The following is a 109,330-nucleotide window of genomic DNA, read 5'->3' on the forward strand; positions in this document are numbered from 1 at the left end:
GTCCTGGCTTTGGCACACAACCTCCCTTGACACGCTCACTGTACACCGTTCAGTCTGGACGGCGTACAGATTGGACAGCGTACAGATTCGGGAGGCAATCATGCTGCTCATCGCGGCCGCGCTCGTGGCCAACATCGCGTTCATCGGGCTCGGGTCGGCGTTCGACTACCCGGCCATCCTGCAGCGGCCGCCGGCCGAGGTGCTGGAGCGGTTCCACGACAACCCGGCGGTGATCGGCGGGTGGTTCCTGCTCCTCGCGATCGGGGCCGGGCTGCTCGCGCCCGTCGCCCTCAAACTGCGCACCGCCGGGATGCCCGCGCCTGTCGCCGGCAAGCTGCGCACGGACGAGGGGGTCGCGCCCGGCGCCGTCAAGCCGCGCACGGCCGGGCTGCTCGCGCCCGCCGCCGTGAAGCCGCGCACGGACGAGGGGGTCGCGCCCGGCGCCGTCAAGCCGCGCACGGCCGGGCTGCTCGCGCCCGCCGCCGTCAAGCTGCGTGCGGCCGAGGGGGTCGTGCCCGCCGCCGGCAAACTCCGCACGGCCGAGTGGGTCGGAATCGCGGCCGCCGCCGTGCAGGTCGTGGGGCTGCTGCGGTGGCCGCTCATCGTGCCGTTCGTCGACGATCCGGGCACGTTCCACACGCTCAACGTCGTGATGGGCAATATCGTCGGCGAGGCGTGCGGCTATGTGCTGACGGCGATCTGGACCGTGCTCGTCGCGCGCAGGATGGCGGTGCTGCCGCGGGTCTGGGGGTTCGTCGCGGCGGGCGCGATCGCCACCGGGCTCGCCCCCGCCCTGGCGCTGGTGAACTTCGCCGGCTACGTGCTGTGGAGCCTGTGGCTCATTGGGCTCGGCACCCAGCAACTCACCCGCGCCCGTGCGGCGCATGCCAGCCGCTGAGCTCGGGGCCGGCCGGGCTCGTCCCCGCCCTGGCGCTGGTGAACTTCGCCGGCTACGTGCCGTGGAGCCTGTGGCTCATCGGGCTCGGCACCCAGCAACTCACCCGCGCCCGTGCGGCGCATGCCAGCCGCTGAGCTCGGGGCCGGCCGGGATGATGCCGGACGGGTTGAGGTCGCGGTGGACCAGATAGTAGTGCTGCTTGATGTGGTCGAAGTCGACCGTGTCGCCGAAGCCGGGGGTCTGGAACAGGTCCCGCGCATACGCCCACAGGACCGGTAGCTCGCTGAGCTTCTGGCGGTTGCACTTGAAGTGGCCGTGATACACGGCGTCGAACCGGACCAGGGTGGTGAAGAGGCGGATGTCGGCCTCGGTGATGGCATCGCCCATGAGGTACCGCTGCCCCGACAACCGCTCCGAAAGCCAGTCGAGGCGGGCGAACAGCCGGTCGTACGCGGTCTCGTAGGCCTCCTGCGAACCGGCGAACCCGGCCCGGTAGACCCCGTTGTTGACGTCCCGGTAGACGAGCTCCATCACCTCGTCCATCTCGGGCCGGAGCGCCTCCGGATACAGGTGCGAGGAGGCGCCCCACTCGGTCGACAGGTCGAGGGTCAGCTGGGCGAAGTCGTTGGTCACGACCTGGCCGGTGGGGATGTCGACGATCGCCGGCACCGTGATCCCGCGCTCGTAGCCGGGAAAGCGCTTGAAATACGCCTCCTGCAGCCGCTCGATGCCGAGCACCGGGTCGCGGCGGCCGGGGTCGAGGTCGAACGTCCAGCTGCGCTCGTCGTGCGCCGGTCCGCACACGCCCATGGACAGCACGTCCTCGAGCCCCAGCAGCCCGCGCACGATGATGGCGCGGCTGGCCCACGGGCACGCGCGGCTCACGACGAGGCGGTAACGGCCCGGCTCCACCGGCCAGCCGTCACGCCCGTCGGCGGTGATGCGGTCGGTGATGTACCGCGAGTCGCGCTTGTACTCACCCTCGGCCCGGTATGAGTTCACCCGTCCATTACACCAGCTGTGGATAGAGCGCCGCCGGGTCGGCGGACAGGCCCTGCTTGACGGTGCGCGAGATGTCGTCGGCGAGCACCTCGAACGCGCCCGCCTGGACACCGTCCAGGGCCTGCCGGGCCACGTCTCGGGCCTCGACCTTCGGCCCGTCGACGCCGGCGGTCATGTCGGTGTCGATGTAGCCGACGTGCAGGCCCGTCACCGACGTCCCCTGCGCGGCCAGTTCCAGGCGGAACGCGTTCGTCGCCTGCCACAGGGCCGCCTTGGACGCGCTGTACGAGGTGCCCTGCGAGATCCAGGACAGCACCGAGTGCACGTTGAGCAGGCGGCCGCCGCCGTTGGCCTTCAGGACCGGGGCGAACGCGCGGGTGACGAGGATCGGGCCGTAGAAGTTCGTCTCGAACTCGTCGCGGATGAGGTCGAGGTCGGCGTTGAGGACGCTGGCGCGGGCCGAGATGCCGGCGTTGTTGATGAGCAGGGTGACGTCGGGTGCTTCGGCGGCGGCCCGCAGTACCGATGCCGGATCCGTGACGTTGAGTGCGATCGGAATCGCACCCGGTGTCGTCACCGTCCGCGGGTCGCGAGCGGCCGCGTAGACCTTCCTCGCGCCGCGGGCCAGGGCCTCCTCCACGAACGCCTTGCCGAGACCCCGATTGCCGCCGGTGACCAGCACAACTTCGTTCATTGCGATCTCCTTCGATGATCGGAAACCGATCGGTTTCCATCGCCTGGCACCACCGTAAACCGATCGGTTTCCACACCGCTATACTCAAGCCTGTGACTCAGATCGCTACGCCGCGTGAACGCCTGCTCAAGACCGCGGCCGAGCTGTTCTACGCCGAAGGCGCGGCCGCGGTCGGCGTCGAGCGCCTGTGCAAGGCCGCGGGCGTGTCGAAGCGCTCGATGTACCAGCTGTTCACCACCAAGGACGAGGTGATCGCCGAGAGCCTGCGCACCTACGGCCCGGCGACGGTCGCGGGATACTTCCCCGCCGACCCCAAGGCCATGCCGGCCCGCGAGCGCATCCTGCACGTCTTCGCCCGCCTGGAGGAGCAGTCGGCCGGCCCGGCCTTCCACGGCTGCCCGTTCGTCAACACCGCCGTCGAACTCCACGACCCGCGGCACGAGGCCTCCGTCGTGGCACTCTCTTTCAAAGATCGCCTCGAGGGGTACTTCCTGGAGCACGCGAAAGCCATGGGCGTCGCGGACCCGGCGTTCCTCGCCGCGCGGCTCACGATGCTCTTCGACGGCGCCGCCGTCCGCGCGGTCATGCGCGCCGAGCCCCTGCGCGGCGTGGCGCTGCGGGCGGCGAAGCAACTGCTCGGCTCCGAAGTGTGACGCCGGTTGCTGGCATGATCGGCCCATGAAGGGCTACGCACTCGCGCATCTGTACAACCGCAGCGCCCACGACGACGTGCTGGACTACCTCGAGCGGATCCAGGGCACGCTCGAGCCGTTCGAGGGCCGGTTTGTCGCCCACGGCCCGCAGGTCGAGGTCATCGAGGGCGAGTGGCCGGGCACCGTGGTCGTCATCGAGTTCCCGGACTCCGACGCCGCCCGCGCTTGGTATGCGTCACCGGCCTACCAGGCGATCCTGCGGCAGCGCACCGACCACATCGAGGGGTCGGCCATCATTTTCGACGGGGTTCGCGACGGCCATGATCCTGCGAAGATGGCCGCCGCGATGCGGAAAGGCGACATTTGAAAGCGGCGGGGGAGCAGGCTCCACCCACACCCCCTCAACCGCCTTTCGTTCGGCCGATCAGACGTACAGGTCTACGCCCTGACCGTCGTTGACGTTCGCGGCGACCTGGACGTTGTGTTTGGTACCCATCAACTGGCCGAGCGTGTCCGCCTGCGCGTTGACCTGGGCCTGCCGGGTCGCCGGGTCCACCTGGGTGCCCGCGGCGACGACATTGAACGTGACCGAATCACCAATACGCATACGCTGCCCTCCCTTGACGTACGACTGCTGGTCCCCTGCCATCGGCGCGGGGACCAGCGGTCTTAGGGGTTCTCAGGCGGTTTTCGTCCCGAGGCGCAGCTGCGCGGCCAGGGCGACCAGCGCGGCCAGGATGATCCCGCCGCCGTACCAGAGCACCGTGGTCAGCAGGCCCAGCGGCGCCACCAGCTGGCCGGCGACGATCGCGGGGACGCCGAAGCTGAGGTACGCCACCAGGAACACGGCCGCGAAGAGCGCCGCCCGCTGGTGCGCCTCGGCGAGGGGCCCGACGGTCCGCAGCGCGCCCGAGAACGTCGCCCCGAAGCCGGCCCCGCCGACCAGGCCGCCGACCCAGAGCAGGGGCAGGGTCACGGTCGCGATGCCGAACAGGACGATGGCGGTGCCGATCAGGACGGCGACGGTACCGTCGCGCACGACCTTCCGGGCCGGGTGCCGGCTCAGCAGGTAGGCGGCCGTCGCGGCGGTGGCCGGGGGCAGGAACGCGGTGACGCCGTTGAGCAGGCCGCTGCTGTGGTGGAACACGTCGCGCAGGATGCTCGGGGACAGGCCCATGAACAGGCCGGCCAGCATCCACGAGGCCAGGTGCGCGGGCGCGGCCGCCAGGAAGTCGGGCCGGGCCGCCCGCGGGACCGAGACCTGCGGCTTCAGCGCGGCCAGGGCGCCCGGGCGGCGGCTGACGGTCTCGGCCGACAGCGCCGCGGTCAGCGTGCCCAGGGCCATGATGACGGTGAGGCTGGTGAACACGATCAGGTTCGCGGCGTGGGTGAACTGCACGGCCAGGCCGGTGAGCAGCGCGCCGAGGCCGAGCCCGCCGGCCGGTGCGACGGCGCCGAGGATGCCGCCGAGCCGCTTGTGCCGCGCGGGGGCCAGCTCGACCAGGGCCGCGGTGAACGCGCTGCTGGCCGCGCCGGTCGCCACACCCTGCACGATCCGGGCCGCGATCACCCAGCCTATGTTGGGCGCGAAGACGAACATGAGCATCGCTGCGAGCTCGACGGCCAGGGCGCCGATGAGCACCGGGCGGCGGCCGACGTGGTCGGACAGCGAGCCGACGACGACCAGCGAGGCGAGCAGCCCGAAGGCGTAGGCGGCGAAGGCGACGGTGAGCACCCACGGCGCGAAGCCCCACTCGCGTTCGAACAGCACGAGCAGGGGTGTGGGCGCGCCGGCCGCGAGGTACAGGGAGGCGAAGGCCAGCGCGGCCCCGGCGAACGCCACGCCGGGCGGAAGGGTGCGGCGCCGCATGACGTGGGTGGCCGGGCGGTCGAGTGTTGCGGTAGACATCGCGGTGCCTCCTAAAGCAAAGCTTCTTGCGTTAGGCTGAAGTTACGCCTTACAGGCAGTACTAACGCAAAGATCTTTGCTTTTGTATGGAGGGTCACAATGTCTGCCCCAGTGCGCCGCACGGGTGGCCGCAGCGCCGCCGTGCTGTCCTCGATCCGGTTCGCGGTCGAGGAGCTCGTCCGTGAGCGCGGGGCCGAGAAGGTGACGATCCCGCTGGTCGCCGAGCGGGCCGGGGTCAACCCGACAAGCGTGTACCGGCGCTGGGGCGACGCCGCCGCCATGCTCAACGACATCGCCACCTACCGGCTCGACCCGGCCCGGGAGCTGCCGCGGACCGGCGACCTGCGGGCCGACCTCATCGCCTGGTGCCGCGAGATCGTCGAGCACTACCGCAAGCCGATCAACGCCGCCCTCCTGCGCGGCGGCAGCGCGTCCGCCGGCGAGCAGGAGACCGAATGCCTGCGCAACCGCCGCACCGAGGGCCTGGCCATCATCGGCGAGTCCGCCGCCCTGGCCGCCGACGACATCATCGACGGCCTGATCAGCCCGATCGTGTACCGCGCGATCTACCTCCCGTGGACCCTCGACGAGGATCTGCCGGTCCGCCTGGTCGACAAAGTCCTCGCGGCATAACTTTGGGCGTATGAGTCGTCCCCACCTGATTCCCGGCCCCGACCACCCGATCACCGTGACGCCGTCCGACGTGCGGGTCGTCGTCCGCTCCGGCGAGCACGTCGTCGCCGACAGCACCAACGCCCTGGCCCTGCAGGAGTCGACCTACCCGGTGGCCTACTACCTGCCGCTGGAGGACACCAACCAGGAGCTGCTGCAGCGCACCGACCACAGCACCTACTGCCCGTTCAAGGGCGACGCTTCCTACTACTCCGTCGTGACGCCCGACGGCACCGTGGACAACTCGGTGTGGAGCTACGAGAAGCCGTACGACGCGGTGTCGCCGATCGCGGGGCGGGTCGCCTTCTACACCGACCGCCTGGAAGTGACAGTCGTCTCAGCGCGGTGAACCCGTGTAAACGTCCCCGACCCTCGGACACGTCTAGGGGTCGGGACGTTGCCGCTCTCACGGCGGGACGTTGCCGCATTCGGGGCGGAACGTCCGGATTTCGGAGCGGGACTTGCCGGTCTCGGAGCGGGACATTGCGGGCATTACCATTCGAGGGTTTTGCACATGCGCCCCGGGTCGGTACCGTTCGCGGACGGGGAGGACACAAGACCATGCTGAGTCGTCGGAGAATGCTGGCCGCGGGGGCCGGAGTCGCCGCCGCCGCCACGCTGGCCGCGTGCGGTGACGGCAAGAACTCGAACGGTAAGGCCAGCTGGGCCGGTGGCGGTGCGTCGGCGGACCCGAGCGCGCCCGGCGGCGCCGGCGGCGGCGGTGCGGCCGCGCAGGTCACCATCACGCCCGCGGCCGACAGCAAGGACGTGTCGCCGGCGAGCCAGGTCACCGTCGCGATCGCCAACGGCACGCTCAACACCGTCACGGTCGCCGCCAACGGCAAGAACCTCGACGGCAAGCTCGCCGACGACAAGAAGACGTGGACGTCGAACGGCGCCCTGACCTACGGCGCGACCTACACGGTCACCGTCGCCGGGGCCGACGGCGCCGGCAAGGACGTCAGCCAGTCCAGCTCGTTCACGACGCTGAAGCCGGCCTCGGTCGCCTCGATCACGTTCCAGGCCAACCAGATGGCCGCGCTGAAGAACGGCGGCACCTACGGTGTCGGACAGCCCGTCATCGTGTACTTCAACAAGGCCGTCAAGAACCAGGACGCCGCCGAGCAGGCCATGAAGGTGACCACGTCCCCGGCGGTCGAGGGCAAGTGGCACTGGGTCAGCAGCCAGAGCGCACACTGGCGGCCGGAGAAATACTGGGCCAAGGGCACCACGGTCAAGGTCAGCGTCAACGTCCTCGGCGTCGACCTCGGCAACGGCGTCTACGGCGGCGGCAACTCCAGCGCCAACTTCTCCATCGGCCCGGCCCGGATCGCGATCGCGGACTCCAACACGAAGCAGATGGAGTGCTACATCGACGGCCAGATGGTCAAGAAGATCCCGATCAGCATGGGCAAGGGCGGCGAGACGAAGGGCTCCAAGGGCGAGACCATCGACTTCTTCACCCGCTCCGGCGTCCACGTCCTGATGACCAAGGAGCCGCTGGTCACCATGAGCTCCGCGAGCTTCGGCATCACGGACAAGAACAACCCGAACTACTACGAAGAGAAGATCAAGCTGGCCTGCCGGATCTCCACCTCCGGCGAGTACGTGCACCTGGCCGACTGGAACATCCCCCAGCAGGGCAAGGCGAACACGTCCCACGGCTGCATCAACGTGGCCCCGGCCAACGCGCAGTGGTTCTACGACACCTTCGACGCCGGCGACATCGTCGAGGTCCGCAACACGCCGAAGAACCTCCCCCTCACCGACGGCCTCGGCGACTGGACCGTGCCCTGGGCTCAGTGGTAGCCGAGCACACACGCCAGCGCTAGATCCGCGCCGCAGCGTCCGGCATATCGACCCCGAGCGAGGACCGGCGGACGTTGTCCTCAAGCCGCTTGGCGGTACGTCGGCGCTGCCGGCAGTACCCACTGCGCTTCGGATCTTGTTCTCGACATCTCATGCCCGCGTGCTCCACTTTTGTGGTAATCCGGAAATATCGCCCGCTGATGGCTGAACAGGCCGCGTCGCTGCGTGTGTCCGGATATATCCGCATTTAGCGTCTTTCCGACGCGGGAAGTCGATGAACGGGGGCGTCGTGAGGCCGTACAAGGCGGCGGGATTGCTGGTCGTGCCGGCGGCGGTGCTCACTGCGAGCGTCGCCGCGCATCCGGAGCCGGTGGTGACGCCGCCGTTCGAGACCAGCACCCTCGACGGCGGGCTGCGCTCCGGGGACGTGGCGGCGGGGGCCGCGTTCGCGACGAAGGCCGGTGACCTGGTCGGCTTCGACCCGACCGCCGACACCCTCGTGTCGCAGGCCGACGCCGGGACCGAGCTCACCGGGCTCGACGCCCACACCGGGGCGGTGCGGTGGCGCAAGAAGCTCGACGAGTCCGGCGCCTACGGCACGGTCCTGTGGTCACAGAGCGACCTCGGCGCCGGCTCGCTACTCGTGAACAGCTACGACCGCGACGCCAAGACGGCCCAGCTGACCGCGCTGTCGACCCGCACCGGCGAGGCCCGCTGGCGCATGCCGCTGACCACCCGCACCCAGGCCATGGCCGCGGGCCCGGCCACGCTGGTCGGCGAGCCGGCCGAGAACTCCTCCCCCATGCAGTGGGCCAACCCCCGCGACGCCCCCAAGACCACCGCCAAGCCCGAGAAGGTCAAGGCCACGCCCTCGTGGGGGCCGCACGCGAAGAAGAGCGCCAAGAAGTCGCCGTCCGCATCGGTGTCGCCGACGCCGACGCGCTCGCCGTCCGCCTCGCCTTCGCCGAAGGCCGCCGGGAAGACCTCCGAGCAGCACTCCGGCCGGTCGCGGATGGGCCACGCCGACGAGGACGCCGGCACCGTACCCACCCGCGACGGCCCCGACGCCGGGAAGATCAACGCCGTGTCGGCCGGTGACGGCGGCCGGCTGTGGAGTGCCGACCTGCCCGAGGGCTGCGACCTGCGCGCCGCCGCCGGCGACGGCCGGACGACCGCGCTCCGGCTGGCCTGCACCGAGAACGACCAGGTGGAGGACCGCCTGGAGATCCGCGACGCCCACACCGGCGCGCTGCGGTCGCGGACCACCCTCGACCCGGCCGCCGACGACGGCGGGCTGGGGCTGCTGGTCCGCGACGGGGCGACGCTCGTGCGCGGGGCCCGCACGTTCCAGCTGTTCGCCCCGGACGGGCACCGGCTCGTCGAACGGGCCGGGGACGGCTGCGCCGAGTACTGCGACCTCGCCGTCGAAGGCGATGTCGCCGTCGTCGCCCAGTCCGGCGCCGCGGCCGACACCACCGACGGGGCCCTGGAGGCGTTCGCGCTCGCCGACGGGGCCGAGCGCTGGCGGGCCGACCGGACCGTGCGGGCGCTGGTGCGCGAGGGCGGCCGGCTGTACGCGGTCGGCCCGGCCCCGCGACCGGTGCCGTTCACGGCCGTGTCCGGGGTCGGCGAGCACGGCGTCTCCGCTCCCTACGCGACCATGCTCCCGGCCGGCGCGGTCCCGCAGCGCGGCTCGGCGATGCTGGTCGCGGCCGGCGACCGGCTGACGTGGTACCGCATCCGCCCCATCGAACCCCCGGCCGCCTACCTGGGCGGCGCCACCGACCGCCCCGACCCGTGCCGCGTGCTTCCTCCGGCCGAGATCGCGAAGCGCCTCGACCGGCAGCGCGTGACCGCCCACCGCGACGACGCCACCACGTGCACGTTCACGTCCGTGCAGGAAGCGAAAGACGTGAAAGACGTGAAGCAGACGCTCGAGGTCCAGGTCCTGTGGGCGGCCGCCGACGAGGCCGCCGCGATCCGCCGCTACGACCTGATGAAGTCCGACGACGTCGAGCGCTACGGCACCGTGATCGTCACGACCCGTTCCGGCTGACGGGGCCGGAAATGACAAGTCTGTTTGTCGCGGAGCCGCGCGGCTAGCGTCCGGAGCTGTGACCAACCACGGGTGGCGGTGTCGTACATCGTGCTCCGGCCCGATCTGGAGACCACCCTCGCGCGGGCTCGGGAGCGGGCCGGGCGGGAGTTGCGGGACGTCGGGCCCATCACGGGCCTCTACGGCGCCTTCGCGCAGCTCGGCGAGGAGCTCGAGGCGCACGTCATCGACACGAGCGGGCTGAGCGCGGAGCAGACCTGCGCCGTCGTCCGGCGGGCCCTGGCGGCCGGCGAGTTCGCGATCGGCCCTCAGAAGTCGTCGTCGATCAGACCGTAGGGCGGTTGGTCGGCTCGGCGGGAGTAGCGGACGATCACGTCGTGGGCGGCGGTCGGGGGCGGGGCGTTGTCGGCGACCACGATCTGGGCGCCCACGCCGCGGCCGGCCAGCCAGGCCTCGATGTGGCCGTAGATGCGCTGGATCGTCTGGCCGTCCTCCAGGTCGCCCAGGGCGCCCAGGTTCTTCTGCGGGCTGTCCAGCAGCAGGAAGCCGGGGTGCGACGAGCGGTTCTCCCAGGCCGTCTCGAACATCGCCAGCTGCCAGGCCAGGGCGATGAGGGTGCGGCCGCCGGAGGACGCCGCGGTGTAGGGCTCGCCGCGGACATACGGCGTCAGGTCCTCGGCCAGGTAGGCGTCGGCCAGCTTCGGGTAGCGGAACTCGGCCAGGACCGACCGGTAGCGCTCGCTGACCCGGCGGACGACGGCGGCGCGATCGGCGCGGCGCGACTGGACACCGCCGTGGCCCAACGCGTCGCGGTCGGCCTCGAGCTGGTCCATCATCTGCAGGATGCCGTTGGCCCGCCGTTCCAGGCTCTGCACGAGCCGGAGGCCGTCGGACGCGCGCTGCCGGGTGGCGGCGGCCTCCTCGCGGCGGCGGGCGATGGCGTCGCGTTCGGCCAGGAACGGGGTGACGGCGTGCGACGTCGCCGCGTCGACCTCGGCCGCGGCCCGGGACTCGGCGTCCTGGGCCCGGGAGGCCGCGGCGCGCAGGGCGGGGATCTCGTGCTCGAGGTCCTCGATGTGCCGGGTCAGCTCGGACAGCCGGGTCTTGGCCGCGCGCAGCTCGCCGGAGACGTCGATCGGGCCGACCGGGAAGCGGCAGGCCGGGCAGCGCTCGTCGGCCGGGGTGAGCGACGCGCCGCAGGAGGCGCAGACGCCGGTGCCGGTCTCGAAGAGCCGGTCGGTCTCGGCCAGCATGGTCCACTTGGAGACGTCGTCGGCGTAGGAGCCGCGCAGCGGGATCAGGCGCTGCAGCTGCGTCTCCCGGTCGCGCAGCTCGTTGTAGGCGGACAGCGCGCCGCGGGCGGCGTCGCGGTGCCGCTCGCGCAGGTCGGCGGCGAACGCGGTGGCGGCCCGCGCCCGGGCGTCCAGCGCGGCCAGGGCCTGGGCGCAGGCGGCGAGCTCGTCCTTGGCCGCCTGTTCGAGGGCGTCGAGGTCGAGGCGGGAGCCGAGGTGCTGGTCCTCGACGAGCTGCTCGGCGGCCCGGTAGGCGGTCCGGGCCGCGGCCAGCTCGCTCTCCACGGTGCGGATCCGGCGGCCGAGCTCGACGGTGTGGTCGTCGTGGACGTCGAAGACGAGGTCGACGACTTGGCGGAGCTTGAGGTGCTTCATCGGGACGCTCTCGAAGAGCAGGTCCTTGCCGTCGAGGCGCTCGTTGGGCAGGAAGCACAGCCACATCAGGTCGCGGAAGCTCAGCGGGTCGTCGGTGTCCAGCGACAGCCGCACGCCCTGCAGCTTGCAGTGGGACAGCAGCAGGCTGGACAGGCTGTCGGGGTGGCCGGCCGGGCGCAGGGTCCGGCGCACGCGCGGTGCCGCCCCGGGCTCGTCGAGGCGGCCGGCGCGGACGTAGGCGAACATGGACGGCTCGCCGACGGCCCGCTCGATCAGGTAAGGCGAGCCGGAGAGCTCGACCTCCAGGGTCGCGGACTTGACCTTCGGGGTGATCTCCGGGTGCCGCGGGTGGTCGTTGGCGCCGAGGCAGTAGTCGACGAACTCCAGGATCGTGGTCTTGCCCGTGCTGAACGCGCCGGCGAGCACCGACAGCGGCCGCGGGGTGTCGTCGGGCGCGCGGAAGTCGACGTCGTAGTCGCGGTCGTCGCCGTGGAGGCGCAGCCGTCTGATCCGGATGCCCTGGGTGCGCAGACCGATCATGAGACGTCCTTGACTGGGACGGGGAGCAGCCACTGCCGCAGGCTCTCTCGAAGCTTACGGCCGCTCATGCGCCGCAGCCGCCGGATGACGATGCGCACCGCTGTGATGTATGACTGAGCATACATCGCGGTGAATCGGCTGGCCATGCTCGCTCCCTCTTCCGTGAGGCGGTACGTCACCCGCCCGGCCGCCTGCACCGCGACCAGCCCGGCCGCGACGAGGGCGGCGAGATCCCGGTTGAGGTGCAGCTGGGCGGTGACATAGCGCTGGGCCGGGCTGGCGTAGGCGACGGCCCGGTCGTCGAACCCGGCCAGCCGCAGCGTGGTGCGGTCGGGGTCGTCCTCGGCCCGGGCCACCAGCAGCGGCTGCCCGGCCAGGAACTCGTAGACCCCGAGCCGCTCGGCGTCCAGCGGCTCCCCGGCCGCGGCCAGCACCAGTAACAGCCGGGCCCGCCGGAACGCGGCCACCTCGTCGGGCGTCATGAGCAGCACCGCAAGCACCTCATACCAGCTCCCGCCAGTGCGTCACCCAGCCGGCCCGGCGCTGCTCGACGACCCGGTGCATCAGCCCGCACCGGTGCACCACCCCGGCCCGCAGCAGCTCGGAGAACGCGCCGGACTCGCGGATCTCCCGCATCACGGCGGCGTGCAGGCCCGGCAGAAGCGGGTCGCCCGGGTGGCGGGTGGCGGCCTGGTTGAACCCGGCCTCCCAGATGCCGTGGACGAGCCCGTCGGCGTCGTCGAGGGCGTCGAGCTCGCCCGGGACGCGCTTGTCGAGGATCTCGCGGGCCAGGAGGTCGGCGTTGAAGTACTCGCGCTTGGCCGCCGAGACCTCCGTGTGACCGGCCGCCTTCAGCTGCCGTACGAACAAAGCGCCCTCAAGACTTTTGTCGTCCTCAGGACGAAGATCATGCAGTGGTACTCGCGGAGCTCGCACCGGCCCTGGGGACTGCGCGTAGGGGTCGTAGAAGTGGCGGCGTACATGCGCACAGTCCGGCTTGATCAGCAGGTTGCGCAGCACGTTCTCGTGCCACAGCTCGATCTGCACGCCGGTCTCGCGCTGCCGCCGGGCCCGCCAGTTGTCCCACCACTGCGCGGTCGGCGCGTCCATGCTGGCCGGGACGCACAGCACCCACTGCGTGAGCCGGTAGCCGTTGCGGGCCGCGGCGGCGACGGCCGAGTCGAAGGACTCCCGGATCTGGCCCTGGTGCGCGCGGGTCACGATCGGCCAGAAGTACTTCGACTGCCAGATCACGACCAGGCCGGACAGCTCCCCGAGCAGGATGTCGATGCCCCAGTCGCCGGGGTTGGCGCTGATCGCCCGCGCGCCCGGGTAGACCGCGGCCAGCAGCATGGCGAGCATCTGCTCGAAGTCGTCGCGGGCGCCGTGCATATTGCCGGCCCGGATCTGGTGCGCGGCGAAGTTGATCGGGGGCTCACCGGAGGCAAGGCTGGTCGAGGCTGCTGTCGCAGTCATCGTCCCTCCGCATCCGACCCCCGGCCTGCGTGAATACCTGTAAATCCAAGATTGTCACGCGCGGCGACGCACCCGCTACCGTCGGCAGAGATTTCACCGAATGTGTGATCACAATTTGTTTAAGTCGATATCGGCGAAGATGGCCGCGTGGTCGGAGCCGGCGTGGACGGCCCGGGTCATCGTGTCGTAGATGGGCCACAGCACGCCGTTGCGGCCGCCCCACACGCCCCGGCGCTCGATCCCGCCGCCCGTGGCGGCCGCCCACAGCGCGGGGGAAAGCAGCACGTAGTCGAGCTTGTTGCGGGCCGTGCACGAACCGTAGGTACCAGGGCGGCCGGTGTCTTCGAACGACGGATGCCGCGAGATGTCACGCAGATCGCAGTCGCGCAGCAGCGGGGCGAGGGGCTCGCTCTCCGGCGTGTCGTTGAGGTCGCCGACCACCACGACGTAGGGCGTGGACTGGGCGCGATAGATGCCGGCGACGCGGGCGGCCTGGCGGCGGCGGGTCGCGTCCGAGGCGACCTTCCCGCCGTAGCCCTTGCTCTTGAGGTGGTTGACCAGGACCACCAGCGGCTCGGCGCGGCCGGGGAGCGCGAAGTGATACTCGGGGCAGTCCCGGCTGAACACCCGGCCGCGGTCGTCGGCGTCGTCGACGTGGGTGCGCTGGTTGGTGATCGGGAAGGCATCCGTCGACATGACGCCGACGTCGATGCCGCGCTCGTCGTTGCCGTCCATGACCTGGATGTGCCGATACAGCCCGCGCAGCCCGCCGTCGGTGAACCGCTTCAGCGCGTGCCGGCTCTCGGCCTCGATGACGGCGAGCACGTCGGCCCGCACGTCCAGAATGACCCGGGCGGTGTTGAGCAGCGCCTGCTCGTCGCAGCGGTCGGTGGTCAGCTCGATCCAGCCGATCCAGTCGGCCCGCCCGCCGGCGACGACCTCGACCCGCCCGTCCCGGGCCCGTTTCAGCAGCCGCCCGCGGTTCTGCCGCAGCCGCGCGAACTTGGCCAGGTCACCGTTGCGCAGCCCGAGCCGGGCCAGCTCCCGCAGGATCTCGCGCTTGACCTCGTCGGTGTAGACGGGCTCTTCGAGCAGCTCGCCGGCGCGCGCGAACGCCTCCAGCACCGGCCGCCCGTCCGCCCAGGTCCGCTGGTCCAGCGCCTTCGCCCGGTTGAACAGGTTTTCGACGTTGTAACTCGCGATGCGCATCTGTGTCATAGCTCGCTTCGCTCACGGCGGAGAAGGCTTCGCCTCCACCCGCACGCCCGCACGATCTCCGCCAACCGCACCGGGCCGCACGGGGTCGGCCGGGCACGGCGTTCGACGTTGTGTTCGGCGATGCGCATCGTCCACGAGAGTAGGGGTTGACCGTCACCTGTGGGTGACACCATCCCCCTGATGGTCGCCGAGTTCATCCTGGTGTTCGTCGTACTTCCCGTCGCGTTCGCCTTCGTGAAGATCCCCGGCGGCCCGATCCCGATCCTGCTCGTCCTGTGCATCGCCGTGGCGTTCTATTTCCGCCGCGCCCGCGACTTCGACCGCAGCGACCTGTGGCGCCCCTCGGCCCTGCGCCCGGCCCTGCCCTCGATCCTGCGCCTGTGGGCGCTCGCCGCCGTCCTGGCCGTCGCCGCAGTGTGGTTGTTCGACCGCGACCACTTGTTCGACCTGCCGCGGCGGAACCCGGGACTGTGGGTGCTCATCGTCATCGCCTACCCGATCGTCTCGGTCTACCCGCAGGAGCTGCTCTTCCGCGCTTTTCTGCTGCATCGGTACCGCACCCTGCTGCGCAACGACCGCATCGCCGCCGCCACGAGCGCTGTCTCGTTCGGCCTGGCCCACCTGCTCTTCGGCAACCCGGTGGCGGTCGGGCTCACCCTGGTCGGCGGCTGGCTCTTCGCCCGCCGCTACCAGCAGACCCGCTCCCTGCTGACCGTCTGTGTCGAACACGCCGCCTACGGCCTGCTGATCTTCACCGTCGGCGTCGGCCGCTTCTTCTACCACGGCACGAACTTCGCCAACTGAGTCTCCGCTTGCTGGGAAGGCTCCGCCTCCACCCACACCCCCGCACAATCTGCGCCAATCGGCCGACGCCGTACAGGGCTGAGCAACCCGAATGCGACGTGGCAAGATCTCGGAAGGATCAAGTTCGGCGGCGCTAACGGTCCAACCTGTCGATCAACCATGTCAACATAGAACGGACGACACCGGTAAAGGCGCCTTGAAGCGCAGCGAAGCCAACGATCACCCGCCTCCTCTCGAGGTTCGGGCCTGGCTGGACCGTCAACGCTGATTGAAAGGCAACGTGCCGGAAGTCCCAGCCGAATCCACGTCGTCTCAACAACCTACGGTCAGCGGCATCGTCAAGGAAGTGGACCAGCCGCCACGGCAGGCCGCCACGAGCTGCCAGCATGATCCGGCTCAGGTGGTACCAGCCCCAGAAGCCCAGCAACATCGGCAAGGTTCCGGCAAGTGCCGTCACGAGCACGGCTGCGGTGGCATCGATGGCGCGGATCGGGAGGACGGCCACCGCGAGTAGGCAACCGGCCAGCAGAACCGGCGGCCATGCTTCAAGCAGCGCCATCGCAAACGCCAGACGAAGAGACGAGCGCCCAGTGAGTGCCTGTCGCGCGCGTCGCGCCGCCAGTCGGCGGCGGACGATCGGAGTGACGGCCCCCGCGAGCCCATACCCCGCCGCGGTTGCCGCAACTACCCAAGCTGACCGGGCCACCGGTACGTCGGCCGCCGTGAACGTCGCCGCGACCGCGGTCATTGAGACAACTCCATCTGTCCAGACCTGCCGAGCCCGCTCCAGTCTGCGTGGCGTGCTGCGTGCAAGTACGACAACGCATAGGCCCAGTAGGTTCAGGGCAAATCCCGAGAGCAGACCCTGCCTGTTCACCGGGTGGCCGATAACGGCGACCCCAATGGCTGTCGCACTGGCGATCACCGTGGCCGAGACGACTGCGGCGGCGACGCCTCGCCCGATGCGGGGAACCATTCGGTACAGCTCGAACCAGTCGATGCCTCCACCGGTCCGTGCGGACAAAGTAGCCAGCGACTCAAGCCAACGCCGCGCCACGCCCAGGGACGGCTGCAGATCATTGCCAGTTTGCCAGGAGTATGCGCGGACCAGTGCTGCATGCGTCAACGCCCCAGCAATCGAATCCGGCCGGTCCGTTCTGTCCGCGCGGGCAAGAGTGTTCAGTTCGAGCGCCTCGGGCGTTCGCGACAGGTCCTGGACCTCGGCGGGTGCTATCGAACCATCCAGCGCAAGCGGCTCAAGTTCGATCACAGCGGCCGATGAAAGGAAGTTCGGAGCTGTCGCGAGAACAGCGTTGTACTCGTCCGTACGGCACGTGAGGATCACCGAAACGCGTCGGTCAGCGTGCTCCATCCCGTGGATTGCGGCCAGACGCCCCTGCTCAGTCAGTTCATCCAAACCGTCCAGAACGACAGTCACACGGCCGGCCTCAACGAGCTCCGCGATCTCGGCCCGCTCCCGCGGACTGCGAGCGACCGAGCGGGCCACCCACCGGGGAAACGGTTCATCGAGCGGTTGCCAGGTCGCGACGCGAAGTTTGACCGGCACCGGCGACGTCGAGTTCGAGTTCGAGTTCCGCCGGCGCAGCAAGCCCTCGCCAAGGAGGATGGCCATCGCAGTCTTGCCGCTACCGGGCCGTCCGATGATCAACACTTTCCGATGGGTCGAGCTGAGGAAGGTGTCAACCAGCTGCTGCGCATCTCCATCTGCGGCCCACATTGCGGGTGCGTCCAACGGCAGCACCCCCGGCGGTCGGCGTCTCGTCCACCGCAGCTCGACAGGTTGGGGCCTCAGCAGTTCGACCGAGAGCTGATCCCACTGGCGGCGCGTCTGGACATCAGCCGATTCGAGCAAGCGTTGCTGGTCAGTCGGGCGCTGCCGGTCACGGATCGATACAAAAGAATGACCACTTTCCACCCGGTACCGCAGCGGTAGTTGATGAGACCTCGGTTCCGTTTGGCGCTGGGTGGCGCGGACGTCAGCGAACAACTGATACGTCTCGACTACAACCGCCGCCACCGCGAATGCCATTGAAAATACGAGTTCTGGGGTCGTCTCCGTGCTGGTCCGGCCGGTCACGACGGCCGTGATGACGCCAATGACCAGCACAGCCCACGCTGCGAGTGCAAGCATCCCCGTCAAGCGCATCCGGCGGCGCAACGATACGCGCCCCGCCTCCTGACCGGGGCTACGCCGCTGAAAGCGCAGTGCGACGTCGGACACCGTTCCCAACGCGGTCAGAGCCGTCAGCAACGCCAAACCCTGATAGCCGAGAGCATCAGCGCTCACCGGAGACAGCCACAGGATCGCACCACTGATGAGGAGCGCTGGCGTAGCAGCAACGATTGTCTTGAGGCGTTCAGCCGGGCCGATCCCGTAGTGGAAACCGACGTCCACAATAGTTGATTGAGTGTGTGCGGCATCAAATTCAAAGGTTTGCGACACACGACCGGCCGCTCCCGGCCCTTCTCCGAGCGGAGTCAGATGGGGAGTCGCCGGCCCGAGTGGAACAAGCCCCCGAGGTACCGTGACGTGTATCTGCTGTACCGCCTGCGCCAATCGTCCAATGGATGCCATGGCGACCACTCGACCCGACACTCGCGACGAAGCGGGTGAAGGCACGGGCACGTGCACCTCAAACCGGACAACCTGTGACGCCGCAACACCGGCATCAAGCAGACCGACTACGGCTACCGACTCCTGCAGCTCGGCTACGATCGAATCAATCCAGCTGTAACTCGCTCCGAGATCTTCAGATACGAGATCAGGATCGCCGACACGTGCCTCAATAAGTGTTTGAAGTCGGTGAAGCTCCGTCCAGATGTCATCGATTCGTGACGGGTTTGCCGCCAGCACGCCCGGCTCGGGAACAGCGTGCTCCATGAGGGTCACCGTCGCGAGCAGCCGATTGGCTTGTGTGACGTTGAGTGTTGGAATTTCAACGCCGCGCTGGTCGTGCGCTTCGAGTGTGTGCGCCAGGCCCGCCACCGAGCGGGGAAGCAGCGCGAGCGGCACCGGCCGGACGGTATGTGCGGCTACCTCTCGAAGTTGCAGGACGGTCGTCCCGCGGTACCGCACAAGCCGCTCGCTGACGAAGGTGATGTCATGTGACTGTTTAAACACCGCATGGCTGTTCGTCACGAATGCGAGCGCCATTGACCAGCTGTCCGCGCCGTGCAGAACCGAAGAACTGTCCTGTCCACTTCGGCGAAGATGATCCGTCAGCACCGCCTCCACGACCGACTCGGCGGTGTCGAGCAGCCAACGCTCGTCGGACACGCCCAGGCGCGTGGCCCGATCGAGCGCCAGTTGTAGGAGCCGGACACGCCAGAGTGTCAAGTCGTCGTCACGCACTGCTGTCATCACAGCCGCCGTCGCGCAGATGACATCGGCGAGCCGGGCTAGCCGATCACGGGCCGATGCCAGACGGGGGTCGAGGTGCGCCTGCAGACCGGTCCACCACATCGCCGCCACTGCCGCCGACGACGCGGCACCGCTTTCGGAGGCGGTGAACGAAGACCTGGCGACGCCGGCCAGGCGGACGCGGGCACCGTCAGGATCAGCGATTGACAGGTATCGGATCTCTTCGATCGCAAGCAACGCGTCGGGGAGCGATTCGTCAGCCTCAACACGGAAGTACGCGGCGGCGAGCCCAGCAGCGTACGTCAGATGCCGTCCGGCGTCGCCGCGCTGGGCGGCGAGGAGGCGCTCGCGCAGGGAGTCACGTACGCGATAGCGGTGTGACTCAATCCCAGCGTAATCGCGAAGGATGAACAGGCCCTCACTGCTGTCGGTATTGACGCGCTCTACGATGGGTGACGCAAATACGTCAGGCGCCGACAAGTCGTCATCGATGACGAACTCGAGTAGCCGATCGTCGAACCAGCGCAGTACCGCCAGACGCGCCCAGGCAACCAACTGTGTGTCGTCGAGCCGGGCGAGGTGGCGGGTCAGCGCATCGGTCTGTAAATGATTGCCGTTCACGGCCTGCCCGTCCCGCTCTCCGCGAGATAGATGCCAAGTTCGTCGGCGATCGGCCCCGGCACGCCCTTTCGCGTCTTCCACAGGAAATCAGCCAGGACGCGACTCGGTTCGATACCAAGCTGAGTTATCCAATCGAGCACGTCGTCGACCGACAGCGGCTGCAGATGCAATACGAACGGGTCGACGCCATCGATCCACGCCTGCGGGTCGCGGCCGGCCCATGGCACCGACTCGGCCGCGACCAGCACCAGCACGTCAGCGGTTCTGGCGATGTCCGGCAGCAGATCCTGGCACAGCCATCTCCCCACCGCCGCCGACGGACAACGGTCGAAATGGTCGAACAGCAGGAGCGGTCGTTGCCCGCGCGCCTTGCGCAGGTCCTCCACGAACGGCGGCGTGAGTCGCCGGGTGTCGCTGGCCCTCTGATCCACACCGTCGATGACATTGTGCATACTCGCCTGCCCAGACATCGTTACCTCACCGAACGTCAAGGTCGGCCGCACCGGTTCGATCGCGCTTTTCACCTTGGTGTAGTTGCGGAACCGGATCGTCTGCAACCGGCGGACGAGCCGCTGAAGTACTTCCTCCGGCTCAGTCACATCCGCCAGGTCGACCATGCACGCCGGTCGGGTGCCGTTGTCTTGCGCACGCGCCTGGTACAGCAGCTGACTCTTGCCGATCTGGCGGATACCGCACACGACGCCGACAGACCCTGCCAGTGCTTCAGCAGCTCTCCGTGCAATGTCATCCAGCTCGACGATCCGATCGACGTGAACGTTGGTCACGGCGTTCCGGGGCCAGGGTCGGGCTTGGGCCGTTTCTCCTGCATACGCAGCTCGGCATCGTCGGCCATCTTCAGCCGGCGCTTCACTCGAATCTGCGTGTCTTCCAGCGGCATCAGCTTCGCCCGGCCGCTGAGGTCCACCTCACCGGCATCGAGCTCCGGCGAGGGATCCGTGACTCGCAGCGAATCCGCATCCCGCGCCGTGAACCACGCTGAGAAGCCGGCGCCGGCCAACGTCACGACAATCACGGCGAGCCACAGCCACCAGGTCTTCATTTCCGTCGCAAAGTTGATCAGTATCGCGATTGCGGATGAGACAACGGCTGTGACCAGCGCAGTCCCTATGATCCACCCTGGTTGTATCTGACGCGCCATGGTTAAGCCCCCAGAACAGCCCGGAACTATGTAGCCGGGCAGCTTAAAGGCGTTGCAGCCGGAATGACTCGATCGATCGGATGAGTTCCAATGGACACCTGGAACTGAGAAGAGCTCCCGCCAGCCCCGCTGTGCGTTTCGGCGTGCGGTTTCTGGCGAAGCAGCCACCGCATAGTGGGCGCCGCATCATAGTCTCAGTCTGCGGCTCTGGCAACGAACTCTTGAGGTTCCACCGGAACGGGTGCGTACTATCGGCCGGTTCGCCAGGTACTTCTATGTGACAGGTTCATGACGCGGTTACGTGGCGGAAAGCTATGTTCGGGTCCCGCTCGGTGCTGGCAGAGAGTGACTCATGGCTATATCTACAGATCGTGACCGCCGGCCCCGGGGGTTCGTCGGAACCCTGGTAAGGCTTGTGCTGCCGGTGCTGCTCATCGCGCCCACGATCGTGCTGTTCGGGCTGCAGCGCCAGTCCACCGGCGACGATTCGGCGTTCGCGGCCACCGAGCGGCACGGTGTGGCCTACCTGCGGGCCCTGGTGCCGTTGGAGATCGAGCTGGTCAACGCCCAGGTGGCCGCGGCCGCCGGGAGCACCGTCCAGCGTGAGCCGCTCATCGCCGCGATCGGCGGGGCGGCCCGGGCCGACGCCGACTACGGCACCGAGCTGCTGGCCCGCGACCGGTGGACCGACGTGCGGACGAAGATCGAGGCGGCGCCGCCCACCGGGGCCCCGGCCACCGTCTTCGCCGCCTACTCCGAGGCCCTCGACCTGCTGCTCGACCTCGTCGGCAAGATCCGGGACGCCGCCGGGCTGGCTCGCGACCCGCACGCCGACACCTTCTACCTCGCCGACGCCGCCGCCGAGGAGCTGCCCGAGGGCATCGCCGCCGCCGGCACCTACGCCGGCCGGGTCCAGCTGGCCCGCCAGCTCTCCGCGACCGCGCAGACCGACGCCCTGTTCGGCATCGCCGAGGCCCGTTCCGACCTGATCAGCTCGGCGTCGGACCTGTCCGAGGACCTGCAGCTGGCCTCCCAGAGCTCGGCCGGGGCCGGGATCGACGCGGGCCTGCTGGGCAAGATCGACGCGTACAGCCGGGCCGCCGACGCCCTGGCGCCGACCACGTCGACCGCCCGCACGACCCTGACCGCCGACCCGGCGCAGATCACGAACGACCGCAACGACCTCGGCCGGGCCGCGTCGGCGCTGTCCGCGGCCCTGCTCAGCGTGCTCGACAACCTGCTGCGCGACCGCGTGTCGAGCCTGCGGACGCGGGCCGCCGTCGCGGTCGCGGCCCTGGTCGTGGCCATCGTGCTCGGCCTGGTGCCGGTGAGCCTGGCGGTGATCCAGGCGCTGCGCGCGCGCCGCCGGCGGGTGCCACCGGTGCCCGGCGAGCGGTGGCCGGACGAGTACCCGGCGCGCGCACCCCACGAGCGCGGGGAGACCGTCAGTGCTGCTCGGTAGGCTGCGCGTCCGCGGCAAGCTGACGCTGCTCGTCGCGATCCCGCTGCTGGCCATGTTCGGCCTGCTGGTGCCGGTGGTGGTCAACCTCGTCAACACCGCCGCGCGGTCGGCCGACACCGATGCCGCGGTGACGCTCACCGCCCGGGTCGGCTCCCTCGTGGAGGACCTCCAGCAGGAGCGGCTGCTGACGGTCGGGCTCCTGCTCGGCGCCGTCGACCGGACCGACCTGGCCCGGCAGTCGGCCCGGGTCACCGACCAGGTCGCCGCCGTGCGCGCCGGAGGCGACCTCCCGGACGAGCTGACCGCCGCCCTCGCCGCGATCGAGGAGCAGCTGCCACCGCTGCGGGAGCGGGTCCGGGCCGGTGCGGCCACCCCCGACGAGGCGCTCGACGCGTTCGTGCCCTTCCTCGACGACACGATCGAGGCGCTCGGGCTCGTGGGCCGGGCCGACACCACCACCCCGACCGGCCGGGAGCTGCTCGCCCTCGACTCCCTGCTGCGGGTCAACGAGTCGCTGACGGAGACGACCGCGATCCTCGCCGTCATGGCCCACGGCGACCCCGAGCCGCTCGTCCTGCGCTTCCACGAGGAGCAGACGGAGCTGGAGGTGTACCAGGAGCGCTTCGCCGCCTTCGCCACACCCGCCCAGGCCCAGCTGCAGGCCCTCGTCGGCACCGCCCTCGACCAGCGGGTGGGCACCTCCTTCGCCCAGGACTTCGAGGCCGACCCGGTTGCCGCGATGGCCGCGCGCCCGCTGGCCGCTCTGTTCCCCAAGCTGCTGTCGTTCAGCGTCCTCGGCGGCTCCGTCGAGCGGCGCCTCATCGACGACCTCAGCTCCGCCGTCAGCCGCGACGAGCAGCGGGCCCTGGCCACGGCCTACGGCGCGGGCGCGCTGACCGGGCTCGTCCTGATCGTCGTGCTGCTGCTGGTCGCCGCCGTCGTGCGGGCCGTGGCCGCGCCGCTGATCGGGCTGACCCGCTCCGCGGAGCGGATCGCCGAGGCCGGCGAGGAGGAGCTGCGCCGGGTCGCCGACGACGAGGCCGACCTCATCGGCACCCCGGTCCGCCTCGACGTGCTCGACGCGAGCGGGGCCGACGAGATCGGCGACCTGGCCCGGGCCTTCGACCGGGTCCAGACCACGGCCGCGCAGCTCGTCCAGCGCCAGGTCGTGAGCCGGCGCAACGTCGCGGAGATGTTCGGCCACATCGGCCGGCGCACCCAGAACCTCGTCGGGCGCCAGCTCGGCATCATCGACCAGCTGGAGACCCGCGAGACCGACGGGCCCCGCCTGGAGCAGCTGTACCGCCTCGACCACCTCTCCAACCGCCTGCGCCGCAGCGCCGACAGCCTCGTCGTCATCTCCGGCTCCGGCCGCAGCGACGAGCACATGGCCCCGGTCCGGCTGATCGACGTCGCCCGGCTCGCCCTCGCCCAGATCGAGGAGTACACCCGCGTCGACACCGACATCCCGGTCGAGCTGCTGGTCGCCCCCGGCATCGTCGGCGACCTGGTGCTGCTCACGGCCGAGCTGCTGGAGAACGCGACGAACTTCTCGCCGCCGCACACCCGGGTCACCATCGCCGCGCGGGCCCTGTCCACCGGCGTGCGGATCGCCGTCATCGACAACGGCATCGGCCTGAGCGACGAGCGCCTGGCCGAGGAGAACGCCCGGCTGGTCCGCCGCGAACGGCTCGACCTGGTGCCCAGCCGCGTCCTCGGCCTGTTCGTGGCCGGCCGGCTGGCCCGCCGGCACGGCTTCGGCGTGGCCCTGACCCACACCCCGGCGGGCGGCGTCACGGCCACGGTCGACCTGGGCGTGTCACACGTCGTCTCGGTGCCGGTGCTCGCCCCCGTGCGGGTGCACAGCGAGGTGGCCGCGCCGCTGCTGGAGGTCCCGACCCGCGAGCTCGAGGCCCCCGGCATCTACCGCTCGGCGTCGGTGTTGTCCGCCCGGTCCGGCCTGGACGCGCCGTCGGCTCCGCCGGCGTCCGGGCCCGTTCTCGACCCCTCGGCGCCGCTGCCGTCGCGCCGGTTGCACGACGCGGGCGAGGTGATCCGCGATGTGCAGCCCTGGAACGCCTTCGACATCGGGACCAGGACGCCCGCGAACGCTCCGGTCGCTCCGGTCGCTCCTACCGCTCCGGTCGCTCCTACCGCTCCGGTCGCTCCGGTGGTCCCCCAGCCCGCTGTCCCCGAGCCGCCGGCCGTGTCCTCGCCGTCCGGGCTGCGCCGGCGGGTGCCGGGGACGCAGCTGCCGAGTGGGCCGGAGCGGGTCGTGCCGGAGTCGCCGCCGATGGTCGCGGACGCGTTCGCCGCGCGGGACCTGATCGAGCAGTTCGAGGCCGGGGTGCGCCTGGCCGATGAGCACACCGCGGTCCGGCCCGGCTTCACGGCAGTACCAGAAACGGCGCCTCTGGCTTTGCCCGACGACGGGCCGCGCACCCTTCGCCGGCGGACGCCCGGCGCCGCCCTGAGCGGGATGGACCGCCCGGCCCGGCCGCCCGCCGCGCAGGCCGCCCCGCCCGACCCCGAGACCGCCCGTAGCCTCGTCGAACAGTTCGAATCCGGCGTGGCCCGCGCGCTGCGCGACGCACCGGCCGGAACCGATACCCACGAAGGAACACCGTGATGAACAGCACCTTCACGCACCCGGGCGGCCCCGCGAGCCGGGACACCGGGCTCAGTGCCGATGCGAAGACGTTCAACTGGCTCCTCGACTCGTTCACGACCAACACGGCGGGCGTGCGCGAGGCGATCGCCGTGTCGTCGGACGGTCTGCTCATGGCGATGTCGTCGGTGCAGGACCGGGCGAACGCCGACCGGCTCGCCGCGATCGTGTCCGGGGTGACCAGCCTCTCCGCGGGCGCCGCCGGGTGGTACTCGCTGGGCGCCCTCAACCGGGTCATCGTCGACATGGCCGATGGCTACCTGCTCATCACCGCGATCAGCCGCGGCTCGGTCCTCGGCGTCATCGCGGACCGGTCGGCGAACCTGGGCACGGTGGCCTACGAGATGACCCTCTTCGCGAGCCGGGCCGGCGCCGCGCTGTCCCCCGCCCTGATCGCGGAACTGAAAAACTCCGTCCAGACGTGACCCACGAGCCCTACGCCAACCCGGAGCCCGAGTCGGTCGGGCGGATTCCACCGTATCTGCGGGCGACGTCCGCGGGTCCGGTGCCGGGGAGCCCGAGCAGCGCCGAGGACCCGGCCGCGCCGACGGCGGGCGGGTCGGCCGGGCTGCGCCCGTTCGTGCTGACGTCGGGCCGGGTCGAGGCGGCCGATCGCGAGATCGGCCTGGAGACCCAGGTGACGCTGCGCGGCGACGCGGCCGGGGCCCTGGCCCTCACGCCGGAGATGCAGGCGATCGTGCGGCTGTGCGAGCGGCCGATCTCGGTCGCCGAGCTGTCCGCGCTGGTGCCGCTGCACCTGGGCGTGACCCGGATCCTCGTGGCCGACCTGCGCTTGGCGGGCTACCTCGACGTCCACGTCACCGACACCGACAATTCCCAGTCCCCCGAGACGATCCTGCGAGTGATGCGTGGACTACGTGCGATCCGCTGAACCGGCCGCGACCCGGCCGGCCGCCACCCGGGCTCCCGTCCCCGTCAAGATCATCGTGGCCGGGGGCTTCGGCGTGGGCAAGACCACGACCGTCGGGTCGATCTCCGAGATCGCCCCGCTGACCACCGAGGCCGAGATGACCTCGGCCGCCATCGGCATCGACGATCCCGGCGCGACCAGCACCAAGAGCACCACCACCGTCGCCATGGACTTCGGCTGCGTGACCATCGACCAGAGCCTGAAGCTGTACCTGTTCGGCACCCCCGGCCAGGACCGCTTCGGGTTCATGTGGGACGACCTGGTCCGCGGCGCGCTCGGCGCCCTCGTCGTGGTGGACAGCGCCCGGCTGGACGACTGCTACCCCGCGGTCGACTACTTCGAGCGGGCCGGACTGCCCTTCGTCGTGGCCGTCAACACTTTCAACGGCCGGATGGCGCACAACATCGACGAGGTCCGGTGGGCACTGGCCGTCGCCGAACAGGTGCCCGTAGTGAGCTTCGACGCCCGGGTGCGCACCTCGGTGCGCGACGCGATGCTGGTCGTCCTCGAAGGTGCGTTGCAACGGGCGCTGCGCGGAGCACACTGAACCCATGGCCTCCCGCCCTCCCGACGACGCCCTCGCCCGCCTGGCCCGCTGGGACGAACTGCGCCGCCGCGCGAACGGTGGCCGGGCCGGCGCACCCGAGCCGGCGCCGGCGGCGGCCCGCCCGGTGGAGCCGCCCGCGGCCCCGCCCCCCGCGGCCCGGCCGCACCTGGCCCCGCCATCGCCGGCCACGCAGTCGCTGCCGGTCATCGAGGATCTCATCCAGACCCTGCGGGACCTCGCCCAGCGCCACCCGTCGCTGTCCCTGGCCGTCATGGCCGAGGACGCCGGGGTGGTGTGGCACGTGCGCGCCACCCAGACGGCGGCCGGGGTCGAGGTCAAGCTGGGCGCCGGTGACGCACCGGCCTCGTCGACCGCCACCCGCCTGGCCGACCTGCTGCGGGAGCACCCGCGGCTCCTCGACGACCCGGGCCGCTGAGGGTCCGGCGGGACGGGACAAAAGTACTGCCCGACCGGTGACACATCGATCGAGACAGTTCCGGCCGGGCGCGCGAGGATGAGTGCATGGGCATCATGAAGAACCTGATGATCGGCATCCACAAGCGCACCGGCGACCGTTTCGCGGGCATGGACCTGCTCTACATCACGACGGTCGGCGCCAGGAGCGGCAAGGAGCGCGTCTCTCCGGTCGCCCGGTTCCGCGACGGCGACGACGCCTGGCTGGTGGTGGCGTCCAACAACGGGGCCGCCACCAACCCGGCCTGGTATCACAACCTCAAGGCCCACCCCGACCAGGTCTGGATCGAGCACGGCGGCACCAGGCGCCCGGCCACCCCGCACGAGCTCACCGGGGCCGAGCGGGAAGCGGCGCTGCAGAAGATCATCGCCAGTCAGCCCCGGTTCGCCGGCTACCTGAAGAAGACGTCCCGCACGCTGCCGGTCATCCGGTTGACGTAACTCTGCCCGTTTCCCGACTGACGAGCGGACGATCATATCGAGAGAATGGGTCGCGGGCGGTTTCCCGACAGCAACCATCCGGTTTTCAGGAACGGTTGCTAGGGTCTGCGACGCTCGATGATCCGGACGCAAGGGGGAAACCGACGTGGGACTGTGGGATAAAGTCAAGGGCGAGTTCATCGATATCATCGAGTGGCTCGACGACAGCCGAGACACGATCGTCTGGCGGTTCCCGCGCTACCAGAACGAGATCAAGATGGGCGCCAAGCTCGTCGTGCGCGAGTCGCAGGTCGCCGTCTTCGTCAACGAGGGCCAGGTCGCCGACGTGTTCGTGCCGGGCACCTACACCCTGCAGACGCAGAACATGCCGATCCTGTCCACCCTCAAGGGCTGGAAGTACGGCTTCGACTCCCCGTGGAAGGCCGAGGTCTACTACGTCAACACCCGGCAGTTCACGGACTTCAAGTGGGGCACCCAAAACCCGATCATGATGCGGGACGCCGAGTTCGGCATGGTCCGCATCCGGGCGTTCGGCGCCTACTCCCTGCGCGTGGTGCACCCGGAGAACCTGCTCAAGCAGCTCGTCGGCACCGACCCGCAGTTCCGCACCGAAGAGGTGTCGGAGTTCCTGCGCCAGCTGATCGTCGGCCACCTCGGCCCGGCCCTGGCCGCCGCCCAGGTGCCGGTGCTCGACCTGGTCTCGCAGCAGCTGCTGATCGGGCAGAAGCTGGCCGGGGTGCTGACCCAGGAGCTGACCGAATACGGCATCCAGATCCCGAAGTTCATCATCGAGAACATCTCCCTGCCGCCGGAGGTCGAGGAGGCCATCGACAAGCGCACCTCGATGAGCGCGCTGGGCAACCTGGACCAGTACTCGAAGTTCCAGGCCGCCAACGCCATGGAGGACGCCGCCAACAACCCCGGCGGCGCCGGCGAGGGCTTCGGGCTCGGGTTGGGCATGGCCGCCGCGCAGCAGGTCGCGCAGTCCCTGAACCGCCCGACCCAGCCCCAGCCGCAGGCGGCGCCGGCCGGCCCCCCGCCGCTGCCCCAGCAGGCTCAGTGGTTCGCCGCCGTCAACGGCGCCCAGGCCGGCCCGTTCGACGCCGCCGCCCTCGCCCAGCAGGTGCAGGCCGGCGCCATCAACCGCGGCACCCTGGTGTGGAAGAACGGCATGGCCGCCTGGACCCCGGCCGAGCAGGTCCCGGAGCTCGGCAGCATCTTCGCCTCCGTACCCCCGCCGCTCCCCCCGATGGGCTGACCCGACCATGTCGCAAATGCAATACCCCTGCGCCCAGTGCGGCGCCAACGTCGAGTACGCGCCTGGAGCCAGCGTGCTCAAGTGCCCGTACTGCGGCCACGAGACCCCGCTGCAGACCACCGGCATGCGCGTGCGCGAGCACGACTTCCTCACCTTCGCCAGCCTCCCGCGCAAGCCGATCGCGCTGCTGGCCAAGCACGTGTTCGTGTGCCGCAACTGCGGTGCCCAGACCGAGACCGACCAGATCTCGGACCGCTGCCGGTTCTGCAACGCCCCGGTCGTGGCCGAGGTGAGCCCGCAGGACCAGGTGGTGCCCGAGGCGGTGCTGCCGTTCTCGCTGAGCAAGCAGCAGCTGCGGGAGTCGCTCGGCACGTGGGCGAAGTCGCGCTGGTTCGCGCCGTCAGGGCTGAAGGAGGTCTCCGAGGCCGAGACGGCCAGGAGCACCTACCTGCCGCACTGGACCTACGACTCCCGGACGATCACGGACTACCAGGGTCAGCGGGGCGAGCACTACTACGTCACCGAGACCTACACCGAGAACGGTGAGCAGAAGTCCCGCCAGGTGCAGAAGACCCGCTGGTATCACGCACAGGGCCGGGTGTTCCGGGACTTCGACGACGTGCTCGTGACCGGCACGACCAAGGTGACGGCGAAGCACCTCGACGCGCTCGAGCCGTGGCCACTGCCCGAGTCGCAGCCGTACCGCCCGGAGTTCCTCGCCGGCCACGACACCCTGCGCTACGACGTCGAACCCGAGCAGGGCCTCGAGAACGCCAAGGGCAAGATGCGCCCGGTCATCGAGCAGGACTGCCGGGAGGACATCGGCGGCGACGAGCAGCGCGTCGAGCAGATGCACACGCAGTACAACGACGTCACGTTCAAGCTCATGCTGCTGCCGGTGTGGATCGCCTGCTACCTGTACGCCGGCAAGACGTACAACATCCAGGTGAACGGTATGACCGGCGAGGTCGCCGGCGAGCGCCCCTACAGCGCCTTCAAGATCGCCATGGCGATCGTGGGCGCACTGGCCGTGATCGCCGTCATCATCACCATCTTTGCGTTGTCCAAGCACTAAAAAAGTTCAGTGCCACGGCGTCCATCGGGCGCCGTGGCCCTGTGCGATAACGTTTACCGGTGCAGAACACGGTGCGGGTCCTCGAGGTCGGCGGAAGTCATGTGACCGCGGGGAGCGTCGAGGTCAACGCGCACCGCATCGTCGACCGGCAGCGCCACCCGCTCGACCCTTCGCAGGACGCGCTCACCATCATCGGCGCGCTCGCCGACGCGGCCAAACGGCTCCTGCCCGGGCCCGGTGACCGCTGGGCGGTCGCCATGCCGGGCCCCTTCGACTACGTGCACGGGGTCTCCCTGCACGAGGGCGTCAGCAAGTTCGACCAGCTGCACGGCGTCAACCTGCGCGAGGCCCTGGCCGCCGCGATCCCGGCCGAGGCCGCGGCCTTCACGTTCGTCAACGACGCCGACGCGTTCCTGCTCGGCGAGTGGGTCGACGGCGCCGCCACCGGGACCGACCGCAGCGTCGCCATCACGCTCGGCACCGGCATCGGCTCGTCCTGGCTGGCCGACGGGGCCGTCGTCTCGACCGGGCCGGACGTGCCGCCGGACGGCGAGATCCACTTCTGCGACGTCGACGGCGTCAACATCGAGGACCTGGTCTCCGACCGGGCGCTCGTGCGCGGCTACCTGGCCCGCACCGGCGTGACCGTCGACGGCATGCGCGGCCTGGCCGGGCTGGCCCGGGGCGGCGACAAGGACGCCCGCGAGGTCGTCGACACCGCGTTCGGCATCCTCGGCCGGCTGCTCACCGAGTGGCTGGACCGGTTCGGGGCCGAGGTGGTCGTCGTCGGCGGCTCGATGACCGGCGCCTGGGACCTCATCGAACCGGCCCTGCACCTGCCGGTCCCGGCCCGCCCGGTCGCCGACACCGAACGCTCGGCGCTGCTCGGCGCCGCCTACGCCGGGCAGTGAGCATGAGCGTCACCGAGCCCGCCGCCAACGTCTGGGTGCTGCGGACACCCAACAGCGCCTACGTCCTCTCCCTCGGCGGCGAAGACGTCCCGCTCGCCGCGCACTGGGGCGCCCCCGTCGACGACGAGACCGCCGTGGCCCTGGCCAAGGTGCCGTCGGACCCGGCCCGGGGCAGCTGGGAGAGCCGCCTCGACGGGCGCGAGGAGTACCCCTCCGACACCGGGCTGCGCTTCACCGAGCCGGCCCTCGCGCTGCGATTCCCCGACGACAGCCGGACCGTGCGCTGGATGTTCACCGGCAGTGCAGTCGAGGAAGGGCATCTGCGGCTTCGGTACCGTGAGCTGACCCGCCCCGTGCGCCTCACCCTGCACTATCGGGTCTCCGCCCGCCACGACGTGCTGGAGCGCTGGACCGAGCTCGAGACGGACGTGCCGGTCGAGGTCGTCCGGGCCGACAGCGCCGCCTGGTGCCTGCCACCCTTCGACCACCCGCGCCTGAGCAGCCTCCACGGCCGCTGGGGGGCCGACAGCCGGCTCGAGCGCACCGCCCTGCCGCCCGGCGCCGTGCACCTCGGCAGCCGCCGCACCACGACCAGCCCCATGCACAACCCGTGGGTGGCGCTGGACGACGGCACCGCGACGGAGGCGCACGGCGAGGTCTGGACGGCCGCGCTGGCCTGGTCCGGCACGTGGCACATCGACGTCCAGCGGCTGCCCAACGGCCGGGTCGTCGCCAACGTGGGCGCCGGGCACGAGGCGCCCGTCGCGCGGCTTTCCGGCGGTACCACCTATGAAGCCCCGAAATCCTGCGGACTGTGGACCGCCGGTGGTTTCGGCGCCGCCAGCCGGGCCTGGCACGAGTCTATTTTGGCGGGGGTACTCCCACACGCGGGCGAACTGCGCCCGGTCCTCTACAACTCGTGGGAGGCGACCGGGTTCACGCTCGACGAGGCCAACCAGCTGGCCCTGGCCGAGCAGGCCGCGGCGCTGGGCTGCGAGCTGTTCGTGATGGACGACGGCTGGTTCGGCCGCCGGGTCTCCGACAACGCCGGCCTCGGCGACTGGCTGCCCAACTCGGCCCGCTTCCCCAACGGCCTCGGCCCGCTCATCGAGCGCGTCCACGACCTCGGGATGCGGTTCGGGATCTGGGTCGAGCCGGAGATGGTCAACCCGGACAGCGACCTGTATCGCGCGCACCCCGACTGGGTGTATGCGTCACCCGGGTACCCGCGCCACGAACTGCGCAACCAGCTCGTGCTCAACCTCGGCCACCCCGAAGTGGCGGCCTGGCTGCACGACTGGCTCGACAAGCTCCTGACCGACAACGACATCGCGTTCGTCAAGTGGGACATGAACCGCCCGGTCACCGACCCGGGTCCCTACGGCGACCTGCTGTGGTCCACTCGGCATACCCTGGCGCTGTATTCGATCCTGGACCGGCTGCGCCGCGACCACCCGGCCGTCCGCTTCGAGTCGTGCGCGTCCGGCGGCGGCCGCGTCGACCTCGGCGTCCTGGCCCGCACCGACCAGGTGTGGACCAGCGACAACACCGACGCCAGCGACCGGCTGCACATCCAGGAGGGGTTCAGCCAGCTGTACCCGGCCCGGGCCATGACCGCCTGGGTCACCGACGCCCCCAACTTCCTCACCGGCAACCGGCTGCCGCTCAAGTTCCGCTTCCACGTGGCGATGGCCGGTGTCCTCGGTGTGGGCGGTGACCTGCCACAGTGGACAGCCGACGAGCGCGCGCTGGCGATCGATCTGATCGCGCAGTACAAGCGGGTCCGTCCGATTGTCCAACATGGACAGCTGCACCGGCTGCGCTCGCCCCGCGAGTCGAGCGCCCCGGCCCTGGCCTACCTGTCCGCGACCGGTGACGAGGCCGCGGTCTTCCAGTTCCTGGACGGCCACCGCTACGGCGAGCCGGCCCGCCCGGCCCGCCTCCCGTTCCTGCCCGCCGGCACCTGGGCCGACGCGGACACCGGCACCCGCTACCCGGCCGCCTTCCTGGCCACCCACGGCCTCGACGCCGGCCTGTTCCGCGACCACGACAGCGCCGTCACCCACCTGCGCCGCGTCGCCGACGCTTAGCAGCCGATCCGCTGCGGGCCCAGGGCGATGTCGTCCAGCCAGACGTCGAAGCGGGCCGGGGTCGGGCCCGGCTGGTACAGCTGCCAGCCCAGCTTCACCGTGTCGGCCTTGGGGAGCACGAAGTCGACCGGGTTGCCGCCGTGCTTCGTCGTGGTCGCGCTGAGCTCCGGCCGGCTCACCCCGTCGATCCAGAGCGCGACCCGGTTGTCGGCCGGGTCCCACTGCCACTCGAAGCACTGCCACCGGTCGGCGGTCGTCGGCGCGCTCTCCCGCCAGTCGGTCCAGTCACCGGTCGGCCCACCATCGGCGCCGACCCCCCAGAACGACCCCTGCAGCGGCGGCGCCCACTGCCCGCCGATCGGCCGCACCACCTCGGCGCTGCCGCCGCCGGTGATCTCGGCGAGCGTGAAGTGCGCCCAGTCCGGCGCGGTCGGGAACGCGTCGACCTTCACCCGCACCCGCCCGTAGAACGCATTCCCGGGCGCGGCGAAGTCGTCGATGCGCAGAAACGCCCGCCCGTTGCCCTCGGTGTGTACGTTGAGCACCCGGTTGTGCCGCTGCTGCTGGACACTCAGCGCGCCGTGCCTGGTGTCCACACCCCAGCGCAGGGTGGCCGGCCCGCCGAGCGGCAGCCGCTCGAAGTCCTCACAGAACAGCAGCGCCCGATCGGCACACCCCTTGGCCCGCTGGCCGTCCCCGGCGTTGGCCGCCCCACCGGAGGCGAGCACAGCAACGGACACCAACGCGGCAACAGCGATTCGCATCGTGGTCGACATGACCGCAGAGCATGACACACATCGATGCGTAACGCCGGAAACCGCGAAACTTCCACGCTTGTCGACGGACGGCATCTACTGGACGAAGCAGCCGCTGTCCTTTTACAGCAGGGACTTGAGGTAGGCGAGGTTGTCGCGGGTGCGCTCGGGCAGGGGTGCGGCGGTGGAGAAGTCCTCCAGGGTGATCCAGCCGTCGTACCCGTGCTCGCGCAGTGTCCGCAGGTAGGCGCCGACGTCGGCCTGGCCTTCGCGCAGCGTGGCCCAGTCGGCCTTCCACGTGACCGTGCCGTCGGCCGCGGTCGAGACGGCGTGCCAGGCCACGTTCTTCACGTGTACGTGCTGCAGATAGGGGCCGAGCAGCTGGAACGCGGCCCGGTGGTCCTCGTGTCCCTCGTAGATCAGGTTGCCGAGGTCGTGGATGACGCCGATCGTGGCCGGGTCGAGGCCGTCGATCAGCCGCAGGGCCGCCGACGCCGAGGACGTGATGGTCTCGTGGTGCAGCTCGACCATGACCGTCACGCCGAGCCGGGCCGCCTCCGCGGTCGCCCACTCGAGGTCCTTGCGGGCCCCGGCGAACAGGTCGCGGTAGTCGCCGGTCTTCAGCAGCGGCATCGTGACCCGGACCCGGCCCGCGCCGAGCGTTGCGGTGGCGGCGAGGAGGCGGGCGACGTCGGTGCGCTCGAAGCTGCGCGCGTAGCCCCCGAGCCCCGAGTACTGCAGCCCGGCGCCCCTGGTCACCGCGTCGATCTCGGGCAGCCGCTCCTCCAGACCGGTCAGCGGCCAGGTGGCCCGGTTGCCGGCCCAGAAGCCGGGCACGTCGGTCGCCTCCTGGTCGGTGATGCGCCACTCGACGCCGTCCCACCCCTGCGCGGCGAGCTCCTTGGCCGCCTCCTGGGGCGTCCAGTCGGGTGTCGAGGCGGTGAAGACCGAGAACTTCACGGGGTCACTCCCTGGGTGCGAGGTTGCACATCATCGAACGCTCCGTCGAGGACCTCGGTGAAGGACACCGCCCGGCCCAGACTGGCCGACACATAGACCGACCGCACCAGGGCAAGGGCCTCAAGCCCATGCCGCACTTGTACTCCCGGTGCCCGCGCGTGCTCAATGGCGTCCACGAGGTCGTCGTACTGCCGCACGTGCCCGGTCACCCAGCCGTCCGGGTCCTTGGCCGCGCCGTAGACGTCCGGCGGCGAGACGAGGTCGGCGGCGCGCAGGCCCGGGTCGGTGGTCGTGTGGAAGTACTCCAGCTGGTCGTCCTGCAGGACCGCGGAGCCCTCGGTGCCGTAGAGGGCGAGCCGGACCGGCAGGCCGGGCCGCGCCCCGGTCGTGGCGTGCAGCACGGCCAGGGCGCCGGACTCGAACTGGATCGTGGCCGCGGCGACGTCCTCGACCTCGATCCGCTCGTGGCTGGCCAGGGCCGTCCGCGCGTAGACCTCGGCGGGCCGCCCGAGCAGGGCGAGCATCTGGTCGACGAGGTGGATGCCCTGGTTGGCCAGGGCCCCGCCGCCGTCGAAGGCCCACGTGCCGCGCCAGTCGGCGGAGTCGTAGTAGGCCTGGTCGCGCCACCACGGCATCGACACCACGGCCGAGGTGACCCGGCCCAGCCGGTTGTCCTGGACGGCTCGGCGGACGGCGACGGTCGCGGGGTCGAAGCGGTGCTGGCTGACGACGGAGCTCACCAAGCCGCGGCCGGTGGCCGCCTCCGCCACCGTGGCGAACGCCCGGGCCTTGGCCAGGTCGGTGTCGAGGGGCTTCTCGATGAGCAGGTGCGCGCCGGCCGCCAGTGTCTCTTCCGCGGCGGCGATGTGCAGACCACTGGGCGTACAAATGGCGACGATGTGGATTGTGGCTTGTGCGAACGCTTCGGTGAGGGTGAGGTGGACCGAAGGTCGCGGGTCGAGGGTGGCGGCGAGGGCTTCGGCGGCTTCGATGCGGGCGTCGACCAGGGCCGTCACCTGGAGTTTCGGGTGGCGGGCGATGGCTTTCGCGTGGTGGGCGCCGATGATGCCGCTGCCGACGATCGCGACGTTGAGCACTGTCACTTCACTCCCCCGGCCGTGAGGCCGCCGACTAGGAACCGTTGGAACGCCAGATACAGGACGACGACCGGCAGGGCGCAGACCAGAGCCGATGCCATGAGCTGACCGTATAGCGGTATCGCGCCGCCTTCCTGGGTGGCCCCGAAGACCTGCAGCGCGACGGCGGCGGTGCGGGTGTCGGCGTCGGTGATGACGGAGGCGAAGAGCACGTCGTTCCAGCCGAGCAGGAACGCGAAGATGGCCGAGACGACCAGGCCGGGCCAGCTCAGCGGGATGACGATGGAGCGCAGGATCCGCCACGACGAGGCCCCGTCGAGCCGGGCCGCCTCGTCCAGCTCCGCCGGCAGGCCGCGCAGGTAGGTGACCATGACCCAGGTCGAGAACGGCAGCGCGAACGTCAGGTAGGTCACGAACAGCGCCCAGCGGGTGCCGATGGTGTCGATGCTGAGGATCCGCGACAGGTTGGCGAAGAGGACGAACACCGGCAGCAGCATCAGGGTGCCGGGGATGCTCTGCAGGGCCAGGAGCGCGCGCAGGATCAGGCCGCGGCCCAGGAACGTGAAGCGCACCAGGACGTAGGCGGTGGCCACCGACACCAGCGCCGAGATCACGGCGACGCCGCCGGCGACGAGGACGCTGTTGGTCAGGCCGGCACCGAGCTCGACGGTGTCCCAGATCTCGGCGTAGTTGCCGGGGTGGAAGGCGCTGGGCCAGAAGTCGCCGGCCGCCACCGCGAGGTCGTCGTTCACGCTGGCGAAGAGCATGTAGAGGACGGGCAGTCCGACGAAGACGCCCAGGACGGCGATGATGGCGGTCTGCAGCCACCTCGGCAGCAGGCGATGGACGTCAGTCTTCATCGGTGTTCAGCTTCACCGCTCGCAGGTAGACGGACAGCGGGATGGCCACCAGGACCAGCGACAGCACCGCCATCGCCGCGCTGAGGCCGAACTTGAAGTTCTGGAAGCTCTCCACGTAGGTCAGCACCGGCAGGACCTCGACGTCGTGCGGGGCCGGGATGCCGAAGAGGACGTAGGGCAGGGTGAAGCTGTTGAGCGTGTGCAGGAACTCGATGACCATGCCGAGGCCCAGCACGCCGCGCAGGTGCGGGAGGATGATGCGGCGCAGCTTCTCCCACCAGCCGGCGCCGTCCAGGGCCGCGGCCTCGTGCACGTCGTCGGGGACGCCCTGCAGGCCGGACAGTGCCAGGAGGTACAGCAGCGGCCAGGACGTCCACAGTTGCACGACGACGAGCGCCCAGTAGCTGCGCGGGCCGTTCAGCCACAGGTAGTCCGTGCCGGTGGCGTGCCCGAGCGGGCCGCCCGGCTGCAGGATCGTGCGCCAGACGGTGCCGACGACGAACGCCGGCAGCACGTAGGGGATCAGGAACGCGGACCGGACCAGGGCCCGGCCGGCGAAGCGCTGCTGGGTGGCGAGGGCGGCGGCCAGACCGAGCGGCACCGCCAGCACGGTGACGATGACCGCGTAGCCGACGGTGACCCAGATCGCGTGCGGCAGCGCCGTCTCCCGCCACGCCTCGACGTAGTTGTCGAGGCCGACACCGGGGGCGTCGGTCCACTGCCGCAGCGTGTACTGATTGAGGTCCAATGTGGACACCAGCAGCGCGACCGCGAGGGGCACCAGGATGACCACGGCCATCAGCACGCCGCCCGGCGCCAGCATCCACAGGGGACGCTGACGCCGGGAGACGGCTTTGCTCATTTGGCTTCGTCCACGGCGCTCTGGGCGTCCTTCTGCGCGGCGGTGACGAGGGACTTCAGCTTGCCGTCGTCCACCTTGCCGGCCTTGAGATCCGGGATGGACTGCACGACCACGTTGAGCAGCGCCAGCTGGACCTTGCTCCAGCCCCCGTTGAACGGCGTGCCGGCCGACTTCGACGACGAGTCCACAATGGCCGCCAGGGCGGGGTCGGCCTGCAGCTCCTTGGCCGCGGCGGCGTTCGTGGGGAGCTCACCGAACGTCTTGTAGTAGGCCTTCTGCTGCTCGGCCGACGTCAGCAGCTTGACCAGGGCAAGAGCCAGATCCTTGTTCTTGGTGTACTTCGCGACGACGAGGTTGTCGCCGGAGAGAATACTGGTGGCCGGCACCCCGTTGCTCGGCTTCGAGGTCGCGCCGGGCGGGACGGTGGGCATGACGGCATACGCATACTTGCCCGCGACCTGCGACTTGTCCAGGGTCACCTTCGACGTGGCCGAGACCATCGGCAGGAACGCGGCCTTCCCGGCCCCGAACTCGGCGATCGCCTGCGCGTTCTTCCAGCCGACGGCGGCCGGGTCGACGACCTTGTCGGTCGCCAGCCAGCCGAGGTAGGTCTGGTAGGCCTTGAGGGTCGCCGGGTCGTCGAGCGAGGCCTTCTTGCCGGCGACGAGGGGGTTGCCGGCCTGGACGGACATCGCCCAGATGAACTTCCACGGGTCGAACCCGTCGGCGTAGGCGACGGCCATGCCGTGGGTGCTCCCGTTGGTCAGCCGCTTCGCTTGGTCCCGCAGGCCGTCCCAGGTGTCGGCGGGCTTGTCGATGCCGGCCGCCTTGAGCAGCTCGGTGTTGTAGGCCATCACGAACGGGCGGCTCGTGAACGGGATGCCGACCTGGTGCTGGGCGTCCGGGCCGGAGATGCCGAGGGCGGCCTGGACGAAGTTCGCCTTGCCGCCGACCTTGTTCCAGTCGGCGTCCTGCAGCTCGAGGAACGCGCCGGTGGCGTAGGCGGTCGGGGTGAACGTGGTGCCAAGGCTGTAGATGTCCGGCCCCTGGCCCGACACGACCGAGGTCTGAATCTTGGTCAGCTCGTCGTTGGCCGACGCGAACGTCTCGAACTTGACCTCGGCGCCGGTCTGCGCCTTGAACGCGTTGCTGGTGTCGGTGAACCACTGCTTCTGCTGCTGCGGGTAGATCGTGTTGGCCTGCACCAGTACGTTGATCGTCTTCCCGGCCCCGTTCAGCTCGGAGCCGGGGTCGTTGCCGGTCTTGGCGCTGTCGTTCGCACAGGCGGCGAGGGCGAGCGCGGCGGCGGTACCAATGGCGAGGGCTTTGAAGGTTTGCATAGGGGTGTCTTCTTCCTCGTCGCTGACGTATTGGGGTGTGCGACTACGGACGATTGGTTGCGGACGCTATCAACGCTGGTGAAGGGCTGGCAATCGTTTGCCATCGTTTGCCAAATCTGTTTCGCTGTCGGGCATGCCCCGCCCCGCCGGCCCCGACCGCCCAGTGACCATCAACGACATCGCCGCCGCCGCGGGCGTCGCCGCCTCGACGGTCTCCCGCGCCCTGAACAACCCGGGCCGCGTGAATGCCGCCACCCGCGAACGCATCGAGGCCGCCGCCCGCGAGCTCCGCTACGTCCCCAACTCGCCGGCCCGGGCGCTGTCCTCCGGCCGCACCCGAGCGATCGCCGTCCTCGTCTCGGACGTGACGAACCCGTTCTACTTCGGCGTCATCCGGGGCACGCAGCAGCAGCTGAAGGCGGCCGGCTACGCCCAGCTGCTGATCGACACCGAGGACTCCGGCGAGTTGGAGGCCGAGATGCTGCACAAGATGCGCCGCTCGCTGGACGGCGCCATCCTGGCCGCGTCCCGCCTCTCCGACCGCGAACTGTCCCGCCTGGCCGGCGAGATCCCCCTGGTGACGATCAACCGCAACATCCGCGGCGTCCCGAGCGCCATCATCGACACCCCGGCCGGCATAAGCCAGGCCGCCGAGCACCTACTCTCACTGGGCCACCGCGACATCGCCTACGTCTCCGGCCCGCAACGCTCCTGGCCCAACGAGGCCCGCTGGCACGCCATGCGCGAGGTGGCGACCCGCCACCGCCTCACCTTCACCCGCGTGGGCCCGTTCCCGTCCGGCCGCGGCTCCGGCCCGGCCGCCGCCGACGCGGTTCTGAACACGGGCGCGACGGCCTGCATCGTCTTCAACGACCTGCTGGCGATCGGCATCCTGCAGCGCCTGCGCGAACGCCACGTCCGCGTCCCCGAGGACCTGAGCGTCGTGGGCTGCGACGACATCTTCGGCGCGGACTTCTGCCACCCACCTTTGACCACGCTGACCGCCCCGATCGAACAGGCCGGCCGCGTGGCGGTGTCGATGCTCCTGTCCCGCCTCGACCGCAGCGCCGCCCCGTCCCCCACGACCCGGCAGCAGGTCATGCTCCCCGTCCACCTGACGGTCCGGGCCTCCACCGGCCCGGCCCGGGAGACGTGAGTTACGGGACGCGGGCGACCACGCCGTACATGGCCGTGTCGACCAGGGGCGGCCGGTCCTCTTCGGGGATCGGGTTGCGCCAGGCGGTCACCGGCACGACGCCGGGGTCGACGACCTCGAGGTCGGTGAAGAAGCGGGCCACCTCGTCCTTGCTGCGCGGCATGGCGTCCATCTTCAGGCGGCCGGCGGCGATCTCGCGGAGGGCATACTCGCGGGCGACGGGGTCGTTGAGGTCCGCCGTGCCGTGGGTCATGACCACATAGCTGCCCGACGGGAGGGCGTCGACCAGGGACTTCACGATCTCGTAGGGCTTGTCCTCGTCGAAGAGGAAGTGCACGATCGCGATCAGCATCAGCGCGACCGGCTGGTGCAGGTCCAGGGTCTTGCGGAGGCTCTCGTCCCGCAGGATCGTGCTCGGGTCGCGCAGGTCGGCGTCGATGTAGGCGGTGGCGCCCTCGGGCGTGCTGGTCAGCAGGGCGCGGGCGTGGGTCAGGACGATCGGGTCGTTGTCCACGTAGACGATCCGGGACTCGGGCGCGACCTTCTGGGCCACCTCGTGGGTGTTGTTGGCGGTGGGGATGCCGGTGCCGATGTCCAGGAACTGGCGGATGCCCGCCTCGCCGGCCAGATACCGGACCGCCCGTTGCAGAAAGTAGCGGTTTTCCAGGGCCGTGGTGCGGATCGCCGGGTAGACGCGGGCGATCGCCTCACCGGACTCGCGGTCGGCGGCGAAGTTGTCCTTGCCGCCCAGCCAGTAGTTGTAGCGGCGGGCGGGGTGTGCGGTGGTCGTGTCGATCCGACCGGACCAGTCTTCGCCGGAACCGTCTGCCATGACCACACATCGTAGGCCATCACCGCCTGCCGCGGACAGCGAGCCAAGATCTCCTTTGCGTGACACGCGGACAAAAGGGACCCGCGGCGCTAGTGCGCCGTGAGGTCCAGGGCGTAGCGATCCTCGGTCGGGACGAAGCCCAGGCGGGAGTAGTAGGGCGCGACCATGCCGGGCGGGGTGAGGACCCGCCGGAAGCCGTGGGCGGTGAGCTGGCCGCTGCGGCGGAACACGAACTCCCCCGGCGACAGGTCCCGGTACCGCTGCGTCACGTAGTCGAGCTCGAGCAGCGCGACCTCGGGGTCGCCCGGGTCGGGGCGGAGCATGAGCACGCCGACCACCTCGTCGCCGTTGAGCGTCAGGAAGGCGAGGCGATGCTCGTCGTCGAAGCGGAAGTCGGGGTTGAACTTGGCGATGTCACTCCAGTGCACCCGCAGCACGTGGGCGAGGAAGTTGTCGTCCGTCGCGACCTCGACCACCTGGTAGGTGCGCTCGTCGTGGCGGGTGCGCAGCAGGGAGTACAGCTGCCAGATGTTGATGATGGCCAGGGTGAAGTTGAGCGCCGCCATCGGCCAGACCTCGGCCAGGGCGTTGTAGGCGACTAAAATCACCGAGCCGACGAGGTTCCAGATCCGCAGCCGCAGCAGCCGGCGCTGCAGCAGGGACCACACCAGCAGGGCCGACCCCGCCCACCCCACGATCTCCAGCCAGTTCATGCCGACGCCTCCGCAAGCTCCGGCGCCGCCCTGAGCTCCACCCTGAGCTCATGATTCGCGGCCACTCCGCTACGCTCCGTACCGCTCATGCCCCTTCCTCCCGCCAGCCTCGGGTATAGATCACGTCGAGCTTCGCCGCCAGGGCCTTCTCAAGATCGATGCCGAGGGTGTGCGCGGTCACGAACGCGGTCAGGACCACGTCGGCCAGCTCGGCCTCGACGTCGGAGAAGGGCCCGGTGCGGCGGGCAAACCCGAAGTGCCGGCGCACCGCACCGACGAACTCACCGGCCTCCTCGGCCAGCGCGAGGGCCTGGCGCAGGTGCGGTGTCTCGGTGAACCCGGCATCGGTGAGCTTGTCGGCCACGTCGGCGGCGACGGACGGCAGTGCGGCGAGCGTGAAGGGGCGCGAGTTGTCCACAATGCTCAGCATGACGGAGTACCTCGCACCATTGGCCGACCGGCTCGCCGACGTCGGGGGCGTGCGAGGGGTCACGCTCGGCGGCAGCCGGGCCCGCGGCACCCACCGCCCCGACTCCGACTACGACCTCGGCCTCTACTACCGCGGCCCGCTCGACGTGGCCGCCCTGCGCACGCTGGCCGCCGAGCTCGCCGACGAGCCGGCCGAGATCACCGACCCGGGCGGCTGGGGCCCCTGGGTCGACGGCGGCGGCTGGCTCACCGTCGCCGGCCACCGCGTCGACTGGATCTACCGCGACCTCGACCGGGTCGAACACGTCTGGGCCGAGTGCCGCGAAGGACGCTACGAGATCGCCTTCCAGCCCGGCCACCCCCTCGGCTTCTACTCCCATACCTACGCGGGCGAGGTCGCCCTGGCCCGCCTCCTGTCCGACCCGAGCGGCGAACTGACCGAGCTGCGGGCCGAGATCGACCACTACCCGCCGAAGCTGCGAACCGCGCTGGTCAACGGGCTGTGGGAGGCTGACTTCGCCACCCGGATCGCACGGTACGGCGCGAAAGGCAACGACCCCGTGTACGCCGCCGGCTGCCTGTTCCGCGCGGCCGGCGTCCTCTGCCACGCCCTGCACGCCGCCGCCGGCCGCTGGCTCCTCAACGAGAAAGCCATGATCGCCGCGACCGCCCAGCTCCCGGCCGCCCCCACCGCCTTCGCCGCCCGCCTCGGCACGATCCTCGGCGCGGTCGGCACCGACCCGGCCGCGATCGACGCCACCATCGACGCCATGACCACCCTGACCACCGAAGTCCGCGCGGCGATCGACGGCGGCGACGGCCCGGCCTTCACGTTCTGATACCTCCCGCATGCCGGGGCCCGCATTGCGCCGCCGCGTCGATGCCGGTACGAAATGCGCATGTCCAGTTCTGGCCCGAGTCCCCGGCCGGCCGCGCCACTCAAGGAGCTGCTCGGCGGCACGACGGCCGTCGTGGGCACCGCGTACGGGCTCGCATACAGCGCCCACCTGGGCTTCTGGGGTGCGTTCGGCCTGTCGCCGGGGCAGGTGGGCATCAGCGGCACCGAGCTGCTCGGACGCCTCACGGTCGGCGCCGCCTGGATCCTGCTCGTCGGAGGCCTGTTCGCCCTGGCCGGCCCGGCGGTGTACTGGCTGGCCGAGCGATGGAAGCCGACCGCGCGGGCGGCACTCCCCATCGCGATAGCCACGCCGCTGGTCGTCGGCTACCTGCTGCTCTGGACGCTGTCCGGCGTGGAGCTCAGCCTCGCCGGCTTCGCCGCGATCCTGGTCGGTGTCGCCTGGATCGGCGGGTCGGCCGCGGTGGGGAAACTGAAGGTGAATGTCGACCACCACACGGTCGGTGGGCCGATCAGACGGCCGGTGGTCGCGGCCGGCGTCCAGCGCGGCGCCCTGGCGTTGGGTATCGCCGGGCTGCTCGCCGTCCTGACCAACCTCTGGATGTTCGGCATCGGCGAGAAGCTGGCCAACGGCTCCCGCAGCCCGGCCACCTTCGTCATCGGTGCGACGCCGCCCTACGCGACGGTAATCTGGAGCGATCCGGCCAAAGTTCCCGCCTCGTACGTCCACCATGGCATGACGATCCTCATGCCGTGCGGGGCACCCCAGCCGGCGTCGGCGCAGTGTCAGTATCTGCGGCCGCTGCTCTTTCTCGGCACCGCCGACGGCGCCAGCGTGGTCTGGGACTGCAAGGCCCACGCGACGTACTTCGTGGCCGGCGCTGACGCCCGCGTCGAACTGTCCCGCGACAGATTCCGCGGGCTCGACGCGGAGAGGCTGTCCGCCGCGCTCGGCTGCTCCCGTGACGCCGAAGGGCCCGCGCTGGTGCCGTCGCCGGCGAGCACGCCGAGTCCACGTGTCAGCGCCACCTGATCACTCATGCGAAGAACTGCCTGAGTGCGGCGGCGATCGTGTGGGGGCGGCCGTCGTTTTCCGGGGCTTCGTGGGTGAGGGCGGCGAACGTGTGGCGCTGGGCGTGCGGGAGGACCTCCTCGAGGGCGTCCAGCGCTGCTCGCAGATAGGCCGGGCTGCGGGTGCCGCCGAGGAGCAGGGCCTGTGCCGGTACCCCCGAATAGTCTGGCAGTGTTCCGGACAGCTCCCGCACCAGGCGCATGTCGTAGCGTTGCGTCGGGATGAGGTCGGCGATCGTCGCCTCGTCGGGGGTGGGGCGCTGGACGCGCAGGCCGAGGGCGATGACCGGGGTGAGTGCGAAGCGTGGGACGCGGCTGAAGGTGGGTTCGAGGCCGGTGCCCTTCAGCGCGGTGATCAGTGCGGCGGCGGGGTGGCCGGTGTCGAGTTCCCGCTCGTAGCGGGGCAGCCAGGCGGTCGGGATGGCGCCGGCTTCGACCATGAGCGGCGGCTCGTAGAGGGCGATGTGCCGCAGCCGCGGGGTTTGCAGCGCGGTCCGCAGGGTGACGAGGGCGCCGGAGCTGTGGCCGAACACGTGCTCGGTGCCGGTGGCGGCCAGGAGGGCCCGCAGGTCCTCGACCTCGCGCTGGACACCGTAGTGCGGGCCGTGCGGGCCGCTGCGGCCGCGGCCGCGGCGGTCGGGGACGTAGACACGGAACGTGTCGGCCAGGTCGGCGGCGAGGGTCGAGAAGTGCTGGGCCGCCTTCATGCCGCCGTGGACCAGGAGCAGGCCGGGGCCGTGCTCGCCGTACTGCCGGTAGCCGATCGCGGTCCCGTCGGCCGACCGAATCTCCGCCTTGCTGTAGTCGGGCATGCCCGTGAGCTTAGGTATACCGGGTTTACTTTTCAACCCGGTATACAGTGCTGTGTTGTGAGTGACACCGGCCTGCGCGAACGGCAGCGGCTGCGCATCCAGCGGGCGATCCAGGACGCCGCCACCCGCCTGTTCCTGGCCTCCGGGTTCGAGGCGGTGAGCGTCAACGAGATCGCCGCCGCCGCCGAGGTCTCCAAGCGGACGCTGTTCAAGTACTTCCCAAGCAAGGAAGACCTGGTCATCGGCTCGTTCAGCGACCACCAGGACGAGCTCGCCGGGGTCGTCGCGGCCGCCCGCCCCACCGGCGCCCTGGCCGCGCTCGAAGCGCACTTCCTGGCCGGGCTCGCCGCCCGGGACCCGGTGACCGGGCTCGACGACCGCCCGCAGACCCTGGCGTTCGTGGCGATGGTGCTGTCGGCGCCGGGGCTGCAGTCGCGGCTGCTGCTGTACCAGAGCCGCGCCGAAGCTTCTCTGACGACGGCTCTCGAAGGCCGCACGGACCCGACCACGGCCCGCCTGGCCGCCTATCAGATCTTCGCCGTCCACCGCGCCCTCGCCGACGAGAACCGCACCGCGCTGACCACCGGCACGACCGCCGACGAGCACCACCCGGCCGCCGTCGCCGCCGCCCGCCGCGCCTACGACCTACTCCGCCACGGCCTCGAGCTCTGAGCGGTCCAGCGCGGCGGCGAGGCGGTCCAGCCAGCCGGCGACCGGGCCGGCCATCGCCTCGTGCGGGGTCACGGCCCAGGCCCGTACGGCGGGTGCGGCGAGGTCGGCGGTGCCGGTCAGGACCCGCAGCCGGATCCGGGCGGAGCGTGAGGTGCGTTTCGAAGTCACCGTCGAGAACGTCACCGTCGAACATGTCCGTCAGTAGCCGGTGTGCGGGACATCGAACAGCGGATGGCGTTGGCGCGCGAGCGGCTGCGGGTGGTCGCGCCGGAGGTCGTCGCGCGGCTGGAGGACATCCGGGTCCGGCTCGACGGTCCGGAGGGGTGAGGGGTGGTCCGGGCCCGTGGAGGGGCGGGTCCGGCCCACGATCGCAGTGCCCGGCGGGTCCGGGGCGGGTGCGATGCGGTTGCGGTGTAAGGGATCCCGGCTGACATCGCGTCGGGTGGTCGGTCGGATCGCGTGGCCGGGTGGCCGAAAACCGTTGCCAGGCCGCGACTTCGGAGCTCCGCTGAGTCATTGTGGATCTCGCGCTGCTCGGAGTCGTGCGGCGGGAACGGAGTACCCATGCCTAGATCTGCTTTGCGGCGGCGGGCGGCGGCAGGACGCCGGGTCTTGGCTGCGCTCGCGGCCACGGCTGTTGCGGTGACCGGCCTCGGCGCGGCCGCTGGACCCACGCACCACCTCACGAACGGGGGCTGGGCCTCCGGGGCCTGGCTCGGCAGCGGCGGCACCGGCGGCGGCACGACGCTCGCCGCGGTCCGGGCCGCCGTCAACGCGTCCACGGGCGCGGCCGCCGGGCTGACCGGGGCCGGTGTCGGCGTCGCGCTCATCGACACCGGTGTGGCACCGGTCGCCGGGCTGCCGGCCGCGCAAATCGTGAACGGCCCCGACCTGTCGTTCGAGTCGCAGGACGCCGACCTTCGGTACCTGGACACGTACGGCCACGGGACGCACATGGCCGGCATCATCGTCGGCAACGACCCCAGCACCGGCACCGTCGGCCTGGCCCCGAAGGCGAAGCTCACCTCGATCAAGGTCGGCACGTCCAACGGCGCCGTCGACGTGTCGCAGATGATCGCCGCCATCGACTGGGCCGTGGCCCACCGCAACGACGACCCGGCCAACCCGATCCGGATCATCAACCTGTCGTACGGCACCGGCGGCACCCCGAACTCGTGGACCGACCCCGTGCAGTACGCGGTCGAGCAGGCCTGGATGAAAGGCGTCGTCGTCGTGGCCGCGGCCGGCAACGAGGGCAACGGCGACATCGTGGTGAGCGACCCGGCCAGCGACCCGGCCGTCATCGCGGTGGCCGGCGGCACGACGAAGGGCACGGCGAGCGTCACCGACGACGACTTCGCCTCGTTCGCCACGATCGGCGGCGGCAACCGCGGCATCGACCTGCTGGCCCCCGGCGAGTCCATCGTGTCCCTGGCCGACCCGGGGTCCAATGTGGACCTGTCGTACCCGTCGGCGAAGGTCGGCACCACCCTCCTGCGCGGCAGCGGCAGCTCCCAGGCGGCCGCCGTCACGTCGGCGACGATCGCGCTGCTGCTGCAGGCCCGCCCGACGCTGACCCCGGACCAGGTGAAGACCGTCCTGACCCAGTCGGCCAGCTTCGTGTCCGGCCTGGCGATGGCCCGCAACGTCCGCGAGCTCAACCTGAACGGCGCCCTCGCGTCGCAGAGCCTGTGGTCGATCGGCTGGAACAAATCCTCCGGCACCGGCAAGCTCGACGACGCCCGCGGCGCGAGCCGCGTGGTCCGCGACAACGTGGCACTGAGCGGCGACAACTCCGTCTGGGGCCCGGTCAGCCCGGCCGCGTGGGCGCCCCGCAGCGCCGCCGGGACAGCCTGGTCGGGCGGCACGTGGATGGGCTACCGCGTGGCCGGCGACAGCTGGTCCGGCAAGTCGTGGGCCTCGAAGACGTGGGCCGCCGCGACCTGGACCGGCAAACCGTGGAACGGCGCGACGACGTGGACCGACCCGGACTGGGACGGCCATTACTGGTCCGGCCATTACTGGTCCGGGCACTACTGGTCGGGGCACTACTGGTCGAGCGACGACTGGTCAACGGCGAACTGGTCGTAACACCGAGAACGGCGATGGGCCTTGGCTGCCCATCGCCGTTTCGCCGTCGAGGCACGTATGTACCTTGACAGTTACGTAACTCATCCGGTACATAGAATCTCGTGGAATTAGCGCTGCAAGCCTTGGCCGACAGCAACAGACGGTCGATGTTGGACGCCTTGACCAGAGGCCCGGCCACCGCGGGTGAGCTGGCCGGGCTGCTGCCGATTGCCCGGCCGGGCGTGTCGCGGCACTTACGCGTGCTCCGCGAGGCCGGCCTCGTGGAGGTACGGCAAGAGGCGCAACGGCGCATCTACAGCCTCCGCCTCGAGCCCTTCACCGAGATCGACGACTGGTTGAGCCGCTACCGAGCCCTGTGGCAGCAACGAATGCATGCCCTGCACACAGAGGTGGCCCGGGGCAAACGCGAGCGAAGGAGCACCACGTGAACGCGCAGACCCGCATCCTGGGCACCCTGGGCGCCGTGAACGGCCGAGGCGTCGTACGGGTACAGGACCGCTTCGACAGCACCATCGACGACCTGTGGTCGGCCCTCACCGACCCCGGCCGGCTGGGACGTTGGCTCGGCGAATTCGACGGCGACCTGCGCCTGGGCGGCACGTTCAAGGCCCGGTTCTTCGCCAGCGAATGGCAGGGAACCGGCCGCATCGACGTCTGCGACCCCCCACACCACCTGGCCGTGACAACCAGCGATGCCGACCAAGCCGAAGAACACGTCATCGAAGCCTGGCTGACCCCCGACGGCGAGGGCACCGTCGTGATCATCGAAGAGCGCGGTATGCCGATCAGCTTGCTTCCCGCCTACGGCGCCGGCGTACAGATCCATCTCGAAGACCTCGGCACACACCTCGCGGGGCACGAACGCGGCGACGCCCGGACACGATGGAAGCACCTTCACCCCGCCTATCAAGCCCTCCAGACCCGGGAGTCGGACCTCGTCGTTCGGGTGGGCTCTGATGATGCGAGCCCACCCGCGTCCACGAGTTGACGCTCGTGGACGCGAGTGGGCCGGCCGGAGGGTCAGGCCGCGAGGGCTACAGGGTCCAGTTCTGGTTGGCGCCGCCGCCGCAGGTCCAGATCTGCAGGCGGGTGCCGTTGGCGGAGCTGGGGCCGGTGGCGTCCAGGCACTTGCCGGAGCCGGCGTTTACCAGGGTCTGGCCGGTGCGGGTCCACTTTTGGGCGTTGGTGCCGTTGCAGTCGTAGAGCTGGACCTTGGCGCCGTTCGCGGTGCTCGCGGCCGTGACGTCCATGCACTCGCCCAGGGCGCGCAGGGTGCCGTCGGCGGCGCGGGTCCACTTCTGGGCCGTCGTGCCGTTGCAGTCGTAGAGCTGCACCGCGGTACCGTTGGCCGGGCTCGCACCCGCGACGTCGACGCACTTGCCGCCGTAGCCGACGATCTGGTTGGCGGTGCCGGTCGGGCCGGTGGTCGGTGTCGTCGGGCCGCCGGTCGGGGTGGTGCCGAGCCAGCTGTTGGCGGCGGCCGAGCCGGAGTTGTCGATCGCCGTGTTGTTCTCGACCGGGCTCGGGACCGTGGACGGGAAGACGATGAAGGTGACCGGGCCGGCGGTGCCCCCGGTGGCCGGGTCGGGGTCGATGCCGAGCGCGGTGGCCAGGGCGTAGGAGCCCTCGCCGATGATGTTGTCCGGGCCCTCGTCGGCGAAGACGGCGTAGGCGACCTGGTTGTTGTACACGACCGCGGCCACGGCGCCGGGGCGGATGCCGTTCGCGCCGTAGTCGAACCGGGAGCTCGGCAGCGGCACCACGTAGTAGCGGGTGGCCTCCGAGGTGAAGTACGAGCCCGTCGACGTGCTGAAGCTGGTCTGGGCCTGGTACCACGGGTCGGTGCTCGCGTTGCAGTGCGTGGTGCCGATGCCGTCGCAGTCGATGTCCATGTCGGCGGTCCAGAAATACGCGGAGCCGCTCTTGCAGATCGCGACCGTGGCCGCGCCGCCGTCGTCGGTGGCGTACTTGCCGTTGGAGACCTGGTTGCAGGTCGAGGTGCGGGCCAGCAGCTGGCTCGCGGTCGGACCGGCGGCGAGGGCGGTCCGGCTGCCGGCGAGGGCGTAGGCGGTTGTGGCGGTGAACGAGATGATGACGGCCGCGAGGGCGATCAAGGGCAGGCGGTACCTGGTCACGGGCGGGCTCCTCGGAAGACGACGGGGTCTCCCAACGGCGGGCGCGGCGCCTGGTCTGGATCGATCGCCGCGCAGCCCAATCGAGCCAGACTGGGCGAAGAGGCGCCGAAGGTTGCGGATAGGAAACCTTACTGACAGATATGTGTCAATACTTCTGGGCGGCTTTGACGGTCCAGTGCTCCCGCCGCGGGCGGCCCGGCAGCGCGATCCGGCCCGTGGCCCACAGCAGGTCGTCGGCCCCTTCGACGTGCGGAAAGAGGCGTTCGAGGACCTTCGCTGACAGATCTTGCGGTGGTACCCATGGCAGCCGCAGCCCCCGCGCGATGTCCCACGTGTGCACGAGGATCTCGTTGACCCCCAGCGCCGCGAACCCGGTCCGGTCCGTGGGTCCCCAGTGCCACGCGGTCGCGTCGGGGCCGGCCGCGTCCAGCTCCAGGCACAGCAGCCGGGCGCAGGACCGCACGATGGTGAGGACCGTCCGGGCGTCGGTGCCGGGGTCCACCGCGAGGTCCAGCGGCAGGTAGCGATCCTCGGCGCGGGCGGCGAGCTGAGTCGCGTAGGCCATCAGGTCGTGGGCGATGTGCGCCGCCGTCTCCAGACACGTCCAGTCGAGCCCGCCCGCCTTCGCGGCCCAGCGCTCCTCGGCGACCGGCGTGAGCAGGGTCAGGGACTCGTCGAGGGCGCGCCTGACATCTCCGCTGTCCATTGCGGCACAGTATCGGCCCGGACCTCCTGCGCGGTGAGCGGAACCGGTCCGCGGAACTGGCGGGCGACGGCGGTGAACCAGCCGAGGTGGATCTCGTCGCGGTCGGCGACGTACGCGGCGCGCAGCTCGTGCCAGCGCAGCCCCGGATGCCGGTGGTGGACGTTGTGCAGATTGAACGCGAGGACGAACAGCTCCAGCACCCGCGGCAGGGCCAGGTTCATCGCGTCGAGCGGGCGTTCGAGGCGGGTGCGATAGTGGTACGCGTTGTCGGCCAGCGACACGATGAGCGCCCGCGCCCCGACCGCGCTCCACAGCATCCAGACGTGCCCGCCATAGGCGATCGAGCTGCCGGTGTAGGTCACCAGGACCGCGATCGCCTCGACGCGGAACCGGCGCAGGTTGTCCCGGCGCGCGACCCGCTCGAACAGCAGCCCCGTCACCGAGTCCAGCGAGTCCGTGCGGCGCACCAGCAGTGCCCACCCGCGCCGGGGCAGGAGCACCAGCAGGGTCGAGAGGAGCTCCAGACAGTACAAGCCGCCGAAAAGTCTTGGGTAGTAGGTTCTTGCGGCGGCGAGCCAGGAGGAGCGCGCGGGATCGTAGATCTCGGTCCGCTCGCGCTGCGTCCGGCTGTAGCGATGATGGAGCAGGTGTCCGGCCTTCAGCAGCGTGAACGGGCCGCCGTAGCCGACCGCCAGGGCGCGGGCGAGCCGGTCGTTCCAGCCCCGGTCGCGCAGCAGGATGCCGTGGATGCCTTCGTGGATGAGCGACCACAGCGGCACGGTCGTGACCGCGATCGGGACGAGCAGCCAGCCCCAGCGCACGTCCAGCGGGAGCAGCACGAGCGGCAGCACGACAAGCTGCAGCACCAGGGTGGTGAAGGCGATGACCACCAGCGCGATCGCCGGCGCGGACTGACGGCGGACCATATCCGCACGCTAGCCCGGCCTCGGGAACCGCCGAGTGACATCCTCGCGAAGCCTTGTCACCACATCTCGCCGCGCCGGCTTTCCGGCGATCATGGTCTGGTGCTGTTGGAGATCATCGCGTTGGACGCCGTGGATGCCCGGGCCGCTCAGGACGGCGGCGCGGACCGCGTGGAGCTGGTCAGCGACATGTCCGCCGGCGGCCTGAGCCCGGCGCCGGCGGTCGTCGAGTCGGTGCTGGCCGCGGTGTCGATCCCGGTCCGAGTGATGTTGCGCACCACTGCGGATTTTGCTGCGGGGGTACCGGCTGTGCTCCGCCGGCTCCGAACGCTCCGAGCGGCCGGGGCGACCGAGTTCGTCCTGGGCTTCTTGACTGCGACCGGCGCGGTCGATCCCGCGGTCCTGGACGCCTTGGACGGCGCGCCGTGGACGTTCCACCGCGCGATCGACCACGCCGCCGACCGCGCGGCCGCCTGGCAGCACCTGGCCGGCCTGCCGGGCCTGACGTCGGTCCTGACCGCGGGCGCCGCGACCGGGATGACCGACGGCCTGCCCACCTTGCTGGCCGAGGCGCCCGCACACGCCCACCTGATGCTGGTCGGCGGCGGTCTACGGGAGTCACACCTGCGGCCGCTCACAGCCGCCGGCGTCCGGGCGTTCCACTCGGGCAGCGCCGTGCGCCCCGGCGCCCGCTGGACCGACCCGGTCTCCCCCGACCTGGTCCGCCGCCTCCGCTACGCCGTAGGCCCGGCCACCCCGACCACGTTGCCTTCAGGGTCCTGAAAGTGCCCGACGGTGAAACTCCCGGTCCGCGGCTCCGGCCCCATGATCCGCGTGCCACCGAGGGACTCGGCCTTGGCCAGAGCCACCTCGACATCGGCCACGTTCACGTAGAAGGTGACCCGGCTCGGATACCCGTCCCCGCCACAGACCCCACCGTTGAGCCCGGCCGACTCCTCCTGCACGAAGTGGTAATTTCCGATGGCCGAGACCCGCTCGGTGGCCGCGTCCGCGGGCGGGTTGAACCGCCAGTCGAACAGCTCCCCGTAGTAGTCCCGCAGCCGGGCCGGCTCCTTGCCACTGATCTCGAAGTGCACGACGGGGTCACCCATGTCACTGTCCCTTCTCGTCTCGCTCGTGCCTGGTGGTCGGCGCGGCCGGTCCGGTCTCGACGTGTGTTCCACGAAAAGTCGGGCGCTCCGCACCGCGACTTTTCGGACATATCACCGCTTTCCATGGTCACGTCGTCACGGTCGCACGGTTTGATGCACGTCGCAGCTTCGGGGTCAAGGTTGATACGGGTCCGTACGATGCATGTTTTCGAACTGGTGTTCGAGTATCGTGGGGGGAGGTTCGGTCGTTGCCTCAACGAGTGAGGGGTGATGGCGATGACTTCGATCTTGCCCGACGGATATGCGGTGCGCCTCGACTGGCCGGTGGCTCGGCACGGGGGCGTGCGGCACGAGTTCACCCAGTTCACGACCAGCCTGCGCCGGGTTCTGCGGCGAGCGGTGGGGACCAAGCGGTATTGGGCCACGGGGCCGGTGCGGCCGTTGGCGGTCACGGTGGTGCCGATCGCGCGGGCGGAGTACGACCGGCACGGACGGGACTGCGCCTCGCTGCACTGCCCGACCATGGCGCCGTTGCTGGGGATGGCGGCGGCGGACGCGGTCGAAGGGACGGCTCGGCCCGGGTCGCCGGCCGGCTAGAGCGCGTAGGGGCGTTCCCGTGGCAGCAGGGCCTTGGCCGCCTCCAGGTCGCCGGCGCGGACCAGGGCGTGGACTTCGTGGGCCTGGGCGGTCACGTCGGTGATGGAGACCGTCCACTCGTCCACGTAGCGGTGCACCGCCTCGCCGCTCAGACCCAGCTGCAGCGAGCGGCAGTCGGCCTGCGGGCGCAGATACAGGTCGCGCTCCGGGTCCCACTGGACGCGCACGGGGCTGGTGCGCAGCTCCTGCTGCCACGCGGCCGCGCTCGCGTGCACCCGTTGGTCGTAGTGACTCAGGCAGGCCCTCGATCTCGCCCAGTCGAAGCCCGCACGCCGAAGCTCGACGGCCAGGACGTGTTCCTGGCCGTCCTTCGTCGCCCAGCCGCTGCGGTACATCATCCAGAGGAACGACGGTTTGATCCACGTCATGCGGTCGCGCTTGAAGGGAGCCACGAAGCGGCCGGCCGACACCGCGGCCGTCGCGATCGCGGCGCTGTAGGCCTGATACACCGTGATGGTGTCCTCGGTGTACACCGCCCGGATCTCGCGTGTCTGCACCCGCACATCGTGAACGGCGACCAGTCGATCACGCCACTGCTTAAACGACGGTCAGGTCGCCGCCGGACTCCGGCGGGTACACGGCGCCGACGGCATCCCACCACGGTTCGAACGGCGTGAAGACGGTGCCCAGGTGCGTGTGCGCCTCCTCCGCGTAGCGGCCGGCCCGCGCCACGGCGGACGGGTCGGCGTTGTACAGCGCGGCCACCGCCGACCACACCCGCGCGTCGTTCAACGTGCCGTCGGCGGCCGGGGCCAGGCCCGGCGCCGGCGCGAGCTCGGACAGCGTGACCCGCTCGAAGTCGGCGCCCGGGGTGGCATCCCAGTGCAGGTAGACATGCTGCACGCGGGCCGGGTGACCGTCCCCATTGGACAGGACGAGGTGCTCGGCGCCGTACTCGTCGTGGTCCAGCGCGATCAGTGCCCTGGTCCAGCCCTGCGAACGGGCGATCGACTCGGCCAGCCAGGCGTTGCCGCCCTCGGCGTAGAACGACAGGCGGGTGTACTCGTCCGCCTTGGTGATCCAGACCGCCACGGGCTCGGGGCGGGGCAGAGTCTCCAGATAGGCCGCCGGGTCGGCGGCGGCCGGGAGGTCGACCGCGGCCAGCGCCATGAACGTTGACATGGCCCTGACTATAGGGAGATGTCGCGCTCCAGCTCCGGGCTCGGGTCCGCGGCCAGGTCGTCGTCGATGTTCAGGTCGATCATCCCGAAGTCCGCGCCCGCGTCGCCGTAGTCGTCTTCGTCGATGGGGTCGATGACGTCGAGGACGTCGATGACCTGTTCGGCCGGGAGGGCGGGGTCCGCGGGAGTCATCTCACGATCGTGCGAGATCCACATCGAAAGGCACAACCCGGCGGTGGGTAAAACCACGACCTATGCACACCGCGGCCTCGACCCCGCACACGCTGCATACTGCTGGGCGTGGCTCACTTCAGCAGGTTGTACGCGATCTCCATCGACGTGCCGCACCCGGACCACGACGCCACCGTGGCGTTCTGGTCCGGGGCGATCGGCGCTTCGCTCGACGTCATCGGCAAGCACCCCGAGTTCAGCGGGGCGAAGCTGCCCACGCACGACATGATCGTGCTCGCGCAGCGGCTCGGCGACGGGCCCGCCCGCGTGCACCTGGACTTCCACACCGACGACGTCGAGGCTGAGGTTGCCCGGCTGGAGAAGCTGGGCGCGACCCGGCTCGAGCGGGCTGCCAACTGGCAGGTGATGCGCGACCCGGCCGGGCTGGTGTTCTGTGTGGTACTGGACCGTCCGGGTGTGCTCAACGAGGCCAACGCCACTCGGTGGGACTGAAGCGCTGTTTGTATGGCCGCTTTGGGCGCCGGGTCTTGGAGTCTCGCGGCGCCTTGCTCTTGCGGTGCCTTGCTCTTGTGGTGCCTTGCTCTTGTGGTGCCTTGCTCTTGCGGTGCCGTGCTCTTGCGGTGCCTGGTTTGCGGTGCCTTGTTTTTGGGCGCCAGGTCTGCGGTGCCGGTTTTGCGGTGCCGGGGTGCTTCGGGGCCGGTCGCTCCCGGAAATGTGCCAGGTCGCACCGGGCGTGCGCACCGGCGACGGCTGATCACGCACCTTGGTTGCACCACCGCAATGACATTTCCCAAGGAGCGTTCCGATGTCACGTCGCATTCTCGTCCTGGCCGCGGCCGCCCTCGGGGCGCTCTCGCTGGCGGCCTGCAACGACGGCAAGGCCACCACCGCGAGCCAGCCCCCCGCGTCGGCCGCACCGTCCGCGTCCACCGCCACGTCCTCCGCCCCGCCGGTCACCGCGAAGGGCAGCGGCTCGCCGAAGCCGTCCTCGAGCGCCAAGGCCGCGGCCGCCAGCGTTCCCGACATCTGCAAGATCATGTCCAAGGCCGAGATCAACTCGCTGACCGGCGAGCAGGTCACGCTCATGTCCGACGACGGCGGGTCGAGCACGACGACCCGGTACTGCCAGTGGCAGCTCTCGCAGGGCCAGGTCACCATCACCGTGAACCTGGAGACGCGGGAGAACTTCGACGTGCGCAACAAGCAGGCGGTCCCGGTCGTGGGCGTCGGCACCACCGCGTACTCCCTCGCCGGTCACCTCTACGTCTGGCAGAACGGCTACGACGTCGACGTCTACGTCTCCTCGGAATCCAGCGACTCGGCGAATCTTTCGGTCGCGCGGCGGGCGGCTCAGCAGTTGCTGCCGCGCCTGGAAGCGGCGGCGGCGAAGAAGTAGCCCCGGCCGCGCCTACTTGCGGCGGCCTCGGCGGAGCTCCGGTCGCGCCTACTTGCGGCGGCCTCGGCGGAGCGCCGGCCGCGCCTACCTGCGGCGTCTGCGGAGCTCCGGCCGCTCCTACTTGCGGCGGCGAAGCAGAAGCCCCGGCCGCGGCTTCAAGCGGCGGCGGCGAAACAGTGGCCACGGCAGCGGCTTCAAAGGGGCGGCGGCGAAGTTGCCCCGGCCGCGGGTGGAAGCGGCCGCCGTGCGGCAGCTGCTGCCGCGGCCGGAGGCGGCGGCGCCGTCTTCCACGGCGACCACCAGTTGAGCGGGCCGAGCAGCGCCATCGTGGCCGGGACCAGCAACCCCCGGACCACGGTGGCGTCGACCGCGATCGCCACCGCCATGCCGAGCCCGAACATCTTCACCACCGGGTCGACGTTGAGCGTGAAGCTCGCGAACACCACGACCATGATCCCGGCCGCGGACGTGATGACCCTTCCGGTCCGGGCCAGACCGGCTCGAACTGACACCTGGTTGACACCGGTGCGCAGATACTCTGCTCGTACCGCGGTCAAGAGAAACACTTCATAGTCCATCGACAGCCCGAAGAGAAGAGCGAAGAGCATGGTCGGCACATAGCTTTCGATCGGCAGCGGACCGTCGAGCCCGGTCAGCCGCACACCCCAGCCCCACGCGAAGACCGCGGTCAGCGCACCGTAGGCGGCGCCGATGGACACCAGGTTCATCACCGCGGCCTTGAGCGCCACGACCGGCGCCCGAAACGCGAGCAGCAGCAACACCGCGGACAGCGCGACGACGACCCCGATGACGAGCGGCAGCCGGCCGGCGCTGCGCTCGGCGAGGTCCGCCTTCGTGGCCACGGGCCCGCCGACGTGCACCGGCCGGCCTTCCAGCCGCAGCTGGCGGACGCGGGTCACCAGGTCCGCGGTCGCCGGGTCGCCGGGGGCCGTCGCCGGGGTGACCCGCCACGACGCCACGGCGCCGTTGGCGGCGAGGCGGGCCGGGGTGACGCTCTGCACGCCGGGCACGGCCGCGAGGTCGCGGGCCAGCGCCGCCAGGCGCGGGTCGGCCGGGTCCGTGGCCGCCGGGTCAAGGGCGACCACCGCGGTCAGGGGGCCGTTGAAGCCGGGGCCGAAGCCCTCCGCGAGGAGGTCGAAGCTGCGGCGGGCCGAGCTGCCGTCGGGGCTGCGCCCGGCGTCGGTCTGGCCGAGATGCAGGTCCAGGGCGGGAGCGGCGAGGAGGGCGAGGAGGGCGGTGGTGGCCAGGGCGTAGCGGACCGGACGGCGGGTGACGGTGCCGGCCAGGCGGCCCCAGAAGCCTTCGCCCACAGGGGTACGGGGCGGCTTGATCCGGTGGCCGACGAGAGCGAGGAGAGCGGGTAGGAGGGTGACGGCGCCGGCTACGGCGAAGAGGACGGCTGCGGCTGTGGTCCAGGCGAGCGTCGCCAGGAGGGGGACGCCGGCCACCGTGAGGCCGCCCAGGGCGATGACGACCGTACCGCCGGCGAAGATGACGGCGCGGCCGGAGTCGGCTACGGCGGCCGCGATCGCTTCGGCGCGCGCTGCTGCATCCGTCCGACCCGCTGCATCCGTCCGACCTGCTGTGTCCGTCCGACCTGCTGTGTCCGTCCGACCTGCTGTGTCCGTCCGACCTGCTGTGTCCGTCCGACCTGCTGTGTCCGTCTGACCTGCTGTGTCCGTGGGACCTGCCGCGTCCACCCGGCCCGCAGCGTCCGTCCGGCCCCCAGCATCCGTCCGCGGTTCAGCGTCCGACCGCCCCGCAGCGTCCGTCCGAGCTGCGGCATCCGTCCAACCTGCAGCATCCGCTCGACCGGCAGCGCCCGGCCGGCCCGCCGCGTCCGTCCAACCCGCAGCGCCGGTCCGGAGTTCGGCATCGGTCCAACCCGCAGCGTCCGTCCGGCCTGAAGCGTCGGTCCAACCCGCAGCGTCCGTCCGACCCGCAGCAGCCGTTCGGCCCACAGCATCCGCACGGCCCGCCGCGTCCGTTCGACCCGCAGCGGAGTGAGAGTGGGAGGGGGAGTTGGCGAGGGTGGTGGGTAGGAGTTCTCGGTAGCGGGTTATCAGGAAGAGGGCGTAGTCGATGCCCACGCCCAGGCCTACCATCGTGGCCAACGTGGTGGCTACCGTTGGGACTGCTGTTGCGTGGCCGGCCAAGCCGATGACGCTCTGGGCGCCGGCCAGCGTGAAGAGGGCTGTTGCTATCGGCATCGCGGCGGGCACGGCGCCGCCGAAAGCTAGCAGGAGCAGGACTGCGGCGGCTAGCAGGCCCAGGAGTTCGGGGAGTCGGCCGTTGTCGCGGTCGGCGGGTGGGGCCAGCGCGCCGCCGGCCACCGTCTCGATGCCGGCGGCCCTGGCCGGGGCTGCGGCTGCCAGCACGGCGTCGGCGGTTGACTGTTCCAAGTCCCTCGGAGCTATGTCCAACGCGATGGTGAGATAGGCCGTTCGGCCGTCGGCGCTGAGCGTTGGGGGTGCGGGGGCGCTTTGCACGTGCTGTACCGATGCCAGGGCTTTGGTTGTTTGGGTTATCGCTTGTTGTGCCTCATCGGTGTCCAGCCGGAACGGGGCGTGCAGGACCAGCTGGGCGGCGGCTCTCGCGTCCTGGGGGCCGATCAGGTCGCGGGCCGTCTGCGCGTCGCTGCCCGGGAGCGTGACGTCGTTGTCCGTCTGGCGGCCGGCCGCACCGGCCGTCGCCACCAGCGCGGCGACCACCAGCAGCCACGTGCTGAGGACGGTTCTCGGGTGGGTGGCGCACCAACGTCCCAAGCGGTTCACGTTTCTCCCGTCGGCCGGAGCAGGGCCCGTCGATCCCACCAGAGGCGGTTCGGACTCCGGCTTGAGATCGATGAGAGAACGGTGAGAACCGGCGGCGGGGAGGGTGAAGCGGACCGTCGTGCCGGTGCCGGGGGTCGACTGCAGGGCCACCTCGCCGCCGCCCGCGCGGAGCGTCTCGGCGACGATCGCCAAACCCAGGCCGCTGCCGGCGCCGGGCGGGGCGGCGGGGCCGCGGGTGAAACGGTCGAACGCCCTCGCGGCCAGCGCCGCTGACATGCCGGGGCCCTCGTCGTGGACCACGACCTCGGCGGCTCCGGGAAGGCGGGCCAGGGACACGCGGACGGGAGTGCCCGGTGGGGTGTGGGCTCGGACGTTGGCCAGGAGGTTGGCCATGATCTGGCGGGCCGCGTCCTCGTCGCCGCGGACCAGGCACTCCGGCGGCAGGTCCAGGGTCGCGGGGCGGCCGGGTTCGGTGGCCAGGAGGTCGGAGACGGCGTCGCGCAGGACCGGGACCAGGTCGAACGGGGCGTGGCGGAGCGGGGGCTCGGCGTCCAGGCGGGCCAGGTACAGCAGGTCGTCGATCAGAGCGCCCATCCGCCGGGTCTCGTCCTCGGCCCGGGCCAGCACCGCGGGCTCGGCGATGCCCTGGCGGACCAGGTGCAGGTATCCGCGGATCGAGGTCAGTGGTGTGCGCAGCTCATGTGACGCGTCGGCGGCGAAGCGGCGCAGCCGGTCCTCGGACGCCTCCCGGGCCCGCGACGCCGACCCGAGGCGGGCCAGCATGCCGTTGACGGCCAGGGTGAGCCGGCCGACCTCGGTGGCGACGGCCCGGTCGGCGACCGGCGGGACGCGGCGGTCGAGGTCACCGGCGGCGATCGCGGTCGCCGTCGCCGTGACCGCCTCCAGGGGGCGCAGGCCGCGGGCGACCAGGCGGCGGCCGACGGCGGCGAGGAGGATCAGCATCGCGACGCCGGTGCCGGCCTCGACCAGGGCGAGCCGGCGGACGGTGTCGTGCAGCGGGGCCAGGGGCAGCGCCACCAGGACGGTCCCGCCGTCGGTGGTGCGGGCGACCACGGCCCGGTAGTCGCCGCCGGCGAGCGTCATCGCCGGGGACACGCCGCCGTCGGCGGGGGCGGCGGGGGCCTCGGTCAGCAAGGGGGCGTCGGCGAGGTTGCCGAAGCGTTCGACGGTGCCGTCGCGGTGGCGCAGCTCGATCAGGTAGTCGGTCGGGGTGATCCGGGCCTGCACGTTGCCGGCCTGCTCGATGCGGGTCTGTGCGAGGCGGGCGGCCAGGGCGATCTGGTCGTCGGTGCGTTCCAGGAGGTATCCGCGCAGGGCCAGCACCGCGGTGACGCCGGCCGTCAGCAGGACCACCGCGGTGACGGTGAGCATGCCGAGCAGCAGCGAGCGTCTCACGCCGGCTTGTCCTCGCTCAGGACGTAGCCGAAGCCGCGCCGGGTGGCGATCAGCGGCGGTCCGTGCCGCTCCAGCTTGCGGCGCAGGTAGCCGACGTAGGTGTCCACGACGTTCGAGGTGCCGCCGAAGTCGTAGCTCCACACCGCGTCGAGGACCTGGGCCCGGGACAGGACGCGGCCGGGGTGCTGCATGAAGTACCGCAGCAGCTTGAACTCCGTCGGTGACAGCTCGACCAGCCGGCCGGCCCGGCGCACCTGCAGGGCGTCCTCGTCGAGCTCGACGTCGCTGAACCGCAGCACGGGCGCGGGGCCGGTCTGGGTGCCGGGGCGGATCCGGCGCAGCACCGCGCGGACCCGGGCGACGAGCTCGTCGACCGAGAACGGCTTGGTGACGTAGTCGTCGCCGCCGTAGGTGAGCCCGGCGATCTTGTCGCCGGGCGCGTCGCGGGCGGTGAGGAAGACGACGCCGACGTCGTGGCCGGCCGCCCGCAGCGCGCGGCAGACCTCGAAGCCGTCGCCGTCGGGCAGCATGACATCGAGCACGACGACGTCGGGCCGTTCGTGGGCGGCCAGGCGCAGGGCGTCGGCGGCGGTGCCGGCCGAGCACACCGCGAACCCGTGGAAGCGCAGTACGGTGGCGAGCATGTCGACGATGTTGGGCTGGTCGTCGACGACCAGGACCCGGGCCTGCGCACCACTCACCGCCACACCTTCACACGGCGTGATGAGAGTTGGATGAGAAAGGGCTACCCCAGGATTTCGAACGGCGCGCGGAGCAGGTCGGCGGGCTTGGAGCTGCGCCCGACCAGGAGCTCGAAGTGGCCGGGCTCGACGACCCGCTCGGCGGCCGCGGTCACCAGGGTGCAGGCCGCCGCCGGGAGCTCCAGCTCGACTGTGACCGACGCCCCCGGAGCCACCGTGACCTGGGTGAACGTCTTCAGCTCGCGCTCGGCCCAGGTGACGCTGGTGACGAGGTCGCTGACATAGACCTGGACGGTCTCGATGGAGGGGCGGGCCCCGGTGTTGGCGATGGTGACGTTCGCGCGGATGGTGCCGTCAGCCTGTACCACCGGAGCGGGTATCTGGAGGTTTGTGTATTCGACGGTCGAGTAGGACAGGCCCTCGCCGAACGCGAACAGCGGCTCCTGGGTCAGGTCGGCGTAGCGGTTGCCGTGCTGGCCGCGGATCTGGTTGTAGTACACCGGCAGCTGGCCGGCGTGGCGGGCGAACGAGATCGGCAGGCGGCCGCTCGGCTCGATCGTGCCGAGGAGCAGCTCGGCGACGGCGCGGCCGCCCTGCATGCCGGGGTTGAACGCGGCGATGACGGCGGCGGCCCGGTCGGCGGCGGCGGGCAGCGTCGACGGTTTGCCCTGGATCAGCACGACGACGACCGGCTTGCCGGTGGCGACCAGCGCGTCGAGCAGCGCGGACTGGCCGCCCTGCAGGTCCAGGGTGGCGGTCGACTTGCCCTCGCCGGTCAGGGCCACGTTGTCGCCGAGCACGGCCACGACCACGTCGCTGGCCTCGGCCAGGGCGACCGCTTCGCGCAGTTTCGAAGCATCGATCGCGGCGGCCTGGAACAGCGGCGGGCGGGGCTGACCGTCCGGGAAGTACGGGCCCTCGGGGTCGGGCTGCAGGCTGCCGATCTCGGCGCCCTGCGCGTAGGCGACCTCCCAGCCGTCCGGGAGCGCGGCCTTGAGGCCGTCGAGCACGGTGATCACCGTCTCGCGGGGGTGGCCGTCCGGCATCCAGTCGACCTGGCCGGAGGCGCCGGCCCAGTCGCCGAGCTGGTTGTGCGGGTCGTCGGCGTTGGGCCCGACGAGGGCGATCTTCCGCACCGAGCTCGCCAGGGGCAGCGTGCCGTCGTTGCGCAGCAGGACCAGGGAGCGGCGGGCCGCTTCCAGGTTCAGCGCTTTGTGCGGATCGCTGCCGATCACCAAAGCCTGGCGCTCGGCGTCGGCGGCGCGGGGGTTCTCGAACAGGCCCAGCTCGAATTTGAGCCGGAGGATTCGCCGTACCGCGGCATCGATCTTCGCCTCGGCGAGGCGCCCCTGCTCGACCGCGCTCTGGGCCGCCTCGAAGAATCCGGGGGTGGTCATGATCAGGTCGTTGCCCGACTCGACGGCGATCGTGGCCGCCTCGACGTAGTCGGCGGCGACCTTCTGCTCCCACACCATCCGCCCGACGTTGTCCCAGTCGGTGACCAGCGTGCCCGGGAAGCCCCACTCCTGCTTGAGCACGCCGTCGAGGAGCCAGCGGTTGGCGGTGACGGGCACGCCGTCGATCGACTGGTAGCCGAGCATGAACACGGCGCAGCCGGCCTCGACCGCGCGCTGGAACGGCGGCAGGAACCAGGAGCGCAGCTTGCGCGGGGTGATGTCGGCCTCGCTGGCGTCGCGGCCGCCCTGGGTCTCGGAGTAGCCGGCGAAGTGCTTGGCGGTGGCGAGGACCGCGGTCGTGTCGGCGAGGCCGCCGCCCTGGTAGCCGCGGATCGTGGCCGCGCCGAGCTCCCCGATGAGGTGCGGGTCCTCCCCGAACGTCTCGTCGACCCGGCCCCAGCGCAGGTCCCGGGCGATGCACAGCACCGGGGAGAACGTCCAGTGGATGCCGGTGGTGGAGATCTCGGTCGCGGCCACCCGGGCCGCCCGCTCCACGAGGTCGGGGTCCCACGTGCAGGCCATGCCGAGCTGGGTCGGGAACACCGTGGCGCCGGGCCAGAACGCGTGGCCGTGGATGCAGTCGTCGGCCATCAGCAGCGGGATGCGCAGCCGGGTCGTCTCCACCATGGCCATCGCCTCGCGGATCCGGGCCGGGGAGGCGTGCAGCAGCGAACCGGTGGTCTTCGTCAGGACCGCCTCGGCGAGGTCGAGCCGCGCGTCGAGCTGCAGCATCTGACCGACCTTCTCGGCGAGCGTCATGCGGCCGACGAGATCCTCGACGCGCTCCGCGACGGAAAGCGTGGCGTCCTGATACGGGAGTCGCTCGGTCACAGTCGTCACGGTCCGTCGTCCTCGGTTTCCTCGGAAACTTTTTCGTGGAGTTTCTTGTTGATAGGGACGTTATGGGTAACCTAGGGTGCTGTCAACGCGCTGAAACTGTTTCAGTCGGGTTCGGTTGGAGGGTGCTGTGCGCGACCAGCCGCTGCGCGTGACCCTCGAGGACGTGGCCCAGGCGGCCGGTGTCTCCAAGGCGACGGCATCGAAGGTGCTGAACAAGCGGCCCAACGTCGACCCCCGCACGCGGGCCAAGGTCGAGGAGACGATCACCGCCCTCGGCTACGTCCCGTCCACCGGCCCCCGAGAGTCGACGACCGAGGCCGTCGTCGAGGTTGTCTTCGACTCGATGGTGAGCATGTACTCACTGCAGGTGCTCAACGGCATCCTGACCGGCGCCCGCGAGCTCGGCATCGAGATCTGCGTCGACGTCCTGGACCGCGCCGGCCAGCCCGGCAACCCGCTGAGCGACAGCTGGCTGCAGCGGGCCGCGGCCCGGCGCCGGATGGGCGTGCTCGTCGTGTCCCTGGCGCTCACCGCCGACCAGGTCCGCACCGTCGGCGAGCTCGGCCTGTCCCTGGTGTCGGTGGACCTGACCGGCGCGTTCGGCACCGGCCTGGCCAGCGTGGCGGCCACCAACTTCGCCGGCGGGACGCAGGCCACCGAGCACCTCGTCGCGCTCGGGCACCGCCGCATCGGCTTCGCGGGCCTGCCGGTCGACATCGCGGCTTCTCGAGAGCGGCTGCACGGGTACCGCAATGCGCTGGAACTGGCCGGCATCGACGCCGACCCGGCCCTGGTGGTGCACGGCGGTTTCACGGCCGAGGCGGGCTGCCGGATGGCGCTCGAGCTGCTGTCCCGCCCCGACCCGCCGACGGCGATCTTCGCCGCGTGCGACGGTGCCGCGCTGGGCGTGTTCGAGGCCGCCCGCCGGCTCGGCCGCCGCGTGCCGCAGGACCTGTCGGTCGTGGGCTTCGACGACATCGAGCCGGCCAAGCTGTCCTCGCCGCCGCTGACCACGGTCCACCAGCCGATCGCCGACATGGGCCGGGTCGCCGTGCGCACCCTGCACACTCTGGCTCACGGCGGCGCGCCGGACTCGATGCACGTCCAGCTGGCCACCCACCTGGTCGTCCGCGAGTCGACCGCTCAGCCGCTGAGTTTGTAGAACCGGGCGGCCAGCCGCGCGAACGCCGCGCCCAGCTCGGCCGGCTCCACCGCTTCGATGTCGGCGTCGTAGCGGGCGAACGCGGCGGCCAAACTCGGCCAGGACCACGAGCCGAGGGTGAGCCGGCACCGCCCGTCGCCGAGGTCCTCGATGACGCCCTCCCGGGTGTAGGTGGCGATCGTGGCCGCGGACTCGGCGAGGACGGCGGTGCCGCGGCAGGGCCACTCCCCGGACGCGTCGGTGGCGCCGCGGAACACCCCGATGACGTAGGCGGACACGTCGCCGCCGGGCAGCTCACGCGGGCTGAACCGGGGACCGTTCGGGGTGCGCAGGGCCATCCGGTCGACCCGGAACGTGCGCCAGTCGCGGCGGTCGAGGTCCCAGGCCACCACGTACCAGCGGCCGTCCCGGGTGACGACGTGGTGCGGCTCGGCCCGGCGCGGCGGCCCGTCGGTGTCGCCGCCGTAATGGAACCGCAGCACCTCCCGCGCCTTCGCGGCCGCGCTGACGGCGAGCAGCAGGTCGCCGTCCACGGGCGTCGTGACGGGGTGGCCGACCGCGGTCACTTGGAGCGCGTCGACCCGGTGCCGCAGCCGGGCCGGCATGACCTGGCGGAGCGTGTGCAGCGCCCGTTCGGCCGGCTCGGCCAGTGCGCTGCCGGCGGTCGTGGCCGCGATCTGCAGCGCCACGGTCAGCGCCACCGCCTGCTCGTCGTCGAACAGCAACGGCGGCAGTTCGGTGCCGGCTTCGAGCCGATACCCGCCGTCGGGCCCCTTGGCCGCCGCGATCGGGTAGCCCAGCTCGCGGAGGCGGTCGACGTCTCGCCGTACCGTGCGAAGGCTTATCTCCAGCCGCTCGGCGAGCACCGCGCCGGACCAGTCCCGCCGGGTCTGCAGCAGCGACAGGAGCGCGAGCAGCCGCGAGGAAGTGGTTGGCACGCGCTTATGGTGACACAACCTGGCACCTACTGGTGCGAGCCCTGGCCCATGACGATCACGACCACGACGCACCTGAACTTCCGCGGCAACGCCCGGGAGGCCCTGGAGTTCTACGGCTCCGTCTTCGGCGGCGAGCTCACCGCCATCACCTACGGCGACTTCGGGATGCCCAAGGAGCTGCCCGACGCCGGCAAGGTCGTCTGGGGCCAGGTGGCGGCCCCGGACGGCTTCCGCGTCATGGCGTACGACGTGCCCAGCCAGGCCGCGTCCGCCACGGCTCCGCCGCCGAAGACCTGGCGCGAACACGGCCTGACGCTGACCGGCCAGCCGTTCTTCGTGTCGGTGCGCGGCGACTCGGTCGAGGAGCTCGGCGCGATCTGGAAGCGGCTCGCCGACGGGGCCGAGGTGATCGAGGCCTACGGCCCGTCCGGCTGGGCCCCGGCCTTCGGCATGCTGACCGACCGCTTCGGCGTCACCTGGGTCCTCGACGTCACCGCCTGACCGCAAACACCGCCGCCGGGGCCCACTGACCACAGTGGACCCCGGCGGCGAAGCGTGTCACTGCAGTTCGCTGTAGTCCTCGGCCTCGGGCCGCTCGCGCAGGTGCCGGTTGTTGCGCGGCTCCTGGCGGGTCTTGGAGTCGTTGAGCTTGCGGCGCATGTCGTCGCGTACGTCGTTGAGGGCGGCGCGCAGCTCCTCCTCACCCGACGTGGTGACGATCTTCGGGTGGCCGGCGATCCAGCACTCCAGGGTCACCTTCTGCCCCGGGGCCTCGCGGTCCTTCACCGACACCTCCAGCTCGGTGGCGTCGGCTCCGAACGCGGCCAGGCGGGCGTCGAGCGTCGCGAACTGCTCGGCGATCCAGTTCCGGTCCCCCTGGGAGAACCCGGCCCCGACACGCAGGCACTTCTCGACGGTCGCGGGGTCCGCGGCAACACTCATCAGATCTCCTCCTCGGTGCGCTTGAGAGATCCCTACCCAGCGGCGGGCCCCGCGAAAACTGTGCAGCCGTTCGTGGGGCTCTCGGTCTCCGCGATCACCGCGTCGAGCCGGTCCCGCGCCTCCAGCAGCCGGGCGATCTGCTCGTCGATCCGCCCCCGCTCGGTCTGCAGGACGGCCCGGGACTCCGGCGTGTTCTCGTTGGCGTCCACGCACGGCAACAGACTGAGAATCGACCGGCTGGACAGTCCGGCCGCGAAGAGCGTCTGAATCAGGTGTACTCGTTCGACCGCGCCGTCCGCATACTGCCGCTGCCCGCTGAGGCTGCGCACCGGGGCGAGCAGCCCTTGCTCGTCGTAATACCGCAGCGCCCGCACCGAGACCCCGGTCGCCTGCGCCACATCGCCGATCCGCATGCTTGCCCCTCACGTCAACGTCAGGTTTTAGCGTAGCCCGCATGCAGATCAACGGCTCAGTCGCCCTGGTCACGGGCGCGAACCGCGGCCTCGGCCGCCACTTCGTCCAGCAACTGCTCGACCGGGGCGCGAAGAAGGTCTACGCCACGGCCCGTGACATTACAAAAATCGATATTCCGGGGGTACTGCCGGTGCCGCTGGACATCACCGACCCTTCGCAGGTCGCGGCCGCGGCCGCCGCGGCGCCCGACGTCACCCTGCTGGTGAACAACGCCGGCATCTCGACGTCCACCAACCTGGTCACCGGCGACCTGGCCGACATCCACGCCGAGCTCGACACCCACTTCTTCGGCACCCTGTCGATGATCCGCGCGTTCGCACCGGTGCTGCAGGGCGGCGCGATCCTCAACGTGCTCTCGGCGATGTCCTGGTTCTCCTACGACGGCGCCAACGCCTACAGCGTGGCCAAGGCCGCGCAGTGGGCCCTGACCAACGGCGTCCGCCTGGAGCTGGCCGCGCAGGAAACCCAGGTCACCGCCCTGCACCTGGGCGCGGCCGACACGGACATGATGGCCGGCTACGAGGGCGAGAAGGCCGACCCGGCGGACGTGGTCCGGGCCGGCCTGGACGGTCTGGAGGCCGGCCGGTGGGAGGTCCTGGCCGACCAGTGGAGCACCTACGTGAAGGCCTCGCTGGCCAACGACCCGAGCGCGTTCTACGGGGCGACCGCTTAGATGCGGTGCATGCCCCACCCACCGTCGATCATGATGGTCTGCCCGGTGATGTAGGTGGCGTCGTCGCTCGCCAGGAACGCCACCAGCGCCCCGACATCGGTCCGCGTGTCACCGATCCGCTGCATGGGCACCTTGGCGAGCGCGGCCCCGAAGCTCTCCGGGTCGTACTGCTCCCAGAGCTGCGCCCCTTCCGAGTTCGCGAACGGGCAGACGACGTTGACCCGCACGTTGGCCGCCCCCCACTCGGTGGCCGCTACCTTGGACAACCCCCGGATGGCCTCCTTGGCGGCCGCGTAGGTGGCCCACCCGGCCTGCCCCTCGGTCCCGGCACTGGACCCGAGATTGACGACCGACCCGCTCCCGGACGCGACAAGGTGCGGGAAAGCGGCCTTCATGAGCCGGAACGTGGCCCGCGGCCCGGTCTCGAACACCAGGTCGTAGTCCTCGTCGCTGTGCTCGGTGAACGCCCCCGCCGCCCGAGTGGCGATAGCATTGTTGACCAGCACATCAACCCGCGAGAACGCCTCAACCGCAGCCGCGACGATCCGCTCCGCCTCCCCCACCGCCCGGATGTCCGAAACCAGCGAAACCACCCGCCGCCCGTCAAGCCCTTCCACGGTCCGCGCCAGCGTCTCCGCGTTGTGGTCCACCAGCAGGACGGAAGCCCCCCGCTCAGTCAACGCCTGGACAATCCCCCGCCCGATCCCCTGAGCCGCCCCGGTAACGATCGCCGCTTTACCCTCAAGCCCGGCCGAACTCGCATAGGTGTTGGTCATTCGCACGACGGTAGTCCCGGGGAAGGCTTCGCCTCCACCCACACCCCCGCACGGTCCGCACCCCCGCCCGCGGCCCAATGGCGCTGACCACAACGCCAACTTCATGCCCTGCTTAACAGCTCGCGAAGCTCGCGGTGGGGAAGGCTTCGCCTCCACCCACACCCCCGCACAGTCCGCGCCCCCGCTCGCGGCCCAATGGAGCCGATCACAACGCCAACTTCATGCCCTGCTTCATGGCTCGCGAAGCTCGCGGCGGGGAAGGCTTCGCCTCCACCCACACCCCCGCACGGTCCGCGCCCCCGCCCGCGGCCCAATGGCGCTGATCACAACGCCAACTTCATGCCCTCGTGCGAAGCGACGAACCCAAGCCTCAGGTAGAACCGCTGCGCCTCCACCCGCGACTTGTCGGTGGTGAGCTGCACCAGCCCACACCCCCGCGCCCGAGCCCGCTCGATCGTCCACCGCATGAGCTCCGCTCCGACTCCCCCGCCCCGCCGCTCCCGCGCGACCCGAACCGACTCGACAAGCGCCCGCTCCATCCCGTGCCGCCCAAGCCCCGGGATGTACGTAACCTGCAAACACCCAACCACCACCCCCTGCTCCTCCGCGACGATGACAAAGTTCCGCGGATCAGCCTCGATGTCAGCGAAGGCCCGCTCGTACGCGGCGTCCACCTCCCCCCGCTCCCGCCCCCGCCCCAGCTCGTCATCGACCAGCAGCGCAACGATCGCCGCCAGATCAGCCCGCACCGCTTCCCGGAACCGCAGTCCTTCGTCCACAGCACCGAGAATACGAACCACCCGGGCGCCGTCCACGGACAGCGCCGCCCTCGGCCGCGGCGAGCTACAGCGCGGTGTCCGTGGGGAGTTCGGGTGTGTCCCGGGGTGCCAGCAGGCCGCTACGGTGGATGGCGGCGATGATTTCGGGGCGCAGGATGAAGGCGATCCCCTCGTTCCCACCGGTGTGCAGTGTGAAGACCCGGACCGCGGCGCCCGCCTCGGCCAGCAGGTCGTTGACGATCGCCAGGGGGCGCGTGGTCGACGTGTACCACGGGCGGCCGTACGTCCAGTCGTCCGGGCCCCACACGAGGCAGCGCCGGCCGTTGATGGCCACCGCGTACTCGTCGCCGTCGGTCTCCGGCAGCGCGACCGTCTCGACCTGGAGCGCGACGCCGTGGCGTTGCAGTGCCGGGGCCAGGTCGGTGAGGAACTCCTCGACCCCCTGCTCGGCCAGGTTCTCGCCGTCGGCGAAGCAGCACTCCAGTTCCAGGCCGAACGGGTACTCGCCGCCGGCCACGCCGCGTTGGTGCTTGTCGGCCTCGGCCGGTGGCAGGTGCGCCCACAGGCCCAGCTGTCGCAGGTCGCTTGCCAGGCGCGGCCACTTGCGGTTCCAGAACACGGCGGCACGCTAGCCGGGCCCGGGGCACGGCCGCGTCCTCAAGTCGGACGGATTCCGACGGAGTCAGGCGGTGAGGCGAGCCAGGCGGGCGGGGGTGGGCCAGCGGACGTCCCACGCCCAGCCGAGCTTCTCGAAGAGCCAGATCGTACGGGCCGAGATGTCGATCTGGCCGCGCAGGACGCCGTGGCGGGCGCTGGTCGGGTCGGCGTGGTGGAGGTTGTGCCAGGACTCGCCCATGCTCAGGATGGCCAGGGGCCAGAAGTTGGCGGAGCGGTCGCGGGCGGCGAAGGGGCGTTCGCCGATCATGTGGCAGACCGAGTTCACCGACCAGGTCACGTGGTGCAGGGCGAAGACGCGGATCAGGCCGGCCCAGAAGAAGGCGGTCAGGGCGCCGAGCCAGGACCAGGAGATCAGGCCGCCGAGGACGGCGGGCAGGGCCAGGGTGACGATCGTCAGCGGGCCGAACAGGCGGTGGACGATGCGCATGTCGCGGTCGGCCAGCAGGTCGGGGGCGAAGCGGTCCTGGTTGGTCAGGTCGCGTTCGAGGACCCAGCCCAGGTGGGCGTGCCAGAAGCCGCGGGCCAGCGCCAGCGGGGACGTGCCGAACAGCCACGGCGAGTGCGGGTCGCCCTCCTTGTCGGAGAACGCGTGGTGGCGGCGGTGGTCGGCGACCCAGTGCAGGATCGGGCCCTGCACGGACATCGAACCGACGACGGCCAGGGCGATGCGCAGAGCGCGATTGGCTTTGAAGGCGCCGTGCGTGAAGTACCGGTGGAAGCCGACCGTCGCTCCGAGGCACGTGACGACGTAGAAGGCCGCGGCCAGGATGACGTCGAGCCAGGCCAGCCCCCAGCCCCAGGCGAGCGGGATCGCGGCCAGCAGGGCCAGGAACGGGACGATGACGAACGCGTAGACCGCGATGTGCGCCGGTATGGGGCGCTTGCGGCCAAGGAGCGGCTTCACGGCCGTCGACGTGGTCATGCGCGGACCATAGACGCCGGTCATGGCGGGCACCCCGCAGTCAGGATGCCAGTCCGCGACGCTCAGGTGACGCGCGGCCGACCGGCCGGGCAAGAAAATACCGCGCCGGACCCCTACAAGTAGACGTCCAAACGGCCGGAGAACAGCGACGTCGTCTGGAGCCGCTGCTGCTGGATGGCGTCGAAGTTGGCCCGGGCGTCCTCGGCCCGCTGCCGGAGCTGGTCCTCGAGCAGTTGCTGCTGGGCGATGCGCTGCTGGTCCTCGAGGCGCTGCGCGTCCTGGGTCCGCTGGGCGGCGGCGCGCTGGTCGTCGAGACGCTGCTGGTTGACCTGGTACTGCGCCTCGTCCTGCTGCTGGATGTCGCGCGTGCGGGCGTCCTGCTGGCGCACCAGGTCCTGGCGGTCGGCGGCGCGGGCGGCGTCGGTGCGCTGCTGCTGCAGGCGCGCGTCGTCCAGGCGCTGCTGCGCGAGGCGGTCCTGCTCCAGGTTGCGCTGCATGTCCCGGGACGTCGGCGTGCCCGCGGCCTCGGCGGTCGTCGCGCTGGTGGCGGTCGCCGTGGTCACTGTGGTCTGCGTGACTGGCCCTACCGGTGTGATCGACATTGCAACCTCGCTACTACTTGCATGATCCCGACTACTCAAAGTTACCACGTACGGGTGAAGATCAAACCTCTCGTTGATCATCGCTTTGGGCCAGGCTCGCCAGGTTCAGCAGCTGGCGGCGCATCATGACCAGGTCGCCGGCGCACAGCAGCGGGCGGGTGACGGCCTCCAGCGGGCCGCGCGGGCGCGGTATGTGCAGCTTGGCGACCAGCCGGCAGTGCCGCGGCCCCAGCTCCAGCAGCCGGTAGGTGACCACGATGTCGCCGAACAGGGCCCGGCCGCCACGCTCGGTGATGCGGAATGTGAGCTCCCGGCCCGGCTCGAACGCGACCAGGGTGAAGATCGTCATCCAGCACTGGCCGGTGGCCAGTTCGTCGACGCCGGGCGTGAGCGCACGGGGACTGCGGCGGCCCCGATTGTCGATCCAGTCATAGCTGTACGGCGCGACACGAAGCTGACACATCCGGCGGAACGCCACCGGGGCCGGCGCGCGCACGTCGACGGCGCGGTAGTAGGCCTCGCGGCCCGGGACGATCGCGTCGCCGCCGAAGGTGAGCGCGGTCTCCTCCGGACGGGTACCCCACACTTTTAGAGACATGTCTCTAAAATTAGCACTGCCGTCTCCTCCACGAGCTCCTCGGCCCGGGCCGGGATCTCGCCACCGGCCCGCAGATGCCGGCGGACCAGCGCCGACGGCAGGTCGACGAGGGCGAGGACGACCTTGTCGAAGTCCCCGCCGAGATCGCGCAGCGCGTGCACGGCCCGGCGGTTCATCGCGTCGAGCGCGGCCCGCTCCTCGTCGCTCCAGTGCTCGCGGTCGAAGTCGTCGGCGCGGTACAGCAGCACGTTCGCCTCCCCTGGATGCTCCCGGCACCAGGCCACCACGTGCCGCGCCGCCCCCGCCGGCCGCCCGGCGGCCAGGGCCGCGAAGAACCCGGCCTGAAACCGTTCGACGGTGCGCAGCCACAGCGCCGCGGCGAGTGACGGCCGCCCGGCGAACCGGTGATACACCGACCCGCTCGGCCCGCCCGCCGCCCGCGCGACCGCGGCCATGGTGAGCGCCTTCGGTCCGCCGGCGGCGACCAGGCGCACGGCCGCGTCCAGGAGGCTGTCGGCGTCGTGCCGTGCGGGTCGTCCCATGCCGCCCAACCTACTGACTACGCTTTACCCAGGCCGCGCAGAGACGCCGGTCACGTTCCGGAATCGTTGCTGCCGGGTGTTGACTCGTAGTGTCACGGCGGCAGTCAGACGGAGAGGCACTCCCCATGTCCAGCGAGACGGTCCTGCAGGAATCCGACAACCGGCACGCCCCGCCGGCCACGGTGGTGATCTTCGGCGCCTCCGGCGACCTGACCCGCCGCAAGCTGATCCCCGCGATCGAGAGCCTGGCCCGGCACAACCGGCTCACGGAGCGCTTCGCGGTCGTGGGCGTGGCCCGCACCTCGATGGACGACGAGCAGTTCATCCGCAACGTCCTCGGCGACCGCGGGCTCGGCGGCATGCCACAGCTGGCCGGAGCCGTGCGCTACATCGCCGGCGGCTACGACGACCCCGAGACCTACAAGAATCTCGCCGCGCTCCTGGACGAGCTTGACGAGCAGCGCGGTACCAGCGGCAACCGGATCTTCTACCTGTCGACGCCGGCCGAGGCCTTCCCGCTCGTCATCAACGGCCTCGCCGGTGCGGGCCTGAACCACGCGCGGGAGGGTTCGTTCGCCCGCCTGGTCATCGAGAAGCCCTACGGCCACGACGAGCGCAGCGCCAAGCAGCTCGACGCCACGGTCCACGCCAGCTTCGACGAGTCGCAGGTCTTCCGCATCGACCACTACCTGGGCAAGGACACCGTCCAGAATGTGCTCGCGCTGCGCTTCGCCAACTCCATCTTCCAGCCGATCTGGGACCGCACCTGGATCGACCACGTGCAGATCACCGTGGCCGAAACCCTTGGCGTGGGCACTCGCGGCAGCTTCTACGAGCACGCCGGCGCGATGCGCGACATCGTGCAGAACCACGTGCTGCAGGTCCTCGCCCTCGCGCTGATGGAGCCCCCGGCGTCGTTCGCGGCGGAGGCCGTCCGCAACGAGAAGGTGAAGCTCCTCCAGGCGATCCGCCTGCCCCGCGGCCGCGACATCGACGACATCGCGGTCCGCGGCCAGTACACCCGCGGCGGCACCCGCGAGGAGCTGATGCCCGGCTACCGCGACGAGCCCGGCGTCGACCCCCTGTCCCGCACCGAGACCTACGCGGCCCTGCGCCTGGACGTCGACAACTGGCGCTGGAAGGGCGTGCCGTTTTACGTGCGCACGGGAAAGCGCTTGCCCAGCCGGGTGACCGAGGTGGCGTTGCAGTTCCAGCGCCCGCCGCACCTGCCGATCCCCGACTCCCAGCTGACCGAGCTGCAGCCCGACGCCCTGATCCTGCGCATCCAGCCCGACGAGGGCATCGCCCTGCGCTTCGGCGCCAAGGTCCCGGGCCACTCCTTCCGGGTCCGCTCGGCCAGCATGGACTTCTCCTATGACAAGACGTTCCGCGAGGAGTCCCCGGAGGCCTACGAGCGCCTCCTGCTGGACGCCCTGATCGGCGACACCACGCTGTTCATCCGCGCCGACGAGGTCGAACAGTGCTGGCGCATCGTCGACCCCATCATCGAACGCTGGGCTCAGGACACCAGCCCCATCCCCACCTACGAGGCCGCCTCCTGGGGCCCGACCGACGCCAACCGCCTGATCGAACGCAGCGGCCGGGCCTGGCGCAACACGGTCGCCTGAACGTGTTCCGGTCTGCGGTCGCGCCCCAGTGCGACCGCAGACCGGATCGCCGCGGCTACGGTGCCGACCCGTCCAGCGGCGGCGACCACGCGCGCAGCGCCGCGAAGGCGTCGGCCTGCGCCCCCGTGAAGGTGTCGCCGGCGCGGCACTGGACGTAGTTCGCGACCGCGTCGGACAGGTGCGCGGCCAGCCCGCGGGCCTCGACGAAGGTGCGCACCGCGACGAGGTCGACCGGCTGCACCTGAGACCATTCGAGCCGGTCGAATGCGGTGAGCTCGGTGATCAGCGACGTGATCAGCTCGGTCGGCAGGACGTCGAGCGCGGCGATCGTGCTGGGGAGGACGGCCGGGCCGAGCCGGCCACCGGAGGTCGCGGTCACGGCCCGGCCGAGCTCGTCGATCGCCGGGGCCAGACCGGCCGCCACGGCCGCCTGGTAGGCGAACACGGCCCTGGTGGGCGTGGGCAGCCCGGTCCGCAGCAGCGGAAACCGCGCCCACAGCTCGGGGCGGTGCGTCGCGAGGACGGCCAGCATCGGCTGGCCGGCGGCGACGAGGTCCGGGCTGAGGACGAGCTGGACGAGGCGCTCGGCGAGCTCGGGCGACAGGCCCGTGCCGTCGTTGACGAGACACAGCGCGAGCAGGGCCGCGGTCGCCGGGTGCAGCGCATCCTCACCGGCCTCCACCTGGCCGGCCCACGCCTCGTATCGCCGCTCGTCGTACGGGAGCATCCGGGCGGCCCGCGGCACGGGCCAGCGGGCGAGGGCGGTCCGCAGCAGCTCCACGTGATGGTCCCGTTGCTGCGGCGTGACGGGCACCGTTCTCGTGCCGTCCGGCGGCAGCCGCCAAGCGACCCGTCCGGCCTGGATCAGGCTTTCCGTGAACACGTCGCCGATGAGCCGCGCCTCACTCAGGGCCAGCGACTCGGTCTCCAGCCGCCCGGCGCAGATCCGGTCGCCGTCGCGGACGAGCAGGCGGAACAGACCGTTCTGGCCGTCGTCGTCGAGGCCGCAGCGCCACAGCCGCACGGCGGCGGCGAAGCCGGGGGCGTCGGGATGGTCCTCCAGGGTGCGGATCTCGACTCCGGCCGGCCGGCTCAGCGTGATCAGCGTGACGAGGTTGGCCGTGTACGCGGCCAGGCGTCTCACGGCATCGAACGGCGTCGGGCGGTATGGGCCGTCCTCGACCCGGGTCCGGGCGACGTGGAACCGCTCCACGAGGGCCGCGGCGATGTCCGCGCGGGCCGACTCCGGCCGGCGGCTGAGGATCCGGGCCAGGAACCGGCCGACCTGGCCGCTGGTGGCCAGCGGGTGGTGCGACAACAGGGTGCGCAGCGGCCGCTCGTCGACGCCCGTGCCGTAGGCCCGGCGCTGCTGGCGGCCGCGGTCGTCGGCCAGCTCGTCCAGCAACTCCACCGTGTGCTCGGCGACGAGGTACTCGGCGAAGGTCGCGTGCAGGAACTCGTATGTGCGGCGGCCGGGCGCCCGGCTGTCGTCGTCGGCCTGGGCGACGTGGACGAAGAAGAACCCGGCGACCGTGCGTTTGGCCCGTGTCAACGGCTCGCCCAGACGGGGCTCCGGCCGGCCGGCGGCGGGGCGCAGGGCTTCGAGGTCCAGGTTGAGGTCTGCTTCGCTGACGTACTGCCGGCCCCGGTTGAACATCGCGAACGCCGCCGCGGCGAGATCGTGCCGCGCGGCCGTCTCCAGGCGGGCGAAGGCCGCGTCGCCGAGGTCGTCGTCCGCCTTCTCGCGGACCTGGCGCCGGATGAACGAGTCGAGCAGGCGGCGGTACAGCTCCTCGGCCGACAGTTCGTCGCCGTCCAGCCGCGCGCCGGTCTCGGCGGCGTAGACGGCCAGCATCAGCAGCAGCAGCGGCTGCCGGGCCAGCGCCGCGTGCTGCGTCAGCTCGGCCACGGTGAGCGCGCGGAGCCCGGCGTTGGCGTAATTCCAGGCCGTGGCCCAGCGCTCGACCTGGGTGTCGTCGAACGGCTCCAGCTTCACGACGACCGTGCCGGGCGGGGTCACGATGCGGTCCATGACGAGGCTGCGGGACGTGACTACGACGAGCACCGGGCGCTCGTTGACCCACTCGTCCTGCTGGAACGCCGCGACCTTGTCGAGGTAGTGGGAGTTGGCGACGCCGGTCGCCTGCACCAGCTCGTCGAAGCCGTCCAGCAGGACGACCTTCGTCGTGTCCGACGTCCGGCTCAGCTCGGCCCAGGCGATGTGCTCCTTGACGACGCGTTCGACGGCGGCCTCGATCTGCCGATGGATGTCGGCGTCCGGGGCGACGCGGCGCAGCGGGACGTGGACGGTGGTGAAGGCCGCCGGTGGCAGCCGTGCCGCGAGCACCTCGGTGAGCAGCGACTTCCCCGCGCCCGGGTGCCCGAGCACGACGAGCGGCCGCTGCATGAACTCGGAATCGGTCATGCAGGCGGCCAGAAACTCGGCGAGGTCGTCGCGGATCGGCCGGTCCAGCCACCAGGCTTCGTCGCCGGGCCGCGCGTCGTCGGTGGCGTGCGCGATCCGGAACCGCGGGCTGACGAACCCCTGCTCGACCGTCGGGAACGTCAAACCGGCCGGGGCCGGTGCGCCGCCCCGCCACAGCGGCTGCCCGAGGACGCGGGCGGCGTGCCGCGCGAGCCGCCGCTCGGTCTCCACCCCCGGCGCGGCGCGATCGGCGACCCGGGCGAGCAGCTCCTCGACGCGGGCGAGGGTTTCGGTCTGTCCCCGCAGCTCGTCGCGGGTCGCCGCGTGCTCGCCCAGCTGCGCCCAGATGGCGAACTCCGGGATGTCGGCGGCCAGGCGCACGAACCGCTCCTGGTAGATCGCCCGGGCCCGGTCGGCGACCTCGCCGTTCACCGGCAACGAGCGGCCTTCCGCCGCGGTGAGCCCGCTCGCGAATGACACGAAGGCCGCGTGCATGGTCACGAACTCCGCGGCGATCTCCTCGGAGTGCTCGACGAAGCCTCGAGTGGCGCCGGGCATCCGCGGGACCAGCGGCCGGAAGCCGGAGATCGTGCCGTCGGCGATGCGGCGCTTGTCGGCGTCGGTCAACTCGACCGCGGCCAGCAGCGGGCCGTCGACCTCGGCCAGCGCGTCGAAGAACGACGAGATCACCAGGATCGCGTGCGCCGCTTCGATCAGCTCGTAATGGCGCCGGCCGCGAGCCGCCCGGATCCGGCCCGGTGCCCGGCCGAGCAGGTCACGCAGCAACGCGTTGGCCTCACCCTTGGCGTCGAACAGCGCCAGCGCGTCGCCGGCGAAGGGCACCGAGGCCAGCAGCACCCCGCCCGCGAGACGGCCGAGAACCGTGACAACGTCGGTGCCGCCGGTCAGCAGCCGGACGGCGTCGGCATACGTCAGACGGGTACGACTCACTCACGAATCGTAGTCGACCATAGCCGCAGGTCAATCCGGCGCGACCGGTGCCGCGCCGGCGGCTACGCGGCTTCGCCCAGCCAGGCTCGGACCGCGGCGGCCTCCTCGTCCGTGAACGGGATCTGGGCGGCGTCGGCTCGGCTCAGGACGTTGTTCACGAAGGCGCTGGCGATCTCGGCCGGGGTCGGTGGGGGCTGGCGGTGCAGCGGGTAGCCGCCGAACGACGTGCCGCGAACCACGAAGGCCACGGCGCCGCGGCTGACCGGGACGCCGTTGTCGCGCAGGCGGTCCCGCGACCAGCTGGTGCACTGGGTGAGGTTGAAGCGGTGCTCGTTCGCATACGCGGACAGGGTTTCGTAGATCGACGGCCACCAGGCCTGCGGCAGGCGGGGCAGGCTCAGCTGGTCGGCCAGGCGCTCCACCGGCTCCGGCAGGACGGTCCGGGGTGCGCCCGGTGCGGCCGGCTCGGGGGGATCGTGGCGGCTGTCGTCCCAGAGCAGGTGCTGCGACATGTGGAGGTTGGGCAGTTCGAGGGTCTCCAGGGCCCGCGCGAACGAGCCGAAGCCGAACCAGTTGCTCGTGCCCACGACCGGGCCGAGTTCGCCGCGCAGGCGGTAGGCCAGGGCGGCCATGTTGAGGGGGGCCTCGGCGGCCTCGTAGTCGGCGGTGACGATGGCGCGGAACTGGTCGTAGGCCTCGTCGGGGACGAAGCCGGCGCCGCTCGGCTGGGCCTTCGACGACGAGGCCGGGGTCGCCTGATAGCCGGCCGCACCGTTGTCGAAGTCGTCCAGGTCGACCGGCTCGCCCTGGATCAGGGCCAGCAGCTGCTGGCTGTCCAGGAGCTGGTCGGCGATGGCGGTGAAGGCCTCGGCGGCGTCGGCCGGGGAGACGATCATGGTGCGCCGGCCGGCTCGGCGCAGGCGCTGCAGGAGCGGGGTCATGTCCGAGTCGCCGGAGGCGATGACGAACTCCTCGTGCCGCGCCTCGTCGGCCAGGGCGTCGACCGCGTCCACGACGATGCGGATGTCGGCCGCGTTCTTCGTGGCGTTGTAGCGCGGGCAGTCGATGACCTCGAAGCCGGCGCGCACGAAGGAGGGGCGGAAGCGGGAGAAGTACAACCGCGTCGGCTCCCCGTTCGTGTCACGGGCGTTGACCCAGCCGGCCGGGTTGAGGTAACAGCGCAGGATGAGCCAGCGCCGTGGACCGTCCGGGGTCAAGGTCGTGGACAGGCGGTGCAGCCAGAGCCCGGGCTCGGTGGCGAACTGCACGGCGACCTCGGGATCGAGCTTGAACAGCCCGCTGAACACATTGTCGAAGTCGAGAAAGAACGCCGTGCGTACGTGCCCCATCCCGACAACCCTACTTCGACGGGAAGGCCGCCTCGAAACCGGAGCGGGCGTCGGCTCAACACGCCGACGGCCGGAGCGGGCTTGGTGAGACACGCCACCTTGCCGTGCGCCGCATGTGCCGTGCTGGGCCCGCTTCGACGGGGCTCGTCCGCCGCCGGGGCCGGCCCGGACTGAGTGAACGGTCGTGAATGGCCACTCCATGTGTTGCTATCGTTCTGCCCGGTGACGCGTGACTGCGATGGAGCAACTTCACGGAGCGTCATAGAACGGCTACGCTGAATGCCCGGCGTCCTGATGGGGAGGAAACGGCGACCATGCCTAAAAAAATTCTCAGATGGGGTGGCCTGGCGTTCCTGGTGTTCTTCATCGCCTTCCGCCCGCAATCCGCCGCCAACGCGGTGACCGCGATCGGCAACAGCCTGCTCGACATCGCCAACGGGTTCGGTGACTTCTTCGCCAGTCTCGGGGGCAGCTGACCCCGGACCGGCGCCCGCTTTCGCGAGGGGTGCACAGAGATTTTTCGCGGCGGGTGCACACATGGTGCCCGCCGCGAACCGTCCCCCCCGGCCCCGACGGCGAAGCCCGTTCACCCGCGCGGCGGCAGAGCCCGTGCACCGGACGCCGGCGCGCGTTACCCGTGCACCGGACGCCGGCGCGCGTCGCCATCGTGGCACCCAGCGCAGCAGGCGACGCCACACGCCTGACGGCGTCAGCCGGCGTCGTGCACGAGCAGCGCTATCTGCACGCGGTTGTTGAGGGCGAGCTTGGCCAGCAGCCGCGACACGTGGGCCTTCACGGTCGGGACGCTCATGTGCAGCGCGGCCCCGATCTCGGCGTTCGAGTGGCCCTGGCCGACGGCGGTGGCGACCTCGCGTTCGCGGTCCGTCAGGCGGGTCAGGCGGTCGCGAGCGTCGGCGCGGCGGGCGGCGGCGGCCGGGTCGGCGACGTGGTCGATGAGCCGGCGGGTGACGGCCGGGGACAGCATCGCCTCGCCGGCCGCGACGGTCCGGATCGCCCGCAGGATGTCCCGCGGCGGCGAGTCCTTCAGCAGAAACCCGCCCGCCCCGGCCCGCAGCGCCCGCAGCACGTAGTCGTCCGCGTCGAACGTCGTCAGCACGATGATCTGCGGCGCCCGCGGCCGGGCCCGCAGCCGCTCGGTGGCGACCAGCCCGTCGACGCGGGGCATGCGGATGTCCATGAGGATGACGTCGGGCGCGTGTGCGTCGGTGAGGGCGACCGCCTCGGCCCCGTCGGCGCCCTCGGCCACCACCTCGATGTCGTCGGCGCCGCGCAGCAGCATCGCCAGGCCGGCCCGCACGAACGGGTCGTCGTCCACGACCGCGAGCCGGATCGGCCGCGTTCCCGATTCATTCACGGCCCGTTCACCGTCCACGGCAGCCAGGCGTGTAGCCGGAACATTCCCCCGTCCGGGCCGTGTTCGAGCCGGCCGCCGGCGAGCGCGACCCGCTCCGCCAGGCCGATGAGGCCGATGCCGGAGCCGGGGATCGGGCCCGGGGCCCCCAGCGGGTTCGTGATCTCGACGCTGACTCCGGTGTCCGGCGCTCCCGAAACCCAAACGCGGCTGGGGGTACCGGGAGCATGCTTGCGAGCGTTGGTGAGGCCTTCCTGGATGATGCGGTAGACCGTGCGCCCCACCGTGACGTCCAGCGAACCGGCGTCGGCCAGTTCGTTGCGGTAGTCCGCCGACACGGTCAGCTCCGGGACGTCCGCGAGCGTCGGCTGCGGACCCTCGACCGCGCCGAACGACGTGTGTTCACGCAGGACGCCGATGACCGTGCGCAGCTCCCCCAGGGCCGCGTGGGCGTTGCTGCGGATCACCCCGGCCGCCGCCGCGACCTCGTCCGGTGCGGCGTCGGTGCGCACCTCCAGAGCGCCCGCGTGCAGGCTGACGAGGGACAGCCGGTGCGCGAGCACGTCGTGCATCTCGCGGGCGATGCGGGTCCGCTCGGTCAGCCGGGCCTGGTCGAGCAGGGAGGCCACGAGGCGGCGCTGGGCCCCCGCGTACAGGCCCCAGCCGAGCGCCCCGCCGACGATCGCGCCGCGGACGACCAGGTCGATGGCGAGCGGGTGCCGCGGGTTGGACTGGAGCGTGAAGTACACCAGCACCGAAACGATGTCGGCCGCCGCCACGAGCACGGCCGTCCGGGCGCGGGAGCCCACCGCGACCGCGTAGACGGACACGGCCAGGGCGGGTGTCACGGAGCCGGCGAGCGCGCCCATCGGCAGGAGCAGCAGGGCGATCAGGATCGGCCGGCGGCGGCGGTACCACAGCAGCAGGCTCCCGACCGTCCCCACCACGGCATCGACGGGCCAGCTCAGGGCCGCCTCCGCGCCCGGGCGGGCCCAGCCGGCGTCGCCGAAGCGCAGCAGCAGCGCCCCCAGGCCGAGGCATGCGACCACACCGGCCGCGTCGGCCAGGCGTCGGTTGCGAAGGCCGGACATGTCCGAAGGGTACGACGCGGCGCGCCCGCGCGGGACCGACCAAAGTCGGGGGTGTGCGCCGACCGCGGGCGGATGCCGGACCGGACGGTGCCGGCGAAGGCTGGTGGGCATGATCGAGGTCGAAGAGCTTTGCCGGGGGTACAGCGGCCGCCCGGTCGTCACCGCCGTCTCCTTCCGCTGCGAGCCGGGTACGGTCACCGGGTTCCTGGGGCCGAACGGCGCCGGGAAGTCCACGACGCTGCGCATGATCTGCGGGCTGACGCGCCCGTCACGGGGGCGGGCGACGGTCTGCGGCGTCCCGTACCGCCGGCTCGCCGACCCGGGCCGGCGGTGCGGTGTGCTGCTCGACGCGGGCGCGCAGCACGGGGGCCGGACCGGGCGGGAGACGCTCGTCCTGGCGGCCCGGGTCCTGCGCGTGCCCGGCACCCGGGTGGACGCCGTCCTGGAGCAGGTCGGCCTGGCCGGCCGGGCGGCCCGGCAGCGGGTCGGCACCTACTCGCTCGGGATGCGCCAGCGGCTCGGCGTGGCCCAGGCCCTGCTCGGCTCGCCCGAGGTGCTGATCCTCGACGAGCCCGCGAACGGCCTCGACCCGGAGGGCATCCGCTGGATGCGGCGGCTCCTGCGCGACCACGCCGACGGCGGCGGCACGGTCCTGCTCTCCTCGCACCTGCTGGCCGAGGTCGAACGGGTCGCGGACCGCCTGGTCGTGATCGCCGGCGGCCGGATCGTCGCCCAGGGCACCCGGGCCGAGCTGGCCGGCCCCGGCGACCTGGAGGACGAGTTCCTGCGGCTGACCGGGGAGGCGGCCCGATGAACCTGATCCTCGTCGAGCTGCGCAAGACCGTCGACACGCGGGCCGCCCGGTGGCTCCTCGCCGTCGTCGCCGCCCTGACCGTGGCCGCGCCCCTGCTGCAGGGCGGCCGCGCGTTCCCGGCGGCGGCCGCGGCCGCGCAGCTGCCGGTGTCGATCCTGCTGCCGGTCCTGGCCGTCCTGGCCGTCACCGCGGAGTGGTCGCAGCGGACCGCGCTGACCACGTTCGCCCTGGTCCCGGACCGCCGCCGGGTCATGCTGGCCAAGCTCGCGGCCGTCACCGTCCTCGGGCTGGCCGCGGCCGGGTTCGCCCTCGGCGTCGCGGCGGTGGTCGCCGGTGGCGTGGACGTCGCCGTCGCCGGGCAGCTCGCGCTGGTCGACGTGACCACGATGTGGTGCGGGTTCGGGTTCGGGCTGCTGCTGCTCGGGTCGGCGGGGGCGGTCGCCGCGTACTACGTCGTGCCCATCGGCTGGGCCGCCGCCGGCCGGCTCGTCCCCGCCCTCGAACCGGCGGCCCGCTGGCTGGACCTGAGCCGGACCCGGGGGCCGCTCGACGCGGCCGGGGTCACCGCGGACGAGTGGGCCCGGTTCGCCGCCTCGGCCGCGCTGTGGGTCGCCCTGCCGATCCTGCTCGGCCTGGTCCGCGCTACCCGCGCGGAGATCCGCTGACGCTGCGGCGGCGCACGACGACGCAGGCCGGGTCGTCGGGCGGGGCGGCCGGCAGGGTCACGGTGACGGCGACCCCGGTGCCGTCGGCGCCGGCGGTCACGGTGCCGCCGTGGTGGGCGACGACCGCGTGCGCGACGGCCAGGCCCAGCCCCGGGCCCTCCAGGTCGGCCGGGCCGGCGTCGGCGCGCAGGCAGCGGTCGTACAGCTCCAGCTGCTCCCCCGCCGCCGGTCCCCCGGCCGGGCCGGTCACCACCACTTGGGTACCCCCGCCGGCCGGGGTCCGCGCGGCCAGCCGGACGGTGCCGCGCGCGGGCGCGAAGTCGATCGCGGTGCGCACCAGGCCGGCCAGGGCCCGCTGCAGGTGCCGCGGGTCGGCGACGATCGTCAGCTCGGCGGGCACGGCCACGTCGAGGGCGACCGCGGCCGCCCGGGCCTGGGTGGCCACCTCGGCCGCGACCCGCGCCGCGAGCGGTGCCAGCGGGGTCGGCTCGACGGCCAGGCCGAAGCTGCCGTCGCCGAGGCCGGCGAGCACGATGAGGCCCTCGATGATCCCGTACACCTTCCCGGCGCACAGGTCGATCAGCCCGGCCATCCGCTGCTGCTGCTCGCTGAGCGCGCCCGCGCGGCCGGTGGCGAGCAGCTCGCTGTAGCCGCGGATCGACGTCAGCGGCGTGCGCAGCTCGTGCTCGGCGAGGCGGAGCAGCTCGGCCTGGGCGGGTGGCATGGAGGGGGGTCTCCTGGTGTGGCGTTCGACGGTTCGGCGGTTCGGAGCTATCCCGCCGAACGTAGCATCTGGATCATGGGGGTTCGGTACCGTCGGACGGAAAGCAACCGGCCGACGGGAGTGCACTTGACGTGGGTACCGCCGTCGGGGTCACGGCCGCCGAGGTGCTCGACGTCCTCGACGTGGGGGTCGCCGTCACCGGACCCGACGGCCGGCTGGCCCAGGTCAACCGGGCGCTGCCGGGCCTGCTCGGGCTGAGCGCGGCCCAGCTGCGGCCCGGCACCTCCGTCGCCGAGCTCGCCGGCGCCCTCACCGCCCACGGCGCGCACGCCGCCGCGCGGGTCTTCGCCTGGCCCCCGGCCGAGCACCCGCCGCACCCGCAGCCGCTGCGGCTCACCGGCGGCCGCAGTGTGCAGGCCGCGTGGCACCACCTCGACGCCGCCTGGGTCCTCGTCGTGCGCGACGTCACGCCGCAGGCCCAGAGCCGCCAGCGGCTGCGGGAGCACAACCGGGCCCTGGCCGAGAAGGCCGCCGAGAAGACCGAGCTCGTCTCGGCCCTGTGCCACGAGCTGCGGACCCCGCTGACCTCCACCAACACCATGCTCGACCTGCTTCCAGACGTTTCGGGGGTACCGGACCTGCCCGAGCTGCTCGATGTCGTGCGCCGCAACGCCGCCCGCATCGGCGACGTCGTCACCGAACTGTCCACGCTCAACGCCTTGGAGCAGGGCGCCGTCGGGCTCGACGCGCGCCCGGTCGACCTCGGGACGCTGCTGCGGGGCGCGGTCGCGGCCTGGAACGCGCGGCCGGACACGGCCCCGCTGGTCACCCTGGCCGTCGAGGACCCCGGGCACCTGACCATCACCGCCGACCCGGCGTGGCTGGAGGCCCTGGCGGAACGGCTGCTGTCGGTGGCCGTCGCGTCGGCCGGGGACACGCCCGTCCACGTGACCGCGCAGGCTTCCGGGGACGGCTGGCTGGTGCGGGTACCCCTGCATGAACAACTGACCAGCGACCGGCTCTTCACGGCCACCGGCGGCGCCCGCACGTCGACGGCGCTCATGTTGGCCCGGGCCGTCGTCGCCCGGCACGGCGGCACCCTGCGGATGGCGAGCGCACGCGGCGGCGGCGCGGTCGAGGTCCGCCTCCCGAAGGAGCCACCCGCCGCTCCCCGCCGGTAGCGGGTGGCAAAACCGGCCCCAAACCGCTCAGGCCGGTGCCGGCCGCTGCCGATCATGGTGGGGTGACCGTCGGTCTGCTCGCGCGGCTCGACGAGGAGTCGCGTGCGCGGCTGCTCGCCGAGGCCTTCGAGCGCAGCTCCATCGCCAAGGCCGTCGCCACCGCCGGCGGCGAGATCGTCGAGGTCAACAACGCGTTCTGCGGCCTGACCGGCTACCGCCGCGAGGAGCTCGTCGGCCGGCCGATCACCATCCTGCTGCCGCCCGGCGAGCCGTTCCAGGGCTTCGGCGACCCCGAGTGCGAGCGGCGGATCGTGCGCCGCGACGGCACCCGCGGCTGGATCGCGACCCGGGCCCTGCCGGTGCGCGGCAGTGCGTTCGTGGTGCTCGAGTCCGTGGAGAGCGACGAGCAGCACGCCCTCGCCGACCGGGTGGCCCAGTCGGCCGACGAGGCCCGCGGGCTGCGGACCACGATCGCCATCCAGCGGGAGGTCGCGGCGGCCGCCGGGGACCGCGACGCCCTGGTGGCGCTGGCGGCGGAGCGGGCCCTGCAGGTGCTGACCGCGGGCGACGGCGCGGCCGTGCACCTCCTCGACGGCGAGACGATCCCGATCGTGGCCGCGGCCGGGTACGTCCCGCCGGCGCAGGGCGGGCCGCCGGTACCCCTCGACGGCACTTTGGCCGGGCTGGCCGTCTCCACCCGCTCCACGCTGCGCAGCGACGACACCGACACGGACCCGCGCGTGGCCGCCGAGCTCGGCCGGGCCAACGGCATCCGCTCCCTCGTCATCGCGCCGCTGCTGCGCCCCGACGGGCCGATCGGGGTCCTGTCCGTCATCGCCCGGCGCGCGCACGCGTTCGGCGAGGCCGACGAGCAGCAGCTGACCCTGCTCGCCGACGCGCTCACCGGGGCGCTGCGCCACGCCGAGGACGCCCGGCGCAACCGGGAGCTGCTGCTCGAGGCGACCGAGGCCAACGCCGCCCTGGCCCGCCAGCGGGCGGCCGCCCTGGCCGCCGTCCAGCGCCTCGAGCAGAGCGAGGGGCGCTTCGCCGAGGTCTTCGACCACAGCCCCCTCGCGAAGGTGGTGCTGGGCCTGCGCGGCGCCGAGTACGGCCGGATCGTCCTGGCCAACCCGGCCTTCAGCGAGCTCGTCCAACGCGACCCGGTGACGGTCACCGGGGCCGAGTTCGCCGACATCGTGGCGGTACCGCGGCCCGACTACGACGCGGCGCTGGCCTCCCTGGCCGCCGGGCAGCGGCACCGCAGCGCCCGGGAGACGGTACTGCGGCGGCGGGACGGGGCCCTGGTCTCCGTGGCCGCGCACACCTCCGTCATCAGCGACCAGGCCGGCCCGGCCGCGGCCGTCGTACAGCTACGCGACGTGACCCGGGAACGGGCCGCGGCCCTCGCGCTCAGCCGCAGCGAGGAGCAGTTCCGCACCGCGTTCTCCGGCAGCCCCCTCGGGCTCGTCCTGTGCGACGAGGCCGACGTGTTCCGGCAGGCGAACCCGGCCGCGGCCGCGCTCACCGGGCGCACCGCCGGTGAGCTCGCCGGCCTGCGCTACACCGACGTCACCGACCCCCGGGACCTGGCCACCGTCACGGACGCGCGGACGGGGCTGCGCACCGGCGGGCAGGTGCAGTACGACCAGCGGCTGCTGCGCCCCGACGGCCGCGAGGCGTGGGTGCGGGTCACGGTGTCGGTCGTGCCCGGCCCGGAGGGTGAGCCGTGGCGGCTGATGCAGCTGCAGGACATCGCGGCCGAGCGGGCGGCGGAGATGGCGACCGAGCGGGAGCACCGGCGGCTGCAGCACACGCTGAGCGTCCAGCGGGAGCTCATCGCCGTCGCCGCCGACCGCGACGCGGCCCTGCACGTGGTGGCCGAGCGGGCCGTCGAGCTGTTCCCGGCGGCCGACGGCGCCGCGGTCGAGCTCGCCGAACACGAGGACCTGGTGTACGCGGCGACGGCCGGTACCCTCGCCGGAGCGCTCGGCACCCGGGTCCGCATCGCCGCCTCCCTCAGCGGCGCCGTGCTCTCCGCCGACGCGACCGCGCACTGCCGCGACGCCGCCCGTGACCCGCGCGTCGACCGGGCGGCGTGCGAACGGCTCGGGATCGGCTCGATGCTCATCGTGCCGCTGCACGCCGACGACATGGTGATCGGCGTGCTGAAGGTCAGCTCCCGCCACCCGCACGTGTTCGACGACGCCGACGAGCAGCAGCTGGCCCTGCTGGCCGAGGCCCTCGCGTCCGCACTGCGCCACGCCGACGACGCGGCCGCGCTCGCCACCCGCAACGCCGAGCTCGAGGAGGCCAACCGGCTGAAACGGGACCTGATCGGGATGCTCGGCCACGAGCTCGGCAACCCCCTGGCCGCGATCCTGGGCTACACCGAGATCGCCTCCGACACCTGGCCCACCCTCGGCGAGGGGATGCGCACGAAGGTCCTCGACGGCATCACCCGCCAGGCCCACCGCCTCGACGGCATCGTGCAGGAGGTCCTCACGATGGTCCGCAGCGAGGCCGGCACCCTGCACGCCAAGCGGGCCCGGACACCCCTGCACGGCCAGATCGCGCTCGCCCTGGCCAACACCGGCGCGCACGCCGGGACCGGACCCGAGGGCGTGCCCGTGACCGGCCCCGACGCCGCCGCCCTGGTCGACGCCGGCCAGCTGCAGCAGATCCTCACGAACCTGCTCAGCAACGCGGCGAAGTACGGCGGCGGCGCCACCGCCATCCGCGTCTCCCCCGACGGCACCCGGGTCCGCGTCGCCGTCGAGGACCGCGGCCCGGGCGTCCCCCCGGAGTTCCGCGACCGCCTCTTCGAACGGCTGGCCCGCGCCGAACGCGACGCGGCGAAGGTCCGCGGCACCGGCCTGGGCCTGTACATCGTGCGCAACCTGGCCCAGGCCAACAACGCCGACGTCCACTACGAACCCAACCCCGGCGGCGGCTCCGTCTTCGTCATCGACCTCGAGTCGGCGTGACCCGCTCACAGCGGCTTGACCGAGCAGATCGATGAGAGTCTTATTGATGCATGTTGCGGCGGTCTTTGGTCGTTTCCTCCGTTCTTGCTCTGACAGTGCTGGGTCTGCCCTCGGCGGCTTCGGCCGCTGACCCCCTCGCCGGGATGACGCTGCCGGAGAAGGTCGGGCAGATGTTCGTCGGCTACGTCTACGGCGACAGCGCCACGACCGCCTCGGCTTCCAACACCGCGCTCTACGGGGTCGCGACGGGCGCCGAGGTCGTCGCCCGCTACCACCTCGGCGGCGTCATCTACTTCACGTGGAGCGGCAACCTCGCCAACCCCGCCCAGACCGCGGCCCTGTCCAACGGCCTGCAGGCGGCCGCCCGGGCCGACAGCGGCGTCCCGCTGCAGATCAGTACCGACCAGGAAGGCGGCATCGTCAACCGGATCGGCGCACCCCTGGCCGTGTCCCCCGGCAACATGGCGATCGGCGCCACCCAGGACCCGCTCAACGCCTTGCGGGCGGCCCGGGTCAGCGGCACCGAGCTGCGGCAGCTCGGCATCAACGTCGTCGACGCCCCGGTCGTCGACGTCAACACCAACCCCCGCAACGCCGCCGACGGCCCCCGCGCCTTCGCCGACCGTACCGTCCCGGTCTCCCTGTTCGGCGCGGCCGCCGTGGCCGGCTACCGCCTGGCCGGCATCGGCGCACAGGCCAAACACTTCCCCGGCCTGGGCGACACGACCGTCAACACCGACAACGGCGTGGCGGTCACCAACGAGACCCGCGACCAGATCATGGCCACCCACGTCCCACCGTTCCGCGCCGCGATCGCCGCCGGCGTCCCCAGCATCATGGCCGCCCACATCGTCGCACCCGCCCTGGACCCGACCGGCACCCCCGCCAGCCTGTCCCGCCCGATCGTCACCGGCCTGCTCCGCGACCAACTCCACTACAACGGCGTCGTCATCACCGACGCCCTCGACGCCGCCGCCCTGGCCGCGATCCCACGCGACCAGGTCATCCTGAGGGCGATCGACGCCGGCATGGACCAGCTCCTGATGCCCCCCGACCCACCGGCCGCGATCCAGACCGTGCTGGACGCGGTGGCCTCGGGCCGCCTGACGGAGGCGAGAATCGACCAGTCGGTACGCCGAATCCTGCACATGAAGCAGGAGCTGGGACTCTTCAACTGGCACCCGGCCCCGACGCCCCCGTCCGTGGGCACCCCGGCCGCCCTACAGACGATGTCGACGATCGCCGCCGCGTCAATCACCAAGCTCCGCGGCGCCGGCGTACCCGTCACCGCCGGCGCCCACGTGCTGGTGACCGGCTGGGGCGTCAGCACCACAACCACCCTCACCGAAGCGCTGAACACCCGCGGCCTGACCGCGACCCGCCTGTGGACCGGCTCGCCGTCGCCGGCGGTGATCGCCCAGGCGGTAGCCGCCGCCCAAAGCGCCGACACCACCGTGGTGACGACGAACAACGCATGGTCGGACCCGACGCAGGTAGCCCTGGTCCAGGCCCTGCTGGCCACGGGCAAGCCGGTGGTGGTGGCCGCGGTGGGCGGCCCCTACGACATCGCCTACTTCCCGACCGCCCCGGCGTACCTGGCCACCTACGACTACCAGCCGGTCTCGGTGCTCGCCCTGGCCGACGCGCTGACCGGCCGGGCCGGCACCCCCGGCCGCCTGCCGGTGACGATCCGCACCCCGGACGGCGGCACAGTGCTGTACCCGTACGGCAGCGGCTCGTGAAACCGTTGTCGCGGCCGGTATTTCGCCACCAGCGGCGCTCAGCGTCGGGGTCCTCGAGGTGCAGCAGGAGGACCGTCAGCACCTCGCCGGCCATGGCGCGGATCCGCAGCGGCAGCTCGGGGTCGCTGCCCCACGGCCGGACGGCGGCCGCCGCGGGGGTATCCGACCGCTCAGCCGGTGCTGCTCACGAGACGGCGCAGGGCGCTCCGTTGAGCGCGAAGGCGGTCGGTGCGGCCGTGTTGCCCGTGTGTGTGGCCTGGAAGCCGATGGTGTTGGAGCCACCCGGGGTCAGCGTGCCGTTGTAGCCGACGTTCGTCGCCGTCACCTGCCCGCTCGACGGACTGTACGTCGCATTCCATCCGCCGGTGATCGTCTGTCCACTGGGGAGCGTGAAGGCCAGCGACCACCCGCTGACCGTCGCACTGCCGCTGTTGGTGATCGTGATGTTCGCGGTCAGCCCGGTGTCCCACGCGCTGACCACATCCGCCACCCGGCATGCGACCGGCACACCGGAACCGGACGACGACGGTGACGGGCCGGGCGAACCGGAGCCGCTCGGCGACGGCGACGGGCTACTGCTGCCACCCGATACCCGGTACATGACCACACCGTGCCCCGGGACGCTCGCGCTGATCGTCCCGGTGGTGCTGCTACCGGCCCCGGTCCACAGGTTGTCGAGGGTGTACGTCGAAGCGCCGGTCTTGCCGACCGCGGCCGCGGTGGTACTGATCGTCGCCGCCGCGGAGTTCTCGTTGAACAGCACCACCGAGACGTCCCCGTTGGACAGCGGCTTGGTCAGCACGTGCAGGCCGCCGGCGGAGCTGATCTCCCGGCCCTGCTTGCCCAGCGGGTCCTGGTCGACCGCGATCACGGCCTTGTTGCCCAGGATGGACAGCGTGGTGGCGTTCGCGGTGACCAGGTTGTTGCCGGCCAGCAGCGGCGCGGCCATCTCCGCCCACAGGCTGAACTCGGTGCGGTCCTCCTCGGTGGACATGCCCCGCCCGACCTCGAGCATGTCCGGGTCGTTCCACGCGCCGGGACCGGCGTACTGGGCGAGGGTCACGTTGCGCCGATAGATGGACAGCATGCTGGAGAACGACGCGGTGATGTCGCCGGTGGTGCGCCACAGGTTGCCCACGTTGGCGCCCCACGTCCACGGCGAGCTGGACCCCCACTCGCAGATGCTGAACACGATCGGCCGTCCGGTCGCCGCCAGCGCGTCGCGCATCGCCGTGTACCGGGCGATGTACTGCTGCTGGCTGGTCTGCCCGGCGTTGTTGCAGTTGTCGTACTTGAGGTAGTCCACACCCCAGGACGCGAACAGCCGCGCGTCCTGCGCCTCGTGCCCCAGGCTGCCCGGGTAACCCGCGCAGGTGGCGGTACCGGCGTCCTCGTAGATGCCGAGTTTCAGGCCCTTCGAGTGCACATACGCGGCGACGCCCGCGATACCCCCGGGGAACTTGCCGAAGTCCGGCTGCAGGTTGCCGGACGAGTCACGGCTGTGCTGCATCCAGCAGTCGTCGATGTTCACGTACTGGTATCCGGCCGCGGCCAGCCCCGAGGACACGAGCTTGTCGGCCGTCTGCCGGACCAGCGAGTCGGAGACGCCGCAGCCATAGGAGTTCCAGTCGTTCCACCCCATCGGCGGGGTCAGCGCTAGGCCGTTGCCCAGCGCGTACGCCGGCTCGGCCGTGCGTGCACCGACCCACCAGCCGCCGACCGCGACCAGCAGCAGCAGCGCCAGCGCTTGTGCGGCCAGCCGGCGCCGCGGGGCCTGACGGATATCGGATTGAGCGGGCCGGGCGGACGGCTCCCCGCCGCCCGATCCAGGGGTATCCGTGACAACCATGCGGACTCCTCGACGTGATGGCCGATCGGTACGTCGCCGGCCAGACAGCACGAGCCGCACGACCTGTGCGAGCGTGATGACTGGCTCGCGACGTTAGCGTTCACAACAATGCCCGTCAATATGACGGCATAGACGCGCTGCCTTGGCAGGACGTAGTGCGGCACAGATGGCGAAGGATTTGGTAGTAAGTTCCATGCGCCCACGGTGCGGCCGATAGCGACTTCCGAAGGTCGACGGCCGTAACGCATTTTTTGTGCCCATTATCGTCCGTCAATGTTTATTGCCGTAATGTGTTGGTTCCGTTACGTTAGCGCTCACACCGCGAAGTCGTCGCCGGAAAGCGAGATCATGGAACCGAACACCCGCACGGTTCGAGCGGCGATCGCTGCCCCGCCGGCCGGCCTGCTGAAGGTGAAGACCAGTTCCGCGCCCCCGCGAGGGAGGGGGCCCGGCCGAGGCGCCAGGAGCCCGGGGCGCCGGTTCCTGGCGCTCGGGCTGGCGTGGGCCGTGGTGGTGGGCGGACTCGGCGCGTACGCGCGGCCGACTTCGGCGTCTGCCGAGGGCGTGCCGGCCTACCGGAACACCTCGCTGCCATTCAGTGTCCGTGCGGCGGATCTGGTCTCGCGCATGACCCTGGAGGAGAAGTACGACCAGCTCATCGCGATGCAGCCGCATGCGACCTGGCGTCCGAAGCCGAAGGCGATCGACCGGCTCGGCGTGCGGTCGTACGGATACTGGGCCGAGGCGAATCACGGGATCTACTTCCCGACCGTCCCCGGCAACGGCAACTACACGCAGTACCCGCAGAGCACCTCGATCGCATCGACGTGGAATCCGGCGATCACCCAGGAGATCGCCGGCGGTATCGCTGACGAGGCCCGCGTGACCTACAACGCGTCCTGCCCGCCGGGTGTGGCGAATCCCAGCCCCGTCGGTGGCGCCTGTCACGGCTTGACCTATTGGTCGCCGAACCAGAACCTCAACCGCGATCCCCGGTGGGGGCGGGCGGACGAGTCCTACACCGAGGACCCCTTCCTGGCCGGCCGGGTGGCCGGCGCCTTCGTGACGGGCTTGCAGGGCGACACCTCCTCGCGTCCCGACACGATTCCCGCCGGGGCGCACGACTACATTCAGGCGGTCGCCACGCCGAAGCACTATCTGGCGAACAACTCCGAGGCCAACCGCGACTTCGGCACGTCGAACCTCACCGAGCGTTCGATGCACGAGTACTTCCTGCCGCCCTTCGCGGCCTCGGCCGGCGGCGCGGGCGCGCGGTCGCTGATGGTCGCCTACAACGCCTTGTCCGAGGTGGAGAACTACACGACGGACTACCCGTCCGTCTCGAGCTACCCGACCCTGTGGAGCCCTCGCGACAATGCCACCCCCGGCGGTACTCCCGGGACGCCGGCGGCGGCCAGCCGGTACGCCATCGAGACCATGCTGCGCAGGTCGTACGGCTTCGACGGGTACATCGTCTCCGACTGCGATGCGATCACCCGCGTGTACGGAACCGGCACGTCAGGACACTCGTGGCAGCCCGTCCAACTCGGCGGTCAGACGCAGATCAGCAAGACCCTCGGCAACGCCTGGGCGCTCAAGGCCGGCACCGACCTTGACTGCTCCGGCGGCGACTACCCCACCGCGACCGGACTCCCGGCGGCGCAGAGCCAAGGCTTCATCAGCGAGGCCGACATCGACATCGCGCTCGTCCGCGCCTTCACCGCGCGGTTCCAGCTGGGCGAGTTCGATCCCGTCGCCTCGGTCCCGTGGAACAGCGAGTCCTACTCACTGTCGGCGGCCGGCGATCCTGACGTCAAGCTGGCCTCGTCGGCGCACCGCGCGGTCGCGCACGAGTCCGCCCTCGAGGCGCCCGTGCTGCTGAGCAACGCCGGCAGCACGCTGCCGTTCGCGGGCGCGGCGACCGGCCGGACGGTCGCCCTGGGGCATGTGGACTCCCTCAATGCGTTTCAGTCGGGCTCCTACTCCGGGCCCACAGCTGTCAACACCACCTTCGCCCAGGCGCTGGCCGAGCGGACGGGGTCGTCCGCCTCGGCCGTGACCGCGGGCTCCGACGCGCCGTTCCTGTCCAGCCACCTCGCGGTGTTTCCCAACGTCCTGGACGCCAACGGCACCGCGATCACGACCTCGGTGTGCGCCGGCCGCCCCTGCGATCCCGTGGCGGACGCGGCGACCGCCGAATACCAGATCTCACAGGCTGACAATGTCGTGGTGGTCGTCGGGCACAGGAACAACGACGGCGGCGAGGGCACGGACCGCTCCACGGTCGCCATGCCACGCATGCAGGCCGAGCTGATCCGAGACTCGATCGCCCCGCTCGCCCAGAAATACGGCAAGAAGATCGTGGTGTGGATCCAGGCCAAGACCATGGTCGACGTCAGCATGTTCAAGGACCTGCCGAGCGTCGGGGCGATCGTCTGGTCGTCCTTCAACGGGATGTACCAGGGCAAGGCGATGGCCGAACTGCTGTTCAACGACGCGGTGACGCTCGAGGACGGGCGTAGCGCGGTGGCCAACTTCTCCGGCAAGCTCCCGCTGACCTGGTACTCCGACGTGGACGCACAACTCGGGCCGGCGGCCGCTCCGGACCGTGCGGTCGAGGACTACCGCATGACCAAGGCGGAAGGCGCCAGATGCGGCCGGACGTACCTCTACTACCAGGTCGGCCCCGGCTGCGCGGCGCCACACTATGTGTTCGGTCAAGGTCTGTCATATTCGCCGCTCGTCTACGGCACCCCGAGACTGTCCTCCGCGAAGATCACTCCCAACGATTCGGTGACGGTCTCCGTGCCCGTGTCGAACCGGATCGCCGACATCCCGGGCAAGGCTGTCGTGGAGGTCTACGCCAGAGCTCCGAAGGGAGCCGACGGGAACCAGCGCCCGCTGAAGCAGCTGAAGGGTTTCGTCAAGAGCGACCTGATCGCGGGGACCTCCACGACGGTAAAGGTCACCATCGGCCCCGGTGACCTGTGGTTCTGGGACGACGTGACGCACGAGAAGGTGTTTCCCACGGGCGACTGGACCATCATGGCCGGCCCGAGCTCGGCCGACGCCGACCTGAAGTCGGTGAACCTGCGGGTGACCGGACACCGCACGGCCGGCGTCGAGGTGGTCTCGGCCCAGCCGGACGCCACCGAGTTGAGCCTGGACACCCCCGGCAACCGGATCAACGCTCAACTGTCGGTCACCAAGCACGACATGACGTTCTGGGATCTTTCCGATCGGGCGCTCAAGGTGAGATACACCTCCTCCAACCCGGCGGTCGCGACGGTCGACGCCAGCGGCTCGGTCAAGCCCGTGTCCACCGGCGCCGCCCTGATCACGGCCAAGGCCACCGCCGACGGGGAGAGCAAGTCGTCCACATTCCCGGTCGTGGTGACCTCCGGCGCGCCGGACGCCACCGGCTCGGCGTTCCCGGACAGCTACACGTCGCGGGTCGACTTCGGTGATCGGGCCGTGACGCTCGACCAGGCGTCCTCGGGGACAACGCTGTCCGCGCGCGTGTTCCCGGCCAATTCGACAACGACGTACCGCTACCAGATCGCCCCGATGGACACCAACACCGCCGGAGCGAGCATCACCTCGGCGGGAGTCCTGACCGCGGCCAGGACCGGGCACGTACGGATCACTGTCACAGCAGTCGGGGCCGGCGTGCAAACGTCGGAATCCGCCCTGGTCACGATCACACCCAAGTGCCGGTTCGGCGGAGTGGGGCCTCCGCTGGCCGGCGACGGCTCGCCCTGAGCGCCCGCAAGTCGCGGAGGGAGCGTGGCAGCGGTGGCGTGTTCAGCGGGAGCCTCGTCACGGGCCAGGGATCGGTCCTGGTGCCGGGCCGCAGCGGCGGTCAGGCGACCGGCATCAAGGTCGACGCCCGCGGCCGGCTCTGGGTCTGCGGCGCCGGCACCGGCGGAGCGAGCGCTGGTCGAGGAGATCACCGACCCGCGCCTGCGGGTCCCGGCCACCATCGCGGACTTCACCGGCTCGATCTACGCCGTCAACGCCCGCTTCGACCTGCCGGCCCCCGCCCCGACCGACACCCACACGATCGTCAAACTCCCCGCCTGACCGCGAGCCTGAGCGCAGGTGGGCACCGCCGGCGCGTCCGGCGGTGCCCACGCGGGCCCGCCGCTGATCCCCCACGTCAGCTCGGGCCGCGCGCGCCCGCCGTCACCACGGCCGCCATCACGATCAGGCGCTGCCGGCGGCGGCTCAGCACCGCGAAGCACGCGGTCAGCACGACCAGCTCCTCCTCGGCCCACGCACCGGTGACCTCCACCCGCAGCGGCCCGCCCGGGCGACCGGCCCGCACCTCGATGCGCGCGCCGTCGCGGGTCAGCGTGGCCGAGTGCCGGCCCACGCTCCACCGGGCCGGGCCGCCCGGGCCCGGCACCCGGCAGCCGTCCAGCTGCAGCGCGACGACCGGACGGCCGTCGATGCGCGCCACCGCGCCCAGGCGGTGCCGGCCGACGGGCTCGAGGTCGAAGTCGCCCGCCGCCGTCCGCAGCACGCCGCGGCGCATCGACACGCCCCGGGTGTGCAGTGCGGCCCCGCCGTAGACCCAGCGGCCGTGCGCCGCGCGGAGCGAGTGGGCGGTCATCGGGGCAGCCCGGCGAGCAGCACGGCGCCGACGGTCAGGTGCAGGGCGATCAGCCCGGCGACCGCCCCCGCGCTCGCCGCGCCCAGCGGGCCGAGCAGCGACACCAGCAGGACCGCGGCGGCGATGACGACCCAGATCGTGCGGCCCTTGCGGGCGGTGCGCTCCAGCACCGCGAGCAGCGCCCAGCCCAGCAAACCGGCCAGCGCGGCGGTGATGGCGACCGCGGCCGGCCCGACCGGGCCCTGGCCCGGGACGCTCAGGTCGACGCCGGCGGCGTGACGCACGAGCAGGTACACGATCTCGGCGGCGGCGACGGCGGCCACCACGACCCCGGCGCGCTGCACAACAGTTGTCATGCCGATGAGTCTGGGCGCGGGGCCGGGGCCGCCACATCGACCGGCCCGCACGCGCGGCTACGACTTTGGTCGGTGGCCGGGGCCGATGATCACCGCCTAGTCTGCTTGCGTGACCCCGGACCGACCGCCGCGCGCGGCCGCAGCCATCGTCGCGGTCACGATCGGCGCGCTGACCGCGGCGAGCCTCGTACCCACGCACGACCCGCTCGACCTGGCGACCGGTGGGCTCGCCGTCGCCGGGGTGGTGCTGGCGCTGTACCGGCCCGTTGCGGGCGGCCTCGCCCTGGCCGTGCTCGCGGCACTGTCGCCGGTGGCCACGCCGGCCGCGACCTCCGCGGTGTTCACCGCCGCCCGGCGCCGCCCGCTGCGCGACGCGGCCGTGGTCGCGCTGGCCAGCGTCGCCGGACACGCGGTGCAGGGGTTCTGGCGGCCGTACCCGGGGCTGGCCTACGGCTGGTGGCTGCTGCTCATGGCGATGGCCCACGCGGCGCTGTTCGGCTGGGGCGTGTGGCTCAGAACGCGCCACGACCTGCTGCTGTCCCTGCGCGAGCGGGCCTGGCGGGCCGAGGCCGAGCAGGGGCGCCGGGTCAGCGAGGCGCGGCTCGCCGAGCGCACGCTCATCGCCCGGGAGATGCACGACGTGCTGGCCCACCGGCTGTCGCTGCTGGCGATGTACGCCGGGGCACTGGAGTACCGCCCCGACGCGCCGCCCGAGCGTCTGACCGAGGCGGCCGGCGTGCTGCGCCAGGGCGTGCACCAGGCGCTGGACGAGCTGCGCGAGGTGATCGCCGTACTGCGCCACGACGAGGCCGGCGCCGTGCACTCCCTGCCCGAAGTGCCGCGGCTGGTGCGGGAGGCGGTCGCCGCCGGGCAGCGGGTCCGGCTCGACTACCCGGACGGGGCCGAGGTGCCGCCGACGGTCGGGCGCACCGCCTACCGGGTCGTGCAGGAGGCGCTCACCAACGCCCGCAAGCACGCGGCCGGTCAGCCGGTTACGATCACGCTCGAGATCGATGGGGGGCGGCTGGTGCTTGACGTGCGCAACCCGGTCACGCCGGACCTGCCCGACCTGTCTGGCTCCGGCGTGGGTCTGATCGGGCTGACCGAACGGGTCGGGCTGGCCGGTGGCACGCTCGAGCACGCCGTGACCGCGACGGGAGAGTTCCGGCTGCGGGCGGAGCTGCCGTGCCCGACGCCGTAGTCCGGGTCCTCGTCGTGGACGACGATCCATTGGTACGGGCGGCCCTCACGATGATGCTCGACGGCGCCCAGGGGATCGAGGTCCTCGCCACCCTGGCCGACGGCGACGAGCTCCCGGCCGCCCTGGACCGCCACCGCGCCGACGTCGTGCTCATGGACCTGCGCATGCCCCGGGTCGACGGCATCCAGGCCACCCGCCGCGCCCGGGCCCGGCCGCAGCCGCCCGAGATCGTCGTGCTCACCACGTTCGACACCGACGAGCACGTGGTGCGGGCCCTGCGCGCCGGGGCGAGCGGCTTCCTGCTCAAGGACACCCCGCCGGACCGCATCGTCGAGGCGATCCGCCGCGTGTCGGCCGGCGACCCGATCCTGTCCGCCGCCGTGACCCGGCGCCTGATGGCCCGGGTGGCCGCGGACGCGGCGGGCTTCGAGCGGGCCCGCGGGCAGCTGGCCGCCGTGAGCCCCCGCGAGCGGGACGTGGCGATCGGCGTGGCCCGGGGCCTGACCAACGCCGAGATCGCGGCCGAGCTGACGATGAGCGTCCCGACGGTCAAGGCCCACCTGACCCACATCATGACCAAGCTGGACCTGGACAACCGGACCCAGCTGGCGATGCTGGTCCACGACGCGGACTTGCTCTGAGGCCGCGGCCGGGTGACGGTGCCGCCGCCGCGAGCGATCCGGCCGCGTGGCGCACCGAGATCGGGTGGCCGGTGTTCCGAGTGACCTGAGGCGGTCGTCGACATGACCGCCGGACGCGGTCGCGGGTCAGGGAAGTACCACGACGGGGTGCCCTTCGAACCGGAGGGACTCGGCCTCGTCGAGCATCGCCGCGGCTACCGTCGCCCGGCTCACGCGGGCGGGGAACAACGCCAGCGGCCGGTCGGGCAGGGCCAGGGTGCGGCGGGTCGGCGTGGGCGGTCCGTCGGTCAGCGGGCCCGCGTGCACGACCGTGCCGCCGGCGGCCAGGACCGCCGCCGTGGCCGCCTCCCGGTCCGGGAGTTCCTTGCGCATGAACGCGCCCAGCAGCGCGCGGGTCAGGAAGCCGGCCGCGGGCGCCGACGGGCCGACGCCGAGGGCGGACAGCCAGACGATCCGGGCGCCCGAGGCGGCTGCCGCGCGGGCGCCGGCGGTCAGGACGCCCGGGGTCTCGCCGCCGGTGATGCCCAGCCCGGACACGATGACTTCGGCGCCGTCCAGGGCCCGGGTGAGCGCCGGCCCGTCCAGGACGTCGGCGGTGAGCAACGTGAGGCGGCTGTCGGAGGGAAGTCGGGACGGGTCGCGGGCCACGGCCCGGACGTGGTGGCCGCGGGCCAGGGCCTGGCGGACCAGTTCGCGGCCGGTGCCGCCGGTCGCGCCCAGAATCGTCATCGTCGGCATCAGAGGTCGGCCATCGCCTTCAGGGCGGCCTCGTGCAGGGCCGGCGGGGTGACCAGCAGGGAGTCGGCGCCCGAGTGCCAGGGGGCGCCGGTCAGGTCGGTGGCGGTGGCGCCGGCCTCGGTGGCGATGAGGGTGGCGGCGGCTACGCCGGTGAGGGCGGGGGCGTACTGCCAGAAGGCGTCGGTGCGGCCGGCGGCCAGGGACAGGAGCGGGAAGGTGGTCGGGATGGTGGTGCGGACGAGCAGGGCGCGGGACATGAGCGCACCGATGGCCTGGCCGATTCTCGACTTGAGGGCCTCGGGCTCGTCGCCGACCTGGCTGGTCTCGACGATCGCGTCGGCGAAGTCGGTCTTGGGGGAGACGGCCAGCCGGGCGCCGTTTTCGTACGCGCCGGCGCCGGGCTCGGCGGTGAACAGGCGGTCGCCGACCGGCTGGTAGATCACGGCGAGGACGGGGCGGCGGTCGCGGATCAGGGCGATGCTGATGCACCACTCGGGGCGGCCGTGCAGCAGGTTGACGGCGCCTTCCACGTCGTCGACGGCCCACCAGTCGCCGCCGTCCAGCGATGCGCGCTCGTCGGGGTCGTCGACCCAACGGGCGTCGGGGTGCAGGGCGGACAGGGCGGCCCGGAGCGGGTCGTGGATGAGCTCGTCCAGGTCGGCGGCGGCGGCGCGCATGGCGGCGCGGCCGGTGAGGCGGTTGGCCGGGGACCACTGCCGCTCCAGCAGGCGGTGGCCGAAGTCCTGGGCGATGTCGATGACCGGGTGCAGTTGCATGCCTCCAGCAAAGCCCCGATCCGGCAGTGCGGCAAATGCATCTTTGGTACGGCTAGAGTTACCCAGGTGCAATCATTGGACCTCAACCTGCTCACCGCGCTCGATGCGCTGCTCGAGGAGGGCAGCGTGCTCGGGGCGGCCGAACGGCTGCGGCTCTCCCCGCCCGCCATGAGCCGGACCCTCGGGCGGATCCGGCGGGCCACCGGCGACGCGATCCTGGTGCGGACCGGGCGGACGATGACGGCCACGCCCTACGCGCTGCGGGTGCGCACCGACGTGCACCGGCTCGTGCAGGAGGCCCAGGCGCTGCTGCGGCCCGACGCCGACGTCGACCCGGCGACGCTGGACCGGACGTTCACCCTGCGGTTCCACGATGCCATCACGTCGGCGGTCGGGCCGGGCCTGCTGCAAGCGGTCAGCACGCTGGCGCCCGGGGTCCGGCTGCGGTTCCTCGGTGAGGCCGGCGGCGACACCAGCGACCTGCGGCACGGGCGGGTCGACGCCGAGATCGGGGCCGACGAGCCGGAGATGCCGGAGATCCGCTGGGAGCTGCTCGGGCACGACGAGCGGGTGGTGGCGATCCCGGGCGCCTGGCGCGGAAAGTCGTTGTCACGGCGGCGTTTCGGCTCCGTGCCGCACATCATCGTGTCGCGGCGGGGACGGCTGCGCGACCCCCTCGACGACGTCATCGACCGGCGGACGGTCGCGGTCACGCCCACCGTGGACGCCGCCCTGGCCCTGGCCGCCGCGCTCGGGGCGGCCGTGACCGTGCCGGCCCGGATGACCGCGGAGGCGGTGGCGCGGCACGGCATGCGCACGGTGCCGCTGCCCCTCGAAGCGCCGCCCGTGCCCGTGATCCTGCTGTGGCATCAGCGCCACGACACCGACCGCGCGCACGTCTGGCTGCGCGAGCTGCTGAAGCGGTGCACGACCCGGCGACTAGACCCAGCGGTTGCCTAGCCACAGGCGGTCCAGCCAGGCGGTGTACGGGATCGGCGACGCCGCGTAGATGGGGTAGAAGTACGCGAAGCACAGAGCCACGACCAGCAGGTACCCCCCGAAAATCATGGAACCGACGAACCGCCGGCGGCCGTGTGGTGCGCCGATCACCGCCCCGAGCACGTAGACCACCGCGAGGACCAGGAACGGTTCGGCCGGGAGGGCGTAGAAGTAGAACATCGTGCGGTGCTCCGGCATCGACTGGAACCACGGCACGATGCCGGCCAGCGCGGCCGCCAGGATCAGCCACGCGCGGCCGTCGCGGCGGGCGATCGCCAGCCACACCAGCCCGGCCAGCGCCGGCAGGAACGACCACCACAGCACCGGCGTGCCCAGCAGCAGGATCTCGGCGGTGCAGCGGTCGGCGGCGCAGGAGACGCCCGGGTCCCAGTGGATCGCGACCGGCCGGCCGAGCAGCAGCCACTGCCAGGGCCACGACTGGTATCGGTGCGGCTGGTCCAGCGTCGTGTGGAAGGCGTAGGCGGTCTCGTGGTAGTGGACCAGGTTGACCAGGGCGTCGATGGGCCGGTCGTGCGGGAGGTTGTGCGTGGCGGCGTACCAGTGGCGGAAGTAGCCGTCATCGCTGAGGAACCAGCCCCACCACACGTTGACGTAGGCGAACAGGGCCAGGCCGAGGATCGCGAAGCCCCAGCCGATCGCCGGGATCAGGCTCTCGCCGAACCAGTGCCGCACGCCGGCGGTGCGGCACGCGCCCATGTCGAAGACGGTGGCGGCGACGATGAACAGCAGGAGGTACCACAGCCCGCTCCATTTGACGCCGCACGCGAGCCCGATCGCGACCGCCCAGCCGATGCGGTACCACGGAATCCCGAGCCGCGGCCGCAGCGTGTCCCCGCCGGCCTCGACCACCGCCAGCCATCGCGCCCGCCGCTGCTCCCGGTCGAGCACCAGCAGGTAGAACGCGACGACGACCCAGAACATCAGGAAGATGTCGAGCAGCGCGATCCGCGACAGCACGAAGTGCATCCCGTCCAGCGCGACCAGCAGGCCCGCCGCCGCGGCCAGCACGGTGGACCGGAACAGCCGCCAGGCCGCGGCCATGAGCAGCACGATCGCGGCGACGCCGACGAGCACCGCCATGATGCGCCAGCCGAACGCGTTGTACCCGAACACCTGCTCCCCGGCCGCGATCATCCACTTGCCCAGGGGCGGGTGGACGACGTACTCGGGCTGCCCGGACTCCGGCACCCACTCGACGCCGTGCTGGAGCAGATCCTGCGCCTCGTTGGCGTAGTACACCTCGTCGAACATCACGCCCGGCGGGTTCGCGAGGTTCACCAGGCGCAGCGCGAGCGCGATGCCGCCGATCAGGAGGGCCGCGAGCCAGAACGACCGCGGGAACGGTCCCGGCCGGCCGAGCCGCCGCCGCGCGATGGCGATCCCCGCGTCGTCGCGTAATCCGGTGGTCACCGACCGATCCTAGGCGGCAGACTGGGCCGATGTTCGAGCTGGTCGTGGCCGCGCGCGCGGAGCACGAAACCCTGGTCCCGGTCCTGCGCGACGCCGAAGAGGGCGACGAGCGGATCCGGGCGGTCCTCGCCGACCCCGAGTCCGTCGCCTACGCCGGACGGGACGACGGGGTCCTGGTCGGGGCGGCGGTCGTCCGGCACGGCGAGATCGTCTACATCGCCGTCGTCGAAGAGCGGAGGCGGCGGGGGTACGGCCTGCGAATCCTCGAAGCCCTGAAGTCAGCGCACCCGGGCGGCCTCATCGTCGGCACGGCCAACTCGTCGCTGGACAACATCGCGTTCTACCAGCGGTGCGGCTTTCGGATGCTGCGGGTGGAGCGGGACTTCTTCGCCTACATCGATCCCCCGATCGTCGAGCACGGCATCCCCATGCGCGACATGATCGTATTTTCCTACGAAAGTTTGCACAAATAGCGGGCTTGACTCGTCAGCTTAATGAGTGTTCCCTGCAAATACTTGCACGCGCCGCTACGCGTGCTCTGGGAGGACGCTCCATGGCTCGTTCATCGCTGCTCGCCGCCGCCGTCCTGGTCGGCGGGGCGCTCGTCATCACCGCCGCGGCCCCGCCGGCGCAGGCCGCCACCGTAGGCGCCACCACGCCGTTCACCAGCTACGAGGCCGAGGTCGGCACGCTCGGCGGCGGTGCCACGACCGTCGCGCTGACCGCGGCGCCGACGACGCAGTACTCCAGCGCCGCCCTCGAAGCCTCCGGGCACGCCTACGCCCACCTCGCCGCGGCCGGGCAGAAGGTGACCTGGACGAACACGACCGGCAAGCCGATCAGCGCGATCGTCGTGCGGGCCAGCATCCCCGACGCGGCCGGCGGGGGCGGGATCACGGCCGGCCTCAACCTGTACGTCGACGGGGCGTATCGGCAGGCGCTCAGCCTCACGTCGAAGCAGTCGTGGGTGTATGAGGGCAACAACCACTACAACGACAGCGCCGATCAGAACCCGGCCGACGGCAACCCCCGCGTGTTCTGGGACGAGGCGAAGGCGTTCATCAGCGGTACCGCCATACAGCCCGGCGCCACCTTCGCGCTGCAGAAGGACGCCGCCAGCACCGCCGCCTTCTACGACATCGACGTGGTCGACGTGGAGAACCCGGCGCCGATCAGCCAGCCGGCCGGCTCGCTCTCGATCACCAGCTGCGGCGCCGCGGACAATCCGAACGTCGACAGCACCGGCCCGATCCAGAGCTGCATCGACCAGGCGCAGTCGCAGGGCAAGGTGCTGTGGATCCCGAGCGGCACCTTCTACCTCAAGGGGACCGGCGGCCTGCACGCGAACGGCATCACCATCGCGGGCGCGGGACCGTGGTACAGCACCATCTATCGGGCGGTACCCCTGCCGAATCCACAGCCGCTCGGAGCGGTCTTCGATCTCACGTCGTGCACGGTGCGGGACTTCCACATCGACTCCAACGCCACCAGCCGGGCCACTGTGGACGGTGCCGGCGGGGCCATGGACACCACCGGCACCAACTGGGTCGCGGACGACATCTGGACCCAGCACACCCTGTCGGGCTTCTGGGCGTCCGGCACCGGCGGGCAGGTCCGCAACAGCCGGCTCACCAGCATCTGGGCCGACGGCATCAACCTCAACAACGTCTCGCTGAACAGCTCCGCCGGCAACAATCTCAGCGCCACCAACAACTTCGTGCGCGGCACCGGCGACGACGGCATGGCCATCAACTCGGTGAACTACAACACCGACAGCAACGGCAACCGGACCTACTACACGCCGATGGCCAACGCCTCGTTCACCCGCAACACGATCGTCGCACCGTGGGGCGGCAAGGGCATCGGGATCTACGGCGGCAGCGGGCACGACGTGGAGTACAACGCGATCAGCGACACCGCCCGCTACATCGGCCTGGGCGCGGGCCGGTTCGGGGTCAACGGCAGCGACCTGCTCGGCGCGACCGTGTCGAACAACGTCGTGTCCCGCGCCGGCGGCAACGGCTACAGCCAGGGCCAGCCGGCGCTGCACATCGGCAACGGCGGCGACGGCCAGAACGTCGGCGCCGTCGAGCGGGTCACCGCCGCCGGCAACACGGTCGTCGACTCCCTGTACGACGGGGTCGGGTTCTCCCAGTCGACGAACACCCAGCTGCTGAACAACACCGTCACCAACCCGGGCCGCAACGGCGTGGTCATCGCGCCGCCGTTCTACCCGGCCGCGACCGGCTCGGCGAGCATCACCGGCAACACGGTGACGGGGCTGAAGAGCGGGGCCAGCGCCTACCTCAACAACTCCGCCGGCTTCGCGGCGACCCTGAGCGGCAACAGCTGGCAAGGCGGGAGTGGCCCCGTTCAAGGACCGTTCGGGGGTACCGCGGCCGCGATCCCCGGCACCGTGCAGGCCGAGCACTACGACACCGGCGGCCAGGGCCTCGCCTACAACGTGACCTCGATCAACGGCTCCGGCAACGGCTACCGCGCCGACGGCGTCGACCTCGAGTCCACGTCGGACACCGGCGGCGGCTACAACCTCGGCTGGACCAGCGGCGGGCAGTGGTTCCGCTACACGGTGAACGTCGCCACAGCCGGGCAGTACACGGTGTCGGCCCGCATCGCCGCCCCGAGCGCGGTCACCGGCGCGCTGCACATCGCCAACGCGTCCGGGGCCAACCTGACCGGCGCCGTCAACCTCCCCGCGACCGGCGACTGGCAGGCGTGGGGCACGGCCACGGCGACGCTGACCCTCCCGGCCGGCCGGCAGGTGCTGACGGTCATGCAGGACACCGGCGGCTGGAACCTCAACAGCCTGCAGTTCACCCAGGGCGGGACCACACCGACGCCGACCAACCTGGCCGCGGGCCGCCCGACGGCGGAGTCCTCGCACAACCAGACCTACGGCTCCGGGAATGTCGTCGACGGTAACCAGGGCACCTACTGGGAGAGCGCGAACAACGCGTTCCCGCAGTGGGTCCAGGTCGACCTCGGTTCGGCGAAGTCCGCCACCAGGGTGGTCCTGCAACTCCCGGCCACGTGGGGCGCCCGCAACCAGACGCTGACGCTCAGCGCATCCAACGACGGCTCCGCCTTCACGACGGTCACGGCTTCCAGCACCTACACGTTCAGCCCGACGGCAACCATCACCTTCCCCGCGACGACGGCCAGATATTGGCGAGTCACCGTAACCGCGAACACCGCTTGGCCGGCCGCGCAGCTCTCCGAATTCCAGGTGTGGAACTGAACATCTCATGTGACAAGTAACAACGAAAGCCCAGGTCCGGCGGCGGTTTACGGCTCCCTTAAGTTTGCCTTACCGCCGCCGGAAAGCGCTTTCCCGGCCCTACTATTCGCCGCGTGAACCTGCCCTTCACCCTCAACCGGCGGCGCCTCGTCATCGCCGCCGTAGCCGGCCTCGCGGTGGCCGCCTCCATCGGCGCCGTGGCCGCGTTCTCATCGTCCGGCGGCCCGTCGACCACCACGACCTCGGCCTCGGCCGCCGCCGACGGCCAAGGAGCCGGCGGCGACCGGTCCGGTGCCGCCGGTGGTGACGCCGCGGCGCTGGCCGCGGCCGGTGCGTCGGCCAGCGCGTCGGCCGCCCCGCCGAAGGAGACCGGGCCGTGCGGCCGCACCGCGGGCGCGTCGCCGGTGGTGAAGGTGACGGACGTCAGCGTCGGCTCGGCGGTCACCGGCTACGGCCGCGAGGGCGACACCGACCCCCTGCCGATGGCGATCGCCGCGACCCCCAACGGCGGCTCGTGGCTGGCCTGGCTCGGCACCAACGGCAAGGTGAACCTGGGCAAGCTCGGCTGCGACGACAAGCTCACCGGCGCCACGACCAGCTTCGACGGCATCGACATGCAGGACGTCTCGGCCGACGCCAACGGCGGCGTGCTCCTGCTGACCCGCAAGGGCGACTGCCACACCGGCCCCCTGTGCGGCGGCGAGTCGAGCCCGTGCAACACGATGTGGATGGTCCGCTTCGACAACAGCGGCAAGCAGGTCTGGGAGCGGCAGGTCACCAACCTGAGCGCGAGCCTGGGCGGCTACGACAACGGCGCCCGCTTCGTGTGGTGGTATCAGCACCACGGCCGCCTGGCCACCGACGGCAGCAACTACGCCGCCTACTTCGGCGTCGCGATCACCGTCCAGAACGGCTCCTGTGTGGACATTCACGAGGGCGACCGGATGCAGGTCGTCAACTCCAGCGGCGGCCTGGTCACCAACAACAAGGACAGCTTCGAGGTCGGCTGCAGCCACAGCTGGGGCACGCGCATCGCCTGGGACCCGCGCACCAGCCACTACGCGATGGTGTGCGCCACCGACAACAACTGCCGCATAGCCCAGCCCCACCCGTATCGCACGGTGGCGGCCGGCTCCTGCGACGGCACGCTGTTCGGCGGCGACCTGGTCCTGGCGAAGACCGCCGGCTACTGGACCGCCTGGAGCCAGGGCGGCACGGCCCGCCTGGACCACTTCGGCAGCGGGGCGTCCGACAAGACCGTGCAGACGCCCGCGAAGACCGCCCATCCGCACCTGGTGACCTACGGCGCCGGCCGGATGCTGCTGGCCTGGGAGTCGGGCTCGGCGATGGCGGCCCAGGTCTACGACGCCGCCACCGGCACAACCACCGGCGCCCAGTTCGCGATCGGCGTGAAGGACCACAACTACCAGGCCTTCAAGCCCTACAGCGACGGCAGCGCGGCCTACCCGGCGGCCGGCGCCAACAGCACCTCGATCCGCATCGCCCGCGTGATGCCGATGCAGTGATCACGCCGGGATGACGGCCCGGGAGAGCGCTCTCTCAAGTTTGCCTTAAGAGCATTGACTCGGGTACCGCCATGGCCGAGGTTAGGCGCATGAAACTCGGCCGCAAACCGCTGTTCGCCCTGCTCGCCGTGGCCGCGGTGGCGGCCGGGGCGTTCGGGCTCACCAATGCCATGGCCGCGACCGGCGCCCCGATCACCGGCATCGCCGGCAAGTGCGTCGACGTCGCCGGGTCCAGCAGCGCCAACGGCACCGCCGTGCAGCTGTGGACCTGCAACGGCACCGGCGCCCAGCAGTGGACGGTTGCCGCGGCCGATGGCAGCATCCGAGCCCTGAACAAGTGCCTCGACGTGACCGGGGCCTCGTCCGCCGACGGGGCCAAGGTCCAGCTCTACGACTGCAACGGGACCGGCGCCCAGCAGTGGACGGCCGGGGCCGGCAACCGCCTCGTCAACACCGGGTCCGGCAAGTGCCTGGATGCGAGCGGCAACTCCTCCGCCGACGGGACCCGCCTGCAGATCTGGGCCTGCACCGGCAACGCCAACCAGCAGTGGAAGCTACCTGCCGGCAGTACCCCCACCGGCTCTGCGTCCGTTTCTCCTTCGGCATCGCGCACCGCGACCCCGTCGGTGAAGAAGAAGGGCGTCAGCACCTGGCAGTTCACCGGCCTGTCCGACGCGATGCGCAACGTCGGCTCCGGCTGGTACTACAACTGGTCCCCGGACAACGACAGCATGCCGGCCCCGGCCGAGTTCGTGCCGATGATCTGGGGCGCCGCCAACGTCACCGACGCCACCCTGGCGAAGGTCAAGACCGAGGGCACCACGCTGCTGGGCTTCAACGAGCCGGACATGCAGGGCCAGGCGAACATGACCGTCGAGCAGGCGCTGTCGCTGTGGCCGCGGCTGCAGGCGACCGGGCTGCGGCTCGGCAGCCCGGCCGTCGCGTGGGGCGGCGACCAGGCCGGTGGGTGGCTGGACCGGTTCATGACCGGTGCCCGCCAGCAGAACAAGCGGGTCGACTTCATCACGCTGCACTGGTACGGCTCCGACTTCTCCGACGCCGCCGTGGGCCAGTTCCTCGGCTACGTCCAGCGCGTCCACGACCGCTACAACCTGCCGATCTGGATCACCGAGTACGGCCTGATGAACTTCACCGGCACGCCGAAGTTCCCGAACACGGCCCAGATCACGTCGTTCATCACCCGCACGACGACGCAGCTGCAGGCCACCGCCTACGTCGAGCGCTACGCCTGGTTCTCGTTGCCCGCGGTCGGCGACTCGCTGCCCTACGGCCTGTACAAGGACGGCTCCACCCCGACACCGGCCGGGGAGGCCTACCGGGCCGCCGCGTAGGCACCGGAGGACCTAATCTGGCGGGCATGTACGCACCGCCCGCCAGCCCCGGCCGCACCATCCCGCGATGGTTCTGGTTCGTCGTCGGCACCGTCGTCCTGCTGCTGCTCGCGGTCGGCATCACCGCCGCCGTGGTGTTCACCAGGCACTTCGGCGGCGACCGCGCGCAGCCCGGCGACTTTCTCTACGACCTCGAGCTCGTCGGCCTCGACGGGCAGGCCCCGGCGGCGGACGCGGTCGAGCGGACCCGGCAGGTCCTGCTCGACCGGCTCCGGGACGCCGGCGTCGAGCGGCCCACGGCCACCACCACCGGGGCCGCCACGCTGCGGATGACCGGGGCCAAGGGAAGCTTCGACCTGATGCGTCAGGTCCTGGTGCCCGGCCACCTCACGTTCCGGCCGGTCCTCGGGGTGACCGTGCCCGGCAACGATGACGACGACTGCAAGTCCGGCGGGCCGGCCCCGGCCGACCCGGGCGGCCTGCGGGCGTCGGCGCAGAAGAAGCTGGGCGAGACCCGCTGGGCGGCGGCCTCCGCCCTCAAGGGCCCCGACGACCCGGGCGCCCGGGACATCGGCGGCTTCAACGAGCTCACCTGCGAGGAGCTCGGCGCCCTGCCGCCGCTGATGCAGTTCGCGGTGCCGGGAGTCAGCTGCACGGCGCTCGGCCACCGCGAATACGTGGTGCTCAACCGCGCCGACGCCGAGCCGGTGACCGCCTGCCAGGACGAGACGACGAAGTACCGGCTCGACGTTGCCAGACTCACCGCGGCCGACCTGGCCGGCGCGAAGGCCGCCGCGTCCCCGGCGACCGGCCAGTGGACGGTCACGCTGCACTTCACGACGGCCGGGCAGCAACGGTGGACCGACCTGACCCGGGACACGGTCGGCCGGCAGCTCGCCATCCTGGTCGACGGCGGGGTCGTGTCGGCGCCGGAGATCCAGGCCGTCATCACCGGCGACGCCGAGATCTCCGGCGGCTTCTCCGCGGGCTCGGCCCGGTCCCTCGCCGCGAACCTCAACCACGGATCGCTGCCGACCACGGTCGACGCCGCCCGCCCCGGCACGGTCAGCTGACCGGCTGCGGCGGGCGGCACCGTCACCGCTCGCCTGCGTTCAGGCTTGCGCTCAGGCGGAGAGTTTGACGATCGTGTAGGTGTCGGTCGGAGCGGGGGCCGGCAGGTCGAAGCGGGCGTTGACGGCGTAGATCCAGCCGCCGAAGTCCGCGATGGTGGCCGGGACCCGCAGGCGCGGGTCGGTGATCTCCTCGACCAGCTCCGCCGACGTGCGGCGCAGGCGGAACTTGGCGATCACGTTGAAGGAGTTGCGGACCACGTACAGGTACGGGCCGCGCCGCAGCAGGCCGTCGCCCTGCAGGACGGTGGCGCCGCCGAGGTCGTACTGGAAGCTCGCGCCTGAGCGCGGGTCGTAGGAGAAGAGCCGGTCGGCGAGCATCTGCACGATGACCAGCCGGCCCTCAGCAGTCACCTCGATGCCGTTGTTGAACGCGCCCGCCTCGCCCAGGCCGCCGGTGAGGTCGATGGCGCGCGCGGCGCCGAGGTCGAGCGGCAGCTGGTAGAGCACGGGGCGGTCGGAGTCGGTGAGGTAGGCGCCCTGCGGGGTGAGCACGACGTCGTTGACGAAGCTCCCGCCGAGGCTGTACTGCGCGAGGGCGCGGCCGGTGCGGGCGTCGTACACGCTCGCTCCGCCGGTGCCGGCGCCGCAGACCCAGAGCCGGCCGCGGGCGTCGACCTTGACGCCGGTCGCCTGGCCTCCGCTGCGGCCCGGCACCAGGATCGATCCCCGGCCCGTGACGAGGCTTCCGCGATACACGGCGCCGTCGACGAGCGAGCCGACGTAGAAGGTGGTGCCGGAGATGGCGATACCCTCGGGCTGGAAGCCGTCGGGCAGGTCGATGACGTCCGGGAAGCCCGGCGTCCGGTGTGTGGTGGCTGCGTGTCCGGTTCCCCCGGGAATCGCCAGGGCGGCGCCGATGCCGGCGCCACCCGCGATCAACGTTCGTCTGCGCATTCACCGAATCCTATCGAAAGATCGCGATTCGTGGATGCCGCACGTGCGGCCCCCGGCGTGGTGCCGGGGCCGCCGGTGGTGGTGGTGGTTAGGCGAGGGTGCCGCCGAGGTTTTCGTTGGTGGTCCAGGTGTGTTGGGTGATGTTGAATGCCCAGTGGTGCAGGTGGGTGTCGG

Annotated in this window: 104 protein-coding genes and 2 pseudogenes (1 of these 106 running past the window's edge); 51 read left to right on the forward strand and 55 right to left on the reverse strand. The window is 71.5% G+C overall.

Going from position 1 to position 109,330, the window contains the following annotated elements:
• Window positions 1–16, reverse strand: partial view of a TetR/AcrR family transcriptional regulator gene (locus ACIA8L_RS33655; protein ID WP_395910757.1) — the start only. The gene continues 653 nt to the left of window position 1, outside the view; the window shows 16 of its 669 coding nt (coding positions 1–16); its start codon is at window positions 14–16; the stop codon falls past the left edge of the window.
• Window positions 17–100: 84 nt separating this feature from the next.
• Here ACIA8L_RS33655 and ACIA8L_RS33660 point away from each other — a divergent pair, with 84 nt between their 5' ends.
• Window positions 101–898 carry a hypothetical protein gene (locus ACIA8L_RS33660; protein ID WP_395910758.1) on the forward strand — a complete coding sequence of 266 codons (798 nt, stop codon included), beginning with the start codon at window positions 101–103 and terminating at the stop codon, window positions 896–898.
• 102 nt (window positions 899–1,000) lie between these two features.
• Here ACIA8L_RS33660 and ACIA8L_RS33665 read toward each other — a convergent pair.
• Window positions 1,001–1,900: pseudogene (locus ACIA8L_RS33665) on the reverse strand (glutathione S-transferase family protein); the annotation flags it as partial.
• 7 nt (window positions 1,901–1,907) lie between these two features.
• Window positions 1,908–2,594, reverse strand: a complete 687-nt coding sequence (locus tag ACIA8L_RS33670) for an SDR family oxidoreductase (protein ID WP_395910760.1) — start codon at window positions 2,592–2,594, stop codon at window positions 1,908–1,910.
• 92 nt (window positions 2,595–2,686) lie between these two features.
• Here ACIA8L_RS33670 and ACIA8L_RS33675 point away from each other — a divergent pair, with 92 nt between their 5' ends.
• Window positions 2,687–3,247 carry a TetR/AcrR family transcriptional regulator gene (locus ACIA8L_RS33675; protein WP_395910761.1) on the forward strand — a complete coding sequence of 187 codons (561 nt, stop codon included), beginning with the start codon at window positions 2,687–2,689 and terminating at the stop codon, window positions 3,245–3,247.
• 25 nt (window positions 3,248–3,272) lie between these two features.
• On the forward strand, window positions 3,273–3,614 hold the full coding sequence (locus ACIA8L_RS33680) for a DUF1330 domain-containing protein (RefSeq protein ID WP_395910763.1): 342 nt from the start codon (window positions 3,273–3,275) through the stop codon (window positions 3,612–3,614).
• Between the two features lie 57 nt (window positions 3,615–3,671).
• Here ACIA8L_RS33680 and ACIA8L_RS33685 read toward each other — a convergent pair whose 3' ends face one another.
• A complete protein-coding gene (locus tag ACIA8L_RS33685; RefSeq protein WP_395910764.1) occupies window positions 3,672–3,854 on the reverse strand; it encodes a hypothetical protein in 183 nt (60 codons plus the stop codon).
• Between the two features lie 72 nt (window positions 3,855–3,926).
• Entirely contained in the window at window positions 3,927–5,156 is a 1,230-nt protein-coding gene (locus ACIA8L_RS33690) for an MFS transporter (RefSeq protein ID WP_395910766.1), read from the reverse strand.
• Window positions 5,157–5,255: 99 nt separating this feature from the next.
• Between ACIA8L_RS33690 and ACIA8L_RS33695 the strand changes: the two genes are divergently transcribed.
• The 5 genes from ACIA8L_RS33695 (at window position 5,256) to ACIA8L_RS33715 (ending at window position 10,029) form a co-directional block, all read left to right on the forward strand.
• A complete protein-coding gene (locus ACIA8L_RS33695) occupies window positions 5,256–5,789 on the forward strand; it encodes a TetR/AcrR family transcriptional regulator (RefSeq protein ID WP_395910767.1) in 534 nt (177 codons plus the stop codon).
• A 10-nt stretch (window positions 5,790–5,799) separates the two neighbouring features.
• The gene (locus ACIA8L_RS33700; RefSeq protein ID WP_395910769.1) at window positions 5,800–6,177 is read left to right on the forward strand and encodes a DUF427 domain-containing protein; all 378 of its coding nucleotides are present in this window, start codon (window positions 5,800–5,802) and stop codon (window positions 6,175–6,177) included.
• A 212-nt stretch (window positions 6,178–6,389) separates the two neighbouring features.
• Window positions 6,390–7,637: an Ig-like domain-containing protein gene (locus ACIA8L_RS33705; protein ID WP_395910771.1), complete on the forward strand. Its 1,248-nt coding sequence runs from the start codon at window positions 6,390–6,392 to the stop codon at window positions 7,635–7,637.
• A gap of 289 nt (window positions 7,638–7,926) precedes the next feature.
• Complete coding sequence (locus ACIA8L_RS33710; protein ID WP_395910773.1) at window positions 7,927–9,693, forward strand: PQQ-binding-like beta-propeller repeat protein; 1,767 nt, start codon at window positions 7,927–7,929, stop codon at window positions 9,691–9,693.
• Window positions 9,694–9,765: 72 nt separating this feature from the next.
• The gene (locus ACIA8L_RS33715) at window positions 9,766–10,029 is read left to right on the forward strand and encodes a hypothetical protein (RefSeq protein ID WP_395910775.1); all 264 of its coding nucleotides are present in this window, start codon (window positions 9,766–9,768) and stop codon (window positions 10,027–10,029) included.
• On the opposite strand, the gene ACIA8L_RS33720 is transcribed toward ACIA8L_RS33715, so the two are convergent.
• From ACIA8L_RS33720 to ACIA8L_RS33735, 4 genes are all read right to left on the reverse strand, one after another.
• Window positions 10,002–11,900, reverse strand: a complete 1,899-nt coding sequence (locus ACIA8L_RS33720) for a DNA recombination protein RecN (RefSeq protein WP_395910776.1) — start codon at window positions 11,898–11,900, stop codon at window positions 10,002–10,004. The two genes, ACIA8L_RS33715 and ACIA8L_RS33720, sit on opposite strands and share 28 nt — an antisense overlap.
• Window positions 11,897–12,382: a hypothetical protein gene (locus ACIA8L_RS33725; protein WP_395910947.1), complete on the reverse strand. Its 486-nt coding sequence runs from the start codon at window positions 12,380–12,382 to the stop codon at window positions 11,897–11,899. The genes ACIA8L_RS33720 and ACIA8L_RS33725 overlap by 4 nt, the downstream gene beginning before the upstream one ends.
• Window positions 12,383–12,401: 19 nt before the next feature.
• Window positions 12,402–13,376, reverse strand: a complete 975-nt coding sequence (locus ACIA8L_RS33730) for a hypothetical protein (RefSeq protein WP_395910778.1) — start codon at window positions 13,374–13,376, stop codon at window positions 12,402–12,404.
• A gap of 108 nt (window positions 13,377–13,484) precedes the next feature.
• The gene (locus ACIA8L_RS33735) at window positions 13,485–14,585 is read right to left on the reverse strand and encodes an endonuclease/exonuclease/phosphatase family protein (RefSeq protein ID WP_395910779.1); all 1,101 of its coding nucleotides are present in this window, start codon (window positions 14,583–14,585) and stop codon (window positions 13,485–13,487) included.
• Window positions 14,586–14,774: 189 nt separating this feature from the next.
• On the opposite strand from ACIA8L_RS33735, the gene ACIA8L_RS33740 reads away from it, so the two are divergent.
• Window positions 14,775–15,398, forward strand: a complete 624-nt coding sequence (locus ACIA8L_RS33740; protein WP_395910781.1) for a CPBP family intramembrane glutamic endopeptidase — start codon at window positions 14,775–14,777, stop codon at window positions 15,396–15,398.
• A gap of 133 nt (window positions 15,399–15,531) precedes the next feature.
• On the opposite strand, the gene ACIA8L_RS33745 is transcribed toward ACIA8L_RS33740, so the two are convergent.
• Genes ACIA8L_RS33745 through ACIA8L_RS33755 form a run of 3 tightly spaced genes read right to left on the reverse strand, consistent with a single transcriptional unit; the run spans window position 15,532 to window position 20,461 of the window.
• Window positions 15,532–19,401 carry a hypothetical protein gene (locus ACIA8L_RS33745; protein WP_395910783.1) on the reverse strand — a complete coding sequence of 1,290 codons (3,870 nt, stop codon included), beginning with the start codon at window positions 19,399–19,401 and terminating at the stop codon, window positions 15,532–15,534.
• Window positions 19,398–20,186 carry a hypothetical protein gene (locus tag ACIA8L_RS33750; RefSeq protein ID WP_395910785.1) on the reverse strand — a complete coding sequence of 263 codons (789 nt, stop codon included), beginning with the start codon at window positions 20,184–20,186 and terminating at the stop codon, window positions 19,398–19,400. Before ACIA8L_RS33750 ends, ACIA8L_RS33745 begins: the two co-directional genes overlap by 4 nt.
• A complete protein-coding gene (locus ACIA8L_RS33755; RefSeq protein WP_395910787.1) occupies window positions 20,183–20,461 on the reverse strand; it encodes a hypothetical protein in 279 nt (92 codons plus the stop codon). Before ACIA8L_RS33755 ends, ACIA8L_RS33750 begins: the two co-directional genes overlap by 4 nt.
• Before the next feature lie 514 nt (window positions 20,462–20,975).
• On the opposite strand from ACIA8L_RS33755, the gene ACIA8L_RS33760 reads away from it, so the two are divergent.
• The 11 genes from ACIA8L_RS33760 (at window position 20,976) to ACIA8L_RS33810 (ending at window position 32,417) form a co-directional block, all read left to right on the forward strand.
• Window positions 20,976–22,022 (forward strand): hypothetical protein, encoded by a 1,047-nt coding sequence (locus ACIA8L_RS33760; RefSeq protein ID WP_395910789.1) that lies wholly within the window; start codon window positions 20,976–20,978, stop codon window positions 22,020–22,022.
• Entirely contained in the window at window positions 22,009–24,651 is a 2,643-nt protein-coding gene (locus ACIA8L_RS33765) for a nitrate- and nitrite sensing domain-containing protein (RefSeq protein WP_395910790.1), read from the forward strand. The genes ACIA8L_RS33760 and ACIA8L_RS33765 overlap by 14 nt, the downstream gene beginning before the upstream one ends.
• Window positions 24,651–25,115 carry a roadblock/LC7 domain-containing protein gene (locus tag ACIA8L_RS33770; protein WP_395910791.1) on the forward strand — a complete coding sequence of 155 codons (465 nt, stop codon included), beginning with the start codon at window positions 24,651–24,653 and terminating at the stop codon, window positions 25,113–25,115. The genes ACIA8L_RS33765 and ACIA8L_RS33770 overlap by 1 nt, the downstream gene beginning before the upstream one ends.
• The gene (locus ACIA8L_RS33775) at window positions 25,112–25,582 is read left to right on the forward strand and encodes a DUF742 domain-containing protein (RefSeq protein WP_395910792.1); all 471 of its coding nucleotides are present in this window, start codon (window positions 25,112–25,114) and stop codon (window positions 25,580–25,582) included. Before ACIA8L_RS33770 ends, ACIA8L_RS33775 begins: the two co-directional genes overlap by 4 nt.
• Window positions 25,560–26,168: a GTP-binding protein gene (locus tag ACIA8L_RS33780; RefSeq protein ID WP_395910794.1), complete on the forward strand. Its 609-nt coding sequence runs from the start codon at window positions 25,560–25,562 to the stop codon at window positions 26,166–26,168. Before ACIA8L_RS33775 ends, ACIA8L_RS33780 begins: the two co-directional genes overlap by 23 nt.
• A 4-nt stretch (window positions 26,169–26,172) precedes the next feature.
• On the forward strand, window positions 26,173–26,604 hold the full coding sequence (locus tag ACIA8L_RS33785; protein WP_395910796.1) for a hypothetical protein: 432 nt from the start codon (window positions 26,173–26,175) through the stop codon (window positions 26,602–26,604).
• 86 nt (window positions 26,605–26,690) lie between these two features.
• Window positions 26,691–27,083, forward strand: coding sequence for a nitroreductase family deazaflavin-dependent oxidoreductase (locus ACIA8L_RS33790; RefSeq protein WP_395910797.1), 393 nt, complete (start codon window positions 26,691–26,693; stop codon window positions 27,081–27,083).
• Window positions 27,084–27,228: 145 nt separating this feature from the next.
• Complete coding sequence (locus tag ACIA8L_RS33795) at window positions 27,229–28,341, forward strand: SPFH domain-containing protein (RefSeq protein WP_395910799.1); 1,113 nt, start codon at window positions 27,229–27,231, stop codon at window positions 28,339–28,341.
• A 16-nt stretch (window positions 28,342–28,357) separates the two neighbouring features.
• On the forward strand, window positions 28,358–29,416 hold the full coding sequence (locus ACIA8L_RS33800) for a hypothetical protein (protein WP_395910800.1): 1,059 nt from the start codon (window positions 28,358–28,360) through the stop codon (window positions 29,414–29,416).
• 59 nt (window positions 29,417–29,475) lie between these two features.
• On the forward strand, window positions 29,476–30,327 hold the full coding sequence (locus ACIA8L_RS33805) for an ROK family protein (protein WP_395910802.1): 852 nt from the start codon (window positions 29,476–29,478) through the stop codon (window positions 30,325–30,327).
• 2 nt (window positions 30,328–30,329) lie between these two features.
• Entirely contained in the window at window positions 30,330–32,417 is a 2,088-nt protein-coding gene (locus tag ACIA8L_RS33810) for an alpha-galactosidase (protein WP_395910804.1), read from the forward strand.
• On the opposite strand, the gene ACIA8L_RS33815 is transcribed toward ACIA8L_RS33810, so the two are convergent.
• From ACIA8L_RS33815 to ACIA8L_RS33840, 6 genes are all read right to left on the reverse strand, one after another.
• Window positions 32,414–33,193 (reverse strand): hypothetical protein, encoded by a 780-nt coding sequence (locus ACIA8L_RS33815; protein WP_395910806.1) that lies wholly within the window; start codon window positions 33,191–33,193, stop codon window positions 32,414–32,416. The genes ACIA8L_RS33810 and ACIA8L_RS33815 overlap by 4 nt on opposite strands.
• A 102-nt stretch (window positions 33,194–33,295) precedes the next feature.
• Window positions 33,296–34,132, reverse strand: a complete 837-nt coding sequence (locus tag ACIA8L_RS33820; protein ID WP_395910808.1) for a sugar phosphate isomerase/epimerase family protein — start codon at window positions 34,130–34,132, stop codon at window positions 33,296–33,298.
• Window positions 34,129–35,235, reverse strand: coding sequence for a Gfo/Idh/MocA family protein (locus ACIA8L_RS33825; protein WP_395910810.1), 1,107 nt, complete (start codon window positions 35,233–35,235; stop codon window positions 34,129–34,131). The genes ACIA8L_RS33820 and ACIA8L_RS33825 overlap by 4 nt, the downstream gene beginning before the upstream one ends.
• Window positions 35,232–36,089: a carbohydrate ABC transporter permease gene (locus tag ACIA8L_RS33830; RefSeq protein WP_395910812.1), complete on the reverse strand. Its 858-nt coding sequence runs from the start codon at window positions 36,087–36,089 to the stop codon at window positions 35,232–35,234. The genes ACIA8L_RS33825 and ACIA8L_RS33830 overlap by 4 nt, the downstream gene beginning before the upstream one ends.
• On the reverse strand, window positions 36,079–36,951 hold the full coding sequence (locus ACIA8L_RS33835) for a carbohydrate ABC transporter permease (RefSeq protein ID WP_395910814.1): 873 nt from the start codon (window positions 36,949–36,951) through the stop codon (window positions 36,079–36,081). The genes ACIA8L_RS33830 and ACIA8L_RS33835 overlap by 11 nt, the downstream gene beginning before the upstream one ends.
• On the reverse strand, window positions 36,948–38,291 hold the full coding sequence (locus tag ACIA8L_RS33840; protein WP_395910816.1) for an ABC transporter substrate-binding protein: 1,344 nt from the start codon (window positions 38,289–38,291) through the stop codon (window positions 36,948–36,950). Before ACIA8L_RS33840 ends, ACIA8L_RS33835 begins: the two co-directional genes overlap by 4 nt.
• 133 nt (window positions 38,292–38,424) lie before the next feature.
• On the opposite strand from ACIA8L_RS33840, the gene ACIA8L_RS33845 reads away from it, so the two are divergent.
• Window positions 38,425–39,447 carry a LacI family DNA-binding transcriptional regulator gene (locus tag ACIA8L_RS33845; protein ID WP_395910817.1) on the forward strand — a complete coding sequence of 341 codons (1,023 nt, stop codon included), beginning with the start codon at window positions 38,425–38,427 and terminating at the stop codon, window positions 39,445–39,447.
• A 1-nt stretch (window position 39,448) separates the two neighbouring features.
• Here the strand turns inward: ACIA8L_RS33845 and ACIA8L_RS33850 are convergent, their stop codons facing one another.
• From ACIA8L_RS33850 to ACIA8L_RS33860, 3 genes are all read right to left on the reverse strand, one after another.
• Window positions 39,449–40,279, reverse strand: coding sequence for an SAM-dependent methyltransferase (locus ACIA8L_RS33850; RefSeq protein ID WP_395910819.1), 831 nt, complete (start codon window positions 40,277–40,279; stop codon window positions 39,449–39,451).
• Between the two features lie 89 nt (window positions 40,280–40,368).
• Complete coding sequence (locus ACIA8L_RS33855) at window positions 40,369–40,992, reverse strand: hypothetical protein (RefSeq protein ID WP_395910820.1); 624 nt, start codon at window positions 40,990–40,992, stop codon at window positions 40,369–40,371.
• A gap of 85 nt (window positions 40,993–41,077) precedes the next feature.
• On the reverse strand, window positions 41,078–41,422 hold the full coding sequence (locus tag ACIA8L_RS33860; RefSeq protein ID WP_395910822.1) for a MazG nucleotide pyrophosphohydrolase domain-containing protein: 345 nt from the start codon (window positions 41,420–41,422) through the stop codon (window positions 41,078–41,080).
• On the opposite strand from ACIA8L_RS33860, the gene ACIA8L_RS33865 reads away from it, so the two are divergent.
• Together ACIA8L_RS33865 and ACIA8L_RS33870 are read left to right on the forward strand one after the other, a co-directional pair.
• The gene (locus ACIA8L_RS33865; RefSeq protein WP_395910824.1) at window positions 41,421–42,260 is read left to right on the forward strand and encodes a nucleotidyltransferase domain-containing protein; all 840 of its coding nucleotides are present in this window, start codon (window positions 41,421–41,423) and stop codon (window positions 42,258–42,260) included. The genes ACIA8L_RS33860 and ACIA8L_RS33865 overlap by 2 nt on opposite strands.
• A 60-nt stretch (window positions 42,261–42,320) precedes the next feature.
• Window positions 42,321–43,310, forward strand: a complete 990-nt coding sequence (locus ACIA8L_RS33870; RefSeq protein ID WP_395910826.1) for a hypothetical protein — start codon at window positions 42,321–42,323, stop codon at window positions 43,308–43,310.
• Between the two features lie 4 nt (window positions 43,311–43,314).
• On the opposite strand, the gene ACIA8L_RS33875 is transcribed toward ACIA8L_RS33870, so the two are convergent.
• The gene (locus ACIA8L_RS33875; RefSeq protein WP_395910827.1) at window positions 43,315–44,160 is read right to left on the reverse strand and encodes an alpha/beta fold hydrolase; all 846 of its coding nucleotides are present in this window, start codon (window positions 44,158–44,160) and stop codon (window positions 43,315–43,317) included.
• A gap of 57 nt (window positions 44,161–44,217) precedes the next feature.
• Between ACIA8L_RS33875 and ACIA8L_RS33880 the strand changes: the two genes are divergently transcribed.
• On the forward strand, window positions 44,218–44,832 hold the full coding sequence (locus ACIA8L_RS33880) for a TetR/AcrR family transcriptional regulator (RefSeq protein WP_395910828.1): 615 nt from the start codon (window positions 44,218–44,220) through the stop codon (window positions 44,830–44,832).
• On the opposite strand, the gene ACIA8L_RS33885 is transcribed toward ACIA8L_RS33880, so the two are convergent.
• On the reverse strand, window positions 44,806–45,000 hold the full coding sequence (locus tag ACIA8L_RS33885) for a hypothetical protein (RefSeq protein ID WP_395910830.1): 195 nt from the start codon (window positions 44,998–45,000) through the stop codon (window positions 44,806–44,808). The genes ACIA8L_RS33880 and ACIA8L_RS33885 overlap by 27 nt on opposite strands.
• 444 nt (window positions 45,001–45,444) lie before the next feature.
• Between ACIA8L_RS33885 and ACIA8L_RS33890 the strand changes: the two genes are divergently transcribed.
• The 3 genes from ACIA8L_RS33890 to ACIA8L_RS33900 all read left to right on the forward strand — a co-directional run bounded on the left by ACIA8L_RS33890 (window position 45,445) and on the right by ACIA8L_RS33900 (window position 47,911).
• Window positions 45,445–46,923: a S8 family serine peptidase gene (locus ACIA8L_RS33890; RefSeq protein ID WP_395910832.1), complete on the forward strand. Its 1,479-nt coding sequence runs from the start codon at window positions 45,445–45,447 to the stop codon at window positions 46,921–46,923.
• A gap of 101 nt (window positions 46,924–47,024) precedes the next feature.
• Window positions 47,025–47,351, forward strand: a complete 327-nt coding sequence (locus ACIA8L_RS33895) for an ArsR/SmtB family transcription factor (protein ID WP_395910833.1) — start codon at window positions 47,025–47,027, stop codon at window positions 47,349–47,351.
• Window positions 47,348–47,911 (forward strand): SRPBCC family protein, encoded by a 564-nt coding sequence (locus tag ACIA8L_RS33900; protein WP_395910834.1) that lies wholly within the window; start codon window positions 47,348–47,350, stop codon window positions 47,909–47,911. The genes ACIA8L_RS33895 and ACIA8L_RS33900 overlap by 4 nt, the downstream gene beginning before the upstream one ends.
• Window positions 47,912–47,957: 46 nt before the next feature.
• Here ACIA8L_RS33900 and ACIA8L_RS33905 read toward each other — a convergent pair whose 3' ends face one another.
• The 3 genes from ACIA8L_RS33905 to ACIA8L_RS33915 form a co-directional block, all read right to left on the reverse strand.
• Entirely contained in the window at window positions 47,958–49,058 is a 1,101-nt protein-coding gene (locus tag ACIA8L_RS33905) for a ricin-type beta-trefoil lectin domain protein (protein WP_395910836.1), read from the reverse strand.
• Window positions 49,059–49,203: 145 nt separating this feature from the next.
• Window positions 49,204–49,764: a maleylpyruvate isomerase N-terminal domain-containing protein gene (locus ACIA8L_RS33910; RefSeq protein WP_395910838.1), complete on the reverse strand. Its 561-nt coding sequence runs from the start codon at window positions 49,762–49,764 to the stop codon at window positions 49,204–49,206.
• Window positions 49,722–50,690: a fatty acid desaturase gene (locus ACIA8L_RS33915; protein WP_395910840.1), complete on the reverse strand. Its 969-nt coding sequence runs from the start codon at window positions 50,688–50,690 to the stop codon at window positions 49,722–49,724. The genes ACIA8L_RS33910 and ACIA8L_RS33915 overlap by 43 nt, the downstream gene beginning before the upstream one ends.
• Window positions 50,691–50,789: 99 nt before the next feature.
• Here ACIA8L_RS33915 and ACIA8L_RS33920 point away from each other — a divergent pair, with 99 nt between their 5' ends.
• Window positions 50,790–51,470: a copper homeostasis protein CutC gene (locus tag ACIA8L_RS33920; RefSeq protein ID WP_395910842.1), complete on the forward strand. Its 681-nt coding sequence runs from the start codon at window positions 50,790–50,792 to the stop codon at window positions 51,468–51,470.
• On the opposite strand, the gene ACIA8L_RS33925 is transcribed toward ACIA8L_RS33920, so the two are convergent.
• A complete protein-coding gene (locus tag ACIA8L_RS33925) occupies window positions 51,422–51,799 on the reverse strand; it encodes a VOC family protein (RefSeq protein ID WP_395910844.1) in 378 nt (125 codons plus the stop codon). The genes ACIA8L_RS33920 and ACIA8L_RS33925 overlap by 49 nt on opposite strands.
• 276 nt (window positions 51,800–52,075) lie before the next feature.
• Between ACIA8L_RS33925 and ACIA8L_RS33930 the strand changes: the two genes are divergently transcribed.
• Window positions 52,076–52,396: a hypothetical protein gene (locus tag ACIA8L_RS33930; protein ID WP_395910845.1), complete on the forward strand. Its 321-nt coding sequence runs from the start codon at window positions 52,076–52,078 to the stop codon at window positions 52,394–52,396.
• On the opposite strand, the gene ACIA8L_RS33935 is transcribed toward ACIA8L_RS33930, so the two are convergent.
• The 3 genes from ACIA8L_RS33935 to ACIA8L_RS33945 are packed head-to-tail and all read right to left on the reverse strand — an operon-like array spanning window position 52,393 to window position 53,769.
• A complete protein-coding gene (locus ACIA8L_RS33935) occupies window positions 52,393–52,959 on the reverse strand; it encodes a DUF4291 domain-containing protein (RefSeq protein WP_395910846.1) in 567 nt (188 codons plus the stop codon). The genes ACIA8L_RS33930 and ACIA8L_RS33935 overlap by 4 nt on opposite strands.
• 34 nt (window positions 52,960–52,993) lie before the next feature.
• Complete coding sequence (locus tag ACIA8L_RS33940; protein WP_395910847.1) at window positions 52,994–53,578, reverse strand: hypothetical protein; 585 nt, start codon at window positions 53,576–53,578, stop codon at window positions 52,994–52,996.
• Window positions 53,579–53,586: 8 nt separating this feature from the next.
• Window positions 53,587–53,769, reverse strand: coding sequence for a hypothetical protein (locus ACIA8L_RS33945; protein ID WP_395910849.1), 183 nt, complete (start codon window positions 53,767–53,769; stop codon window positions 53,587–53,589).
• 108 nt (window positions 53,770–53,877) lie between these two features.
• Between ACIA8L_RS33945 and ACIA8L_RS33950 the strand changes: the two genes are divergently transcribed.
• Window positions 53,878–54,261: a VOC family protein gene (locus tag ACIA8L_RS33950; protein ID WP_395910851.1), complete on the forward strand. Its 384-nt coding sequence runs from the start codon at window positions 53,878–53,880 to the stop codon at window positions 54,259–54,261.
• Between the two features lie 313 nt (window positions 54,262–54,574).
• Window positions 54,575–55,165: a hypothetical protein gene (locus ACIA8L_RS33955; protein ID WP_395910852.1), complete on the forward strand. Its 591-nt coding sequence runs from the start codon at window positions 54,575–54,577 to the stop codon at window positions 55,163–55,165.
• Between the two features lie 194 nt (window positions 55,166–55,359).
• Here ACIA8L_RS33955 and ACIA8L_RS33960 read toward each other — a convergent pair whose 3' ends face one another.
• Genes ACIA8L_RS33960 through ACIA8L_RS33970 form a run of 3 tightly spaced genes read right to left on the reverse strand, consistent with a single transcriptional unit; the run spans window position 55,360 to window position 62,365 of the window.
• Entirely contained in the window at window positions 55,360–59,376 is a 4,017-nt protein-coding gene (locus ACIA8L_RS33960) for an MMPL family transporter (protein ID WP_395910854.1), read from the reverse strand.
• Window positions 59,373–60,083, reverse strand: coding sequence for a response regulator transcription factor (locus ACIA8L_RS33965; RefSeq protein WP_395910856.1), 711 nt, complete (start codon window positions 60,081–60,083; stop codon window positions 59,373–59,375). Before ACIA8L_RS33965 ends, ACIA8L_RS33960 begins: the two co-directional genes overlap by 4 nt.
• Before the next feature lie 38 nt (window positions 60,084–60,121).
• On the reverse strand, window positions 60,122–62,365 hold the full coding sequence (locus ACIA8L_RS33970; RefSeq protein ID WP_395910858.1) for a glycoside hydrolase family 3 N-terminal domain-containing protein: 2,244 nt from the start codon (window positions 62,363–62,365) through the stop codon (window positions 60,122–60,124).
• 136 nt (window positions 62,366–62,501) lie between these two features.
• Here ACIA8L_RS33970 and ACIA8L_RS33975 point away from each other — a divergent pair, with 136 nt between their 5' ends.
• Complete coding sequence (locus ACIA8L_RS33975) at window positions 62,502–63,536, forward strand: LacI family DNA-binding transcriptional regulator (protein WP_395910860.1); 1,035 nt, start codon at window positions 62,502–62,504, stop codon at window positions 63,534–63,536.
• Here the strand turns inward: ACIA8L_RS33975 and ACIA8L_RS33980 are convergent.
• The gene (locus ACIA8L_RS33980) at window positions 63,518–64,474 is read right to left on the reverse strand and encodes a helix-turn-helix transcriptional regulator (protein ID WP_395910862.1); all 957 of its coding nucleotides are present in this window, start codon (window positions 64,472–64,474) and stop codon (window positions 63,518–63,520) included. The genes ACIA8L_RS33975 and ACIA8L_RS33980 overlap by 19 nt on opposite strands.
• Window positions 64,475–64,522: 48 nt before the next feature.
• On the opposite strand from ACIA8L_RS33980, the gene ACIA8L_RS33985 reads away from it, so the two are divergent.
• Window positions 64,523–64,975, forward strand: a complete 453-nt coding sequence (locus ACIA8L_RS33985) for a VOC family protein (protein ID WP_395910863.1) — start codon at window positions 64,523–64,525, stop codon at window positions 64,973–64,975.
• Between the two features lie 57 nt (window positions 64,976–65,032).
• Here the strand turns inward: ACIA8L_RS33985 and ACIA8L_RS33990 are convergent, their stop codons facing one another.
• Window positions 65,033–65,416 (reverse strand): HPF/RaiA family ribosome-associated protein, encoded by a 384-nt coding sequence (locus ACIA8L_RS33990; protein ID WP_395910865.1) that lies wholly within the window; start codon window positions 65,414–65,416, stop codon window positions 65,033–65,035.
• Between the two features lie 32 nt (window positions 65,417–65,448).
• Window positions 65,449–65,829 carry a MerR family transcriptional regulator gene (locus ACIA8L_RS33995; RefSeq protein ID WP_395910866.1) on the reverse strand — a complete coding sequence of 127 codons (381 nt, stop codon included), beginning with the start codon at window positions 65,827–65,829 and terminating at the stop codon, window positions 65,449–65,451.
• Window positions 65,830–65,870: 41 nt separating this feature from the next.
• Between ACIA8L_RS33995 and ACIA8L_RS34000 the strand changes: the two genes are divergently transcribed.
• Window positions 65,871–66,563 carry an SDR family oxidoreductase gene (locus ACIA8L_RS34000; RefSeq protein ID WP_395910867.1) on the forward strand — a complete coding sequence of 231 codons (693 nt, stop codon included), beginning with the start codon at window positions 65,871–65,873 and terminating at the stop codon, window positions 66,561–66,563.
• On the opposite strand, the gene ACIA8L_RS34005 is transcribed toward ACIA8L_RS34000, so the two are convergent.
• The 7 genes from ACIA8L_RS34005 to ACIA8L_RS34035 all read right to left on the reverse strand — a co-directional run bounded on the left by ACIA8L_RS34005 (window position 66,560) and on the right by ACIA8L_RS34035 (window position 71,460).
• Window positions 66,560–67,444, reverse strand: coding sequence for an SDR family NAD(P)-dependent oxidoreductase (locus ACIA8L_RS34005; RefSeq protein WP_395910869.1), 885 nt, complete (start codon window positions 67,442–67,444; stop codon window positions 66,560–66,562). The genes ACIA8L_RS34000 and ACIA8L_RS34005 overlap by 4 nt on opposite strands.
• 218 nt (window positions 67,445–67,662) lie before the next feature.
• Window positions 67,663–68,106, reverse strand: coding sequence for a GNAT family N-acetyltransferase (locus ACIA8L_RS34010; RefSeq protein ID WP_395910949.1), 444 nt, complete (start codon window positions 68,104–68,106; stop codon window positions 67,663–67,665).
• A 76-nt stretch (window positions 68,107–68,182) separates the two neighbouring features.
• Window positions 68,183–68,737, reverse strand: a complete 555-nt coding sequence (locus tag ACIA8L_RS34015; RefSeq protein ID WP_395910870.1) for a hypothetical protein — start codon at window positions 68,735–68,737, stop codon at window positions 68,183–68,185.
• 63 nt (window positions 68,738–68,800) lie between these two features.
• The gene (locus tag ACIA8L_RS34020) at window positions 68,801–69,718 is read right to left on the reverse strand and encodes an acyl-CoA desaturase (RefSeq protein WP_395910871.1); all 918 of its coding nucleotides are present in this window, start codon (window positions 69,716–69,718) and stop codon (window positions 68,801–68,803) included.
• Window positions 69,719–69,831: 113 nt separating this feature from the next.
• Window positions 69,832–70,281 (reverse strand): hypothetical protein, encoded by a 450-nt coding sequence (locus tag ACIA8L_RS34025; protein WP_395910873.1) that lies wholly within the window; start codon window positions 70,279–70,281, stop codon window positions 69,832–69,834.
• A gap of 100 nt (window positions 70,282–70,381) precedes the next feature.
• Window positions 70,382–70,918 carry a hypothetical protein gene (locus ACIA8L_RS34030; protein WP_395910875.1) on the reverse strand — a complete coding sequence of 179 codons (537 nt, stop codon included), beginning with the start codon at window positions 70,916–70,918 and terminating at the stop codon, window positions 70,382–70,384.
• Window positions 70,909–71,460, reverse strand: a complete 552-nt coding sequence (locus tag ACIA8L_RS34035) for a helix-turn-helix domain-containing protein (protein ID WP_395910876.1) — start codon at window positions 71,458–71,460, stop codon at window positions 70,909–70,911. Before ACIA8L_RS34035 ends, ACIA8L_RS34030 begins: the two co-directional genes overlap by 10 nt.
• A 125-nt stretch (window positions 71,461–71,585) precedes the next feature.
• Here ACIA8L_RS34035 and zwf point away from each other — a divergent pair, with 125 nt between their 5' ends.
• Window positions 71,586–73,088 (forward strand): glucose-6-phosphate dehydrogenase, encoded by a 1,503-nt coding sequence (zwf, locus tag ACIA8L_RS34040; RefSeq protein ID WP_395910878.1) that lies wholly within the window; start codon window positions 71,586–71,588, stop codon window positions 73,086–73,088.
• A gap of 55 nt (window positions 73,089–73,143) precedes the next feature.
• Here zwf and ACIA8L_RS34045 read toward each other — a convergent pair whose 3' ends face one another.
• Both ACIA8L_RS34045 and ACIA8L_RS34050 read right to left on the reverse strand, forming a co-directional pair.
• Window positions 73,144–76,464: an NACHT domain-containing protein gene (locus ACIA8L_RS34045; RefSeq protein WP_395910880.1), complete on the reverse strand. Its 3,321-nt coding sequence runs from the start codon at window positions 76,462–76,464 to the stop codon at window positions 73,144–73,146.
• Between the two features lie 62 nt (window positions 76,465–76,526).
• Window positions 76,527–77,813, reverse strand: coding sequence for an NYN domain-containing protein (locus ACIA8L_RS34050; protein WP_395910881.1), 1,287 nt, complete (start codon window positions 77,811–77,813; stop codon window positions 76,527–76,529).
• Between the two features lie 314 nt (window positions 77,814–78,127).
• Between ACIA8L_RS34050 and ACIA8L_RS34055 the strand changes: the two genes are divergently transcribed.
• Window positions 78,128–78,289: a hypothetical protein gene (locus ACIA8L_RS34055; RefSeq protein WP_395910883.1), complete on the forward strand. Its 162-nt coding sequence runs from the start codon at window positions 78,128–78,130 to the stop codon at window positions 78,287–78,289.
• A gap of 233 nt (window positions 78,290–78,522) precedes the next feature.
• Here ACIA8L_RS34055 and ACIA8L_RS34060 read toward each other — a convergent pair whose 3' ends face one another.
• Both ACIA8L_RS34060 and ACIA8L_RS34065 read right to left on the reverse strand, forming a co-directional pair.
• Window positions 78,523–79,188, reverse strand: a complete 666-nt coding sequence (locus ACIA8L_RS34060; RefSeq protein ID WP_395910884.1) for a response regulator — start codon at window positions 79,186–79,188, stop codon at window positions 78,523–78,525.
• Window positions 79,185–80,276, reverse strand: a complete 1,092-nt coding sequence (locus ACIA8L_RS34065) for a sensor histidine kinase (protein ID WP_395910886.1) — start codon at window positions 80,274–80,276, stop codon at window positions 79,185–79,187. The genes ACIA8L_RS34060 and ACIA8L_RS34065 overlap by 4 nt, the downstream gene beginning before the upstream one ends.
• Window positions 80,277–80,385: 109 nt before the next feature.
• Between ACIA8L_RS34065 and ACIA8L_RS34070 the strand changes: the two are divergent.
• Together ACIA8L_RS34070 and ACIA8L_RS34075 are read left to right on the forward strand one after the other, a co-directional pair.
• Window positions 80,386–81,084, forward strand: a pseudogene (locus ACIA8L_RS34070) (ABC transporter ATP-binding protein); the annotation flags it as partial.
• 2 nt (window positions 81,085–81,086) lie between these two features.
• Window positions 81,087–81,755 (forward strand): ABC transporter permease, encoded by a 669-nt coding sequence (locus ACIA8L_RS34075; protein ID WP_395910888.1) that lies wholly within the window; start codon window positions 81,087–81,089, stop codon window positions 81,753–81,755.
• On the opposite strand, the gene ACIA8L_RS34080 is transcribed toward ACIA8L_RS34075, so the two are convergent.
• Window positions 81,733–82,479, reverse strand: a complete 747-nt coding sequence (locus ACIA8L_RS34080) for a sensor histidine kinase (protein WP_395910889.1) — start codon at window positions 82,477–82,479, stop codon at window positions 81,733–81,735. The genes ACIA8L_RS34075 and ACIA8L_RS34080 overlap by 23 nt on opposite strands.
• Window positions 82,480–82,610: 131 nt before the next feature.
• Between ACIA8L_RS34080 and ACIA8L_RS34085 the strand changes: the two genes are divergently transcribed.
• The 3 genes from ACIA8L_RS34085 to ACIA8L_RS34095 all read left to right on the forward strand — a co-directional run bounded on the left by ACIA8L_RS34085 (window position 82,611) and on the right by ACIA8L_RS34095 (window position 88,386).
• A complete protein-coding gene (locus ACIA8L_RS34085) occupies window positions 82,611–83,660 on the forward strand; it encodes a histidine kinase dimerization/phospho-acceptor domain-containing protein (protein WP_395910891.1) in 1,050 nt (349 codons plus the stop codon).
• A 62-nt stretch (window positions 83,661–83,722) separates the two neighbouring features.
• Complete coding sequence (locus ACIA8L_RS34090; RefSeq protein WP_395910893.1) at window positions 83,723–86,644, forward strand: PAS domain S-box protein; 2,922 nt, start codon at window positions 83,723–83,725, stop codon at window positions 86,642–86,644.
• 95 nt (window positions 86,645–86,739) lie between these two features.
• Window positions 86,740–88,386: a glycoside hydrolase family 3 protein gene (locus ACIA8L_RS34095; RefSeq protein WP_395910895.1), complete on the forward strand. Its 1,647-nt coding sequence runs from the start codon at window positions 86,740–86,742 to the stop codon at window positions 88,384–88,386.
• 184 nt (window positions 88,387–88,570) lie between these two features.
• On the opposite strand, the gene ACIA8L_RS34100 is transcribed toward ACIA8L_RS34095, so the two are convergent.
• A complete protein-coding gene (locus ACIA8L_RS34100) occupies window positions 88,571–90,235 on the reverse strand; it encodes a cellulose binding domain-containing protein (protein WP_395910897.1) in 1,665 nt (554 codons plus the stop codon).
• Between the two features lie 627 nt (window positions 90,236–90,862).
• Between ACIA8L_RS34100 and ACIA8L_RS34105 the strand changes: the two genes are divergently transcribed.
• Window positions 90,863–93,997 carry a glycoside hydrolase family 3 C-terminal domain-containing protein gene (locus tag ACIA8L_RS34105; RefSeq protein WP_395910899.1) on the forward strand — a complete coding sequence of 1,045 codons (3,135 nt, stop codon included), beginning with the start codon at window positions 90,863–90,865 and terminating at the stop codon, window positions 93,995–93,997.
• A gap of 33 nt (window positions 93,998–94,030) precedes the next feature.
• Window positions 94,031–94,318 (forward strand): hypothetical protein, encoded by a 288-nt coding sequence (locus ACIA8L_RS34110; protein ID WP_395910900.1) that lies wholly within the window; start codon window positions 94,031–94,033, stop codon window positions 94,316–94,318.
• 76 nt (window positions 94,319–94,394) lie between these two features.
• Here the strand turns inward: ACIA8L_RS34110 and ACIA8L_RS34115 are convergent, their stop codons facing one another.
• Window positions 94,395–94,850: a hypothetical protein gene (locus tag ACIA8L_RS34115; protein ID WP_395910902.1), complete on the reverse strand. Its 456-nt coding sequence runs from the start codon at window positions 94,848–94,850 to the stop codon at window positions 94,395–94,397.
• Window positions 94,847–95,206 (reverse strand): DUF6069 family protein, encoded by a 360-nt coding sequence (locus ACIA8L_RS34120; RefSeq protein ID WP_395910903.1) that lies wholly within the window; start codon window positions 95,204–95,206, stop codon window positions 94,847–94,849. Before ACIA8L_RS34120 ends, ACIA8L_RS34115 begins: the two co-directional genes overlap by 4 nt.
• A 109-nt stretch (window positions 95,207–95,315) precedes the next feature.
• Between ACIA8L_RS34120 and ACIA8L_RS34125 the strand changes: the two genes are divergently transcribed.
• Both ACIA8L_RS34125 and ACIA8L_RS34130 read left to right on the forward strand, forming a co-directional pair.
• Entirely contained in the window at window positions 95,316–96,407 is a 1,092-nt protein-coding gene (locus tag ACIA8L_RS34125; RefSeq protein WP_395910904.1) for a sensor histidine kinase, read from the forward strand.
• Window positions 96,392–97,048, forward strand: a complete 657-nt coding sequence (locus ACIA8L_RS34130) for a response regulator (RefSeq protein ID WP_395910906.1) — start codon at window positions 96,392–96,394, stop codon at window positions 97,046–97,048. Before ACIA8L_RS34125 ends, ACIA8L_RS34130 begins: the two co-directional genes overlap by 16 nt.
• A gap of 126 nt (window positions 97,049–97,174) precedes the next feature.
• Here ACIA8L_RS34130 and ACIA8L_RS34135 read toward each other — a convergent pair whose 3' ends face one another.
• Together ACIA8L_RS34135 and ACIA8L_RS34140 are read right to left on the reverse strand one after the other, a co-directional pair.
• Window positions 97,175–97,777, reverse strand: a complete 603-nt coding sequence (locus ACIA8L_RS34135; protein ID WP_395910907.1) for an NAD(P)-dependent oxidoreductase — start codon at window positions 97,775–97,777, stop codon at window positions 97,175–97,177.
• An 8-nt stretch (window positions 97,778–97,785) separates the two neighbouring features.
• On the reverse strand, window positions 97,786–98,562 hold the full coding sequence (locus tag ACIA8L_RS34140; RefSeq protein ID WP_395910908.1) for an inositol monophosphatase family protein: 777 nt from the start codon (window positions 98,560–98,562) through the stop codon (window positions 97,786–97,788).
• A gap of 66 nt (window positions 98,563–98,628) precedes the next feature.
• Between ACIA8L_RS34140 and ACIA8L_RS34145 the strand changes: the two genes are divergently transcribed.
• Window positions 98,629–99,522 carry a LysR family transcriptional regulator gene (locus ACIA8L_RS34145; RefSeq protein WP_395910910.1) on the forward strand — a complete coding sequence of 298 codons (894 nt, stop codon included), beginning with the start codon at window positions 98,629–98,631 and terminating at the stop codon, window positions 99,520–99,522.
• Here ACIA8L_RS34145 and ACIA8L_RS34150 read toward each other — a convergent pair.
• A complete protein-coding gene (locus ACIA8L_RS34150; protein ID WP_395910912.1) occupies window positions 99,502–100,992 on the reverse strand; it encodes a dolichyl-phosphate-mannose--protein mannosyltransferase in 1,491 nt (496 codons plus the stop codon). The genes ACIA8L_RS34145 and ACIA8L_RS34150 overlap by 21 nt on opposite strands.
• A gap of 29 nt (window positions 100,993–101,021) precedes the next feature.
• On the opposite strand from ACIA8L_RS34150, the gene ACIA8L_RS34155 reads away from it, so the two are divergent.
• The 5 genes from ACIA8L_RS34155 (at window position 101,022) to ACIA8L_RS34175 (ending at window position 108,202) form a co-directional block, all read left to right on the forward strand.
• Window positions 101,022–101,465: a GNAT family N-acetyltransferase gene (locus tag ACIA8L_RS34155; protein WP_395910913.1), complete on the forward strand. Its 444-nt coding sequence runs from the start codon at window positions 101,022–101,024 to the stop codon at window positions 101,463–101,465.
• Window positions 101,466–101,545: 80 nt separating this feature from the next.
• Window positions 101,546–104,251: a discoidin domain-containing protein gene (locus tag ACIA8L_RS34160; protein ID WP_395910915.1), complete on the forward strand. Its 2,706-nt coding sequence runs from the start codon at window positions 101,546–101,548 to the stop codon at window positions 104,249–104,251.
• 113 nt (window positions 104,252–104,364) lie between these two features.
• Complete coding sequence (locus ACIA8L_RS34165; protein ID WP_395910917.1) at window positions 104,365–105,777, forward strand: hypothetical protein; 1,413 nt, start codon at window positions 104,365–104,367, stop codon at window positions 105,775–105,777.
• An 89-nt stretch (window positions 105,778–105,866) separates the two neighbouring features.
• Window positions 105,867–107,129 carry a glycoside hydrolase family protein gene (locus ACIA8L_RS34170; RefSeq protein ID WP_395910919.1) on the forward strand — a complete coding sequence of 421 codons (1,263 nt, stop codon included), beginning with the start codon at window positions 105,867–105,869 and terminating at the stop codon, window positions 107,127–107,129.
• Window positions 107,130–107,155: 26 nt separating this feature from the next.
• Complete coding sequence (locus ACIA8L_RS34175) at window positions 107,156–108,202, forward strand: SecDF P1 head subdomain-containing protein (protein ID WP_395910921.1); 1,047 nt, start codon at window positions 107,156–107,158, stop codon at window positions 108,200–108,202.
• A 51-nt stretch (window positions 108,203–108,253) separates the two neighbouring features.
• Here ACIA8L_RS34175 and ACIA8L_RS34180 read toward each other — a convergent pair whose 3' ends face one another.
• Complete coding sequence (locus ACIA8L_RS34180; protein WP_395910923.1) at window positions 108,254–109,156, reverse strand: superoxide dismutase; 903 nt, start codon at window positions 109,154–109,156, stop codon at window positions 108,254–108,256.
• Window positions 109,157–109,330: the final 174 nt, after the last annotated feature.

It is taken from the genome of Dactylosporangium sp. NPDC051541 (genome assembly GCF_044454505.1).
Taxonomy (GTDB): Bacteria; Actinomycetota; Actinomycetes; order Mycobacteriales; family Micromonosporaceae; genus Dactylosporangium.

Excerpts from the sequence above, each read along its gene's own strand:
- ACIA8L_RS33660 (WP_395910758.1), top strand. The coding sequence starts at position 101 with ATGCTGCTCATCGCGGCCGCGCTCGTGGCCAACATCGCGTTCATCGGG.
- ACIA8L_RS33670 (WP_395910760.1), bottom strand. The coding sequence starts at position 2,594 with ATGAACGAAGTTGTGCTGGTCACCGGCGGCAATCGGGGTCTCGGCAAG.
- ACIA8L_RS33680 (WP_395910763.1), top strand. The coding sequence starts at position 3,273 with ATGAAGGGCTACGCACTCGCGCATCTGTACAACCGCAGCGCCCACGAC.
- ACIA8L_RS33685 (WP_395910764.1), bottom strand. The coding sequence starts at position 3,854 with ATGCGTATTGGTGATTCGGTCACGTTCAATGTCGTCGCCGCGGGCACC.
- ACIA8L_RS33690 (WP_395910766.1), bottom strand. The coding sequence starts at position 5,156 with ATGTCTACCGCAACACTCGACCGCCCGGCCACCCACGTCATGCGGCGC.
- ACIA8L_RS33695 (WP_395910767.1), top strand. The coding sequence starts at position 5,256 with ATGTCTGCCCCAGTGCGCCGCACGGGTGGCCGCAGCGCCGCCGTGCTG.
- ACIA8L_RS33700 (WP_395910769.1), top strand. The coding sequence starts at position 5,800 with ATGAGTCGTCCCCACCTGATTCCCGGCCCCGACCACCCGATCACCGTG.
- ACIA8L_RS33705 (WP_395910771.1), top strand. The coding sequence starts at position 6,390 with ATGCTGAGTCGTCGGAGAATGCTGGCCGCGGGGGCCGGAGTCGCCGCC.
- ACIA8L_RS33720 (WP_395910776.1), bottom strand. The coding sequence starts at position 11,900 with ATGATCGGTCTGCGCACCCAGGGCATCCGGATCAGACGGCTGCGCCTC.
- ACIA8L_RS33725 (WP_395910947.1), bottom strand. The coding sequence starts at position 12,382 with ATGACGCCCGACGAGGTGGCCGCGTTCCGGCGGGCCCGGCTGTTACTG.
- ACIA8L_RS33730 (WP_395910778.1), bottom strand. The coding sequence starts at position 13,376 with ATGACTGCGACAGCAGCCTCGACCAGCCTTGCCTCCGGTGAGCCCCCG.
- ACIA8L_RS33735 (WP_395910779.1), bottom strand. The coding sequence starts at position 14,585 with ATGCGCATCGCGAGTTACAACGTCGAAAACCTGTTCAACCGGGCGAAG.
- ACIA8L_RS33740 (WP_395910781.1), top strand. The coding sequence starts at position 14,775 with ATGGTCGCCGAGTTCATCCTGGTGTTCGTCGTACTTCCCGTCGCGTTC.
- ACIA8L_RS33755 (WP_395910787.1), bottom strand. The coding sequence starts at position 20,461 with ATGAAGACCTGGTGGCTGTGGCTCGCCGTGATTGTCGTGACGTTGGCC.
- ACIA8L_RS33770 (WP_395910791.1), top strand. The coding sequence starts at position 24,651 with ATGAACAGCACCTTCACGCACCCGGGCGGCCCCGCGAGCCGGGACACC.
- ACIA8L_RS33785 (WP_395910796.1), top strand. The coding sequence starts at position 26,173 with ATGGCCTCCCGCCCTCCCGACGACGCCCTCGCCCGCCTGGCCCGCTGG.
- ACIA8L_RS33790 (WP_395910797.1), top strand. The coding sequence starts at position 26,691 with ATGGGCATCATGAAGAACCTGATGATCGGCATCCACAAGCGCACCGGC.
- ACIA8L_RS33800 (WP_395910800.1), top strand. The coding sequence starts at position 28,358 with ATGCAATACCCCTGCGCCCAGTGCGGCGCCAACGTCGAGTACGCGCCT.
- ACIA8L_RS33810 (WP_395910804.1), top strand. The coding sequence starts at position 30,330 with ATGAGCGTCACCGAGCCCGCCGCCAACGTCTGGGTGCTGCGGACACCC.
- ACIA8L_RS33815 (WP_395910806.1), bottom strand. The coding sequence starts at position 33,193 with ATGTCGACCACGATGCGAATCGCTGTTGCCGCGTTGGTGTCCGTTGCT.
- ACIA8L_RS33830 (WP_395910812.1), bottom strand. The coding sequence starts at position 36,089 with ATGAAGACTGACGTCCATCGCCTGCTGCCGAGGTGGCTGCAGACCGCC.
- ACIA8L_RS33835 (WP_395910814.1), bottom strand. The coding sequence starts at position 36,951 with ATGAGCAAAGCCGTCTCCCGGCGTCAGCGTCCCCTGTGGATGCTGGCG.
- ACIA8L_RS33840 (WP_395910816.1), bottom strand. The coding sequence starts at position 38,291 with ATGCAAACCTTCAAAGCCCTCGCCATTGGTACCGCCGCCGCGCTCGCC.
- ACIA8L_RS33845 (WP_395910817.1), top strand. The coding sequence starts at position 38,425 with ATGCCCCGCCCCGCCGGCCCCGACCGCCCAGTGACCATCAACGACATC.
- ACIA8L_RS33850 (WP_395910819.1), bottom strand. The coding sequence starts at position 40,279 with ATGGCAGACGGTTCCGGCGAAGACTGGTCCGGTCGGATCGACACGACC.
- ACIA8L_RS33855 (WP_395910820.1), bottom strand. The coding sequence starts at position 40,992 with ATGAACTGGCTGGAGATCGTGGGGTGGGCGGGGTCGGCCCTGCTGGTG.
- ACIA8L_RS33865 (WP_395910824.1), top strand. The coding sequence starts at position 41,421 with ATGACGGAGTACCTCGCACCATTGGCCGACCGGCTCGCCGACGTCGGG.
- ACIA8L_RS33860 (WP_395910822.1), bottom strand. The coding sequence starts at position 41,422 with ATGCTGAGCATTGTGGACAACTCGCGCCCCTTCACGCTCGCCGCACTG.
- ACIA8L_RS33870 (WP_395910826.1), top strand. The coding sequence starts at position 42,321 with ATGTCCAGTTCTGGCCCGAGTCCCCGGCCGGCCGCGCCACTCAAGGAG.
- ACIA8L_RS33875 (WP_395910827.1), bottom strand. The coding sequence starts at position 44,160 with ATGCCCGACTACAGCAAGGCGGAGATTCGGTCGGCCGACGGGACCGCG.
- ACIA8L_RS33910 (WP_395910838.1), bottom strand. The coding sequence starts at position 49,764 with ATGGACAGCGGAGATGTCAGGCGCGCCCTCGACGAGTCCCTGACCCTG.
- ACIA8L_RS33915 (WP_395910840.1), bottom strand. The coding sequence starts at position 50,690 with ATGGTCCGCCGTCAGTCCGCGCCGGCGATCGCGCTGGTGGTCATCGCC.
- ACIA8L_RS33925 (WP_395910844.1), bottom strand. The coding sequence starts at position 51,799 with ATGGGTGACCCCGTCGTGCACTTCGAGATCAGTGGCAAGGAGCCGGCC.
- ACIA8L_RS33930 (WP_395910845.1), top strand. The coding sequence starts at position 52,076 with ATGACTTCGATCTTGCCCGACGGATATGCGGTGCGCCTCGACTGGCCG.
- ACIA8L_RS33940 (WP_395910847.1), bottom strand. The coding sequence starts at position 53,578 with ATGTCAACGTTCATGGCGCTGGCCGCGGTCGACCTCCCGGCCGCCGCC.
- ACIA8L_RS33945 (WP_395910849.1), bottom strand. The coding sequence starts at position 53,769 with ATGACTCCCGCGGACCCCGCCCTCCCGGCCGAACAGGTCATCGACGTC.
- ACIA8L_RS33955 (WP_395910852.1), top strand. The coding sequence starts at position 54,575 with ATGTCACGTCGCATTCTCGTCCTGGCCGCGGCCGCCCTCGGGGCGCTC.
- ACIA8L_RS33985 (WP_395910863.1), top strand. The coding sequence starts at position 64,523 with ATGACGATCACGACCACGACGCACCTGAACTTCCGCGGCAACGCCCGG.
- ACIA8L_RS33990 (WP_395910865.1), bottom strand. The coding sequence starts at position 65,416 with ATGAGTGTTGCCGCGGACCCCGCGACCGTCGAGAAGTGCCTGCGTGTC.
- ACIA8L_RS33995 (WP_395910866.1), bottom strand. The coding sequence starts at position 65,829 with ATGCGGATCGGCGATGTGGCGCAGGCGACCGGGGTCTCGGTGCGGGCG.
- ACIA8L_RS34000 (WP_395910867.1), top strand. The coding sequence starts at position 65,871 with ATGCAGATCAACGGCTCAGTCGCCCTGGTCACGGGCGCGAACCGCGGC.
- ACIA8L_RS34005 (WP_395910869.1), bottom strand. The coding sequence starts at position 67,444 with ATGAAGTTGGCGTTGTGGTCAGCGCCATTGGGCCGCGGGCGGGGGTGC.
- ACIA8L_RS34020 (WP_395910871.1), bottom strand. The coding sequence starts at position 69,718 with ATGACCACGTCGACGGCCGTGAAGCCGCTCCTTGGCCGCAAGCGCCCC.
- ACIA8L_RS34030 (WP_395910875.1), bottom strand. The coding sequence starts at position 70,918 with ATGTCTCTAAAAGTGTGGGGTACCCGTCCGGAGGAGACCGCGCTCACC.
- ACIA8L_RS34035 (WP_395910876.1), bottom strand. The coding sequence starts at position 71,460 with ATGGGACGACCCGCACGGCACGACGCCGACAGCCTCCTGGACGCGGCC.
- zwf (WP_395910878.1), top strand. The coding sequence starts at position 71,586 with ATGTCCAGCGAGACGGTCCTGCAGGAATCCGACAACCGGCACGCCCCG.
- ACIA8L_RS34050 (WP_395910881.1), bottom strand. The coding sequence starts at position 77,813 with ATGGGGCACGTACGCACGGCGTTCTTTCTCGACTTCGACAATGTGTTC.
- ACIA8L_RS34055 (WP_395910883.1), top strand. The coding sequence starts at position 78,128 with ATGCCTAAAAAAATTCTCAGATGGGGTGGCCTGGCGTTCCTGGTGTTC.
- ACIA8L_RS34065 (WP_395910886.1), bottom strand. The coding sequence starts at position 80,276 with ATGTCCGGCCTTCGCAACCGACGCCTGGCCGACGCGGCCGGTGTGGTC.
- ACIA8L_RS34075 (WP_395910888.1), top strand. The coding sequence starts at position 81,087 with ATGAACCTGATCCTCGTCGAGCTGCGCAAGACCGTCGACACGCGGGCC.
- ACIA8L_RS34080 (WP_395910889.1), bottom strand. The coding sequence starts at position 82,479 with ATGCCACCCGCCCAGGCCGAGCTGCTCCGCCTCGCCGAGCACGAGCTG.
- ACIA8L_RS34100 (WP_395910897.1), bottom strand. The coding sequence starts at position 90,235 with ATGGTTGTCACGGATACCCCTGGATCGGGCGGCGGGGAGCCGTCCGCC.
- ACIA8L_RS34105 (WP_395910899.1), top strand. The coding sequence starts at position 90,863 with ATGACCCTGGAGGAGAAGTACGACCAGCTCATCGCGATGCAGCCGCAT.
- ACIA8L_RS34115 (WP_395910902.1), bottom strand. The coding sequence starts at position 94,850 with ATGACCGCCCACTCGCTCCGCGCGGCGCACGGCCGCTGGGTCTACGGC.
- ACIA8L_RS34120 (WP_395910903.1), bottom strand. The coding sequence starts at position 95,206 with ATGACAACTGTTGTGCAGCGCGCCGGGGTCGTGGTGGCCGCCGTCGCC.
- ACIA8L_RS34135 (WP_395910907.1), bottom strand. The coding sequence starts at position 97,777 with ATGACGATTCTGGGCGCGACCGGCGGCACCGGCCGCGAACTGGTCCGC.
- ACIA8L_RS34140 (WP_395910908.1), bottom strand. The coding sequence starts at position 98,562 with ATGCAACTGCACCCGGTCATCGACATCGCCCAGGACTTCGGCCACCGC.
- ACIA8L_RS34155 (WP_395910913.1), top strand. The coding sequence starts at position 101,022 with ATGTTCGAGCTGGTCGTGGCCGCGCGCGCGGAGCACGAAACCCTGGTC.
- ACIA8L_RS34160 (WP_395910915.1), top strand. The coding sequence starts at position 101,546 with ATGGCTCGTTCATCGCTGCTCGCCGCCGCCGTCCTGGTCGGCGGGGCG.
- ACIA8L_RS34170 (WP_395910919.1), top strand. The coding sequence starts at position 105,867 with ATGAAACTCGGCCGCAAACCGCTGTTCGCCCTGCTCGCCGTGGCCGCG.
- ACIA8L_RS34175 (WP_395910921.1), top strand. The coding sequence starts at position 107,156 with ATGTACGCACCGCCCGCCAGCCCCGGCCGCACCATCCCGCGATGGTTC.
- ACIA8L_RS34180 (WP_395910923.1), bottom strand. The coding sequence starts at position 109,156 with ATGCGCAGACGAACGTTGATCGCGGGTGGCGCCGGCATCGGCGCCGCC.